Annotated in this window: 129 protein-coding genes, 1 tRNA gene, 1 other RNA gene and 1 riboswitch (2 of these 132 running past the window's edge); of the genes, 26 read left to right on the top strand and 105 right to left on the bottom strand. The window is 42.9% G+C overall.

Annotation, left to right across the window (positions count from 1 at the left end):
• A protein-coding gene (locus tag ERX35_RS01500) for a DUF3899 domain-containing protein (RefSeq protein WP_149458136.1) crosses the window boundary here: on the top strand, nt 1-50 show its end. 319 nt of this gene lie to the left of the window's left edge; only the last 50 of its 369 coding nucleotides appear in the window; the start codon falls outside the window, past its left edge; it ends in the stop codon at nt 48-50.
• A 49-nt stretch (nt 51-99) separates the two neighbouring features.
• On the opposite strand, the gene fabF is transcribed toward ERX35_RS01500, so the two are convergent.
• The 3 genes from fabF to ERX35_RS01485 all read right to left on the bottom strand — a co-directional run bounded on the left by fabF (nt 100) and on the right by ERX35_RS01485 (nt 3372).
• Entirely contained in the window at nt 100-1338 is a 1239-nt protein-coding gene (fabF, locus tag ERX35_RS01495; protein ID WP_149458135.1) for a beta-ketoacyl-ACP synthase II, read from the bottom strand.
• Nucleotides 1339-1347: 9 nt separating this feature from the next.
• Nucleotides 1348-2289, bottom strand: a complete 942-nt coding sequence (locus tag ERX35_RS01490; protein ID WP_149458134.1) for a beta-ketoacyl-ACP synthase III — start codon at nt 2287-2289, stop codon at nt 1348-1350.
• Nucleotides 2290-2370: 81 nt separating this feature from the next.
• Nucleotides 2371-3372: a BMP family ABC transporter substrate-binding protein gene (locus ERX35_RS01485; RefSeq protein ID WP_149458133.1), complete on the bottom strand. Its 1002-nt coding sequence runs from the start codon at nt 3370-3372 to the stop codon at nt 2371-2373.
• 84 nt (nt 3373-3456) lie between these two features.
• Between ERX35_RS01485 and ERX35_RS01480 the strand changes: the two genes are divergently transcribed.
• Complete coding sequence (locus tag ERX35_RS01480) at nt 3457-3651, top strand: YjzD family protein (RefSeq protein ID WP_149458132.1); 195 nt, start codon at nt 3457-3459, stop codon at nt 3649-3651.
• Nucleotides 3652-3686: 35 nt separating this feature from the next.
• On the opposite strand, the gene clpB is transcribed toward ERX35_RS01480, so the two are convergent.
• Complete coding sequence (clpB, locus tag ERX35_RS01475; RefSeq protein ID WP_149458131.1) at nt 3687-6275, bottom strand: ATP-dependent chaperone ClpB; 2589 nt, start codon at nt 6273-6275, stop codon at nt 3687-3689.
• A gap of 155 nt (nt 6276-6430) precedes the next feature.
• Entirely contained in the window at nt 6431-6742 is a 312-nt protein-coding gene (locus ERX35_RS01470; protein ID WP_149458130.1) for a metal-sulfur cluster assembly factor, read from the bottom strand.
• A gap of 102 nt (nt 6743-6844) precedes the next feature.
• Between ERX35_RS01470 and ERX35_RS01465 the strand changes: the two genes are divergently transcribed.
• Genes ERX35_RS01465 through ERX35_RS01455 form a run of 3 tightly spaced genes read left to right on the top strand, consistent with a single transcriptional unit; the run spans nt 6845 to nt 9822 of the window.
• Nucleotides 6845-7651 (top strand): Cof-type HAD-IIB family hydrolase, encoded by an 807-nt coding sequence (locus ERX35_RS01465; RefSeq protein ID WP_149458129.1) that lies wholly within the window; start codon nt 6845-6847, stop codon nt 7649-7651.
• An 18-nt stretch (nt 7652-7669) separates the two neighbouring features.
• Nucleotides 7670-8512, top strand: coding sequence for a DegV family protein (locus ERX35_RS01460; RefSeq protein ID WP_149458128.1), 843 nt, complete (start codon nt 7670-7672; stop codon nt 8510-8512).
• Nucleotides 8509-9822 carry a CoA-disulfide reductase gene (locus ERX35_RS01455; protein ID WP_149458127.1) on the top strand — a complete coding sequence of 438 codons (1314 nt, stop codon included), beginning with the start codon at nt 8509-8511 and terminating at the stop codon, nt 9820-9822. The genes ERX35_RS01460 and ERX35_RS01455 overlap by 4 nt, the downstream gene beginning before the upstream one ends.
• A gap of 73 nt (nt 9823-9895) precedes the next feature.
• Here the strand turns inward: ERX35_RS01455 and ERX35_RS01450 are convergent, their stop codons facing one another.
• The 19 genes from ERX35_RS01450 to ERX35_RS01360 form a co-directional block, all read right to left on the bottom strand.
• Complete coding sequence (locus ERX35_RS01450) at nt 9896-11281, bottom strand: alpha-amylase family glycosyl hydrolase (RefSeq protein WP_149458126.1); 1386 nt, start codon at nt 11279-11281, stop codon at nt 9896-9898.
• 125 nt (nt 11282-11406) lie between these two features.
• The gene (locus ERX35_RS01445; protein ID WP_149458341.1) at nt 11407-11781 is read right to left on the bottom strand and encodes a YisL family protein; all 375 of its coding nucleotides are present in this window, start codon (nt 11779-11781) and stop codon (nt 11407-11409) included.
• A 105-nt stretch (nt 11782-11886) separates the two neighbouring features.
• A complete protein-coding gene (locus ERX35_RS01440) occupies nt 11887-12789 on the bottom strand; it encodes a fumarylacetoacetate hydrolase family protein (RefSeq protein WP_149458125.1) in 903 nt (300 codons plus the stop codon).
• A 56-nt stretch (nt 12790-12845) separates the two neighbouring features.
• Entirely contained in the window at nt 12846-13817 is a 972-nt protein-coding gene (locus tag ERX35_RS01435; RefSeq protein WP_149458124.1) for a hypothetical protein, read from the bottom strand.
• Nucleotides 13818-13819: 2 nt separating this feature from the next.
• Nucleotides 13820-17317: a helicase-exonuclease AddAB subunit AddA gene (gene addA / locus ERX35_RS01430; RefSeq protein WP_170234498.1), complete on the bottom strand. Its 3498-nt coding sequence runs from the start codon at nt 17315-17317 to the stop codon at nt 13820-13822.
• Nucleotides 17298-20672, bottom strand: coding sequence for a helicase-exonuclease AddAB subunit AddB (gene addB, locus ERX35_RS01425; RefSeq protein WP_149458122.1), 3375 nt, complete (start codon nt 20670-20672; stop codon nt 17298-17300). Before addB ends, addA begins: the two co-directional genes overlap by 20 nt.
• Nucleotides 20673-20732: 60 nt before the next feature.
• The gene (gene lepB / locus ERX35_RS01420) at nt 20733-21302 is read right to left on the bottom strand and encodes a signal peptidase I (protein ID WP_149458121.1); all 570 of its coding nucleotides are present in this window, start codon (nt 21300-21302) and stop codon (nt 20733-20735) included.
• Between the two features lie 13 nt (nt 21303-21315).
• Nucleotides 21316-21801 (bottom strand): signal peptidase I, encoded by a 486-nt coding sequence (lepB, locus tag ERX35_RS01415; RefSeq protein ID WP_149458120.1) that lies wholly within the window; start codon nt 21799-21801, stop codon nt 21316-21318.
• Nucleotides 21801-22403, bottom strand: coding sequence for a TVP38/TMEM64 family protein (locus ERX35_RS01410; protein ID WP_149458119.1), 603 nt, complete (start codon nt 22401-22403; stop codon nt 21801-21803). The genes lepB (ERX35_RS01415) and ERX35_RS01410 overlap by 1 nt, the downstream gene beginning before the upstream one ends.
• A 97-nt stretch (nt 22404-22500) precedes the next feature.
• Nucleotides 22501-23847, bottom strand: a complete 1347-nt coding sequence (locus ERX35_RS01405) for a glucose-6-phosphate isomerase (RefSeq protein WP_149458118.1) — start codon at nt 23845-23847, stop codon at nt 22501-22503.
• A gap of 113 nt (nt 23848-23960) precedes the next feature.
• A complete protein-coding gene (locus tag ERX35_RS01400; RefSeq protein WP_149458117.1) occupies nt 23961-24830 on the bottom strand; it encodes a glycerophosphodiester phosphodiesterase in 870 nt (289 codons plus the stop codon).
• 146 nt (nt 24831-24976) lie between these two features.
• Nucleotides 24977-26137 (bottom strand): iron-containing alcohol dehydrogenase, encoded by a 1161-nt coding sequence (locus tag ERX35_RS01395; RefSeq protein ID WP_149458116.1) that lies wholly within the window; start codon nt 26135-26137, stop codon nt 24977-24979.
• A gap of 114 nt (nt 26138-26251) precedes the next feature.
• The gene (locus ERX35_RS01390; protein ID WP_149458115.1) at nt 26252-27496 is read right to left on the bottom strand and encodes a Glu/Leu/Phe/Val family dehydrogenase; all 1245 of its coding nucleotides are present in this window, start codon (nt 27494-27496) and stop codon (nt 26252-26254) included.
• Between the two features lie 104 nt (nt 27497-27600).
• The gene (locus tag ERX35_RS01385; protein WP_149458114.1) at nt 27601-28794 is read right to left on the bottom strand and encodes an ornithine--oxo-acid transaminase; all 1194 of its coding nucleotides are present in this window, start codon (nt 28792-28794) and stop codon (nt 27601-27603) included.
• Nucleotides 28795-28855: 61 nt separating this feature from the next.
• A complete protein-coding gene (gene pruA / locus ERX35_RS01380; protein WP_149458113.1) occupies nt 28856-30406 on the bottom strand; it encodes an L-glutamate gamma-semialdehyde dehydrogenase in 1551 nt (516 codons plus the stop codon).
• A gap of 208 nt (nt 30407-30614) precedes the next feature.
• Nucleotides 30615-30986, bottom strand: coding sequence for a S1 domain-containing post-transcriptional regulator Ygs (gene ygs, locus ERX35_RS01375; protein ID WP_149458340.1), 372 nt, complete (start codon nt 30984-30986; stop codon nt 30615-30617).
• Nucleotides 30987-31051: 65 nt separating this feature from the next.
• The gene (locus ERX35_RS01370) at nt 31052-31306 is read right to left on the bottom strand and encodes a DUF1871 family protein (RefSeq protein WP_246143097.1); all 255 of its coding nucleotides are present in this window, start codon (nt 31304-31306) and stop codon (nt 31052-31054) included.
• Entirely contained in the window at nt 31296-31496 is a 201-nt protein-coding gene (locus tag ERX35_RS01365; RefSeq protein ID WP_149458111.1) for a hypothetical protein, read from the bottom strand. The genes ERX35_RS01370 and ERX35_RS01365 overlap by 11 nt, the downstream gene beginning before the upstream one ends.
• A gap of 96 nt (nt 31497-31592) precedes the next feature.
• Nucleotides 31593-32186, bottom strand: a complete 594-nt coding sequence (locus tag ERX35_RS01360; protein WP_149458110.1) for a peptidylprolyl isomerase — start codon at nt 32184-32186, stop codon at nt 31593-31595.
• A gap of 62 nt (nt 32187-32248) precedes the next feature.
• Here ERX35_RS01360 and kapB point away from each other — a divergent pair, with 62 nt between their 5' ends.
• From kapB to mnhG, 8 genes are all read left to right on the top strand, one after another.
• A complete protein-coding gene (gene kapB / locus ERX35_RS01355) occupies nt 32249-32647 on the top strand; it encodes a sporulation phosphorelay system protein KapB (protein ID WP_149458109.1) in 399 nt (132 codons plus the stop codon).
• 116 nt (nt 32648-32763) lie between these two features.
• Nucleotides 32764-35121, top strand: coding sequence for a Na+/H+ antiporter subunit A (locus ERX35_RS01350; protein WP_149458108.1), 2358 nt, complete (start codon nt 32764-32766; stop codon nt 35119-35121).
• Complete coding sequence (locus ERX35_RS01345; protein ID WP_149458107.1) at nt 35102-35530, top strand: Na(+)/H(+) antiporter subunit B; 429 nt, start codon at nt 35102-35104, stop codon at nt 35528-35530. Before ERX35_RS01350 ends, ERX35_RS01345 begins: the two co-directional genes overlap by 20 nt.
• Nucleotides 35530-35871, top strand: a complete 342-nt coding sequence (locus tag ERX35_RS01340; protein ID WP_149458106.1) for a Na(+)/H(+) antiporter subunit C — start codon at nt 35530-35532, stop codon at nt 35869-35871. Before ERX35_RS01345 ends, ERX35_RS01340 begins: the two co-directional genes overlap by 1 nt.
• Nucleotides 35861-37333: a Na+/H+ antiporter subunit D gene (locus tag ERX35_RS01335; protein ID WP_149458105.1), complete on the top strand. Its 1473-nt coding sequence runs from the start codon at nt 35861-35863 to the stop codon at nt 37331-37333. Before ERX35_RS01340 ends, ERX35_RS01335 begins: the two co-directional genes overlap by 11 nt.
• Entirely contained in the window at nt 37333-37812 is a 480-nt protein-coding gene (locus ERX35_RS01330; protein WP_149458104.1) for a Na+/H+ antiporter subunit E, read from the top strand. Before ERX35_RS01335 ends, ERX35_RS01330 begins: the two co-directional genes overlap by 1 nt.
• Nucleotides 37809-38096: a Na(+)/H(+) antiporter subunit F1 gene (locus ERX35_RS01325; protein WP_149458103.1), complete on the top strand. Its 288-nt coding sequence runs from the start codon at nt 37809-37811 to the stop codon at nt 38094-38096. Before ERX35_RS01330 ends, ERX35_RS01325 begins: the two co-directional genes overlap by 4 nt.
• Entirely contained in the window at nt 38074-38415 is a 342-nt protein-coding gene (gene mnhG / locus ERX35_RS01320; RefSeq protein ID WP_149458102.1) for a monovalent cation/H(+) antiporter subunit G, read from the top strand. The genes ERX35_RS01325 and mnhG overlap by 23 nt, the downstream gene beginning before the upstream one ends.
• A gap of 42 nt (nt 38416-38457) precedes the next feature.
• Here the strand turns inward: mnhG and ERX35_RS01315 are convergent, their stop codons facing one another.
• From ERX35_RS01315 to ERX35_RS01280, 8 genes are all read right to left on the bottom strand, one after another.
• On the bottom strand, nt 38458-38847 hold the full coding sequence (locus ERX35_RS01315; protein WP_170234509.1) for a hotdog fold thioesterase: 390 nt from the start codon (nt 38845-38847) through the stop codon (nt 38458-38460).
• A 27-nt stretch (nt 38848-38874) separates the two neighbouring features.
• Entirely contained in the window at nt 38875-40188 is a 1314-nt protein-coding gene (locus ERX35_RS01310; protein WP_149458101.1) for a Na+/H+ antiporter family protein, read from the bottom strand.
• A 68-nt stretch (nt 40189-40256) separates the two neighbouring features.
• Nucleotides 40257-41360, bottom strand: a complete 1104-nt coding sequence (locus ERX35_RS01305; RefSeq protein ID WP_149458100.1) for a hypothetical protein — start codon at nt 41358-41360, stop codon at nt 40257-40259.
• Between the two features lie 10 nt (nt 41361-41370).
• A complete protein-coding gene (locus ERX35_RS01300; RefSeq protein WP_149458099.1) occupies nt 41371-41691 on the bottom strand; it encodes a YuiB family protein in 321 nt (106 codons plus the stop codon).
• A 9-nt stretch (nt 41692-41700) separates the two neighbouring features.
• Entirely contained in the window at nt 41701-42183 is a 483-nt protein-coding gene (locus ERX35_RS01295) for an NUDIX domain-containing protein (RefSeq protein WP_149458098.1), read from the bottom strand.
• 71 nt (nt 42184-42254) lie between these two features.
• Nucleotides 42255-43472, bottom strand: a complete 1218-nt coding sequence (locus ERX35_RS01290; RefSeq protein ID WP_149458097.1) for an NAD(P)/FAD-dependent oxidoreductase — start codon at nt 43470-43472, stop codon at nt 42255-42257.
• Between the two features lie 117 nt (nt 43473-43589).
• The gene (locus tag ERX35_RS01285; RefSeq protein WP_149458096.1) at nt 43590-43949 is read right to left on the bottom strand and encodes a HesB/IscA family protein; all 360 of its coding nucleotides are present in this window, start codon (nt 43947-43949) and stop codon (nt 43590-43592) included.
• A 10-nt stretch (nt 43950-43959) separates the two neighbouring features.
• The gene (locus tag ERX35_RS01280) at nt 43960-44196 is read right to left on the bottom strand and encodes a YuzB family protein (RefSeq protein ID WP_149458095.1); all 237 of its coding nucleotides are present in this window, start codon (nt 44194-44196) and stop codon (nt 43960-43962) included.
• Between the two features lie 130 nt (nt 44197-44326).
• On the opposite strand from ERX35_RS01280, the gene ERX35_RS01275 reads away from it, so the two are divergent.
• Complete coding sequence (locus ERX35_RS01275; protein WP_149458094.1) at nt 44327-45391, top strand: NAD(P)/FAD-dependent oxidoreductase; 1065 nt, start codon at nt 44327-44329, stop codon at nt 45389-45391.
• A gap of 65 nt (nt 45392-45456) precedes the next feature.
• Here ERX35_RS01275 and ERX35_RS01270 read toward each other — a convergent pair whose 3' ends face one another.
• Nucleotides 45457-45774, bottom strand: a complete 318-nt coding sequence (locus tag ERX35_RS01270) for a DUF1462 family protein (RefSeq protein ID WP_149458093.1) — start codon at nt 45772-45774, stop codon at nt 45457-45459.
• An 80-nt stretch (nt 45775-45854) separates the two neighbouring features.
• Between ERX35_RS01270 and ERX35_RS01265 the strand changes: the two genes are divergently transcribed.
• From ERX35_RS01265 to ERX35_RS01250, 4 genes are all read left to right on the top strand, one after another.
• A complete protein-coding gene (locus ERX35_RS01265; RefSeq protein ID WP_149458092.1) occupies nt 45855-46097 on the top strand; it encodes a NifU family protein in 243 nt (80 codons plus the stop codon).
• A 100-nt stretch (nt 46098-46197) separates the two neighbouring features.
• Nucleotides 46198-47196: a biotin synthase BioB gene (bioB, locus tag ERX35_RS01260; protein ID WP_149458091.1), complete on the top strand. Its 999-nt coding sequence runs from the start codon at nt 46198-46200 to the stop codon at nt 47194-47196.
• Between the two features lie 211 nt (nt 47197-47407).
• Nucleotides 47408-50374 (top strand): formate dehydrogenase subunit alpha, encoded by a 2967-nt coding sequence (gene fdhF / locus ERX35_RS01255; protein WP_149458090.1) that lies wholly within the window; start codon nt 47408-47410, stop codon nt 50372-50374.
• Nucleotides 50374-51024, top strand: coding sequence for a helical membrane plugin domain-containing protein (locus ERX35_RS01250; protein ID WP_149458089.1), 651 nt, complete (start codon nt 50374-50376; stop codon nt 51022-51024). The genes fdhF and ERX35_RS01250 overlap by 1 nt, the downstream gene beginning before the upstream one ends.
• A 57-nt stretch (nt 51025-51081) precedes the next feature.
• Here ERX35_RS01250 and ERX35_RS01245 read toward each other — a convergent pair whose 3' ends face one another.
• From ERX35_RS01245 to ERX35_RS01235, 3 genes are read right to left on the bottom strand one after another with little or no spacing between them, the layout of a single operon-like run.
• Nucleotides 51082-52047 (bottom strand): 2-hydroxyacid dehydrogenase, encoded by a 966-nt coding sequence (locus ERX35_RS01245; RefSeq protein ID WP_149458088.1) that lies wholly within the window; start codon nt 52045-52047, stop codon nt 51082-51084.
• Nucleotides 52040-52831 (bottom strand): TIGR01457 family HAD-type hydrolase, encoded by a 792-nt coding sequence (locus ERX35_RS01240; protein WP_149458087.1) that lies wholly within the window; start codon nt 52829-52831, stop codon nt 52040-52042. Before ERX35_RS01240 ends, ERX35_RS01245 begins: the two co-directional genes overlap by 8 nt.
• Nucleotides 52828-53256, bottom strand: a complete 429-nt coding sequence (locus ERX35_RS01235) for a DUF86 domain-containing protein (RefSeq protein ID WP_149458086.1) — start codon at nt 53254-53256, stop codon at nt 52828-52830. Before ERX35_RS01235 ends, ERX35_RS01240 begins: the two co-directional genes overlap by 4 nt.
• 147 nt (nt 53257-53403) lie before the next feature.
• Here ERX35_RS01235 and ERX35_RS01230 point away from each other — a divergent pair, with 147 nt between their 5' ends.
• Both ERX35_RS01230 and ERX35_RS01225 read left to right on the top strand, forming a co-directional pair.
• The gene (locus ERX35_RS01230; protein ID WP_149458085.1) at nt 53404-53682 is read left to right on the top strand and encodes a hypothetical protein; all 279 of its coding nucleotides are present in this window, start codon (nt 53404-53406) and stop codon (nt 53680-53682) included.
• A gap of 63 nt (nt 53683-53745) precedes the next feature.
• Nucleotides 53746-54009, top strand: a complete 264-nt coding sequence (locus tag ERX35_RS01225) for a DUF3055 domain-containing protein (protein ID WP_149458084.1) — start codon at nt 53746-53748, stop codon at nt 54007-54009.
• 12 nt (nt 54010-54021) lie between these two features.
• Here the strand turns inward: ERX35_RS01225 and dltD are convergent, their stop codons facing one another.
• The 24 genes from dltD to ERX35_RS01105 all read right to left on the bottom strand — a co-directional run bounded on the left by dltD (nt 54022) and on the right by ERX35_RS01105 (nt 75050).
• Nucleotides 54022-55206: a D-alanyl-lipoteichoic acid biosynthesis protein DltD gene (gene dltD / locus ERX35_RS01220; protein WP_149458083.1), complete on the bottom strand. Its 1185-nt coding sequence runs from the start codon at nt 55204-55206 to the stop codon at nt 54022-54024.
• A complete protein-coding gene (gene dltC, locus ERX35_RS01215) occupies nt 55203-55439 on the bottom strand; it encodes a D-alanine--poly(phosphoribitol) ligase subunit DltC (protein ID WP_149458082.1) in 237 nt (78 codons plus the stop codon). The genes dltD and dltC overlap by 4 nt, the downstream gene beginning before the upstream one ends.
• An 11-nt stretch (nt 55440-55450) precedes the next feature.
• A complete protein-coding gene (gene dltB / locus ERX35_RS01210; protein ID WP_149458081.1) occupies nt 55451-56665 on the bottom strand; it encodes a D-alanyl-lipoteichoic acid biosynthesis protein DltB in 1215 nt (404 codons plus the stop codon).
• The gene (dltA, locus tag ERX35_RS01205; protein ID WP_149458080.1) at nt 56662-58089 is read right to left on the bottom strand and encodes a D-alanine--poly(phosphoribitol) ligase subunit DltA; all 1428 of its coding nucleotides are present in this window, start codon (nt 58087-58089) and stop codon (nt 56662-56664) included. Before dltA ends, dltB begins: the two co-directional genes overlap by 4 nt.
• A 15-nt stretch (nt 58090-58104) precedes the next feature.
• Complete coding sequence (gene dltX, locus ERX35_RS01200) at nt 58105-58233, bottom strand: teichoic acid D-Ala incorporation-associated protein DltX (protein WP_149458079.1); 129 nt, start codon at nt 58231-58233, stop codon at nt 58105-58107.
• Between the two features lie 258 nt (nt 58234-58491).
• Complete coding sequence (locus ERX35_RS01195) at nt 58492-59592, bottom strand: serine hydrolase domain-containing protein (RefSeq protein ID WP_149458078.1); 1101 nt, start codon at nt 59590-59592, stop codon at nt 58492-58494.
• Nucleotides 59593-59631: 39 nt separating this feature from the next.
• On the bottom strand, nt 59632-60030 hold the full coding sequence (locus ERX35_RS01190; protein ID WP_149458077.1) for a YutD family protein: 399 nt from the start codon (nt 60028-60030) through the stop codon (nt 59632-59634).
• A gap of 8 nt (nt 60031-60038) precedes the next feature.
• Nucleotides 60039-60950, bottom strand: a complete 912-nt coding sequence (lipA, locus tag ERX35_RS01185) for a lipoyl synthase (RefSeq protein WP_149458076.1) — start codon at nt 60948-60950, stop codon at nt 60039-60041.
• A 72-nt stretch (nt 60951-61022) separates the two neighbouring features.
• Nucleotides 61023-62339, bottom strand: a complete 1317-nt coding sequence (locus tag ERX35_RS01180; RefSeq protein WP_149458075.1) for a bifunctional metallophosphatase/5'-nucleotidase — start codon at nt 62337-62339, stop codon at nt 61023-61025.
• Between the two features lie 11 nt (nt 62340-62350).
• Nucleotides 62351-63172 carry a sulfite exporter TauE/SafE family protein gene (locus ERX35_RS01175; RefSeq protein ID WP_149458074.1) on the bottom strand — a complete coding sequence of 274 codons (822 nt, stop codon included), beginning with the start codon at nt 63170-63172 and terminating at the stop codon, nt 62351-62353.
• An 11-nt stretch (nt 63173-63183) separates the two neighbouring features.
• Entirely contained in the window at nt 63184-64032 is an 849-nt protein-coding gene (locus ERX35_RS01170) for a DUF72 domain-containing protein (protein WP_149458073.1), read from the bottom strand.
• A 201-nt stretch (nt 64033-64233) separates the two neighbouring features.
• Complete coding sequence (locus tag ERX35_RS01165) at nt 64234-65160, bottom strand: magnesium transporter CorA family protein (protein WP_149458072.1); 927 nt, start codon at nt 65158-65160, stop codon at nt 64234-64236.
• Between the two features lie 111 nt (nt 65161-65271).
• Nucleotides 65272-66669, bottom strand: a complete 1398-nt coding sequence (gene sufB / locus ERX35_RS01160) for a Fe-S cluster assembly protein SufB (protein ID WP_149458071.1) — start codon at nt 66667-66669, stop codon at nt 65272-65274.
• Nucleotides 66670-66681: 12 nt separating this feature from the next.
• Complete coding sequence (sufU, locus tag ERX35_RS01155; protein WP_149458070.1) at nt 66682-67116, bottom strand: Fe-S cluster assembly sulfur transfer protein SufU; 435 nt, start codon at nt 67114-67116, stop codon at nt 66682-66684.
• A complete protein-coding gene (locus ERX35_RS01150; protein WP_149458069.1) occupies nt 67106-68341 on the bottom strand; it encodes a cysteine desulfurase in 1236 nt (411 codons plus the stop codon). The genes sufU and ERX35_RS01150 overlap by 11 nt, the downstream gene beginning before the upstream one ends.
• A 22-nt stretch (nt 68342-68363) precedes the next feature.
• Complete coding sequence (gene sufD, locus ERX35_RS01145; protein WP_149458068.1) at nt 68364-69674, bottom strand: Fe-S cluster assembly protein SufD; 1311 nt, start codon at nt 69672-69674, stop codon at nt 68364-68366.
• A gap of 30 nt (nt 69675-69704) precedes the next feature.
• Nucleotides 69705-70484 carry a Fe-S cluster assembly ATPase SufC gene (gene sufC / locus ERX35_RS01140; protein WP_149458067.1) on the bottom strand — a complete coding sequence of 260 codons (780 nt, stop codon included), beginning with the start codon at nt 70482-70484 and terminating at the stop codon, nt 69705-69707.
• Nucleotides 70485-70751: 267 nt separating this feature from the next.
• Nucleotides 70752-71582 carry a MetQ/NlpA family ABC transporter substrate-binding protein gene (locus ERX35_RS01135; protein ID WP_149458066.1) on the bottom strand — a complete coding sequence of 277 codons (831 nt, stop codon included), beginning with the start codon at nt 71580-71582 and terminating at the stop codon, nt 70752-70754.
• A gap of 25 nt (nt 71583-71607) precedes the next feature.
• Nucleotides 71608-72306, bottom strand: coding sequence for a methionine ABC transporter permease (locus tag ERX35_RS01130; protein ID WP_281290553.1), 699 nt, complete (start codon nt 72304-72306; stop codon nt 71608-71610).
• Nucleotides 72299-73324, bottom strand: coding sequence for a methionine ABC transporter ATP-binding protein (locus ERX35_RS01125; RefSeq protein ID WP_149458065.1), 1026 nt, complete (start codon nt 73322-73324; stop codon nt 72299-72301). Before ERX35_RS01125 ends, ERX35_RS01130 begins: the two co-directional genes overlap by 8 nt.
• A 68-nt stretch (nt 73325-73392) precedes the next feature.
• A riboswitch (SAM riboswitch) is annotated at nt 73393-73494 on the bottom strand.
• 40 nt (nt 73495-73534) lie between these two features.
• Nucleotides 73535-73837: a thioredoxin family protein gene (locus ERX35_RS01120; RefSeq protein WP_149458064.1), complete on the bottom strand. Its 303-nt coding sequence runs from the start codon at nt 73835-73837 to the stop codon at nt 73535-73537.
• Nucleotides 73797-74180, bottom strand: a complete 384-nt coding sequence (locus ERX35_RS01115; protein ID WP_149458337.1) for a toprim domain-containing protein — start codon at nt 74178-74180, stop codon at nt 73797-73799. The genes ERX35_RS01120 and ERX35_RS01115 overlap by 41 nt, the downstream gene beginning before the upstream one ends.
• A gap of 71 nt (nt 74181-74251) precedes the next feature.
• Nucleotides 74252-74671 carry a glycine cleavage system protein GcvH gene (gene gcvH / locus ERX35_RS01110; protein ID WP_149458063.1) on the bottom strand — a complete coding sequence of 140 codons (420 nt, stop codon included), beginning with the start codon at nt 74669-74671 and terminating at the stop codon, nt 74252-74254.
• 25 nt (nt 74672-74696) lie between these two features.
• Nucleotides 74697-75050: a Spx/MgsR family RNA polymerase-binding regulatory protein gene (locus ERX35_RS01105; protein ID WP_149458062.1), complete on the bottom strand. Its 354-nt coding sequence runs from the start codon at nt 75048-75050 to the stop codon at nt 74697-74699.
• Between the two features lie 138 nt (nt 75051-75188).
• Here ERX35_RS01105 and ERX35_RS01100 point away from each other — a divergent pair, with 138 nt between their 5' ends.
• Nucleotides 75189-75512: a thioredoxin family protein gene (locus ERX35_RS01100; RefSeq protein ID WP_149458061.1), complete on the top strand. Its 324-nt coding sequence runs from the start codon at nt 75189-75191 to the stop codon at nt 75510-75512.
• 40 nt (nt 75513-75552) lie between these two features.
• Here the strand turns inward: ERX35_RS01100 and ERX35_RS01095 are convergent, their stop codons facing one another.
• From ERX35_RS01095 to ERX35_RS00925, 36 genes are all read right to left on the bottom strand, one after another.
• Nucleotides 75553-76092: a nitroreductase family protein gene (locus ERX35_RS01095; RefSeq protein WP_149458060.1), complete on the bottom strand. Its 540-nt coding sequence runs from the start codon at nt 76090-76092 to the stop codon at nt 75553-75555.
• A 31-nt stretch (nt 76093-76123) separates the two neighbouring features.
• Nucleotides 76124-76843 (bottom strand): type I 3-dehydroquinate dehydratase, encoded by a 720-nt coding sequence (gene aroD, locus ERX35_RS01090; RefSeq protein ID WP_149458059.1) that lies wholly within the window; start codon nt 76841-76843, stop codon nt 76124-76126.
• 101 nt (nt 76844-76944) lie between these two features.
• Nucleotides 76945-77304, bottom strand: a transfer-messenger RNA (tmRNA) gene (ssrA, locus tag ERX35_RS01085).
• An 89-nt stretch (nt 77305-77393) separates the two neighbouring features.
• Entirely contained in the window at nt 77394-77855 is a 462-nt protein-coding gene (gene smpB / locus ERX35_RS01080) for an SsrA-binding protein SmpB (RefSeq protein WP_149458058.1), read from the bottom strand.
• Between the two features lie 12 nt (nt 77856-77867).
• A complete protein-coding gene (gene rnr / locus ERX35_RS01075; protein ID WP_149458057.1) occupies nt 77868-80195 on the bottom strand; it encodes a ribonuclease R in 2328 nt (775 codons plus the stop codon).
• Nucleotides 80196-80210: 15 nt separating this feature from the next.
• Nucleotides 80211-80951, bottom strand: a complete 741-nt coding sequence (locus ERX35_RS01070) for an alpha/beta hydrolase (RefSeq protein WP_149458056.1) — start codon at nt 80949-80951, stop codon at nt 80211-80213.
• A 96-nt stretch (nt 80952-81047) separates the two neighbouring features.
• Nucleotides 81048-81281, bottom strand: a complete 234-nt coding sequence (gene secG / locus ERX35_RS01065) for a preprotein translocase subunit SecG (RefSeq protein ID WP_149458055.1) — start codon at nt 81279-81281, stop codon at nt 81048-81050.
• 170 nt (nt 81282-81451) lie between these two features.
• Complete coding sequence (gene eno, locus ERX35_RS01060) at nt 81452-82756, bottom strand: surface-displayed alpha-enolase (protein WP_149458054.1); 1305 nt, start codon at nt 82754-82756, stop codon at nt 81452-81454.
• Nucleotides 82757-82822: 66 nt separating this feature from the next.
• Entirely contained in the window at nt 82823-84358 is a 1536-nt protein-coding gene (gpmI, locus tag ERX35_RS01055) for a 2,3-bisphosphoglycerate-independent phosphoglycerate mutase (RefSeq protein ID WP_149458053.1), read from the bottom strand.
• A complete protein-coding gene (gene tpiA, locus ERX35_RS01050) occupies nt 84358-85107 on the bottom strand; it encodes a triose-phosphate isomerase (protein ID WP_149458052.1) in 750 nt (249 codons plus the stop codon). The genes gpmI and tpiA overlap by 1 nt, the downstream gene beginning before the upstream one ends.
• 16 nt (nt 85108-85123) lie before the next feature.
• Nucleotides 85124-86314 (bottom strand): phosphoglycerate kinase, encoded by a 1191-nt coding sequence (locus ERX35_RS01045; RefSeq protein ID WP_149458051.1) that lies wholly within the window; start codon nt 86312-86314, stop codon nt 85124-85126.
• An 87-nt stretch (nt 86315-86401) separates the two neighbouring features.
• Nucleotides 86402-87415: a type I glyceraldehyde-3-phosphate dehydrogenase gene (gene gap / locus ERX35_RS01040; RefSeq protein ID WP_149458050.1), complete on the bottom strand. Its 1014-nt coding sequence runs from the start codon at nt 87413-87415 to the stop codon at nt 86402-86404.
• Between the two features lie 32 nt (nt 87416-87447).
• The gene (locus ERX35_RS01035) at nt 87448-88473 is read right to left on the bottom strand and encodes a sugar-binding transcriptional regulator (RefSeq protein ID WP_149458049.1); all 1026 of its coding nucleotides are present in this window, start codon (nt 88471-88473) and stop codon (nt 87448-87450) included.
• Nucleotides 88474-88603: 130 nt separating this feature from the next.
• The gene (locus ERX35_RS01030) at nt 88604-88852 is read right to left on the bottom strand and encodes a glutaredoxin family protein (RefSeq protein WP_149458048.1); all 249 of its coding nucleotides are present in this window, start codon (nt 88850-88852) and stop codon (nt 88604-88606) included.
• Nucleotides 88853-89076: 224 nt separating this feature from the next.
• The gene (locus tag ERX35_RS01025) at nt 89077-89907 is read right to left on the bottom strand and encodes a GIY-YIG nuclease family protein (RefSeq protein WP_149458047.1); all 831 of its coding nucleotides are present in this window, start codon (nt 89905-89907) and stop codon (nt 89077-89079) included.
• A 181-nt stretch (nt 89908-90088) separates the two neighbouring features.
• Nucleotides 90089-90310: a hypothetical protein gene (locus ERX35_RS01020; protein ID WP_149458046.1), complete on the bottom strand. Its 222-nt coding sequence runs from the start codon at nt 90308-90310 to the stop codon at nt 90089-90091.
• Nucleotides 90311-90944: 634 nt separating this feature from the next.
• Entirely contained in the window at nt 90945-91229 is a 285-nt protein-coding gene (locus ERX35_RS01015; protein ID WP_149458045.1) for a hypothetical protein, read from the bottom strand.
• Between the two features lie 620 nt (nt 91230-91849).
• Nucleotides 91850-92440, bottom strand: coding sequence for a hypothetical protein (locus ERX35_RS01010; protein WP_149458044.1), 591 nt, complete (start codon nt 92438-92440; stop codon nt 91850-91852).
• On the bottom strand, nt 92421-92942 hold the full coding sequence (locus tag ERX35_RS01005; protein WP_149458043.1) for a Panacea domain-containing protein: 522 nt from the start codon (nt 92940-92942) through the stop codon (nt 92421-92423). Before ERX35_RS01005 ends, ERX35_RS01010 begins: the two co-directional genes overlap by 20 nt.
• A gap of 437 nt (nt 92943-93379) precedes the next feature.
• Complete coding sequence (locus tag ERX35_RS01000; RefSeq protein ID WP_149458042.1) at nt 93380-93700, bottom strand: hypothetical protein; 321 nt, start codon at nt 93698-93700, stop codon at nt 93380-93382.
• A gap of 174 nt (nt 93701-93874) precedes the next feature.
• Nucleotides 93875-94129, bottom strand: coding sequence for a hypothetical protein (locus ERX35_RS00995; protein WP_149458041.1), 255 nt, complete (start codon nt 94127-94129; stop codon nt 93875-93877).
• Complete coding sequence (locus ERX35_RS11380) at nt 94110-94430, bottom strand: response regulator transcription factor (RefSeq protein ID WP_170234496.1); 321 nt, start codon at nt 94428-94430, stop codon at nt 94110-94112. The genes ERX35_RS00995 and ERX35_RS11380 overlap by 20 nt, the downstream gene beginning before the upstream one ends.
• 190 nt (nt 94431-94620) lie before the next feature.
• On the bottom strand, nt 94621-94968 hold the full coding sequence (locus ERX35_RS00985; protein WP_149458039.1) for a hypothetical protein: 348 nt from the start codon (nt 94966-94968) through the stop codon (nt 94621-94623).
• A complete protein-coding gene (locus ERX35_RS00980) occupies nt 94965-95480 on the bottom strand; it encodes a hypothetical protein (RefSeq protein WP_149458038.1) in 516 nt (171 codons plus the stop codon). Before ERX35_RS00980 ends, ERX35_RS00985 begins: the two co-directional genes overlap by 4 nt.
• Nucleotides 95481-95592: 112 nt before the next feature.
• Complete coding sequence (locus ERX35_RS00975) at nt 95593-95958, bottom strand: hypothetical protein (protein WP_149458037.1); 366 nt, start codon at nt 95956-95958, stop codon at nt 95593-95595.
• Nucleotides 95959-96018: 60 nt separating this feature from the next.
• Nucleotides 96019-96366 carry a hypothetical protein gene (locus tag ERX35_RS00970; protein ID WP_149458036.1) on the bottom strand — a complete coding sequence of 116 codons (348 nt, stop codon included), beginning with the start codon at nt 96364-96366 and terminating at the stop codon, nt 96019-96021.
• The gene (locus ERX35_RS00965; RefSeq protein WP_149458035.1) at nt 96366-97079 is read right to left on the bottom strand and encodes a hypothetical protein; all 714 of its coding nucleotides are present in this window, start codon (nt 97077-97079) and stop codon (nt 96366-96368) included. The genes ERX35_RS00970 and ERX35_RS00965 overlap by 1 nt, the downstream gene beginning before the upstream one ends.
• A 3-nt stretch (nt 97080-97082) precedes the next feature.
• Nucleotides 97083-97421: a hypothetical protein gene (locus tag ERX35_RS00960; RefSeq protein WP_149458034.1), complete on the bottom strand. Its 339-nt coding sequence runs from the start codon at nt 97419-97421 to the stop codon at nt 97083-97085.
• A 17-nt stretch (nt 97422-97438) separates the two neighbouring features.
• On the bottom strand, nt 97439-97783 hold the full coding sequence (locus ERX35_RS00955; protein WP_149458033.1) for a hypothetical protein: 345 nt from the start codon (nt 97781-97783) through the stop codon (nt 97439-97441).
• A gap of 275 nt (nt 97784-98058) precedes the next feature.
• Nucleotides 98059-98310 carry a hypothetical protein gene (locus ERX35_RS11375; RefSeq protein WP_170234495.1) on the bottom strand — a complete coding sequence of 84 codons (252 nt, stop codon included), beginning with the start codon at nt 98308-98310 and terminating at the stop codon, nt 98059-98061.
• A gap of 28 nt (nt 98311-98338) precedes the next feature.
• The gene (locus ERX35_RS00950; RefSeq protein WP_149458032.1) at nt 98339-98815 is read right to left on the bottom strand and encodes a hypothetical protein; all 477 of its coding nucleotides are present in this window, start codon (nt 98813-98815) and stop codon (nt 98339-98341) included.
• A 12-nt stretch (nt 98816-98827) separates the two neighbouring features.
• Nucleotides 98828-99052, bottom strand: coding sequence for a hypothetical protein (locus ERX35_RS00945; protein ID WP_149458031.1), 225 nt, complete (start codon nt 99050-99052; stop codon nt 98828-98830).
• 320 nt (nt 99053-99372) lie between these two features.
• Complete coding sequence (locus ERX35_RS00940) at nt 99373-101937, bottom strand: phage NrS-1 polymerase family protein (protein ID WP_149458030.1); 2565 nt, start codon at nt 101935-101937, stop codon at nt 99373-99375.
• Nucleotides 101938-102016: 79 nt separating this feature from the next.
• Nucleotides 102017-102358: a type II toxin-antitoxin system toxin TscT gene (locus ERX35_RS00935; RefSeq protein ID WP_149458029.1), complete on the bottom strand. Its 342-nt coding sequence runs from the start codon at nt 102356-102358 to the stop codon at nt 102017-102019.
• 184 nt (nt 102359-102542) lie between these two features.
• On the bottom strand, nt 102543-102854 hold the full coding sequence (locus tag ERX35_RS00930; RefSeq protein ID WP_149458028.1) for a DUF771 domain-containing protein: 312 nt from the start codon (nt 102852-102854) through the stop codon (nt 102543-102545).
• A complete protein-coding gene (locus ERX35_RS00925) occupies nt 102855-103079 on the bottom strand; it encodes a helix-turn-helix transcriptional regulator (RefSeq protein WP_149458027.1) in 225 nt (74 codons plus the stop codon). It abuts the gene before it with no gap.
• 131 nt (nt 103080-103210) lie between these two features.
• Here ERX35_RS00925 and ERX35_RS00920 point away from each other — a divergent pair, with 131 nt between their 5' ends.
• A complete protein-coding gene (locus tag ERX35_RS00920) occupies nt 103211-103789 on the top strand; it encodes a helix-turn-helix domain-containing protein (protein ID WP_149458026.1) in 579 nt (192 codons plus the stop codon).
• The gene (locus tag ERX35_RS00915; RefSeq protein ID WP_149458025.1) at nt 103790-104923 is read left to right on the top strand and encodes a site-specific integrase; all 1134 of its coding nucleotides are present in this window, start codon (nt 103790-103792) and stop codon (nt 104921-104923) included.
• A 163-nt stretch (nt 104924-105086) separates the two neighbouring features.
• On the opposite strand, the gene ERX35_RS00910 is transcribed toward ERX35_RS00915, so the two are convergent.
• Nucleotides 105087-105158, bottom strand: a tRNA-Arg gene (locus ERX35_RS00910).
• 206 nt (nt 105159-105364) lie between these two features.
• Here ERX35_RS00910 and clpP point away from each other — a divergent pair.
• The 3 genes from clpP (at nt 105365) to ERX35_RS00895 (ending at nt 108191) form a co-directional block, all read left to right on the top strand.
• A complete protein-coding gene (clpP, locus tag ERX35_RS00905; RefSeq protein WP_149458024.1) occupies nt 105365-105958 on the top strand; it encodes an ATP-dependent Clp endopeptidase proteolytic subunit ClpP in 594 nt (197 codons plus the stop codon).
• 149 nt (nt 105959-106107) lie between these two features.
• Nucleotides 106108-107472 carry an alkaline phosphatase gene (locus ERX35_RS00900; protein WP_149458336.1) on the top strand — a complete coding sequence of 455 codons (1365 nt, stop codon included), beginning with the start codon at nt 106108-106110 and terminating at the stop codon, nt 107470-107472.
• 80 nt (nt 107473-107552) lie between these two features.
• The gene (locus ERX35_RS00895) at nt 107553-108191 is read left to right on the top strand and encodes a hypothetical protein (protein ID WP_149458023.1); all 639 of its coding nucleotides are present in this window, start codon (nt 107553-107555) and stop codon (nt 108189-108191) included.
• Nucleotides 108192-108242: 51 nt separating this feature from the next.
• On the opposite strand, the gene whiA is transcribed toward ERX35_RS00895, so the two are convergent.
• From whiA to hprK, 8 genes are all read right to left on the bottom strand, one after another.
• Complete coding sequence (gene whiA, locus ERX35_RS00890; protein ID WP_149458022.1) at nt 108243-109193, bottom strand: DNA-binding protein WhiA; 951 nt, start codon at nt 109191-109193, stop codon at nt 108243-108245.
• Nucleotides 109194-109195: 2 nt separating this feature from the next.
• On the bottom strand, nt 109196-110188 hold the full coding sequence (locus tag ERX35_RS00885) for a gluconeogenesis factor YvcK family protein (RefSeq protein ID WP_149458021.1): 993 nt from the start codon (nt 110186-110188) through the stop codon (nt 109196-109198).
• Entirely contained in the window at nt 110175-111077 is a 903-nt protein-coding gene (gene rapZ, locus ERX35_RS00880) for an RNase adapter RapZ (protein ID WP_149458020.1), read from the bottom strand. Before rapZ ends, ERX35_RS00885 begins: the two co-directional genes overlap by 14 nt.
• Nucleotides 111078-111160: 83 nt before the next feature.
• Entirely contained in the window at nt 111161-112102 is a 942-nt protein-coding gene (gene trxB / locus ERX35_RS00875; protein WP_149458019.1) for a thioredoxin-disulfide reductase, read from the bottom strand.
• A gap of 54 nt (nt 112103-112156) precedes the next feature.
• A complete protein-coding gene (locus tag ERX35_RS00870) occupies nt 112157-113575 on the bottom strand; it encodes a tetratricopeptide repeat protein (RefSeq protein ID WP_149458018.1) in 1419 nt (472 codons plus the stop codon).
• Complete coding sequence (locus tag ERX35_RS00865) at nt 113572-114057, bottom strand: acyltransferase (protein ID WP_149458017.1); 486 nt, start codon at nt 114055-114057, stop codon at nt 113572-113574. Before ERX35_RS00865 ends, ERX35_RS00870 begins: the two co-directional genes overlap by 4 nt.
• Nucleotides 114041-114877: a prolipoprotein diacylglyceryl transferase gene (lgt, locus tag ERX35_RS00860; protein WP_149458016.1), complete on the bottom strand. Its 837-nt coding sequence runs from the start codon at nt 114875-114877 to the stop codon at nt 114041-114043. The genes ERX35_RS00865 and lgt overlap by 17 nt, the downstream gene beginning before the upstream one ends.
• Before the next feature lies 1 nt (nt 114878).
• Nucleotides 114879-115343: the 3' portion of an HPr(Ser) kinase/phosphatase gene (hprK, locus tag ERX35_RS00855; RefSeq protein WP_149458015.1), read on the bottom strand. It continues 465 nt past the right edge of the window; the window shows 465 of its 930 coding nt (coding positions 466-930); its start codon lies off the right edge, out of view; it ends in the stop codon at nt 114879-114881.

The raw sequence follows: 115343 nt of genomic DNA, 5'->3' as shown, positions 1-115343 counted from the left end.
CGTCTAGTGCTGCTTTAGTGCTGTCACTGCTTTTGTCCTATATGCAGTAAAAAAATCCGGATGGAATTAATTCCATCCGGATTTTTAGATAACTGATTGCTAGTCACGATATTTTTTGAAAACGAGCACTGCATTATGACCACCAAATCCTAGACTGTTAGATAAAGCATATTCAATCTCCAGGTCCTGGGCATGCTCTGGAATATAGTCGATATCACATTCTGGATCCGGTGTTGCCTGATGAATAGTCGGCGGAACTTTACTGTTTTCAATGGCAAGCGCTGTAATAATTGCTTCGACTGCACCTGTCGCACCCAGTAAATGGCCCGTCATTGATTTTGTAGATGAAACTTTTAGTTGATTGACTGCTTCACCGAACACCTGTTTAATGGCCATTGTTTCATATAAGTCACCAATCGGTGTACTTGTGCCGTGCGCATTTAAATACTGCACTTCTTCCGGTGTGATCCCTGCATCTTTCAGTGCCATTTTCATCGTTCTGACACCGCCTTCACCGTTCGGTGCTGGCGCAGTGATGTGGAATGCATCCCCGTTGTTGCCATAGCCGACTACTTCAGCATAAATATGTGCGCCACGCGCTTTAGCATGTTCCAGTTCTTCAAGAACGACAATTCCTGCCCCTTCACCCATAACAAAACCGTCACGGCCTTCCTGGAATGGTCGGCAGGCAGTTTCAGGGTCATTGTTAAACGACAGTGCTTTATTTGCCATAAATCCTGCGATACCCATTTTGGTGATTGGTGCTTCCGTTCCGCCTGCGACCATAACATCTGCATCACCGTACTGAATGATTCTGAAGGCATCACCGATACAGTTTGTTCCTGTCGCACATGCTGTCACGGTACAGCCGTTCGGCCCTTGTGCACCAAGGTCTATCGAAACTTGACCAGTTGCCATATCGGGAATCATCATCGGTACAAAGAACGGGCTGACGCGGTTAGGACCACGCTGCTGCAGCTGTTCATATGAGTTTTCGAATGTCTCCATCCCACCAATTCCAGAGCCGATCCACACACCCACACGGTCGCGGTTATTATCATTGATTTCAAGCTTGCTGTCTTCAACGGCCTGTCTTGCTGCTACCATTGCATACTGCGTAAAGCGGTCCATTTTTCTCGCATCTTTTTTTGGAATATGATCTTCAATATTGAAGTCTTTTAACTCACCGGCAATTTTAACAGCATAGTCTGTCGTATCGATTCTCGTAATATAGTCAATACCATTGACACCGTCAATTGCATTGTTAAATGTTGTTCTTGCATCATTCCCTAGAGGACTTAACGCCCCGATTCCTGTGATCACAACTCTTTTCTTCATAGTCTCCTCCTATTTTCCCCATACTAATGTAATAGCTCCATACGTCAGACCGCCGCCAAAACCTACTAACACAAGATTACTGCCTTCTTTGATCTTACCTTGTTCGAGTTCGTACATCATCGACAATGGGATTGAAGCTGCCGAAGTATTGCCGTATTTATCTATTGTCACACTCATTTTTTCTCGTGGTATTCCCAGTCGTTCACGGGATGCTTCCATAATTCTGATGTTCGCTTGATGCGGAATGAACATATCGACATCTTCCGGCTTAAGACCTGCTTTCGCAACGACTTCTGTAGCCATCTCTCCCATAATCCGTACAGCAAACTTAAAGACTTCTCGTCCATTCATTACAAGCAGCTGATCTTCTTTACGGTCATATAAGTATTTGCCGCCTGACCCGTCACTGCCGAGTAGTGAGCTGAGTATACCATGTCCCGGACTGACTTCGCCAATAATGACTGCACCCGCGCCGTCACCGAACAGAATGGCCGTATTGCGGTCTTCCATATTAGCGATTTTTGACAGTTTTTCAGCACCGATAACAAGGATATTTCTGCACATGCCGGTCAGAACAAACTGCTGCGCTGTGACAATACTGTATATAAAGCCTGTACACGCTGCCAGCTGGTCCATTGACGGGATATTCCTTAAGCCTAATCTTTCCTGCAGCTGATTGGCAACCGCCGGAAATTTATGGTCTCCTGTTGCTGTGGCCACAATAATCATATCGATTTCATCTTTATCGATTCCTGCGTCTGCAATCGCTTTTTCAGCCGCTATAAAGGCCATATCGCTTGTTTCTTCATCTGCCGCCGCAAAGCGTCGTTCTTTAATTCCGGTCATCTTTGAAATCCATTCATCCGATGTATCCAGGAATTTCTCAAAATCATGGTTTGTCATTATTTTTTCCGGGATGTATGTTCCTATCCCTTTTATACCTACGTTCAAATGAGCACCTTCTTATAATCAGTTGTTATAACCAGGTACTAATTTATCACAGTTTCAGGAAGTTTTCAAATAAAGTGACTGTCAATGGTCGGCTTTTAAATAGGACTCGAAGTAGTCTTTTGAATCTTTTCTGCCATTCGGCAGTATCCGCTCACTTTCATAGCGTTTCAGCTGCTTATTGATCTCCTGTTGAAACTCCGGGTCAACACGGTAAGAGAATTCACCGAGCTGGACCATCCCTTCTTTAACACCGAAATAATAGGTACCGCCCTGCAGCTGATTTTTTGTATAGCGGTCTGCCATATCAGCATAGGCTTTCGCTAAGTTCAGCTGAAGACTGGTCAGCACCTGCGGCCCGTAGCCGCTCTGATCAATGATGTAGCCGATGCCTGAGACGTCCTGGTCTTTCAGCAGCATCATGATATCCGCATTGACTCCGTCTGCTGCAGGAAACAGGACATCTACACGGTCATGCTTAATCATCCGGTCAGCAAGCATTTCTCCGCGGTTATCGTAGCCGAATGTGCTGATGTAATTCGCCACAACCTTGACTTTCGGGTTCTCGTACTGAGCCCCGTCGATAAATCCTCTAATATCCGGCTGCGTGTTATAGGCCCCGATGACGCCAATGCGATTATTGTCGGTCTGATGTCCGGCCACCATCCCGCTGAAAAACCCCATGGAATAGCCGTCGATATTCACAGCAGTGACATTCTCTGCTTTCGATTTACCATTGAAGACGACAAAGTTTATATCAGGGTATTGTGAAGCCAGGTCATTAAACACCTGGGAAAACTCTTTACCCTGACCAAAGAGTATATTGACCTTCCTCGCTGCCATTTCTTTAATTGCCTTCTCCATTTTGACCCGTGTATTAATATTCTGCTCATAAAAAAATGCTGTATCATAAGTCTGGACGATATCCAGCATACCTTTGTAACCTTCTGTGCCCCATGTCTGATCATACATTGAACCAGGGAACAGAAAGCCGACACTTGTCAGTTCTTTTTTTTCCGGTCTGAATAACCAGATGCCGCCGCCTATCAACAGAAGGACAGCTGCCACGCTCAGTAGTTTTTTCATCTTCCGCCTCTTAATGTAAGGGTATACTTTTTAATGCAACTCTTTTATAATATAACTATATCAAGATTTATGGGGGATATAAACATGCAATATATCATGACTTTTGTCTGGTCATTCATTTTAGTTCATATGATTAACTTTGTATTGATGAGTTTGGGGGGCGGACAGGCTCTTCATCTGGCGACTGCTTCACTGTTATCTGTCATCTTTGCCGTATTGGTCATTCTCATTTCAATGACGCTGCCGGATGACCCGGTTCCGCATCATAGCGAACATTAAAAAAGCGATGTAATCATTAAGATTACATCGCCTTTTTATTGCAGTTCAAGCTTCGGCCGGCCATTCTCCATGGTCACGACAACTCTTGCTCCTTCTTCAAGGTCATGCTGTATCAGTAAACGTGCAAGCGGCGTCTCTATCTGGCGCTGGACAAACCGTTTTAACGGCCGTGCACCGAACTGCGGTTCATAGGCTTTTTTTGCGACCCATTGCTTCACTTCGTCAGTCACTTCAATCGACATATGCTGATCATTAAGTCGTCTGTTTAACTGTGCAATAATTTTATCGACAATATAAGTCATATCATTCGCACTTAACGGTCTGAATAAAATAATATCATCCATCCGGTTTAAAATCTCCGGTTTGAAATGCTGATGGAGCGCAGTCATTACTTGCTGGCGTGCTTGCTCACTGATTGCATCATCTTGAATTCCTTCAAGCAGATATTGTGAACCGATGTTGCTTGTCATAATGATGATGGTGTTCTTGAAGTCGACGACACGGCCTTTAGAATCCGTCAGCCGTCCTTCATCAAGCAGCTGCAGCAGTACGTTGAAGACATCGCTGTGCGCCTTTTCGATTTCATCAAGCAGAATGACGGAATACGGCTGACGTCTGACCGCTTCAGTCAGCTGACCGCCCTCTTCATAGCCGACGTATCCCGGAGGCGCACCAATCAAGCGTGCGACAGCATGTTTCTCCATATATTCACTCATGTCGATCCGGATCATATGTTTCTCTGAATCGAACATCGTGCTTGCCAGTGTTTTAGCAAGTTCTGTCTTACCGACACCGGTCGGACCAAGGAACAAGAAGCTGCCAATTGGACGGTTCGGATCTTTAATACCGGCACGTGCACGGACAACAGCATCTGCTACTAAGTCGACTGCTTCTTCCTGGCCGACGACCCGCTCATGTAATATATCAGAGAGTTTAAGTAATTTTTCTTTCTCAGTTTCAACTAACTTACTAACAGGAATTCCGGTCCACTGTGACACGATATAGCCAATTTCCTCATCGGTCACTACTTCACGGATCAGGCGGTCTGTGCCTTTTGTCTCTTCCTGAAACTCTTCTTCAAGTTCAGCAAGCTCTCTTTCAATCTCCGGTATTTTTCCGTACTGCAGTTCAGAAGCTTTAGCTAGATCATAATTGTTCTGTGCGTCTTCCAGCTGCTGACGATATTGATCGAGCTCGCTGCGTTTCTCCTGCACAACTTGAATCTGCGCTTTTTCTTTATCTACTTTCGCTGTCAAAATCTGCTGTTTCTCTTTCTCATCAGCAAGCTCTTTCTGCAGCTCTTTCAAGCGGTTCATGCTTTGAGTGTCCTGCTCATTTTTCAACGCCTTCTCTTCGATTTCCAGCTGCAGCACACGCCGGTTAACTGCGTCGAGTTCAGTCGGTTTAGAACCCATCTCAGTCCGGATGGTCGCACATGCCTGGTCTACAAGGTCAATCGCTTTATCCGGCAGAAAGCGGTCTGTAATATAGCGGTCTGATAACTCAGCCGCAGCTACAAGCGCTCTGTCCTGAATTCTGACACCATGATGGACTTCATAACGCTCCTTCAGGCCGCGCAGAATCGAGATGGTGTCTTCCACATCAGGTTCAGCGACATGCACTTTCTGGAAGCGGCGTTCAAGCGCTGAGTCTTTCTCGATGTACTGGCGGTATTCATTGAGTGTCGTCGCACCGATACAGTGCAGTTCACCACGTGCAAGCATCGGTTTCAGCATATTACCTGCATCCATCGCACCGTCTGTCTTGCCTGCTCCAACCAGCATGTGAATCTCATCGATAAACAGGATGATCTCTCCGTTGCTGTCTTTAACTTCTTTCAGCACGGCTTTCAAGCGTTCTTCAAATTCCCCGCGAAACTTTGCGCCGGCGACTAATGCACTTAAATCAAGTTCAAAGATTGTTTTGTTCAGCAGGGAGTCAGGAACGTCTTTCCGGACGATACGCTGCGCCAGTCCTTCGACGATCGCTGTTTTACCGACCCCCGGCTCCCCGATCAATATAGGATTATTTTTTGTTTTACGGCTTAAAATACGGATAGTATTACGCACTTCTTCGTCACGGCCGATCACTGGATCCATCTTGCCGTTCCGCACTTCCTCCACTAAATCCCGGCCATATTTTTTGAGTACTTCATACTGTACTTCTGGATTTTGAGTTGTCACATGGTTCCCCCCTCTGATTTGAGTAATGATTTCTTTGATGACTTCTGCTTTATTGCCAACAAACTGCTTAGTGATGTCATGAACTTCCATCGCTGCAATAATTAAATGCTCAACAGATAAGTAATCATCTTCCATCGTGTTTTTAACTGTTTCGGCCTTCTGCAGCAGCTGGTTCAAGCCGGCGCTCATATACTGGCCGTACTGGACGTTATCACCGCTGATCTGCGGCAGACCTGTTAATTTTTCAGTCAGTCGTCTGACATATTCTTTCATATCAAGGTTCGACCGCTCAACAACAGTCGTCAGCATACTGTCTGCATCATTAGTGAACGCCAGCAGCAGACTTTCTGGTTCAATAGCCTGTACTTTACGTGCCACAGCATCATTCTGCGCAAATTCAATAGCAGACTGGACATTATAAGTCATATTATCGATATTCATCAGTTCACCTCATTAATTGTTTGACTATATTTGACCTTTAAATTAATTATAATACCTTGCTATTCATCACACAAATTATTTGCCCTCTTTTTTATCTTTTAACCCATAAAAAAAGACGAATCAAAAAGATTCGTCCTGCATCAATATAATGATGCTTAACCGCTTACGCCTAAAGCAATTTTAGCGTAGCGGCTCATCATATCTTTGTTCCATGGCGGGTTCCAGACGATGTTGACGACCGTCTCTTTAATCTCAGGCAGTTCGCCGAGCGCTGTCTTCACCTGGTCGATAATTTGCGGCCCCATCGGACAGCCCATTGATGTCAATGTCATGCTCACTGTCGCAATTCCATCGTCATCCATATCGACATTATAGACAAGCCCGAGATTGACAACATCTATGCCAAGTTCCGGGTCAATTACATTTTCTAGTGCTCCGAGTATGCTGTCTTTCATTGCTTCTTCCATTTAATATCACTCCTTGTCATCTTATTCCTACTATATCAAATAACTTTCACATAGCCAATTAAATGATATGATAACTATAGAAGATAGAAAGGAACGGTTACTATGACAGACAAACATTTAATCTGTCTTGATCTGGACGGCACTTTACTGACGGATGACAAAATCATTTCGCCTTATACCCGGACCATCATCCAGACGTTGATAAAAGATGGCCATGAAGTCATCATCTCAACCGGAAGACCTTACAGAGCAAGTCAAATTTATTATCAGGAGCTCGGACTGGCGTCTCCTATCGTAAACTTCAACGGCGCCTTCGTCCATCATCCTGGTAATATGACTTTCAAGACAATTCATGAGACACTCGATTTAAATATTGCGCAGGAAATATTCTCCCAGGTCAAACAATTGAATATCCAGAATGTCATCGCTGAAGTGAAAGATAATGTCTTTTTTCATTATCATGATCAATATTTATTTGATGGTTTTACAATGGGCAATCCTCTGGTCACTACAGGGGACTTAACGACCAATTTAACAGAAGGACCGACCAGTATTTTAATTCAGGCGGAAGAAAAGTATATCCCCTCTATTCGGCAGCATTTAAGTGAAATTTACGCTGAAAGCATTGAACACCGTCGCTGGGGAGCGCCGTACCCCGTCATTGAAATCGTCAAAAAAGGCATCAACAAAGCAGTAGGTGTCAAGTATGTCGCTGAATATTTCGGCATCAGCCGCGAAAACATTATCGCTTTTGGTGATGAAGATAATGACAATGAAATGATAGAATATGCAGGAATGGGTCTTGCGATGGGCAATGCCATTCAGCCGTTAAAAGAGCTTGCCGATCAAGTAATCGGCACTAATAATGAAGATGGTATCGGTAAATTTCTCAATCAATACTTTTATTAAGTCATAAGGAGGAACAGTATGCGTATATTAGTAGATAGCGGAAGTGACTTGACACTTCAGGAAATTGAGCAGCACAACCTCGATTTTTTACCGATGTCTGTCGCAATCGGTGATAAGTCCTATAAAGATCAGCTGGAAATTGATAATCAGACGGTTTATGAAGCGATTCAGCAAGGAAGACGGCCGATGACAAGCCAGGTGTCAATCGATCAGCTGACAGAACTGTTTACCGAAATTGCAGGTAAAGGTGAACAGGCTATTTATTATGCCTTTTCCAGTGCACTGAGCGGCACTTATCAGTCAGCAGTGATGGTGAAAGAACAAGTGACGGAGCGCTTTCCGGACTTTGATATCGAGATCATTGACTCTCGTTCAGCATCCCGCGGACTCGGCATGCAGATTCTTGATATCGTCAGTCTGCGGGACCAAGGCATGACAAAAGATGAGATTGTCACACAGATTCATGAGATGCATGAGGCGATTGTCCATTTGTTCACCGTGGAAGACTTGGCGTACCTTGCTAAAGGCGGACGTCTGAGCAAAAGTCAGGCGGTTCTCGGTTCACTTATCAATATTAAACCACTGCTGACTGTAGAAGAAGGTCAGCTTGTGCCAGTCGGAAAATATCGGGGCAGAAAAAAAGTCTTCAAAGAAATGGCCGCCCAGCTGAAAAAGGACGGTCATGGTGCTGTTATCAACATCAGTCATTCCAATGATGAAACAGGTGCCCGCCAGCTGGCTGACTTAATAGCACAGGAATGCGGCGGCACTATTCACATTCATGAGCTGGGCCCGACAATCGCGTCTCATACTGGACAAGGAACGATTGCTATGTATTATTTTAAGGAAGGTCATTCATGAAGATCATTGTCGTCGGCGCTGTCGCAGGTGGTGCAACAAGTGCTTCACAAATCCGGAGAACACTGCCGGACGCTGACATTGTCATCTATGAGAAAGACCGGGATATGAGCTTTGCCAACTGCGGACTTCCCTATTATCTTGGTAAAGTGTTTGCTGAACGCGAGCGCCTGCTGCAGGCGACGCCTGAGTCATTTCAGCAGCATAAGCAGATCACCGTCAACACTGACCATGAAGTCACAGCTATTGATACAGCGGGCCAGTTCATTACGGTCGTCAATCATACGACAGGTGAATCGTTCCTGGATCATTACGATGCCCTCATTTTAAGTCCCGGCTGCCGGCCACTGCGTATGACGGCAACAAAGCATTCAGATTTCGTCTTTCCGCTCCGTAACTTGGAAGATACGGATGCAATCGACCAGTATATCGATACTAACGATGTCCAGAAAGCTCTGATTATCGGTGCCGGCTATATCGGTATTGAGATGGTTGAGAACTTCAAGTGCCGGGGACTGGACGTTACACTGACCAACCGCAGTGAACATATCATGACAGCGATGGATCAGCAGTTCATCCCTCTCCTAAAGAATATCATCACGGAGCAGCAGGTTGGGCTCCTGCTGGATGACGAAGTCGTCGCACTGGAAGGACATGATGTGATATTCAAATCCGGTCACCGTGAGTCTTTTGACATCGTCATCGAAGCGATCGGCATAACGCCGAATACAGAATTCATTGCGCACAGCGGCATCGAATTAAATGATAAAGGCTATATTAAAGTCAATGAATATTTTGAGACGACGGCAGACAATGTTTACGCACTCGGTGATGCCATAGAGACATTTTACCGGCACACCGGCACGACAACAACAGTAGCACTCGCCTGGGGAGCTCATCGCGGCGCTAACTTAATTGCCGGTAACTTAAGCGGTCATAAAGAGCGGTTCAAAGGACTCCTTGCCACTAACATTGTTCGTTTCTTTGATCATACTATCGCAAGTGTCGGTATTAGTGAAAGTGAACTTGCAGCTTACGACTATGAGCATATCAGCTATGAGCAGAAAAATCATGCAAGCTACTTACCGGATGCCCGTGTCACCTGTATCTCCATCTATTACCGTAAAGACAACAGGCAGCTGCTGCGTGCATGTATAGTCGGTCAGGAAGGTGTCGACAAAAGAATTGATATCATCGCGGCAGCTATGGGCTTCGGCGCAACGGTTGATGATTTCAAGGATATCGAAATTGCTTATGCGCCGCCTTATTCTTCACCGAAAGACATTGTCAATATGATCGGCTATAGAGCTTAACATCTTTCATCCATAAAAACAGTATCCTGTTATTGATCATCAATAACAGGATACTGTTTTTAGTAAACGCTTATTATGCAGCTTTATTGTTCTTTGACCGTCTCGCTACTGTAATAATGAAAGCCGAGAAGAGAATGACGATTGTCCCAGCAGCATATAAATATCCGTTGTTCAATCCGCGCTCAGCTGTGACCGCGTACAGTTCCGCTTCTTCACGGTTCGTGATTAAATGGAACTTACCGTCTTTCGCATGGATGCTATCACCAATCAACAGGCCGCTCATCATTTTACCTGATGGTACAATATCTCTCCCGAGCGCTACATTAGTTGCTTTGCTGGAATTATTGACGTTGTAGACAAAGTCTACTTTGTCAGTATTATAAAAGATCACCTGATTACCTGACTTGTTAAGAATTACTTTCGGCTGTCCTTTAAAAAGTTCACTGTACTTTTTGTAGACAGCAGAAGTATCATTCAAATAATCCGTCACTTCTTTATCTGTTCTGAAATCAAGCAGCTGATGCATCTGCGGCATCTTTGCCCCGTTCATCGCAATTTCAGTACCATACGTCATGCTTATTGGATGTTTCTGAATGAGCAGGTAGCTCATCAGCTCTTTAATACGTGTACCGGGGAACATGTTTTCATCAGCGGCATATTTTGTGAAACGCGGCATAAAAAACTGATCAGCCGCTAGTATTTCATTGCTGCTGTAGCTGACCGGAATGTTCTGGTCAGTCGTTTTAAAGGCATTGGCCAGTTTAACTGTCGTTTCTTCCTTTTGCACGTATTTAAAGTTTTTAGTTGCTGTTCCCTTCGGCTGAATGGCGATGGTCATCAAATGAGCCGGGAATATTTTGCTGCTGTCTATATTGTTCTGCAGCACATACATGGACAGGCCGTCGACATTAAATTCTGCTGTGAACTGCTCCATCTTCTGCTTATACAGCTGCTGATTTCTAGCATTATTAAGGTCGATGACCGCTGTATTCTTAAAATACTGCTGCTGGACAGCATTCATCTTCGTCTCCTCAGCCGCTGTAAACTCATCGGTTGCAACAGCGGGCATATCAATGATGATTTTCATATGCTTATGATGGACTGCTTTGATCAGCTGTTTAAGATTTTTCTCTCCGCCGTACACATCATCTACTTTATCATATGACGTCACTTTATAACCTAAGTAATCCTGCTGCTGATGCTTGAAGACCGGTGAGAGCTGTACTGTATCAAACCCCATATCTTTAATATAATCCAGCTTCTTTTCGATGCCCTGAAAATCACCGCCATACGGAAGGTTATCATTTTTATCATTGTGAATGTACTGGTTGTTTATTTCATCGCCGTTCATGAAGCGGTCGACAACCAGACTGTAGATTCTTGGTGGCACACTGGATTCAGCGAATACTGGTTTTGGCACGACTAACAGTACCAATAGCAGCAATAATATTCTTTTCATAGCATTCCCTCTTATTCTGTTAATACTTCAATTATACTAGAACAGCTGATGGTTGTGTTCATCGTCATAAAATGTTCATAAGATTCATCCATTAAAAAAGACCCGCTCAACTGAGCGGGCCGTGATTAATGGAATAAAGCTGTAATAGGTCCGAGCGGCAAGTAAGCGCCGAGGACAAAGGTGATCAATGCTGATAAAATCGTTAAGTAGAAGAAATTTCTAGAAGGTTTCTTCTTTTTCTTGCGGGCAAGTGTCATTTCAATCAGCCCGATCGTCAATAAGCCGAATAAAAATTTGATGCCGTAAAGCGCCGCGTTAGCTCCCATTGCCTGAAAGAAAACGTAGCCGCCGCTGATCAATGTCAGCAGCAGGAATATTCTTAGCAGCATATGCAGCGGTTTGAAATATTTGCTCGGCCCAAGACGGTCAGAGAAATTTTCATAAGCCGCAAAAAATAAGATTAATACAGCGACCCAGCTTAAAATATGTAAGTGCAGCATTCCTGTAATCATGTTTTTCAACTCCTTTTATTAGTCCTATTCCATTTTAACATATACGCTTGAAATACAAAAACAGAGAAGATAACCATCTTCTCTGGGCGTCATTTATTTTTCACTGATTGTATTGGCTAATGTTCCGATACCATCGATGGTCACTTTAATTTCATCACCTGCTTTTAAATAGGCAGGAGGATTCATTCCAGCTCCAACGCCGCTCGGTGTACCTGTTGCAATGACATCGCCGGGATGCAGGGCAATATATTTTGAGATCTCTGCGATTAAGTCATCGATTTTCAGAATCATTTCTTTTGTGCTGCCGTCCTGACGAATCTCATTGTTGACTTTCGTTACAATATTGACGTTTTCAGGTGTCGGCAATTCATCTTTCGTTACGATATAAGGACCCATCGGACAGCCGCCGAGCAGACTTTTACTTAAGAACGCCTGCGCATGTGCTTTCTGCAGATCACGTGCTGTAATATCATTGACGATTGTATAGCCGTACACATAGTCCAGTGCCATCCCTTTTGGAATTTTGTGGCCGTACTTACCAATGACAATTCCAAGCTCCCCTTCGTAGTCCAGCGCTTCAGTGACATCACTGTGAAGTGGAATCTCGTTGCCATCACCAATCAGACTGGATGGTGCTTTAGTGAAGACATAGAGACGATCTACTGTATTATTGAGCTCTTCTGCATGTTTGGCAAAATTGCGCCCTACCGCAATGACATTGTTGGTCGGTGTGACCGGCGGCAGAAATTTAATATCGCTGAAGTTCACTTTATATTGTGCTTTCTCATCACTTTTCTCAGCCTGTACCACAACTTTACGTACAGCTTCCTGAAAATCGATTGATACATTCTGTTCAAGGCCTTCCAGCAATGTTTTAGGATAATCGCTTTCCCCGAATGCTTCAAATACTTTCGGCAAAATCCACGCTGCTTCTTCACGCTTTACTTTGACACCGTAAGTTTTCTGACCTTGATGTTCAAATGATAGAAATTTCATATTTGGCACAACTCCTTCTGTGTTTGTTCATATTATACAGAATATTTGAATATTTATCATGTGTTTACGGCAGACTTTCTGAAATAACTGAAGATTATCAGTATGACAGCTGTTAATAAGCCGATTATCATACTGCGTAACAGAATAGTATCAAGCAGCATGACCTTGTAGTCACCGAAGCCGATACCTGTAAAAACAAGGAGCATTAACAGCTCAGCGGTGATGAGCACAACAGCTAGAACAAGCCAATCAATCCGGTAATACTTAATGACGAGCGCTGCTGCCATAAATAGGCCGAGAGCCTGACAGGCACCGCCGAGCAGCACAATGAGGTCAAACGCCGCTGCTGATTCAGTGAAACGGCTCAACACTTTAATGATGGTCCCGAGTGCAAGCATCATAGAAGCGCCAAGTACTGTCCCCCACTTATAATGGGAGACGAAGCGTGCTGTATGGTCGCCCAGCAACAGAAACGGCAGGATGATGAAAGCAGTCACCGCCAATTCCCGGAGCGGGCTTGTCAACACGTTCTCTTGTACATAGGCCATATAGTCATTCGACTGATAAAGTTGTATTAAATGCTGGAACAGCGCGACATTTAAAAACGTTTCATTGAATAACGACAGTATGAGCAGCGGCAGTCCGACAATTATACCTGCACCTAATAAGACGATGCCGAGCAGATACTCTGGGTAGCTGCCGGCCATCACCCATTTTGCAACAAGTATTGCTACTCCTAAGAAAAGAATCATGCTATGCGGATTGATGAAGACTTTGTCGATCATCCCTGCTGCCAGTATGAAAGCACACTGAGTATATGACCAGCTGCGGACAGCGCGGCTGAGCAGCAGCGCCAGCAGTGCATATCCCGTGCCAAGCACTAGAAAGATTATCAGCATGAACTCCTGCTGCTGGTCGTCTGAAAAGTACGAAAGCGGCAGAGTGACACGGATAGGATGAGAGAAGTTAATGCTCTCCTCCACTATAACAAGCATGGTTGCTAGTATGATGAATAAATTATATTTCATGATTAAACCTCTACCTCTTGATACTCAAAAAAATACAGAAAGCCTGTGACCGGCTCCTTGACCATTTCTTCCAATGCTTTCTTGTAAAACTGCATCTGAATCTTGTAACGCTGCTTCAGCTGCTCGGCCACTTCTGCTTTAGACTGGCCTCTCCGTGCAATAAAACGGTCCGTCTTGAAATCGACGAAATAATACTTTCCTTCATAGATGAAGACACAGTCAATCATCCCCTGCACCAGCTGTTCCATCGGTGCATCAGCAAGCCCTTCACCTGTCAAATAAGATTTTCCGATGACAAACGGCAGCTCGGTGTACACTGCCTTCGACTCACTGATCATCTTGTATAACGGTGAATGTGTATATCGAACAAGCGCTTCTAAATCAATCTCTTTGATGTCTTCTGTCCCAATGATTTTTTTCGCAATAAGCTGCGCAAGAAACTGTGACAGTTCATCTGCTGACAGCTCGTGACCTTGGTAAGGGAAATGCTGCATCACGGTATGCATTAAAGTTCCGCGTTCAGCAGCTGTGCGTTTCTTCTCAGTCATAAACTTCGGCCGCTCGTAAGACGCCCGGTCCAGCTGATACTGGTTGACAAGTGTCCACGTTGTCGCACCGTCATCTACTTCAGTCTGCCGTTTAATATCGGAGACTGATTCTTTGGTCGGCAGTTTGTTCATCTGAGTGAAAGGATAATGATAGTTCATACGCTCATTCAGCCAGTCTGCGGTTTGAGCGGACAACACAGCGTCCTCTGTCTGGTCTATCTCAGCTGACTGTTCGAGCGATGCCACAAGCTGTACTTGAATGTCAGTCAGCGGCGCTGATTCGTTAAGCACACTGCCGATAATCAACGCGAGCGGTGACGAAGCACCGCGTCTGAAGCGCTCGTCTAATGTACCCGCGAGTTTAACCTGCGTCCAGCTCTCAATATTTCTGCGGGATGCTTTACCGAGCAGAATCAGCCGTTCCTTTGCTCTAGTGAATGCCACATACATTAAGCGCATTTCTTCGGAGATAATTTCAATGCGGGCGACATGCTTGAACAGATGATTCATCAATGTCGGATAACTTAAGTGCCGGATTGGATCATAATAGCTTATCGCAAGCCCTAAGTTCTGATTAAGCTGCACCATCCCGTTCAAATCCATCATATTGAATTCCCTTCCGAGCCCGGCATAGATGACAAACGGAAACTCCAGCCCTTTACTGGCGTGTACGGTCATCATGCGGACGACATCCGCTTCTTCAGAAACAATGTTCACTTCACCGAAATCCTTGCCTTCACTCAGCATGTTATCGACGTAGCGGATAAACTGATACAGCCCGCGGTAACTGGATCTTTCGAAATCTTCTGCTTTCGCAAGCAGGCCGAGCAGGTTCGCCTGCCGCTGTGCGCCTCCTGTCAAAATCGCGAACTTCTCCACAACAAATAGTCTGCTGTATACGGCTTCAAGCAGCTGTCTGACGCTCAGCGTTCTCGCCCATTCCCGGTACAGTGACAAGTCTGTGAGAAACTGAGTAACTTTCTGACTAAGTGCATTATCATGCACTTCGACATATTCCGTTAAATTATTGAAGAAATAAATGTCTTTATTGCTCAGTCTTATCTCCACAAGCTCCACTTCATCAAATTGATAGAGCAGTGAACGGAGTATTCCGACGAGATGGATGTCCTGCAGCGGATTATCGATGATTCGCAGCAGACTCATTATCGTCCGTATTTCATCCGTCTGAAAATAACCAGTTCTACTGTTGACGTGAAATGGAATCCCATATTTCTTCATGATTGTCTGATGATCGTTCGCCTGAGTAAAGCTGCGTTCTAACACAACAATATCCCGGTACTCAGCGGGCCGGTAAACACCGGTTTTCATATCATAAACTTGTTCGTGCTGAACAATCTCTTTAATTTTGTGCGCTATCCATTCACTTTCAGCTGCCGGAGTATCGATGTCATCTTTTACCAGGACTGTAAGTTCTGTCGCTGTGTGATTATCATCAAACGGTGCGCCGTAATAAAGCTGCTGCTTCTCATCGTATGAAATCTCCCCCACTTCTTCGTCCATCAGTCTGCGGAAGACCGCATTCGTGTCTTCAATGACTGGCTCTCTTGACCTGAAATTGCGCGACAAGTCAATAACGATGCCATCATCTGTCTGATTGAACCGTTTGTATTTCTCAAGAAATAAGCCGGGCTCTGCCTGACGGAACTTATAGATGGACTGCTTAACGTCGCCGACCATAAAGAGATGATCGTTATTGATAAGCTGTACGATTGTCTCCTGCACTCTGTTCGTATCCTGATACTCATCGACAAGTATTTCCTTATAACGTGTTTTTAACGCTTCAGCAATCGGTGTCGGCTCATTGTGCTGCATTAAGATCTGCAGTGCCAGATGTTCATAGTCGCTGAAATCAAGAATTTTGCGTTCGCGTTTCTTCTGCCGGAAATGCACGATTAAATCCTGCGTTAGATTAGTCAATGTCTTTACTTCAGCAGCCATCGCTTCTATATCTGCCATCATGTCAGCGGGTGCCGCATAGAAATAATCATGGCGTACGCTCTCCAGCTGAGCTTTCGCTTCATTTAGCAGCTGCTTGATACGTGCTTCAGTCAGCTCATCATGACGCATCTCCTCGACACTCTTCGAAAATCTGAAGGCGGGAATCTGCAGGCCGTCAAGCGCCATGAACTGCTCATAGAGCTTCTCAAAATCACCTGATAGCCCTTCTAATCTTCTCGCATAAGGTTCTACAGCAAGATAGTGCTTTTCGTATGCCGGGCCGTCAAGCAGCAGACTTGCTTCGGTCAGCAGTTCAGCCGCCGACTTTACAGCATCGGTAATGACAGCTGTCAGCCGCTGGAACAGCGGATGATCGATAGACAGTGCGCTGTAGTTGTCTGATAAGCGCTGCAGCCACTGTTCAGGCTCAGGATTGGCAATGGCAAAGTAATACAGCTGTTTAATCGTCTGCCGGAGTGTCTGGTCATGGCGGTCTGTCGACAGATGGAGCGCGGTTCTCAGGAAATCTTCGTCAGGCGTCCCGTAGTGCTGCTCCATCACTTCATCCAGCGACTGCATGAGCAGCAGTGATACTTCTTCATCACTTGCTGTTCTGAACGCCGGGTCCAGGTCAATAGTATAGTAATACTGTTCAATCAGTTTCAGACAGAAGCTGTGGAGCGTCGAGATTTCAGCGGCATGAATTTTGACGAGCTGTGTTTTTAAATGGTCAGTCGGCTGCTTCATCGCTTCGCGCTGAATCGCCTCGTGTATGCGCTCTTTCATCTCGCGGGCGCTGGCGTTAGTAAATGTCACTACAAGCAGTTCATCCAGGCTTAAATTGTCATTCACTATTTTCTGGATGATTCGTTCAACGAGGACAGCAGTTTTGCCGCTGCCGGCTGCTGCCGCGACCAGAATATCGCTGCCGTCTGCCGTGATCGCTTCCCACTGTGCATCTGTCCACTGAGAATCAATGGGTTTCTGTCTCATGCTCATCCTCCTTAAGTATAGCTTTCACATCAATGCTTTCATCTACTGTTCTGACATCCTGTGCATTAATCAGCGGGTCAATATGGCACGTTGATTTAAAGGCACAGAACTGACACGGCAGCCTGCCGCCAAATTCAAGCGGCGCAACTTTCGTATGGCCGTCCATAATATGTTCTGCTGTCGACACAAAGTTGTGGCGGTTAATATCGATGAGCTTTCTTATTTCACGTTCTGACAGTGTTCTTGAGCTGCTGTAAAATGTGCCGTCTTTTTTAAGTTTAGCCGGGATAACCGCTGACTTGACACCGACGTCAAGCGTCGTATCAAGCTTCGAAGCGATCTCAAGATCATCGACGATAAAGCCCTGCAGCCTGAACTGCTCTAAATAGGATAACTCGTGATCTTTAATATCATTGCGGTTGTTGTAGTTCAGCATCGGCGCCTTCACATGGAAATAAAGCATCGCTGCCGGTGAAAGACGTTTTGCTGTGATTTTTTTATCGTTCTGCAGGGCGACGTCCATATAAGTGAGCATCTGCATCTGCTTGCCGTAATACACTTCACGGAGATCCAGTTCATGGCTCGATGATTTGTAATCGATAATACTGACATAATCTTTATCGCGTCCTTCAAGCACATCAATTCTATCGATTTGCCCGCGGATGGAAATCGGGATGCCTCTGTTTGTATACAGCTTCTGTACTGCAAACTGGTCACGACGAGATGGGTCTGCATTGAAGCTCTGCTCAAACTTAGCCATTCTGAACTGACTGCGCGACTGCTGGAACTGCAGGGCAGTCAACGTCTCGGTCAATATTTTAGTGATCTGATTGATCATAAACTGATAGTACGCTCTTGAATACAGCACTTGATACTGCACTTCAGGCAGCAGGTCTTTTAACGTCACTTCCACATAACGCCGCAGTGATTCTTTTGACATCGTTATAATGGAGTCCTTTATTTCCTCGGAAATAAGCTTTAAGGCGTGATGAAAAATGTTACCGAGTTCAAAGTGCTGAAACTCAAACGGCGTTCGTTCATTCAATCTTAAGCCGTGTGCAGCAAAATGCTGGAATGGACAGTTATTGTAACTCTCAAACCGTGAGACACTGGCCTTTATTTCCTCGCCGTAAAGCTCAACGGACCGCTGTTCACTCAGCTGCAGCGTAGCATTCGTATAATCTTTGAGCCGATAGACTTCATTAAACACAGGAATGCGCTTCATCCATTCTGCGACTGCATACCATTCCGGTGCCTCCAGATGGCTGATAATATAAGGAATACCTGTTCTGACAGTCTCAACAAGCTGCTCAGGACGTGTGTCTTCAGCAATGACGTGAGTGGAGAGTTCAGGGAAGATGGCTTTCAACTGATTGATATAGGAGGAGGGCCGTCTCGCGCTGCCATCTTCGCCCATCAAACTATAATAAATATGCAGTTCTGTACTCGCATGGGTCAAAGCCTGATAAGCCACAAAGCTCTCGTCCATGGTCAGTGCAACGCTTGAAGGCGCAAGCTTCAGCACACCGGAAGATTCTATCATTGTTTTATCCTGGTCTGTAATCAATCCATTATCTTTAGTCATCCGAGGCAGCACCTCTTCATTGAAGCCGCATATAAAGACACATGGAATATTTTCAATGCGGGCAAGATCAAGGTTCAGAAGCTGGATTTCATCCAGCGCCTGCGGAATTGAACTGAATTCAAGTGAAACGAGACCGACATCAAACATCTCCTTCATCGTCTGAAAGTCAAGGGGCTCATCACCCAGCATTTCAACGAAGTCATCCATCACGTCAATGATGCCTTCATAGACCTGCTCATTTTTCAGCGCTTCTTCATTCATACCGAGCTGAACGAAACGGTCCTTCTCTGCCATCAAGTAGTCCGGAATTTTAATTTCCACAAGAAAATTATAGAGCAGCGCGGCAAACTGTTCAGCCCGCTCCACCGCCTTAATCTGCTCTGTAAAACCAAGCAGCAGTTTCGTGACATACTGGCGGAACGTGTTCATCGTCTCCCAGTTTTCCTGGCTGTAAGGCTTCCTTGTATCAAAGAAGAAACGGTCATCTTCCAGCCAGCGGTTAAAGGACAGCCCCCGTTCTATCACAGTGTTCTCCAGCATATCGATAAGAATCAGATCGCCCTGGATATCAAATCGGCGTGACAATAAACCTGTTTTCAATGCTCTGAACAGATGGTCATTCTGCCATGGCTGCGCAACGAAATCGAGCAGCGAGCGGATCAGTTCGATCGCCGGATGATGAATCATCTGTTCTTTATCATCCGTGTAAAAAGGAATCTCATACTGATCAAACATGGATTTCACCAGTGGAATATAAGATGTGTCGCGGTAGAGAACAGCCATTTCTGCGTAACGGAACTCCCCGGTCCGCGCCTTTTTATGGATGGTTCTGACGATGGCATCGGTTTCAGTTCTCATATGATCCGCCTCATTCAACGTAATGCCGTTCACCGGGCTTTCAGCAGGGAGCAGGGCGTCAAACTGCTGTTCCAGTACTTTTAAGCTCGGATTTTTATAGCGTGCGACATCTTTCAATGTGGTGATTTCTACCGGGATATTGATTTCCTGCAGACTTTCAACGAGCAGGTCCATCGTCTCTCTTGTCTTTCTGAACGTTTCGTTTTCTTTGGATGGATCAAGCGTCAAGGTCAAGGTCATGGACTTCGCATATTTTGCGAGCTGCTGGAGCACGACATATTCAATCGTCGTGAAATTATGGAAGCCGTCGATGTAAATATCAGCATGCCGGATCGTACGGGAAGCGGGAATCAGTTCATACAGAAATTGCATAATGTCTTCTGACTGAATATAAAGACCTGCGAGCTGTTCTTCAAGCGCTCCGTAAATCAGTCCGATGTCATGCAGTTTATGCTGCGTACGAACAGCCACGTCCTGTCGGCTCAGCTCCATCAATGCGTCAGGAGACACATTATATTTCTTGAACTCCTTAATCGTCTCAGTCAACTTCTGGCTGAAACCATAATACTTTGCAGATGTGCCGAATAATATGAGCTCATCCTGCATGTTTTTCAGCGTCAAATAAGTCAGCATCTCTATACCGGCTTTCGAGATCATTTCCTCGGACAAGCCGCCTTCTTCACTCATAATGCGCCAGGCAAGGCGGTCAAATCCGTAGACAGATGCCCTCAGACTTCCTTTAATCGCCGGATCAGCCGCAAAACTCTGCTCCAGCGAAAATGTCGTCTGTTTCGGTGCGATTAATATGACAGGATCGCCGAGCGGCTCTGCTACAATCTTCTCTTTAATCTCGGACATCATCTGGTACGTCTTTCCACTGCCTCGTCTACCAAGTAATAATTGAACGGTCATCTTATCCTCCTGACTAAAAAACACCTTTTATACAAGTATAAAAAGTGTTGATTAATGGTCTTATTTTTCAGTGGCAGGGTCAAAATTATAATGGAACACATTGAACGGCCAGAATCTTAAGACGACTTCACCGACCACCTGTTTTTCCTTGATAAGCCCGAAATAACGGCTATCTTTACTTACTTCCCGGTTATCGCCGAGCACAAGCAGCTCGCCTTTCGGGATTTTTGACTTACCGCCGGAATTTACTAAATCTTTCACAGAAAAGTTTTCAGTTAACAGTACATTCGTCTTTGCAAGCTTGTTCTCATCAAGGTATGGTTCTTTCACTTTTTTATTGTTGATATACAACGTGTCATCTTTATACATCACTGTGTCTCCACCGACACCGATGACCCGTTTGACATAATCGGATTTTTTATCGGCATGGAAGACGATGACGTCTCCTTCATTGATTTTGCCGAGCGTATAATTGATTCTGCTGACGATGACTTTTTCTCCGTCCTTCAACGTCGGATACATGGAATCGCCTTTGACTGAATAAGTCAGGAATAAAAACTGATGGATGACGAATAGCAGCACTAATGCTATTCCGATAGCTGAAAGCCATTCATATAATTCTTTTTTCAAAAAAGCCACCTCGTTAATTAGTTGTTTTATGCCAGTATGTATTGATTACTTTACCAAGGATATAATATTCGTTGACACAGCCGTACTCCCTGGAGTCAATGCTGTCCGCTAAATTATCCCCTAATACAATATAACATTTTTCAGGCACAATTTGTTCCTTCATACCTTCCACTTTAAGCAGACTGCTGTAATCAGCAGGCCGCTTTGTCACCTGCTCCCCGTTAACAAAAACCTGACTATGATGAACTGCTATATAATCGCCCGGTGCTGCGATAATACGTTTGACGAATGTGTCATGGTCATTCAGCCTGAAGAAGATGATATCTTTAGACCGGAGAGGGAAAAAAACATCTTCAAGCAGATTGACGACAACCCTGTCACCAGAATGGAAATAAGGTTCCATGGACTTTCCTTCAATGACATAAGTAGTGATGATAAATGAACGGATGACAATAATTAAAACAAGACTTAAAATAATAAAGGTTAACCATTTTCTCATTATTTTTTACCTGTTTTTCTATTATAATAAGACTCCAGTTTTTTACCTGCCCACCATAGCAGAACAAGCAGCAGCACGACAAGCACGGCCTTGTCGGGCTGGGCGAAGAACGACTTAATATCTGCACCGATAAAACTGAGAATCAGCAGCATCACGGCTTTCCCGAGACCGACAGCCAGCAAATATTCCCGCTGTCTTATATTAGATAAAGCAGCTACGATATTGATGACGCTGGACGGTGTAAACGGAAAACAGAGCAGTATGAATAAGGGTATGACACCTCGGGCATTGACTGATTCAATGAAACGATGGACTTGCGGACGGTCCGTGAACTTCTTAATGAACTTTGTTTCAGAAAAATATCTGATGATGAGAAAAACCGCATAGGCACCTGTCATCGCACCGCTCCACGTCAACAAAAAGCCCGGGATAATCCCATAGGCGTTAGAATTAACCACGGCAAATACAACAAGCGGCAGCACTGGAAAGAAAGCTTCTAGAAATGGCAGAAGAAATGCAATAATAATGCCAAACGATTTAAATTTTTCAATCCAGCCCATCACAGAATCCTCTGATAAATAATGATGAACCCACTCTGTCATTACATAACCTACTTTAATATTTTTTTGTTATTGACTACCAGTTTAAACTATAAAGGCCAAAATAAAAAGAAAACCGCTATGCGGTTTTCTTTAAAGCTTAGTTATTCAGGCGTTCTTCAAGTTCTGCCTTTTTATCTTCATAACCTGGTTTACCGAGCAGTGCAAACATATTCTGTTTGTAGGCTTCAACACCAGGCTGATTGAACGGGTTGACCCCGAGGAGATAGCCGCTCATCGCACAGCTGAGTTCAAAGAAGTAGACAAGGTAACCGAATGTGTAAGCATCCTGCTTAGGAATCTCAACAACTAAGTTCGGCACACCGCCGTCTGTATGGGCAAGCAGTGTTCCCTGGAACGCCTTCGTATTGACATAATCCATCGTCCGTCCTGCAAGGAAGTTCAGACCATCCAGATCATTTTCCTCTTCTTCAATCGTAATATCTGCTCTCGGCTCTGCCACTTTGATGACCGTTTCAAATAAGTCGCGTCTTCCTTCCTGGACATACTGACCTAACGAATGAAGATCAGTTGAGAAGTTCGCACTTGACGGATAAATCCCTTTAAAGTCCTTGCCTTCTGATTCGCCGAACAGCTGCTTCCACCATTCATTGAACAGCTGCAGGCTCGGCTCATAGTTGATCAGCATTTCGATCGTATAGCCTTTATTGTAGAGAATATTGCGGATGGCAGCATACTGATAGCTGATATTATCTTCCAGCTCAGAAGAAGACAGATCATTTCTCGCATCTGCTGCCCCTGTCATCATCTGGTCGATATCAATTCCCGCTGCTGCAATCGGCAGAAGGCCGACAGCTGTCAGCACTGAATAACGGCCGCCGACGTCATCAGGCACGACGAATGTTTCATAGCCTTCTGTATCAGCAAGTGATTTCAATGCACCTTTTGCTTTGTCTGTTGTCGCATAAATACGTGATTTCGCTTCTTCTCTGCCGTACTTCTCTTCAAGCAGCTTCTTGAAGATTCTGAATGCCACTGCAGGTTCTGTCGTTGTCCCGGACTTAGAGATGACATTGATTGAGAAATCTTTGCCGTCGAGATACTTTATCAAGTCTGTTGTATAGGATGAAGATAACTGATGACCTGCAAAAATAATCTGCGGACGGCCTTCCTGCGGTGCGAAGTTATCAAATGAATTCGACAGCATTTCAATCGCTGCACGTGCGCCGAGATATGAACCGCCAATGCCGATCACAAGCAGTACTTCACTATCTGATTTAATTTTCTCTGATGCTTTTTTAATGCGGTCAAACTCTTCTTTATCATAGTTTTCAGGTAAGTCCACCCAGCCTAAAAAGTCACTGCCCGCTCCACTGCCTTCGTGAATCGTATGATGTACATTTTTGACTAAATCTCTCACTTGGTCCATTTCGTGCTGACCAAAAAATGTCAGTGCTGTCTCATAATCAAATTTAATATATGTCATGATTACCCTCCTGAATATCGTCTCACCATCATTTTACTCTATTACAGTAAAGTTCTCAATGAAACGCCTTGCTTAACCTGTTAAAAAGCAGGGCATTAGCACGCCCGACAATATTATTTCACTTTCTTTTCTTCGTTAATCCGTTTATAGACATCAGGATAATTGGTGAAAACACCGTCTACACCATAACTGTTCAACCGTCTCATGTCAGCTTCAGTGTTGACGGTGTATGGATGTACAATCAATCCATTTGAATGTAGTCGTTTTGTATTAGCTGCGGTCAAATCTTTATAGTTCGGTCCGATTCCGACTACTAAATTCCGCAATGTTTTAAGCTGCTGATCCGTTAATGTATCAATAACACCTTTATCCATCAGTTTCACTAATGGAATCGCTGCATCCAGCTGATGCACTTTAATGAGACTGGCTGTAGAGAATGATTGAATAAGCACATGTCCTTTTTTCAGCTGATTCTTCTTCAATAGACCATGATGACTGAGCGTATTCAGCAGCATTTCTTCCATCCCCGGATAAACTTCCGGTGATTTAGTTTCGATATAGTACTTCGCTTGCGTGCCATAGCGTGAAATCACTTCATCAAGTGTCGGTACTTTTAGCCCGACGTATTCCGAGCGTGCCTGTTCAGGATACTTTTCATTGAACCAGCTGCCGGCATCCAGTGCTTTAAGCTCAGCCAGTGTGTAATCTTTAACAAGCCCTGTACCATTAGTTGTCCGGTCAACAGTTTCATCATGCATGGCAACCAGCTGGCCATCTTTTGTCATCTGAAGATCGACTTCAATATAATCTGCGTTCATGTTAAAGTGGCTCATATCATAACTTGCGAATGTGTGCTCTGGCGCATAGCCGCTTGCACCTCGGTGAGCAATCACAGAGTGTATTTGTTTTTTTGCATCGACATACGGAGGGGTAACGAAAAGCCCGATTAAGCTGACAAGCATTAATGTGATGAGTTTCTTCATTTAAAATCCTCCTTGGCTATTTATTATGTATTACAGCATTATCATAACGAGTTACAACCCCTATATGTTTGTTTTCATCAATACTTAACTAATTTTACAGAGCCAAAATAAAAAAGACTCTAAAAAGATAGAGTCTTTACTTAAATTTAGTGTGCCAATTTATAGATTTCAATGACGTCCTCTTTATTCAATTTGTAGAAATTTCCGAACGGACCGTTGAACAATGTTTTATCCGCAAATACTTCAAAATCTGATTCAGGAATATCAAATTCACTCAAGCTTGACGGTGCACCGATAGCCTTCCAGTAATCAGTGATACCTGCTATGCCGGCCTTCACTTTTTCTTCCTGTGGTAATGATGCATCGACATCAAAGACATCTTCTGCAAACTGTGCGAAGCGTTCCGGTGACTTCCCGCTGACATATGTCATCCATGCCGGGAATAACACGGCAAGGCCTGCACCATGGGCAATATCATGAACGGCACTGACAGCATGCTCAATGTTGTGAGTCGCCCAGTCACCGTTATAGCCCATACGCATAAAGCCATTCAAAGCAACCGTCGCACCGATCATCAGTGTTTCGCGTGCTTCATAGTTTTCAGGCTCATCCTGCACGGCAAGACCTGCTTTCATAATTGCTTTCATCACACCTGCAATCATCGCATCACCGACGGCACTGTTGTCAGCTTCATTGAAATACTGTTCAAGCAGATGGCTCATAGAGTCAACGATGCCATTGACCGTCTGATTTTTCGGCAGTGTATACGTCACTTCCGGGTTAAGCAGTGAGAATTTAGGGAAGACTAGCGGTGAACCCCAGCCTAGTTTTTCATTCGTCTCCCAGTTCGTGATGACACTGCCTGAATTCATCTCAGAACCTGTTGCAGCAATCGTTAAAATCGTACCGAACGGCACAGCCGCTGTCGGTGTCACTTCACGAGTCACGATTTTCCATGGGTCTTCATCGATCGTGCTCGCAGCTGAAATCAGTTTCGTACCATCGATAACGCTGCCGCCGCCGATTGCAAGAATGAAGTCAATATTATTATCCTTTACAAGCTGAACCCCTTTTTTCACAGTAGAAAGACGCGGGTTTGGTTCAATCCCTTCAAGTTCAAACACTTCAAATCCTTCAAGCAGGCCGATGACACGGTCATAAAGACCGGTGCGTTTAATACTGCCGCCGCCGTAAGTGATGAGTACTTTAGTACCTGATGTAAACTGGTTAATCATTGCCGGCAGCTTTTCAATACTGTCTTTACCGAAAACAAGTTGCGTCGGATTATAGAATGTAAATGAATTCATAAATAACCTCCAATAGTTGATAGTCATAAGTGTATAGGTAATCGCAGCATGATTAAATTAATATGCTCACACCATTAAAAAACACACTCACATGAGGTGAGTGTGTTTAACAGCTTATGCCCAGCCGCGGTAACGTGCAGCTTCTGCTGTACGTTTAATACCGACAATATAAGCAGCCAGTCTCATATCAATTTTACGATTTTCGGATAATGAATAAATAGTATCAAATGCTTTTACTAATTTTTCGCGTAATTTTTCGTTAACTTCTTCTTCTGTCCAGTAGTAACCTTGGTTGTTCTGAACCCATTCGAAGTAAGAAACTGTTACACCACCTGCACTTGCAAGTACGTCCGGTACAAGCAGGATGCCGCGGTCTGTCAGAATTTTTGTAGCTTCCATTGTTGTTGGACCGTTAGCCGCCTCTACAACGATATCCGCTTTAATATCATGCGCATTCTCTTCTGTAATCTGGTTAGAGATCGCAGCAGGGACAAGAATGTCACAATCTAACTCAAACAGTTCTTTATTAGTGATTGTATCTTCAAACAGATTCGTCACTGTACCGAAGCTGTCGCGACGGTCAAGCAGGTAATCAATATCAAGCCCGTTAGGATCATGCAGTGCACCGTGTGCGTCAGAGATACCGACAACTTTAGCACCAGCATCGTACAAGAATTTAGCAAGGAAGCTGCCGGCATTCCCGAAACCTTGAATGACGACACGAGAATCCTTCACTGTTTTACCACGGCGTTTCGCTGCTTCTTCAATAGCGATAACGACACCAAGAGCGGTAGAACGGTCACGACCTTGTGAACCACCCAGTACAATCGGCTTACCAGTGATAAACCCAGGAGAATTGAACTCATCCATTTTGCTGTATTCATCCATCATCCATGCCATAATCTGTGAGTTAGTGAAGACGTCCGGCGCCGGAATATCTTTTGTCGGCCCGACAATCTGAGAAATAGCACGTACGTAGCCGCGGCTCAAACGTTCTACTTCATGAATACTCATTTGACGTGGGTCACAGACGATACCGCCTTTACCACCACCGTAAGGTAAATCAACAATTCCACACTTCAATGTCATCCACATGGACAACGCTTTCACTTCATCTTCATCAACTTCCGGATGAAAACGTACGCCGCCTTTTGTCGGTCCGACAGCGTCATTATGCTGTGCTCTGTAACCTGTGAATGTTTTAACTGTCCCGTCATCCATACGGACTGGAATTCTAACTGTCAGCAAACGCATCGGTTCTTTGACTAATTCATACATACCTTCATCAAAGCCCAGCTTGTCCAATGCATCTTTAATAATTACTTGAGTTGATGATACTAAGTTTAAATGTTCCGTCATTATCCTCTTCGCCTCTTTTTAAAATAATTATTCGTTAACCATTGTAACACACTAAAGGTTAAATAAAATGGTCTAATTGATTTTTTGTAAACGCTATCAAATAATTATTTCGTGAATACTTTCTTAACCTGTTCGATTGCCCAGTCAAGATCTTCTTTAGAAATAACTAGTGGTGGTGCAAAACGAATGACTGTGTCATGAGTTTCTTTACACAGCAGTCCTAATTCTTTCAGCTGTTCACAGTATGGACGAGCATTCTCCGTTAATTCCACACCGATGAATAAGCCGCGTCCACGCACTTCTTTAATCACTGGGTTATCAATTTTCTTAAGTTCAGCTTTGAAGTATTCACCGAGTTCATTTGAACGTTCAGCAAGATTTTCGTCAAGAAGAACATCTAAAGCTGCAACAGATACGGCACATGCAAGCGGATTTCCACCGAATGTTGAACCGTGGGAACCTGCATTAAACACTTCAAGCACTTCTTTGTCAGCAAGCACACATGAAATCGGGAAGACACCGCCGCCTAATGCTTTGCCGAGAATGTACATGTCAGGTTCAACATCTTCCCAGCTTGTAGCGAAGAATTTACCAGAACGGCATAAGCCTGCCTGAATTTCATCTGCAATGAACAAAATGTTATTGTCATCACATAATTGACGTACTTCTTTCAGGAAACCTTCTGGCGGGATGATGATTCCTGCCTCCCCTTGAATCGGTTCAAGTAAGATGGCAGCTGTGTTAGGTGTGACTGCTGCTTTGATCTGCTCGATATCACCGAAATCAACTAATTTGAAACCACCAAGCAGCGGGCCGTAACCACGGCGGTATTCAGCTTCGCTTGACAATGATACAGCGGCCATCGTACGTCCGTGGAAGTTCCCTTTCATCGCGATGATTTCCGCTTGATTATCGGCAACGCCTTTAACATCATATGCCCAGCGGCGCGCTGCTTTGATCGCAGTTTCCACTGCTTCAGCACCTGTGTTCATCGGCAGAGCCATTTCTTTGTTTGCTAACTTGCAGATTTTTTCATACCAAGGACCCAGCTGATCACTATGGAATGCACGAGATGTTAATGTCACGCGGTCCGCCTGATCTTTTAATGCCTGCACGATTTTTGGATGGCGGTGGCCCTGGTTCACTGCAGAGTAAGCAGACAGCATGTCCATATATTTATTGCCTTCTGGATCTTTTACCCATACGCCGTCAGCCTCTGAAATAACGATTGGCAGTGGATGATAGTTTGGTGCGCCGTAGTGGTTAGTCTGTTCGATGATTTCAGTTGATTTAGTCATTGTTATCCCCTTTTTCATTAAAACAGTAGTGCATCATGCACTACTGCCATTGATTATTGTATTACAGCATTTCTGAAGATGTTCTACCTTGCATGTGAAGCACTAAGTAATCCGGACCGCCGGCTTTAGAATCTGTACCAGACATTTTGAAACCACCGAATGGCTGATAGCCAACGATTGCGCCTGTACAGCCGCGGTTGAAGTATAGGTTACCGACCATGAAATCACGGCGCGCTTCTTCTAAATGTTCGCGGTTGTTCGTGATGACAGCTCCTGTTAAACCATAATCCGTATCATTCGCAAATTTGATCGCTTCAGTGAAGTCTTTAGCTTTTGCGATGCCGACGACCGGACCGAAAATCTCTTCTTTCATGATGCGTGAATCATGTTTGACATCAACGAAGACTGTTGGATGGACAAAGTGACCTTCTTCTTCGTCAGTTGTTCCACCGACAAGCACTGTACCGCCATCTTCATTTTTACCGATTTCAATATATTCCTTAATTTTATTCAATGAATTTTCATCGATAACAGGACCCATGAAGTGTTCATTTGTTTCAGGGTTACCTACTGTTAATTTTTCTGTTTTTTCCTTAACTTTAGCGATGACTTCATCGTATACATCCTCAAGGACGATTGCTCTTGAACATGCGGAACATTTCTGGCCGGAGAATCCGAATGCAGATTTAACGATTGCTTCAGCTGCAAGTTCTAAATCAGCTTCTGAGTCAACGACAATTGTATCTTTACCGCCCATTTCAGCGATGACGCGTTTTAAGTTTAACTGGCCTTCGTGAACTTTGGCAGCACGCTCGTAAATATGCACACCGACGTCGCGTGAGCCAGTGAATGAGATAAAGCGTGTATCAACGTGATCGACGATGAAGTCACCGATATCGCGTGATGAACCAGGGATAAAGTTAACAACCCCTTTAGGCATGCCCGCTTCTTCTAATACTTCCATAAATTTGTAGGCAACTACTAATGTGTTTGATGAAGGTTTTAATAACACAGTGTTACCTGTGACAAGCGGTGCTACAGTCGTACCCGCCATAATAGCGAATGGGAAGTTCCATGGTGAGATAACAACGCCGACACCTAACGGAATATAGTCATAGCGGTTGAATTCGCCTGGACGGCTCTCTACTTTGACGCCATCTTTAAGACGCAGCATTTCACGGCCGTAGAACTCAAGAAAGTCGATTGCTTCTGCAGTATCTGCATCAGCCTCATTCCATGGTTTCCCTGCTTCTTTAACCATCAGTGCTGAGAATTCAAATTTACGGCGGCGGATGATTGCTGCCGCACGGAATAAAATGTCAGCGCGAACAGTAGCAGACGATGATCTCCAAGTTTCGAACGTTGCTTTAGCTACTTCCATTGCTTGTTCAGCATGCTCCTGAGTCGCCTTAGATACGAAACCGATTGTTTCATCTTTTTTAGCGGGATTGTATGAACGTACTTTATCTTCAGTCATAATACGTTCGCCACCGATAATCAGTGGATAGTCCTGACCTAAGTAACCATTGACCGTTTCAAGACCTTTCTTCATTGCCTGCTGATTTTCTTCTACAGTGAAATCAGTGAATGGTTCATGCTTATATGGAATCATTATAGTACCTCCTTGAAATTGGGTTTTAAGAAAACCCTTACAACATCTATAATGAACAAAAAATGCACGAAGTTCAACCTTTTCACACATATTCAACCATAAAAATTTTTTATGCATATTTATGAATAAATCTGGCGCTTTCTACATTATTAATGCATAAAAATAACCTGTAAAAAGGAACGGTATCATTACCGCTCTTTTTTACAGGTCACTGTATACGTTCTGCACGCGCTACCCATTCCGGCAGTTTCTGCTTCAACGACTCGAACCCTATGGCATCTGTCTGATTCAATTCCTCAAGCACAGATTTCTTTTCTTTTTTCCGTTCATGACGCTTAAAGTAGTCATTTTCCTTTAACGATAAATTAAGCTTACCATCTTCTGACACATCAATCACTTTCGCTTTGACAATCTGGCCGACTGTCAGAAAAAGGTTTAAGTTATGAATATAATCGTTCATCACTTCAGAAATATGAATTAAGCCTTCTACATGATCGGGGGTTTCAACAAAGGCACCATAAGGCTGAATACCAGTTACTTTGACTTTAATGAACTGGCCTTTTTTGTACTTATTCTTCACTGCCATGCCCCTCCTCATTATTAATAAACTAAGTTTACCATAATGAGTGGCAATGACCTAACATTCTATAACTTACATTGCATATTTAAAGTGGCCACACGGTCCAGCAGAAGGTGAATCTCTTCTGCAGGTATATATTGGTCAAAACTGAAGTGATAGACATGCTGGATACGTTTCACCGTTTCATCGCGGTCATCAGTCTGATGAATGATGTCCATGCAGTCATAGACTTCCTGGTCGCCCATCGATGCGTCCTCAAACTTCATCGGGTTCCAGTCAGCTATCAGTTTGTAAAGTTCGATATTAAATTCAGCGTTCATTATACAGTTCTCCGCTTTCCAGACGTTTCATGACTTCCTCTTCGAACGCTTTCATCTTCGCTTCTTCACGAACCGAGTGACGTTTGAAAAGGCGATAAGCTATATAAGCAAGCAGCATAAAGCATAATAATGTAATACTTGCCGGGATGTACTCCATTTTATTTTCTGGGAAGTATAGAAAATCCATCATTGTTTATCACGCTCCTAATCTATCAAATTATAGCATGATGAAAATATAAAAAAATCAATAAGTCATGAACATTTCATGACTTATTGATGCAAGGGACTACTTGATAATATTAATTGTTTCGATAGTGACATCTTCAACCGGTTTATCCTGCGGGCCGACTTTAACATCAGCGATCGCTTCTAATACATCCAGTCCTTCAATCACTTGTCCGAACACGGTATGCTTCTGGTCAAGCCATGGTGTACCGCCGCGTTCTGCATAGGCATCGACAACTTCTTCAGGCCAGCCGCCCTGCTTTAACTGTGACAGCATCTGCGCCGGAACCTGTTTCATCTGGACGATGAAGAACTGAGAACCATTCGTATTCGGGCCGGCATTTGCCATAGACAATGCCCCGTAAAGATTGAAGGCATTCATTGAGAACTCATCTTCAAATGAATCGCCGTAAATACTTTCGCCGCCCATTCCTGTACCGGTCGGGTCGCCGCCTTGAATCATAAAGTCATTGATCACGCGGTGGAAAGTAATGCCTTCATAATAACCCTGCTCAGCGAGCTGAATGAAATTGGCAACCGTCTTCGGTGCAATTTCAGGGAACAATTTAATTTTCATTGTCCCTTTTGATGTAACCATGTCAACGACACGTTCGTTTTCTGATATTTCTGTATTTAATTGCGGAAAATTAGTCATGATAACTGCTCCTTCATGATATGATAAGTACCATAATATATTAACACAAAAGGATGACGAACATGTATTATCAACTTTCATTTAAAACGGGACGCTATATTGTAGAAAAAGTAAGTGATCATCCGAACGGCGTGGTTGTTAAAGTCACTGCCGTTCTTATTCATCCCAAGCAGGGAGATCTGCATCATCCTCATGAGACTGAAGTGTTCTTCCATGAACGAAAAGCACTGGCTCAGTACGAAAAGCGCATTGTCAGCCCTAATCTTCTGAAGCCATATGACGATGCGGTCCCTGCTTATGAAGCCTCACTTTACAAGGCAGTCACTGCAATGGAGGAAAAACTGGCAGCAGAACCCACTTCTTTTAACCAGCTTGCCCTGCAGAAAATGCAGTCGCTGAAAAAAGAATATGCGCATTATTACGGGATAAAATTTGACGATTTTTCGAACAATGAAGGATAAATCAAGTGCTTTCTTCTTATTTAAGAACACCCGCTCACTAGTGCCCGGGCAACAGCTTATCGCATTTAAAGCGTTGCAGATTTTCTGTATACTTAATTTATTGAAGGAGGTCTTTCATGAGTTTATTACATTTAGCCGTCAGTCTGCCGTTTCTCGGCGCCCTACTTATCCCGCTGATACATTATTATAATAAACGGATTCATCCGGGTTATTTTGCACTGCTTGTTCCTGTGGCAGCCGCTGTACTGTTGTTGATGAGCGGCCAAGTCAGTCAATCAGTCAAATGGATGCCGCGCATCGGCTTGAATCTGGATTTCAGAATGGATGGTATCAGCCTGTTGTTCTGTCTGCTGATTACTGTCATCGGTGCACTCGTTGTCTTTTACTCTATCCATTATTTAAGCAGCCGTGAGCAGCTCGGTCATTTTTATACGTATCTGCTGCTGTTTATGGGTGCTATGCTCGGCGTTGTGCTCAGTGACAATGTTCTGTCGCTCTATCTGTTCTGGGAGCTGACAAGCATCTCGAGCTTTCTGTTGATTGCATTCTGGCATCATAAGGAGAAATCACTGCAAGGTGCTCTGAAGTCGATGCTGATCACTGTGTTCGGCGGCCTGATGCTGCTCGGAGGTCTGCTGACCTTAGTGTCTATTGCCCATACATTCAGTATCAGGGAAATGGTGATGCAGGCAGATGTGCTGCAGCAGTCTCCATTATTTACGACTGCCATGGTATTCATATTGCTTGCAGCATTCACAAAGTCAGCGCAGTTTCCGTTCCATATCTGGCTGCCTGATGCGATGGAAGCACCGACACCTGTCAGTGCTTATCTGCACTCTGCGACTATGGTGAAGGCCGGTGTTTATTTAATTGCACGGTTCACACCGCTCTTTGCACTGTCAGCACAATGGATTTACATTGTGACTTTTATCGGGGCAATTACGTTGTTCTGGGCATCGTTCAATGCAGTGAAACAGCAGGACTTAAAAGGCGTTCTTGCCTACAGCACGATCAGTCAGCTCGGACTGATGATGACACTGCTTGGTGTCGGCGGTCTCGGCGTCTATTATAATAACCAGCCGGTCTTCTATGCAGCGATTGCCGCCTGCGTCTTCCATATTTTCAACCATGCCTCATTCAAAGGGGCACTGTTTATGGTCGTCGGTATTATCGATCATGAGACAGGCACGCGCGATCTCAAAAAACTGTCCGGCCTGCTGCAGCTGATGCCTGTTACGTTTACCGCCGCTATCATCGGCGCACTCAGCATGGCCGGTGTACCGCCGTTCAACGGCTTTCTGTCTAAAGAGATGTTTCTGACGAGCATGTTTGACAGTAAGAGCGGCCTGTTCCATGGACCGTCGCTCGTACTGCTGCTGTCACTTGTTATCATTGGCAGCCTGTTGACGTTCATCTACTCTGTGAAACTGCTCAAAGACCTCTTTTTCGGTGGTCCGCCGTCGGTAGACAAACATGTCCACGAGGCACCGCTGTTATTGCTGTTGTCTCCTTTACTGATGGTTACTGTCGTTGTCTTCACCGGATTATTCCCGAATATACTGACGCCAATGATCGACAGTGCAGGACAGGCCATCTTGAACAAACATGTGGCACCGCTGCATATTTCACACTGGCATGGTGTTAACCCTGCATTGGTGACAACACTGCTGATTTTTGCGGCAGGTACGGCGCTCATCTTCACTTACCAGCAGTGGGCACCTATCTATTCAGTGCAGCGCCCGAACTGGACATTCAATTACGTTTACGAGAAACTACTGGCGGCCGCTGAATCCATTTCCTACCGTCTTAACAACAAGGTGATTACTGCCGGTATCCGCAGCCATTTACTGCTGGTCTTCAGCGCTTTAATCGTGATGACTGTCGTCCTGCTGCTGCAGGCACCGTTCAATTTCGGCAGCTGGCACTTATCAGAAGTCCGTTCGTTTGAACTGATTCTTGTCGTTCTGATATTGATTGCGACCTTTATGGTGATTGTCGCGAAGTCCCGTCTATTCAGTATTATTATGCTGAGTGCCATCGGTTATGCCGTCGGTCTGTTCTTCGTCTTCTTCAATGCGCCTGACTTAGCGCTTACACAGTTGACGATTGAAACGATTTCCACCGCATTATTTCTGATGTGCTTCTATCATCTGCCGAAGCTGTCACGCTACGAGGAGACCATGCCATTCAAACTGACTAATGCAGTGATTGCGGTCGGTGTCGGGGCTGTTGTGACCGTCATTGCACTGATGGCTTACGGCCATCGCTTTTCACCGTCCATCACTGAATATTACATTAAACATGTGTATGACCTGGCTCACGGTAAAAACATGGTCAACGTCATTCTCGTTGATTTCCGGGGCTTTGACACATTGTTTGAATCGACTGTACTCGGCATTGCCGGCATCGGCATCTATACATTGATTAAATTGCGGGACAGCAAGGAGGTCAATCATGAACAAACAAAGAAATGATGTTATTTTTCAATTCTGTACTTTAATTGTGTTTTTCATCATCTTCATGTTCAGCCTCTCCATCTTTCTGGGAGGTCATTATACACCGGGTGGTGGATTTGTCGGCGGTCTGCTCGTTGCAGGTGCTTTGCTGCTTGTTTTGATCGCCTATGACATTAAAACGCTGGAAAGTATACTACCAATAGACTTTAAGAAAGTCATAGCGGTCGGTCTCACTTTCTGCTATGCCACACCTTTAATTGCAGTGCTGCTCGGCAGACCATTTTTCACACACTTTTCCGGCGACCTGCATTTACCGCTGTTCGGCGCTGTGCACTGGCATACAGCCATGCTGTTTGACCTCGGTGTTATGCTCGCTGTCATCGGGACAACAATGACAATTATTCTGACGATAGGAGAGAATGAATAATGGAAGTGATCATGATTATATTGAGCGGCATTTTAATTGCTGCAAGTGTCTATCTCATCCTTTCTAGAAGCCTGCTCAGAATTATTATCGGGACATCTATTCTCACTCATGCGGTTAATTTACTGCTCCTGACGATGGGCGGCCTGAAAGAGGGGGCCATCCCTATTTATGATAAGCATATTGCGCGTTATGTGGATCCAATCCCGCAGGCCCTGATACTGACAGCTATTGTCATCAGCTTTGCTGTCACTGCCTTCTTCCTTGTACTGGCATTCAGAAGTTACAAGGAGCTCGGGACAGATAATATGTCGATGATGAAAGGAGTACCGGATGATAAGTAATCTATTAGTGTTTCCTGTGATTATTCCTGCTATTTTTTCACTTATTCTCATTTTCATCGGTAAGCGGCTGCTTATAAAGCGTATGGTTGTGCTGCTGGGTGCTGTCGTCACTACTTTGTTTGCAGCGCTTAATCTCTGGCATATCATTAAACACGGCATTCAGTTTCTTGAGCTCGGCAGCTGGCCCATCCCTTACAGTATTACACTGACCGTCGATCAGCTGTCAGCATCATTTGTGTTCATGACGTCATTACTGACTTGTCTAGTCATTATCTATTCCTACCAATCTATCGGTGTTGAACGGGAGCGCTATTACTACTACGCTTCACTGCTGTTTATGCTGACTGGTTTGAACGGTGCTTTTTCCACAGGAGATATTTTCAACTTATTTGTCTTCTTTGAAGTGTTTCTGATGAGCTCTTATGTATTGATGATTATCGGCGGTACAAAGATTCAGCTGCAGGAAAGTATTAAGTATATTTTAGTGAATGTCATCTCGTCATCGTTCTTTGTACTGGCGATAGCGATGCTGTATTCCGTTGTCGGTTCATTGAATATGGCAGATATCAGTGTGAAGCTCTCCGGACAGGAAAATCAGCCGATTATCGTGCTCTGTGCTATTCTCTTTATTTTTGTCTTTGCGACAAAAGCCGGGATGTTCCCCTTTTACTTCTGGCTGCCAGGGGCTTATTACGCACCGCCGATTCCGATTTTGACGATGTTCGGTGCACTGCTCACCAAAGTCGGCATTTATGCGATTATGCGGACTTATACTTTATTCTTTCCGACACACATCGTCGGCACATTCATTATGGTCATTGCACTGCTGACGATTATTTTCGGCTGTATAGGTGCTCTCGCCTATTACGATATGAAGAAAGTGATCATTTATAACATTATGATTGCGGTCGGTGTCATTCTGACCGGTGTCAGCCTGCTGTCCACTGACGGTATGCTCGGTGCGATTTATTATATCTTCAATGACATATTGATTAAAGCCGCATTATTCATGCTGGTCGGTGTTATCATTCATATGACAGGAGAAACTCAGTCGAACAGACTCGGCGGTATGATTAAAGATTATCCGGTGCTCGGCTGGACGTTTTTCATCGCAGCACTGTCGCTTGCAGGCATCCCTCCGCTCAGCGGCTTTTACGGTAAGTATTATATTGTTAAAGCGGCTCTTGCTGACGGTCATACGTTTGCAGCAGTTATCATTCTGCTGAGCAGCCTCATTGTGCTCTACTCCATCATCCGTATGTTCATTCACGTGTTCTGGGGTAACCCGGTCACAGTGACACCTGTCAAACCGTACCGCAGAATGCTGGTTGTCAGTGTCATCGCAACATGTCTCGCTGTCGCTTTCGGATTATACGCTGACCAGTTCTATCCGCTGTTTCATCAAGCAGCCCTCACCTTGACAGAGCCGTCCCATTACACACAAATAATGGAGGTGAACTAATGGCAGTACAGTTTCTGATCAATCTGTCCCTGACACTGCTCTGGTGCTTGATTACAATGAGCTTTTCTTTCGGCAACATTGTTCTCGGATTTTTGTTCGGGCTGTTCGCTGTTTTCGTCATGCGTCCTTTCCTGCCCGGACGCTTCTATTTACGGCCGCTTGTGAAAAGCATCCGGCTTTGTATCATTTTTATTATTGAGTTAGTGAAAGCAAACGTCCAAGTATTTAAAATTGTCCTCTCAAAAGAAATTGACATTTCACCGGCGTTTTTTGCCTATCCGACAGAATTGACGAAAGACTGGGAAATTTCATTGCTGTCACAGATGATTACTTTAACGCCCGGCACAGTCGTTGTGGCTGTCAGCAATGACCGTAAGACTTTATATATTCATGCGATTAATTTCTCGAATCTGGAAGATGAGATAGAGGGTATCCGCTCCTCATTTGAAGCGGCTATTAAGGAGGTTGGTATTAGATGACGATTATTGTAGTGATAGCACTTATTGTTGTCGTTGTCAGCATGTTCGGCTTTTTGTACCGCGCTGTCAAAGGGCCGAGTGTTGCTGACCGTGTAGTTGCTCTTGATGCGCTCGGCATCTCTCTCATGGCTGTCATTGCGCTGTTTTCAATCTTATTGAACACCACGCATTATATCAGTATTATGATGCTGCTTGCCATACTCTCATTCCTTGGGACCGTGTCATTCGCGAAATTTATGGATAAAGGAGAGATCATCGAATATGATCGACATCATCGTCAATAGTGCCGCCATGATTTTCATAATCCTCGGTGCTCTGCTAAGCTTCGCCAGTGCACTGGGTCTATATAGACTGCCTGACGTCTATACGCGTGGCCATGCTGCCAGTAAGGCATCAACGCTCGGAGTCATGTGTATTATATCCGGGGTGCTGCTGTTCTTCATCGGTAAAGATCATCAGTTTCAGCCGTCCCTGCTGCTGGCTATTTTGTTCATTTTCCTTACCGGCCCAATCGGCGGCCATCTTATTATGCGGAGTGCCTACTATACAGGTACACCTTATACAAAGAAGACCGTGAGAGATGATCTAAAAGATGCAAAATAGCTTAAACAAAGAAGAGTCCAGAATATCCTGGACTCTTCTTTGTTATCTTAATGTTTTGACGGCGACTGTGCACCGTGCAACTGACAGCAGCCGGTCATTATCATCGTAAACTTTAATATCCCATACATGGGTCGTCTTCCCTTGATGCAGAATCTCACCGACTGCTTTCACTCTGCCGGAGCGGACAGATGAGATATGATTGGCATTGATTTCAAGACCTAGTCCAAGCTCTTTGTCAAGGTCGATTAAATCTGCTGTCCCCATAGATGCGACTGTCTCACTTAAGGCGACACTCGCACCACCGTGCAGGTAACCGAACGGCTGCCTGACTTTATGAGTGACAGGCATGCTGATCACGAGTCTCCCTGGTGCTCTTTCTTCTATCTTCATCTCAAACTGCGTCAGCAGACTGTCTGTTGTAAATAACTCCATGAAATCCATTGTATTTCCCCTTTTTGACTATAATACCATAGCCGCGATAAAGCCGAATATAATAAGAGGAATATTAAATAACATGAATGTCGGGACACATGTATCCCAGATGTGATTATGCTGGCCGTCCATATTTAATCCGGCTGTCGGTCCAAGCGTTGAATCACTTGCCGGACTGCCTGCATCACCTAGTGCACCAGCTGTACCGATAATACTGATGATAGCAAGACTTGATAACCCCATGGCATCACCGAAAGGAATAAACAGGGCAGCGATGATCGGCACTGTTGCAAATGACGATCCGATACCAAGCGTGACAACCAGGCCGACAATCAGCATGAACATCACACCCAGCGCTTTATTACCACCGGTTAAGTGGACCATTTCTTTTACAAGAGAAGTCACTTGACCCGATTCTGTCATGACATGCGCAAAGCCATTAGCCGCCAGCATGACGACACCTATATACGCCATTATTTTAATACCTGTCGTTAATTCATCATCCATTGTCTGCCAGTTGAACACGCCAGAGAGAAAGAAAATCAGTATGCCGGCAAGTGCGCCGAAGATCATCGATTCTGTCGTCAGCTGCACAATAAATGTAGCGAGAATAGCGGCAACCGTCACAAAAACTGTATAAGGCTTGATGTCCTTCGCCTTAAATGTTTCTTCTGCAACGACTGTATGATATTCTCTTGGCTTTCTATAAATAATAAGACCGAGAATCAGCCCGACAACAAAACCGAGCGATGGAATGACCATTGCTTTCCATATATCATCAAACTGGATGGTATACCCTACTTGTTCAAACCCTTTTTTAATAATTTCGTGGAAAATGTGGCCAAAGCCAAAAGGCAGTAAGACGTAAGGAAAACATAAACCGAAAGTCAGCATTACAGCGATCATCCGTCTGTCCATCTTCAGCTCATTGAACAGGCTGAGCAGCGGCGGGATAATAATCGGAATAAACGCGATGTGGACAGGAATCAGGTTTTGTGACATACAGGCAAGCAGCGTCAGTGAGAAAATGATGACAATTTTTGTCACTGTCCGTGTCTTTACAGTGCTGTCGACACGAATCATATTGATGATCTTACCGACAAAGTAATCAGTAATTCCACTGTAGGAGATCAGTGCAGCAAATCCACCGAGCAGTGCATAACTCAGCGCCACTTCCGACCCTGCACCGATTCCTTCAGTAAAGACAGTGATCGTATGATTCAAACCCATCCCTGCACTCAATCCGCCGACTAATGCACCGACAAATATGGCAAGAACGACGTTTAACCGGCATAAACTTAAAATAATCATGACTAATACTGCTAGTAATACTGCATTCATATAAAAACTCCAATCCTTTAGCTTGGTAAAGTAATACCATACTAAAGTAACGTATTTGACTTTAAGTGTCAACCCTTTTGAAACATGGAGCGGTAAATTTGGTACTTAAAGTAAGCGGGAGTCGTCTGCTGTTCCTCGACGACACTGAACGGCTTGTGATAATAATGGGCCATCGGTTCATAGCAGTCAGCTGCTAATTCAACACGCCCGTCGGCCAGCTGCCCGGCACGCTTCTGTGCAGACGGAAACAGTTCGAAATCAGGCGTCTGTATGCGGTAACGATGCCCTTTGTCCTTAATATTCAGGGGCCTGCCATAAGTCGTGATCCGCTCAGCAGTTGAGTCTTCAATCATTAGTACAATAGGAGCCGCGTTATACTGAAAGCCATAGTGCAGCATATCGAATATCACAGCTGATTTGAGCTGTTCTGCTTCCACAGTAATACCGCTTCTTGCAATTCTACTGAGCGCTTCCTGCCGCTCGTGATAACAGACAAATAGTACAGCACCTGGCCAGTCAGTCAGTGCCAATAACAGCGGAAGTAAATCCGGCAGCCGGCGGGTTAAGTCGAGAGGGAGCAGCAGTACTTCTGATACATGAGCCGCTGACTGCCATTCAACGGCTGTCACTTCCTCATCCGGACAGGCCGGCAGCAGCTGGCAGCGTTCTTGGGCATTGAATAGTGTCACTTTGCCGCTCAGACTGCTTAACAGCTCAGTCAGCCGCTCTGTGACAGAGCTAGTTGGCAGCTCCAGCGTCTCAGCCAGCCGGTAGAATAAGTCCGGTAATTCCGGCTCATAGCCGCTGATACTGCGGGGAGCTGATGATTCTATTGTCCAGGCAAGCGCAAGAAGCGCTTCGTCATCCAAATATTTTGTCAGCACTGTGACATCTACTGTCAGCCGCTGCTCATGATAAGTCGTCAGCACGTCGGTCAGCTCGCTATGGAGTATGAGCAGCTGCTCTGTCTTATATCGCTTGGGATTGCCGATTTCAATCCCGATGATATGCAGGCCGTCAACTACTGTATCAAGCGCTGTGAGCTGATCACGATAATAAGCGTCCACATGCCGGTTCACTGTATCATGCTTCGTCTTCACCCACTGGCTGTGCTGAAAGGGTAAAAAACACACATAGACATCGTCTACATGTGTTTCTGTTTGCTTCATCATTCTATCACTCCTAGAACATAGTATATCCGCTGTTACGCAAGCCTCTAATAACAAATCCTGCTAGCAGTGCTCCGATGAGTCCACCGGAAAGCATAATGATGTCCGCAGGTAATAAATGAGTGATGCCGTGCCATAATTGCTGAAATGCATACTTCGGTTTCAAAAAATAATCGGCTGTTGAAATTTTGTCGACGATCGCACAGACGACAAACGGGTAAAAGCCTGCCATGATCCATGTGGATTTAAGCAGCATGTTCAAAATGAATGCTATTCCGAAAAATAGTACAAAGAACAATAATACACTAATAATCAACTGTATTAAAGCAGTCATTATTGCCTCCTAAAGAAATAAATGATAAGTCGTATAGTTAAACTGCGGTCCCGGCGGCGTCGTGCTTCCGAGAACGAGCGGCGCTGCTAGTCTTCTGATGAATTCATGGACCATCGGTGAACACATGGGATCAGCGAGCAGATGGGTCGTTGTCTCCCATTTGACGTCTTTAATCTCGTCATTGGGAAGTGTGATGGTGATTGCCTCAGACAGCGGGCGGACAAGGAAAATAATCATATTATCAGAAATAATGTCTTTGATGACCCCGCTTCTGACACCGATGATACCTTCCACCTGTCCTATTATACCCGTTTCTTCTGCCAATTCACGCACGATCGCCTGATCCGCTGTTTCTCCGGCATCGACAAATCCCGCACACATGGACCACATATCTTTCAGGCCGCCATACTGTTTCTTGACGACCAGCCAGTCACCCTGCTCATTGATGACGACCGCTGCAGCACCGAGCCAGACATTCCCTCTTTTACTCATAACCATCCCCCCGACAATAAAAAGAGACTTGTTATAAACAAGTCTCTTTAATCGATATTAAGACAGGCTTATTACAGGAATTTACCTTTTTTGAAAGCAACACCTGGACCACCAATTTTGAACAGTGCACGTGTATCGATTACTTTCTTCATGAACGCAGCTTTTTTACCTGTAATTTCTTTACCGAAAACAACACCGACACCGTCGTGTGAACCAAGTGATGCCACAGTTCCTTTGTCGTCATATTTAAATGTATCCAGTTTATCGTTGTTCAGTAACTTCACGATTTGTTTCGCAGTGAACTCACCTTGCTGCATAGCAATTTGTGCTGTTGTCGGTAATGGACGTTTGTTGTCCCCTTCACCAGCCATGACTGCAGAACAGTCTCCGATAACAAAGATATCATCATAACCGTCAATGCGCAGATCATCACGCACGATGATACGGCCGCGTTTAACGCCTTCAAATGATTCTTCCATTAACTGGCTGCCGCGAACACCTGCTGCCCAGATCACAGTGTTAGCATACAGCTGCTCTTCCTGCTCTCCGTTCTTCACGACGAAACCATTTTCGTTCGCTGCCACGATTGGTGTTGCAATTTTGAACTCAACACCGCGCGCTTCAAGGTAGTTGACAACATAGTCCACTAATTTATCGGAGAACATAGGAAGCATTTTTGGCGCTGCTTCTACACATGTCATTTTGACTTTAGATGGGTCGATACCATATTTTTTACATAGCTCAGGCATTCTTTCAGTTAACTCGCCTAATAATTCAATACCAGTGAAACCAGCGCCGCCGACAAGTATAGCAAGGTCTTTGTCGTCTTTGCCAGTGCTCTGCGCATAGTTCGCGAAGCGCTCTTCAATATGAGCTGAAATGCGGCGTGCTGTATTGATATTTTCAATCTGGAACGCGTGTTCTTTCATTCCTTTAATGCCGAATGTTTCTGATTCGAACCCTAATGCAACGACAAGAATGTCAAATTTGAACGTTCCGTTAGTCGTCTCCACAGTTTTTTCATCACGGTTGATTTTAGTCACTTCTGCAGCAACAAAGTCAACTTTAGAAGCATCTAAGACACTTGCCACTGGATATAAACAGTCTTTATAAGCGCGAGTACCTGCTGAAGCTTCATGTAACCATGTCGCTTCGTAGTGATATTCATTTTTGTTGATCAGTGTAATATCACAATCCTGTGCTGAAACTAACTTTTGCAATTTTGCGATTGTCTGAAGGCCGGCATAACCCGCTCCTAATACAACAACCTTTTTTCTTTCGAAGCTCATCATATTCACCTGTCTTTTAAGATTATTATATTGTGATTTTAGTCACATAAACCATTACTAGATTCCTTAGTAATCATAACTTGAATAGGCATATTATTCAAGCTAATAACTTCATTTTCAGCAATTCTCAGGGCTGCCTGCAACATCTCTTGTGCGGAACGAACTACCGCAGCCGCACGCAGCAATCGCATTAGGATTATTGATCGCAAAACCCCCGCCCATCAACGACTGTTTAAAATCAATCGTCGTCCCGTTCAATATCGGTGCATCCGCTTTATCGACGAGAACATTGACGCCGTAGAAATTCAGCAGTTCATCATTATCTCCCGGTACTTCCTCAGCGCTCATGCCGTATGACAGTCCGGTACATCCGCCGCCTTTCACCGATACTTTCAAGTAACCATCAGGCAGGCCGTTTTTTGCCATCATATCTTTGACTTCATAGGCTGCTGCTTCTGTTAATATTATAGTGCTCATCATTTACCTCCTAGAATAGCCAGTTTTCTTCAATATGCTTATAAATATTGTTAAGTAGTTCATCCGCTGTTTCTCCTGTGACGACATCTCCATTGACCAGCGCATAAAGACGTTCATTGCACAGCCCGCAATAGGTCAGACAGCCATATTCCAGGCAGTCCACGCCGGGATCTTTGGATAAAGTATCATAGACACTTTGACTGCCGGCTGCCATATTAGAAAGACAGAACTCTACGATTGGATTCATTTTCCACCTCAAACAAGCACTTTTTATCCATGTCAATAACTAAAGCGCTACAAATTAACTGTAATCTATATTATAATTTATGATAGTTGAAAAAAGTAGAAATTTGACTTCATAAGAAAAGGGGATCATTATGAAAAATCTTGTACTGCTTGGCGGTGGCTATGGTAACATGCGCGTAATGCAGCGCTTATTGCCCTCTGCATTACCAGAAGAATACACCATTACTTTAATCGATAGAATTCCTTTTCAAGGATTAAAAACTGAATACTATGCCCTTGCGGCTGGGACAGAATCCGATAAAGACATCAGACTTGAGTTCCCGAAAGATCAGCGATTAAACCAGACATTCGGTGAAATTACAGCAATCGACCTTGACCAGCAGATTGTTTCTGTTGGAGACTCTCAAGTGGATTATGACGAACTAATCATCGGTCTTGGCTGTGAAGACAAATATCACAATGTACCTGGTGCAGATGTCTACACTTACAGCATCCAGACCATCACACAGGCGAGAAAAACTTATCAGGCAATCGCAGATTTACCAGCTGGCAGTACGGTAGGTATTGTCGGAGCAGGATTAAGCGGCATTGAGCTGGCAAGCGAACTGCGTGAATCACGTGCCGACTTAAAAATTAAACTGTTTGACAGAGGCGAGCGTATTTTACCGGCTTTCCCCGAAAAACTGAGTAAATACGTCAAGAAATGGTTTGATAAACACCAAGTGGAAGTCATCCCGAAATCTAATATTGTGAAAGTCGAGCCGGGTAAACTTTATAATAATGACGACACGCACGATGTCGATATATGCGTGTGGACTGCAGGCATCCAGCCTGTCGAGATCGTACGCAGCCTGCCTGTGGAGTTCGGTGAAGGCAGCCGTGTCCGCGTGAATCAGTACCATCAGATTCCAACGCATCCAAACGTCTATGTTGTCGGAGACTGTGCCCTGCTGCCTCATGCACCAAGTGCACAGCTTGCTGAAGTCCAGGCTGAGCAGATCGTTGATATTCTGAAGCTGCAATGGGCAGGTCAACCGCTGCCTGATAAAATGCCGGACTTGAAACTTCAGGGCTTCATCGGTTCATTAGGCGACAAAGAAGGCTTTGCCTACTTGATGGACCGCACCGTGACCGGCCGTATCGCAAGAATTATGAAATCCGGCGTATTATGGCTCTATAAATATCATAACGGCTAACCACATTCATCTACAACAGAACGCCTCAGCCCATGGAAGCATGAACTGAGGCGTTCTAGTTGTAGTTACTTAATAAATGTCCGGTCAATGTATTTAGTCAGCTGCGGCAGCTGAATATAGCCGTCAGCCACGATGTCATCATTCATCGTTACAAGCGGATAAAACAGTTCATCGTTCTCAATCTGTTCAAGCAATGACTGGTCATAATCTGACAGCCCTTCCCCATCTGCGATATCGATATAATTGAAAGTAAAGCTGAGCTGCTCAAACTTTCGTTTTAAGTTCGGCTGTATCCAGTCGTAAATATCTTTTGATGTCGGTGCATTAACACAGCTTGCACAGACGGCATCAGCCCCGTAAACATTAACTTTAATAGAATCCACTTGCATCCCCCTTAACCATTCCACTAAAATGTGCTATAGTTATTATACTATTAGCAAAGCTATAAAGAAAGGAGTCTCCTATGACTACAGAACAACAAACAATGTTTGATCACGTCAATGAAGTACTTGAAAAACTTCGTCCATTCCTGCTGCGCGACGGCGGTGACTGCGAGTTAGTCGATGTTGAAGATGGTATCGTCAAATTACGTCTACTCGGTGCATGCGGTACATGCCCTTCTTCTACTATCACTTTAAAAGCCGGTATCGAGCGTGCACTTCTTGAAGAAGTGCCGGGTGTCGTTGAAGTTGAACAAGTCTTTTAATATAGAGACCACAGTCGTGGTCTTTTTTTTGTCCATTTTTTCTTGCATCCTCGTTATTGTTAACTTAATATTAATTTAAGTTAACAAAGGGGGAATTGAAATGACATTAGGACAACGCGTGATCGATGGGTATGTTCTGACTAAAGAAGAAGCGCTCAACATATTACACACAGAGGATAAGGAGCTGCTGACGTTAATCAATGAAGCTTACCATGTCCGCTATCATTATTATCAGAACAAAGTAAAGCTGAATATGATCTTAAATGCTAAAAGCGGCCTCTGTGCTGAAGACTGCGGCTATTGCGGGCAGTCCGTAAAAGCGAACACCGGCTGCAGTCAATATGCACTTGTTGATGAACAGCAGCTTGTCAAAGGCGCCGGTGCTGCTGTCGAACACCGAATTGGAACTTATTGCATCGTCATGAGCGGCCGCAAACCGACGAATCGTGAAGTAGACCGCGTCACAAATGCTGTTGAAACCATCAAGGAGAAATATCCAACACTTAAAATCTGCGCCTGCCTCGGACTGACAAATGATGAACAGGCAAAGAAGCTGAAAGCAGCAGGCGTCGATCGCTATAATCACAACATCAATACGAGCGAACGTTATCATGATGAAGTTGTCTCGACACATAGCTATCAGGATCGTGTGAATACAATAGAGATTATGAAAAACAATCATATCTCGCCATGCTCCGGTGTGATCTGCGGCATGGGGGAAACAGATGAAGACATTGTCAACATGGCATTTGCGCTCAAAGAGATCAATGCCGACAGCATTCCTGTCAATTTCCTTCATGCTATTAAAGGCACTAAGTTTGAAGATAAAGATGAGCTGACACCGAACAAATGTCTGAAGATCCTTGCCCTATTTCGTCTCGTCAATCCGACAAAAGAAATCCGCGTCTCCGGCGGACGCGAAGTCAACCTCCGCTCACTGCAGCCGCTGAGCCTTTACATGGCAAATTCCATCTTTGTCGGTGATTACTTAGTGACTAACGGCCAGCCGAACGAAGAAGACTATCAAATGATTCAGGATTTGGGCTTTGAAATTGAGACGAACGCCTTCACAAATGACCCTTCCCTTATAGAAAGTTAAAAACGGAGCAATCCGTTTTTTAATGGTATTCTTTAACAGTTAATTATTTCTTTTGAATTAGTGCCTGTCTTTTACACGAAAAAAAGGCGATTTTGTTAAGGAACATGGAATTTAAAGTACTAAAAACATGTAATTCATTGTATAAATCTTAAGAAAACCTATAATGTAGGTAGGCATAAAGTTTTTAATAAGATAGAAAGAGGGGTTATGTATGAACGAAACAACTCAAGTCGTCACTATTACTTTGAATGGTAAGCAGCTTGAATTACCGGTACAGACCAATTTACTGGAATACTTGAGATGGCAGGGCATTGATGTACCATCTCTCTGCTTCCACTCAGACCTTGGTCCGATCGAAACGTGTGATGCATGTATTATTGAAGTTAACGGGGAACTCGTACGCTCATGCAGCACACAGCTAAAAGAAGGTGACGTCGTCAAGACAGGCACCAGTGAAGCATTCGAAGCACAGATGATTGCGATGGACCGCGTGCTGCACAATCATGAACTTTATTGTACAGTATGTGATTTCAACAACGGTAACTGTACCGTCCATAATACAGTTAAGCAGTTAAAAATCGACCATCAGGCAACGCATCAGTCTCCTAAAGGCGCACCGGTCAATAGAGGTAAGTTCTACCGCTACGATCCTGACCAGTGCATTCTCTGCGGCCGCTGTGTTCAGGCGTGCCAGAACGTTCAGGTCAATGAAACGCTGATGATTGACTGGACACTTGAACGTCCTAGAGTTCTCTGGGATGGTAAAGATGGTAATCCTATCGACGATTCATCTTGTGTCAACTGCGGCCATTGTTCAACCGTATGTCCGTGTAACGCAATGATGGAAGTCGGTATGGAAGGAGAAGCAGGCTTCTTAACTGGTATGCTTAAAGATGCTTTCCGCCCTGCCGTCGATGTCACTAAAGCAGTAGAAACAGGTTATACGCCGCTCATGGCTATTTCAGATATAGAAGCAGAAATGCGTCAAGATAGAATTAAGAAGACTAAAACCGTATGTACATACTGCGGAGTCGGCTGCTCATTTGAAGTCTGGACAAAAGGCCGTGACATTCTTAAAGTGGAACCGTCACCAGAATCTCCTGCCAACCAGATCTCAACATGTGTTAAAGGTAAATTCGGCTGGGATTTCGTCAACTCCGGCGAACGTCTGACTAAGCCGCTCATTCGTGAAGGCGATGAATTCAGAGAAGGTACATGGGAAGAAGCTTATGAATTAATCACCAGCAAATTTGCAGAGACAATCAAAACACGCGGACCAGAACGTCTGGCATTTATCACTTCTTCAAAATGTACGAATGAAGAATCATATTTGATGCAGAAACTGGCACGTGCTGTTGTCGGCACGAACAATGTCGATAACTGTTCAAGATACTGTCAATCTCCTGCGACTATGGGCTTATGGCGCACAGTCGGTTACGGTGGTGACTCAGGTTCCATCACAGATATCGCGAGCGCTGAACTGATCATTGGTATCGGTACGAACACAGCAGAAGCCCATCCGGTCATCGCAACACGTGTGAAGAGCGCTCAGAAACTGCGCGGCTCAAAACTGCTCGTCTCAGACATCCGTAAACACGAGCTTGCTGAACGGGCAGACATGTTCATCCGCCCTAACCCTGCATCCGACCTTGTCTGGTTAAATGCCGTCACTAAATACATTATCGACAATAACTGGCATGATAAAGCGTTCATCGATCAGCATGTCAATAACTACAGCGAATTCGTCAACAGTCTTGAAAAATATACACTTGATTATGCAGTAGAACATACAGGACTCACTAAAGAAGAACTGATCAACGTCGCAACAATGATTCACGAAGCAAAAACTACGGTTATCATGTGGGCGATGGGTATTACTCAGCAGCGCGGAGGCAGTGATGCCTCTACAGCAATCTCCAACCTGCTGCTTGTGACAGGTAACTATATGAAACCAGGTGCTGGTGCTTATCCACTGCGCGGCCATAACAACGTGCAGGGCGCAAGTGATATGGGAAGTATGCCTGACCACCTGCCGGGCTACCAGAAGCTGACTAATGAAGGTGTGATTGAGAAGTTCAATAATGCCTGGGGTGTTGAACTGAATACTCAAAAAGGTCAGAACAACCACCAGATGGTTGATGCGATGCATTCAGGTGAACTTGATATTCTTTACTTGAAAGGTGAAGATATGGGTATTGTCGATTCAAACGTCAACCATGTCAGAGCAGGCTTCGAGAAACTTAAATTCATGGTCGTTCAGGACATCTTCTTCTCTAAAACATGTGAGTATGCAGACGTCGTACTGCCTGCTTCACCAAGTTTTGAGAAAACAGGAACTTTCTCTAATACAGAGCGCCGTATCCAGCGTCTGTACCAAGTGCTTGAACCACTTGAAGGCTCTAAACCGGACTGGGTGATCATCCAGGAGATTGCGAATCACCTCGGCGCCGGCTGGAATTATTCAGATCCATCACAGATCATGGATGAAATCGCTGCGTTAACACCGATTTATGCGGGTGTGAGCTATGATAGATTAGAAGGATTCAATAGTCTGCAGTGGCCGGTCAATGCTGATGGCACAGATACACCGCTGCTCTTTACAGACGGCTTCCCATTTGATGATAAAAAAGCGATCCTGTTCCCGGTCGACTGGACGCCGCCGACAGAATATGCTGAAGAATATGATATTCACGTCAACAACGGCCGTCTGCTGGAGCACTTCCATGAAGGAAACATGACATACAAAGTTGCCGGCTTGACAAGCGAAACACCGGAAACATTCCTTGAAGTATCACACGAACTTGCAGCAGAACGCCGCATTGAAGATGGCACTCTCGTCCGTCTGCAGTCTCCGTACGGCAAAGTTGACGTCAAGGCACTTGTCACAGACCGCGTCTACGGCAAAGAAGTATACTTACCGATGAATGATTCAGGCGATGCCGCGATCAACTTGCTGTCCAGCTCAATTGCGGATAAAAATACTTCTACACCTGCTTACAAGGAAACAAAAGCTAAACTGATCATTCTTGAACGCGGCGGCAAATCACCGCTTCCAAAATCTAACTTCCGTTATGGTTCACCTGTGCCGCAGTACGGGGTGAACATCCAGCAGAAATGGGCACGCCCTGATTATGCCTTCCCGGGTGATATCGTGAAAGAAAGACGAGGTGGAAAATAATGGCACACTCTACTAAAATCATCAGAAGAACAGAAGTCGATGTTGACCAATTACGTGAGCAGGAACTCCGTGAGCTTGAACAGCAGCTGATGATGCATAAAGATACACTGCTTAAGCTGTTCCGTCTGATGGATCAACTGGATGACCATGAAGTGTTCAATGCCTTGAATGCGGCGCTCGCAAAAAGTGACCCTATACTGACACGTGTCCTTAAAGCGCTTAACGAGACAGAGCTTGATAAAGCGATCCGTAATGGGCTGCTTCTCGCTCAAGGGCTCGGTAAGTTCAAGTTCGGAGAGCTTGAGCCGATGATTCTGAAAATCAACAAAGGATTTGAACTGTCGACTAACCACAATAAAACACTCGGCGTGTTCAGCCTGCTGAAAGTACTCGTAAGCCGTGACTTTATTGAAGGCGCACTTTTCCTGACAAAATTCGTTGAAGGATTTGGTTACGACGCTGATGACCTAAAGGTTGAACAAGGCATCGTCGATCCTGTCCAGACTGATACAGGAGACTTGAAAAATGTCAGCAAAGTCAAACTGCCGAGTCAGAGAAAAGAGAAATCTTCCGGTAATTCGAATATGGTATTTGGACTGGCAGCTGGTGCAGTCGCACTTTCCGCATGTGTCCTGCTGCTTAGAAAGTAACTAAAGAAGACCGAAGCTTATAGCTTCGGTCTTTTTTTGCAGAGATTTAAATTTGATTCAGTTCATCTTTACAGGTGTTAACGGCTGCTCACCATTTATGATACGCCGTGCATTGTCCACGCAGAGTTGAATCATCGCATCTCTAGTTTCGACAGATGCACTGCCGATGTGAGGTAACACCACAATATTCGGCTCCGCCAGAAATGAATGGTCCTTGTTGATAGGTTCTTCAGCCAGCACATCGAGCCCTGCCGCAAGAATCTCACGGTGCTGCACCGCATGCAGTAAATCTTCCTCGATGACATGTCCGCCGCGGCCGATATTAATGAATATGGCATCTTCTTTCATCCGGCTGAACACGTCTTTGTTGAACTTGCCTGCTGTCTCGGCAGTCAACGGCGCTGTACAGACGACATAATCACTCGTTGTGATCAGTTCGTCGAAGTCAGCATACTTTACCCCTAACTCGCTCTCTGCTGCTTCTTGACGCGACCGGTTATGATACAAAATAGTCATGCCGAAGCCGCTGCAGCGGCGTGCAAATGCCCGTCCGATAGCACCCATGCCGTAAATCCCGACTGTTTTGCCGTAAACATCCTGACCGGCCATTAAGTACGGGGCCCAGCCGATCCAGCGGCCGTCCTGAACCATCTGTGCCGCTTCAATGATGCGGCGCGCTGTGACAAGCATCAAGGTGAAAGCAAGCTCTGCGGTTGTCTCAGTGAGCACGTCCGGCGTATTGCAGACGATGATTCCTTTTGCTGCAGCATAGTCAAGATCAATGTTGTCGTAACCGACCGCAAGATTGATGACAGCCTTTAATTCAGGGCAGTGATCCATAAATTCCTGATCCACCCGGTCGCTCAGCATCGTAATGACGACTGTTTTATCTTTACTCTCGTCAAGAAACTGTTCACGGGTCATCGGTTTCAGTTCTTCCGGATATACGGTGACTTCAGCTGTCTGCCTCAAGTCTTCTAAAAACCGTTCAGGAACTGCACGTGTGATCAATACTTTACTCATGCGTCTCCCCCTCATAATAAGCAATCACTTCCAGCAGGTTTTTCACCGAATAAGTCGGCGGCACCGCTTCCTGCATGACGGCCTCATAAGTCGAGACACCGGTCTGGACGTGCAGTGTATCAATCCCGCTGTTGATGCCTGACATAATGTCAGTCATATAAAGGTCACCGATCATGACGAGGTCTTCTTTCGGCAGTCCGATCAGCTCGACCGCCTTGTTCATGATATGCTGCTCCGGCTTACCGATAAACACGGGGACCACTCCCGTCGACACTGCGACCACGCTTGTCAGTGCACCATTACCCGGCAGAAAACCACGCTCAGTCGGAATCGATACATCGGGGTTCGTGGAGATGAAAGTCGCCCCGTTTCTTACAGCGAGGCATGCTACTGCATACTTCTCATAGGTGATGTCGACATCAAGACCAACGACCACATAATCGACATGTTCCTCGTCCTTAATGACCAGCCCTTCATCTTCCAGCGCCTTTTTAATCCCAGTGCCGCCGATGACATAGACGCTTGCTTCCGATTTTTCCGCTGCAATATACATGGCTGTTGCCATGGCAGAGGTCACGACATTGTCTGGTGTGCTGACAAAGCCCATGGCGGATAATTTAGCTGATACTTCTTCCGGAGTTTTTGATGCATTATTAGTGACAAATAAATAAGGCAGCTGATTCAAAGCAAGATAATCAATGAATTCCTTTGCCCCTTCAATCAAGCGGGTTCCTGCGTACATTGTCCCGTCCAGATCAAGCAGATAGCCTTTATACTTCTTCATGCGCGTCCTCCTTTACCAAATGCCGACACCGGTCCGAGTTCTTTGTCGATAAATGATGATACTGCAGGTTTAAAAGATTCATAAGCTGACAGATGGTCAGCAAACTGCTGTTTAAGTGACTGATGGTCAATCGCCGTGTAATCTCTGACCATCCACTGTCTCAGCGGTAATGTCGCTGAGATTGCTGCTGCCTCAGTGCTGCTGATGACGTTCTCCATCTCGAGAATGTCAATGACATCCTGATAGCTCCCTGGATCCCTCATAATGAAGCCGTCGATAATCATATTGCCGACATCAACGACACTTTCTATCAGCATATGGCATACACGCTCAAGGCCATAACCTTCTTCCCGGCTGAAGCTTTGAGTCAGCTGTTCTATATAATCAAGTTTGTGCTGCAACTCTTCTCTATCCACAAAATACATATGATCGCCTCCATCATTAGTTTAACAAATTTCTTCAATGTCTTCACAGTTGATTCCCTGTCACCGGCAAAATAAAAGTGGTTTCAGCGTTTAGCTCCATGAAATGTCAGGTATATAAAAGAAACACTTACTTTGGGAGATGACAAAATGACTTTATCCGATAATTTTACGCGGGAGATTTTATCAGTATTAGAACATAATAAAGACTTAGGTTTCAGTGATGTCGCTGAAATCGGCAGCAGAATTAAAGCGGCTGATTCTACTCTGAGTTTCTCAGACCAGGAGCTTGAAGCGGCTTTGAATACACTGTATGACCAGCGTGATATTGAAAGCATCAAACTGACATTCGGCGATACCGGTCAGAATGACTTTGAAGCGATTGGGCTGACTGCTCAAGGTAGAGAGCTGCTGGCACGCTTAACATAACAATCACTCCTTTGATATTTCCTGGATGACAGGATATAATGATGTCAACTGGAGGTATGACTGATGATTGATATGTTTTTATACGATGATTCTGAGAAAGCGAATATTAGATTTGTCAGCTTTATCGGGGATACGCGGCATGATTTGACTCTAATTCAGACAGACCGTCATTACGGTAAGACGATAGTGCTTAATACGCAGTCTAATAAGTTCGGTATCATCGGCAGGGATGACCTGGATGAAGACGGTTATATTGCCTATGTTTTAGGGCTCAGTGAGGCAGAAGCAGAGGAAGTCACTGATTTTCTAAGAGAAGTGATCGCATAAAAAAAGACTTCCTCACGGAAGTCTTTTTTTATGGTTAAATTTATCTTCGATGTGGTTAATCATCTGTTCATTGATATAAACCCACCCTTTCCAGCCGATATGGACGGCATCACTGAGCACATAAGGTTCATATTCTTTGTCGGTCATATCATACAGTTTGAAATGGCTGCGGCTGATAAGGGCATCAATCTTATCATAAACCGGCTGACGACGGGCTGAATTGATATGAATATGATCATACCATTTGCCATTAGCAGGAATCGAGATAAATAACGGGTCTGCCCCTCCTGCTTTTAACGCAGCAGTCAGCAGCTCTAAATCTTCAAATTCCGGCGAGTTGACAAAAAACTCGTCTGAACGTGATAATTTTTTCTGATGATGCTGTATCATATGATAATATTTATTTCTTATATAGTAAGGGTTGTTGGTTGCTTTTCTGCGACCATATTCCACTGCCATTTGTCTTACTTCAGGCCAGCTTTTCGACTTAATATCCATGCTCCGCTGTTGTCCGAAGTATGAACTCTGCATCATCGATTTTGCTTTGATAATATCATTTTTTTCCAGTGAATTTTTGTAGAGCCATTGATTCCATGATAATCCGGAATCACTCGCTGTCAATTTCTCGTTCATATTATCATTCACAATATCATATAATGCTGCATCGTTCTTTATCGCATCAAAATGAATCAGTCTCTTCGCAAACTGCGCTTTCAAATAAGGTGGTACATGAGGATTGGAAAATAAGTTAATCACCTGCTGCGCTGAAAAACGAGCGCTGAAGTTATCATTTTGAATCCCTTTCTGCGTAAACCATTGCGGTGAGATAATGATTGCCATCTTCTTATCTTTCATCTGGCCGATGTGACTCGCGATATTGATCGCATGAATTAAATCTGTTGAACCACCCATTCCAATGAGAAATGGTCTGACTTTAAGTCCCCGCTCCTGAAAGACATGGACCGGGTGGAATGGATCTTTCTTCTCCAGCTCACTGGAACCGAACAGGGGATAAAACTTTTTTTCTTTAAACATCACATTTTGGACGGCTGTACCTTTAAATGTGGTTTCATTTAAATTAGTGCCTTCATTAGTAGTGATAGTAAATGGAAAAATTTTATCAACGAATCTGGCTGGAATTAATAAAAATAAGCCAAACAGAGTCAGACTGATAAGGATGGGGATAAACTTTTTCATTGAAGTTTTTCCACTTCATCCACAATCATATTAGGTGTAGCCCACGTCTCACGGTCAAAGTCTGTGATCGTCACATCGATATCAAGGCGCTCCTGAATATTCATCAGCAGCACGACAGTTGCCAGTGAATCAATGATCCCTTCATCAAAAACCCGGATATCCGGATTGGTCTTAACGATATCACTCTCAGCAATTTCTTCTAAAATATCCAGTACTTCTTCTCTAATATTCATCTTTTTTCCTCCTAAAATAATTTACCTGAGAAAATCAAAAATCCGAAAGCAACAAAGTGAAAAGTAATGACAACTGCCAAAATGTCTACAGCGGCCTGCGGTAGTTTCCACGGATGTTTTTTTCGCCATTTCTCATAATAACCATAACTCACAAACAGTACACCATGGTAGAGACCATAAGCAATATAATGCCATTCAAGTCCATGCCATATTCCCATGATGAGGAAGTTAAGCATAAAGGCGATATTGGATACCATAAAAGCATCCTTCAATAGCTTTTTCTTCGTCATGAAGAACACAATACGCATGTATACCATGTCCCGGAACCAGAATGACAAGGTCATATGCCATCTGTTCCAGAAGTCTTTAATATTTTTAGATGCAAAAGGTGCATTGAAATTCGGTGGTGTTTCTATCGACATCAAATAACTGAAGGCGATGGCGAATAAACTATAGCCTGCAAAATCAAAGAACAAGTAGAAGCTGTAACCATACATATACACGAGCTTCATCCAGATGGAAGCCGCCGAAAAATCTATCGACAGAATAATGAACTGATCCACCCAGTATGCCAGAATATATTTATAGAGTAAGCCTATCATGATATAGTGGACAGCTTTAAGCAGCAGCTCGCGATACCGCTCTTTTGTCAGCGGCTTGTGCTCATCCTTTTGAAATCTTTTGTAGCGGTCAATCGGCCCTGAAGAAATCGTCGGAAAAAAGCTTAAAAACTTAATCAGTTCATAGCTGTTAATCTCTTTCAGCCTTCTATCTCTAATCTCCATTAAAATCTGAATGCTTTTGAACATGATATACGAGATCCCTAAAAACCCGATTATCGATTTTAAAGGTAGCTGACCGACCTCATAGGAGCCGAAACCGAACCATGAGCTCTGAAAGACTTTAACGACGGCGAGCGGTGCAATAACCGCTGCCATAATCAGTATAAAGTTAGTGAGCGTATTATGGTTTTTGACTATCTTCAAGTATAATTTGATCAGCAGTAACTGATAAAAGATATAGATGATAAAGCTGACCATCTCATATGACAACAAAGACAATCCGAATAAATTTTTATTCGGATCCTTAAATATAAGCAGCAGCATAATAAAACTGATGGCTATATTTAGTCCGTTATACTTTCTGCCCAGCAGTCCAAGAATAATGACCGGCAGCAATAATAAAAGCGCAATATAAAAGAATGAAAAATCACCATATGGAATCATGAAACAGCCTCTTTTATCCGCTGTCTATCTACTTTGCCGTTCGGTGTCATCGGCAGGCTGTCAACGACTCTGATTTTTCTTGGAATCATATATTCCGGTAAAGTCGATTTCAGCTGCTGCTTCACCGTCTGTGCCAGCTGGTCGTCCGCTTCAGCTGAGACAGAAGCCACCAAGTACTGGACTTTGCCATTTTTCTCTATAGGTGTGACAACTGCCTGACGGATTCCATTGATTTTTGTCAGCTGCTCCTCAATTTCTTCAAGCTCCATCCGGTAGCCGTTCAGCTTGATCTGATAATCAATACGGCCATTGATGAACCAGAGACCATCCTTAATTTCTGCTTTATCTCCTGTGCGGTAGCTACGTTCACCATCCGCCTTGAAAAACTGCTGTGCTGTCTTTTCCGGTTCTTTAATATAACCTGCGCTGACAGCATCTCCGTGAATCAGCAGTTCGCCTTCTTCGCTGAGAGAGAGGGTCGTTTTCGGTCTCGGTGACCCGACAGGCAGTGGATTATACTTTGCGAGCAGTTCATCCGTTACTCTGACACTTGTCACCGCAACAGTCGCCTCTGTCGGCCCGTAAGTGTTATAAATAAAAGCATCAGCGAAGTTGTTCTTCAGCTGGGAAGCCGTCTTATGTTTAAGTGCTTCTCCGCAGAAATAGAAATAGCGCAGATTCGGATATGTTTCCTGACTGAATTGCGGAAGCAGCAGTCCCATCTCCATAAATGACGGCGTAGAAACCCACGCTGATATCGGATATTCAGTCAGCTGCTGCTGAATTTCAGCAGGTTTTTTAATCATCTCTTTATCGATCATCACTAATGTTCCACCGGAAGCAAGTGCCGGATAGACAGCCATCACTGATAGGTCGAACGATAACGGTGCCTGATTCAGCCAGTAATTTTTTTCAGATGCACCATATAGACTCACCATCCAGTCAGTGAAATCATCCAGGCTCTTATATTTAATCGCAACGCCCTTCGGCATTCCGGTTGAGCCTGAGGTGAAGATCGTATAGGCGATATCTTCAGGCTGGACGTCCTTGATGAACTCTGCCCTGTCAGGCCATTGTCCCGGCTCAATTAGTCGTGCCTCAGTCGCTACTTCCAGCGGTTCGGCCACTAATATATACTCCGGTTCTATCTTTTGTAGAATCTTAGCCACGCGCTCATCCGGTATAGACGTATCGATAGGCACATAACCGATGCCTGCTTTCAGTGCAGCGATCATTCCTACAATCATCCATTTTGACATATGCCCGTAAACGACTAAAGGCTGGCGACTCTCGACCACCATAGCTGCCAGACCGTTTGATAACTGCTCTAATTCCTCATACGTCATTTGCTCCTCGCGGTGAATGAAACATAAAGAATCCGGTTTGTCAGTTGTATGATGTGATAATTGAGTTAAAAAATTCATATTTACACCTACTCATTAAAATTCATTATAAATAAAGTTGCTTTCGACTCCACCACCGCCATAAATCCAGAATAGAGTAAAAAGAATGATGAGATAAAGCAACGTAAGCAAAGCGAGTTTCACATTTTCATTTTGTAGTATCATTATTATTTTCACCTGCCAGCCATACTATCAAATTATAAAAACTGATTTTATTTTTCACAACTCATATCATCATTAATTAGCGATTGTTTTTTGAAATTGTTGCAATAAATTGAACATCTCCAATTAAAACAAAATACTTTCGCTTTGATGTAACATATCTGTAATAATAAGGTAATTAACATTATTTTGCAATACATAATATACAAAACATAAATATTTATTAACTTTATTTAATGTTTTTATTTTCTTACGAAATGTCTACCTCTTATTGTGAGTAAGGATGTTATAAATTTTCAGAACGCTTTGTTCATTATTTTTTGTTTTACTCGGCTTTGCTATATTTGTTGCCATAGCAATCGTTAAATTATTATTGAACCAGCAGATGACTTCCTGATTAAAGAAGTAGCCTCTAAGACGAAGATAGTTTTTTTTCACATTAAAGCCATATCTATAAGGCTGCACATTGTCATCTATACTCGTTTTCATCAAGTTCGTCTCCTGACTACTAAATAACTGATTATGATAGAATGCATCTGCTAAAGTCGCCATATCAGCTGCTGACATATAAATATTGCCTGCACCGTCAAATTGATCAAGGCCGAAAGGTTTTATCGGTGTTTTCATCATAAATTTCGTTCTATAACCTTCAGCAAAAAAAGGTTGTAACAATTTATCATCATAGAATCCTGTTCTTTTCAGTTTTAAAGGATTAATGATATATTGATAGACATTCTCTTTATAAGTTTTTTGGGTAACTTGTTCAATCACTTTAGCTAAAACTATATAATTGGCATCATTATAATGATATGTATTATACAATGATAAATTCATGCCGTTTTCAGCAATCGTATTTACTGTCGCGTCAAGTCCTCTATATTTTTTGGTCATACGATAAGGCATTAATCCGCTTCTATGCATCAGTAAATTCTTAATAGTCATATTCATGCCGTAAAATTGCGGAAGATAAAAAGAGACGAGCTGATTACGATCAATCAGTCCTTTATCCTCTAGTTTTTTTACGATGATACCTGTTAGGAATTTTTGACTGGAACCTATCAGGAACATAGATTCCGTCCCTAACTGCTCACCTTTATAATTTTTTTCTCCGACTGCTTCATTCATCAGTACTTTATTATGATTCTTAATATAAAGAGTGCCCTTAAAGTTCTCCTGCTTTAAAATAGCGTTTATTTCTTTGATTGCCTGCTGATCCCCGGGATTACTACTGAACTGATTATTACCGTCGCTGGCCTCCTTGCTATTCTCTTTAGCTTGATTGAAATTAAAAGGCGCTAAACTGCAGCTCGCCAGCACTAGACATAGCACCACTAAACATAATACATATAACACTCGTTTCATCGCATCCTCCAAAAAAATAAAGTAATCACTGTTAAGTGATCACTTTAAAAACTGTTTTAATGTTTTGTTATTATATAGCTCATCAGTCTGCTCTGCAATTATTTCTACTCTTTCATCGGCAATATGTTCTTCAACCGGTGTTTCTTCATTGAGGCGTTCAGCTGCCGGCAGTCGTTTCAAGACAAAATAAGGACATCCGAAGTTGCAGTATTCCATAAGGTAGTCCTGAATACTTGAGAAGCGTTTACTAATATCCGCTTTTTTATTCCGGTCCTCATAGAACCCTTTTAATCTCAGCTGCTCGAATCCGATATCTCCGACGATAACAGGATATTTATCGAGTACTTCTGAATAACGCCTTTCAAATTGTTCTGCGTCAAACGCATCACGGTAATTGGCGATGATGTTATAATAATGTTCACCTATCTTAATGACCATATATTCACCTACTCAGCGAGTTCTCCCATAGCCTGACGGACTTTCGCCGCTTCATTCACCTGCTCATCAGCATGGTAGGAGCTACGGACCATCGGCCCTGCCTGACAATGTTTGAAACCTTTTTCCATAGCGATCTTACGAAGCTTACCGAATTCAAGTGGTGTATAGTACTTCTGTACTTTCAGATGTTTACGCGATGGCTGCAAGTACTGGCCGATTGTCATAATGTCTACATTATTGGCACGCAGATCGTCCATCACTTCAAGAATTTCTTCCCAAGTCTCGCCGAGCCCAAGCATCAAGCTTGATTTAGTAGGGATATCCGGATAAAGCTCTTTAGAGCGGCGCAGTACTTCAAGTGAGCGATCATAGGTCGCACGCGCACGGACTCTCGGTGTCAGACGTCTGACTGTTTCAATATTATGGTTTAAAATATCGGGCTTTGCTTCAAGCAGTGTCACCCAGTTGTCAAATGAACCGCCCATATCTGACGGCAGCACTTCAATGGTTGTATAAGGGTTGCGTTCACGGACTTTACGGATTGTATCAGCATAGACATGGGAGCCGCCGTCTTTTAAATCATCACGCGCAACGGCAGTAATAACTACGTGCTTTAAGTTCATGAGTTCCACTGATTCTGCTACGCGACCAGGTTCTTCAAGATCGAGCTCGTTCGGCAGTCCTGTCTTAACGGCACAGAAACGGCAGGCACGTGTACATACTGCTCCTAAGATCATAAACGTCGCTGTACGGCGTTCTCCCCAGCACTCATGGATGTTTGGGCAGCGTGCTTCTTCACATACCGTATGAAGATTCTTCTCACGCATCATTTTTTTAAGACCTGTATAGTTCTTGTTCGTGTTAAGCTTTATTTTCAACCATTCTGGTTTTCTCAGTATCTCTTCATTCTTAGTAGCCAAAACAACATCCCTCCAATAAATTACCCTATCATTATAACGAACATTAAGCAAAATTTAAATGCTGTATTTATTTTAACGGCGGTTAAGCGCCATCATCATTACGTCGCGCAGAAATTCCGGCATAATATATTCCTTCTCATTCTGAACGAACTGCGGGAAGAATCTACCGAAAGTATACATGTCAAGCGTCGCCAAAGTATACTGCTGGTGAACATCGATTAAGCGTCCCCCGACGGAAAACTGTCGCTCTGATTGAATCATACCGACATTATCCAGCACATACATGCCGAATAAATCTCCCCGAAAACCGAAGCCTTTGACGATATCACCCCGATGTTCATGTTTCATGCTCATCGCGATGACTTCCATCAGTTCACGTCCCGACAATGTAATCTTCACCGGATTAATTGGATGCGGCAGCATCTTATGGAGATCATACTTTGTGAAACCGGGTCCTTCAAATCCTTCAACAATCAGTCCTGAATTGATAAGTGCACAGTCAGCCTCCAAAAACAGCCGCAGCTCCCTGGCAAGTAACGCAGTCGTCACAGAGGCACTGTATAGTCTTCTCGGCAGCGAGAGCGTGTGATCTGTTATGACTTCATTCAGTATACGCCGGCCCTGGTCATAGTAATCCTCTTCGCCGTCAATCAGTTCATCCGTACTGACCAACCGGGCGCTCTTGGCGGTAAGCTGCCTGCCGTCAAACGTCAATGTCAATTCACCGATGTATTCGCCGTACCGTCCGGCTGCACCAATCAGCACGCCGTTCACAAGATCACCGTTATCGAAGTGATGGTGCGTATGGGCACCAAGAATAATATCGATACCGTGAATCTCTGCAGCGATTCTTTGGTCTGTAAACTTACCGAGATGACTGAGAATTACGATGACATCACATTGTGATTTGATGGCCTGTACTTGTGCCCGTATTGCTTCCACCGGGTCAGTCACATTCCAGCCGAGCGCTCTATAAAAAGGAGTGAATTCAGCTGTCGCTCCGATAAATCCGAACGTGATGCCATGTATGTCTTCAATGGCATGACGCTTCACATTCTCCGGCAGCCGTCCGTCAAGGTCAGTCACATTGCAGCAGGTCACCTGAAAGTCCGCATCTTCATAAAGATGATTGAAGTCTTCATGCGTCAGCGTGATCCCTTCATTGTTGCCGATCGTGACGACTCCTGCTCCTGCTTCATTCAATAGTTGAACGTTGCCGCGACCGAGCGTTCCTTCTGTGAAAGGGTGGCTGCGATCAACATGATCTCCAATATCGACATAGTATGTATGCGGGAACTGAGCGCGCTTGTCGGCCAGAAAGCGGATGATTTTATTGTATGTCATTAAATGACTATGAATATCATTCGTATGATAAAGTTTCAGTTCCATTGACTTCACCTCTATAACAGACTCTTAATAATTAAATAAACTCCTAACAGAAGCATAATACTTCTCAACACTAAAATCACTGTATCTGACTTCATTCTTTTGTTGATCTGCACGCCAATATTAGCACCGATATAACTTGCAATAATCAATATCACTGCATAATACCAGATAACATTCCCCTGAACAATATGACTGACAGCACCAGACAAACTTGAGAAGAAAATCATCAGCATGCTCGTACCGACTGCAATATGAGGCGGAAATCTGAATAAAATAATCATTAACGGCGTCATCAAGGCACCGCCGCCGATACCGAACAGTCCGGTCAGACAGCCTACAATGAATGTCGCGATAATCGCCGGCACAGGCGCAATGCTGTAGTGATGTGTTGTGCCTGCTGCATCGGTAAACATACGTTGATGCGCTTCGTTCTGGAACAATTTGATCGGCTTGATATGATTCCGGACCATCAGCACAATACTGATGATGATAAGAAATATTCCAAAGTACAGATTAAAGCTGTCAAGTGTTAAATAACGGCTTAAATAAGCACCAATAAACGCACCCGGCACTATACCGCAAAGAAACAGCATACCCGACTTCAAATCGACCTGCTTCGTCTTCAAATAGCCGAGTGTAGCGGACAGACCAGTGGAAATTAAAATAACAGTAGATGTCCCTATCGCCTTCTGGGGCGTGATATCATCGAGAATCCCCGCATCCATGCCTAAGTAAATTAACGTCGGCACGATAATGATGCCGCCGCCGATCCCTACGATCGCCCCGATAACAGCAGATAATACACCTAGTATAATTAATATAACAATTGACATTAAGACACATCCTAAAATAGTTTAAGCTGCTGAAAGTTAAGCCCGCGGTATTCAATATCCAATATTTCAATCAGCCGTTTCGCGTTTGCTGCCGCATGACCGCCGGAGTTATTGTTGAAGATGACATAGACGTCTTTTGTCTTCTGCTCCAGAATTTTCACTTTGCGGGCGAGTTCCTGCAGCTCTTCTTCATTGTAATTATAAAGGTAGCGGACAGCACGCCATTCCTGGTCAGTCAAGTCCTTTTTGGTCCATCCGGCTACATTGCGGCCGTGAAAGCGCATCAGGGCAGTCCGGCTCGTCACTCTATTGACGAACGGAATCGAACCGTGACCGCTCTGTGGTTCATCACAGACCGAATGAATAAAGCCGTTATCATGGAGGAAGCTGAGCGTATTCTCCTTCATCTCCGGCAAAAACCAGCTGTCATTCCTGAATTCTATCGCCAGCGGCATGTCCACTAAATATTCCTTCAAATACAGCATGTAATTAATATTGCCGGTATTACAGTCAAACCACGGCGGAAACTGAATGAGCACCATGGCGAGCTTATTCTCCTCCAGCATCGGCCCTATCATTAAATTAAACTGTTCGATCAGCTGCAGCTTACTCTCCGCATAGTCCTCGACAGCTGCATGCCCAGTCAATGCCTGATGGATCTTCACGACAAACTTGAAGCTCGCCGGTGTTTCAGCAATCCATTTTCTGATATTCCGTTCAGGTTGAATGGCATAGTACGTTGAATCCAGTTCAACCGTCGGAAAATGACTGCCGTATGTCAGCAGTTTATCTTTTTTATTTGATAGATCAGCGTAAAGAGTATCATGGTCTCCCCAGCCTGTAAGTCCTATATTTATCATATCATCACCTGCATTTATCATACCATAAACATCCGTATTATCTATGACGCATCCCTGGCCATCATTAAAATAAGACTTGAGCTTACTATTCAGCTTTCTTCAAAAACAATACACAGCGACTCCTGCAGAAATAGCGTGCAGGCTCGCGCACGCCCCTGTGTGAAAGGTTATTGAAGACAGGACAGTTGTCTCAAGTCTCAATTATTTGAATATATTACGCCGCTGTAAAAAGATAAAGGTCAGCATCATTAACGCTAGTGCGACCAGCAGTGTGCCGAGCCATGAAACGCCTGGAAGATGGACGTTCATACCGAAGAAGCTGAAAACGAGTGTCGGCAGCGTCAAGAAAACCGTGAACAGCGTCAGGATTTTCATGATGTTATTCATCTCATTACCGATGAGTGATGAATAGGACCCTGTGATACTTTCAAGAATGCGCGTGTAAAGCTCTGTCGTATTAAGTGCCTGTGTGTTTTCGATTAATAAGTCTTCCAATAGTTCCTGATCATCATCATAAGGCTTGATTGAACGCGATCTGAAGATTTTCTTGATTGCATCACCATTGGCGGTCAGCGACGTCAGGAAATAGACGAGACTCTTTTCAATCTCCATCAGGTCGTACAGCTGCTTATTCGTCAAAGAGTTTCTTAAGTTGCTCTCGATTCTGATCCGGTCCCGGTTGATTTTCTTCAACGTGTTGTTGTACATCGTCGCTACAATAAACAGCACTTCCAGCAAAAATCTTGACTTCATCCGTAAATCAAAACGTTGGTTCAGCAGTTTATTAAACATATCATTTTCCTGTGAACAGATTGTAATAATATAACCTTTACTCAAGATGATACCGATCGGCACAGTAATATAAGATTCTGTCTGTCGTATATTTTTATCTAGAATGGGAAAATCATTAATAATCAGTGTGCTATTGGTTTCTTCATCGTATTCTATACGTGCACTTTCTTCAGGATCAAGTGGATCTTCCAGAAATTCAATCGGTATATTGAATTGTTCAGCCACTTCCTCCATCTCTTCACGGGATGGCTGGACGATATTCACCCAGTTGTTCACCTGATATTTATCGGCTTTTATAATCGTTCCTTCTTCGGAGTTTATATACGTGGTAATCATAAGCCTGCTCCTTTCTCCGCGTCTTTATCAACATAAAAATCTTAACGTAAAACACGAAAGAAAGATACTTGTTTAAACAAAAAAAAGACGAGAAACTCTCGTCTTTGATGATTAACCGATAGAACCTTCCATCTCAAACTTGATCAGACGGTTCATTTCTACTGCATACTCCATCGGCAACTCTTTTGTGAATGGTTCAATGAAGCCCATAACAATCATTTCTGTCGCTTCTTCTTCAGAGATACCGCGGCTCATTAAATAGAACAGCTGCTCTTCAGAGACTTTTGAAACTTTCGCTTCGTGCTCCAGTGAAATATTGTCATTCATCACTTCATTGTAAGGGATCGTGTCTGAAGTCGACGCATTGTCCATAATCAATGTGTCACACTCAATATTTGAACGTGCACCTTCTGCTTTACGACCGAAGTGGACAATACCACGGTAAACGACTTTACCGCCTTGTTTCGAAATAGATTTAGAGACGATAGTAGATGATGTATTTGGTGCCATATGCATCATTTTAGCGCCGGCATCCTGAACTTGTCCACGACCTGCCAGGGCGATAGATAATGTCATACCACGCGCACCTTCACCGAGCAAGTAACAAGCTGGATATTTCATCGTCAGCTTAGAGCCGATGTTACCATCAATCCATTCCATCGTACCGTTCTCATAGACGAATGTCCGCTTCGTTACTAAGTTATAGACATTGTTCGCCCAGTTCTGGATTGTTGTGTAACGGCAGTAAGCATCTTTTTTAACGATGATCTCAACGACTGCTGAGTGAAGGGAGTTCGTTGTATAAACCGGTGCTGTACAGCCTTCTACATAGTGAACGCTTGCGCCTTCGTCAACGATGATGAGTGTACGTTCGAACTGACCCATGTTTTCAGAGTTAATACGGAAGTAAGCCTGCAGTGGTGTTTCAAGCTTAATGTTTTTTGGTACATAGATGAACGATCCACCAGACCATACGGCAGAGTTCAGTGCAGCAAACTTGTTGTCTGCCGGCGGAATCACTGATGCGAAGTGTTCTCTGAATAATTCTTCGTTTTCTCGCAGTGCAGAGTCAGTATCTTTAAAGATAATGCCCTGTTCTTCTAAGTCTTCCTGCATATTGTGGTAAACCACTTCAGATTCATACTGAGCAGATACACCTGCAAGATATTTCTGTTCCGCTTCCGGAATACCTAATTTATCAAACGTCTGCTTGATTTCTTCAGGCACTTCGTCCCAAGAACGTTCTGTATGCTCAGATGGTTTAACATAGTAAGTGATTTCATCAAAGTTTAACTCTGATAAATCACCGCCCCACATCGGCATCGGCATTTTGTAGAACTGTTTTAATGATTTAAGACGGAAGTCGAGCATCCACTGCGGTTCTTCCTTCATTTTTGATATTTCTCTTACAATCTCTTCTGTCAGACCACGTTCTGAACGGAAGATAGAGACGTCTTTATCGTGAAAGCCATATTTGTAATCGCCGACATCTGGTGCTTTTTTAGCCATTTGATTCACTCCTTATTCTTCTTCTTGTGTTCCTTTTTCTAGTGCTTTCCATGCAAGGGTAGCACATTTAATACGGGCAGGAAACTTCGCAACACCTGACAGTGCTTCAATATCACCCATGTCTTCGTCAATGTTGTAATCTTCTCCGAGCATCATCCGGCTGAATTCGCTACTCATGTGTAATGCTTCTTCTATTGTATGACCTTTGATCGCCTGCGTCATCATAGACGCACTGGACATTGAGATGGAACAACCTTCACCTTCGAACTTAGCGTCCTGAATCGTGTCACCTTCCATATTCAATGTCAGACGGATACGGTCGCCACAAGTCGGATTGTTCATGTCAATCGTCATCGTGCCGTCTGCAATGACCCCTTTATTGCGGGGGTTTTTGTAATGATCCATAATCACGGAGCGATACAGTTGATCAAGGTTATTAAAACTCATAACTGAAAAACTCCTTTGTCTTCTTCAGACTTTCAATCAGTACATCCACTTCTTCTGTTGTATTGTAGATGTAGAAGCTGGCACGTGCTGTTGATGACTGATTCAGCCATTTCATCAGCGGCTGTGCACAGTGATGACCTGCACGAATGGCAATACCGTCTGCATCAAGCGCTGTCGCCAGGTCATGAGGATGGACACCTTTCAGATTAAAAGTAATCAGTCCCGCCCTCGCATCCGGACCCGGACCATAAATCTCAAGGCCTTCTATTTCAGACATTTTTTCATAGGCATAACGCGTCAGTTCATGTTCATACTCAAGCACATTATCCATGCCGAGCGCTTCAAGATAATCGATTGCTGCGTGCAGGCCAATCGCTTCAGCAATCAGCGGTGTACCTGCTTCAAATTTCACAGGAAGTTCGGTCCATGTTGAATCATGGAGGCCGACAAAATCAATCATGTCGCCGCCGAATTCAATCGGTTCCGTCTGATTCAGCAGTTTACGACGGCCGTAAAGCACGCCGATTCCTGTCGGGCCGACCATTTTGTGGCCGCTGAAGGCATAGAAATCAACATCAAGCGCCTGAACATCCACGGTCATATGAGGAACAGCCTGAGCACCATCGGCAACCATAACTGCCCCGTGTTTATGAGCCACTGCGGCAATCGCCTTAATGTCGTTAATCGTGCCGAGTACGTTCGACACATGCGTAACAGAGACAATTTTTGTTCTATCGGTAATCGCAGCCTCAACATCACTCATGAGCAGTGTGCCGTCAGGTTGCAGCGGAATATATTTTAGTACTGCCTGCCGACGTTTAGCAAGCATCTGCCACGGTACAAGATTGGCATGGTGCTCCATTTCTGTGATGACAATCTCATCGCCTGCATTGACCACCATGTCACCGTAGCTATGAGCCACAAGATTGAGCGCCGTCGTTGTCCCGCGGGTAAAGACGATTTCCTCAAAATACTGAGCATTGATGAAACGTCGAACTGCCTCGCGCGCTTTCTCGTAGCCGTCCGTCGCCCGTGTGCCGAGTGTGTGCACACCGCGGTGGACATTGGCATTCATCGATTCATAGTACTGGCTGATGGTATCAATAACAGCTTGCGGCTTCTGGCTTGATGCTGATGAATCAAGATAAACGAGCGGCTGCCCGTTCACTTGTTCGTTTAATATCGGGAAGTCAGCTCTGACTTTATTAATATTTAAAACGGTCATATTATCAGGACCTTTCTTTAAACTAAATGTTGCCCATGACTTTCTGTTCAATCACTTCTGTCAGCTGACGCTTGACTGCTTCAATCGGCAGGACGTTAACAACTGGTGCTAGGAAGCCGTGAATGACAAGGCGTTCTGCCTCCTGCTTGGAAATACCGCGGCTCATCAAGTAGAAGAGCTGCAGCGGATCAACACGGCCTGCTGAAGCCGCGTGACCTGCTGTCACATCATCTTCATCAATCAGTAAAATCGGATTCGCGTCGCCGCGTGACTTTTCTGACAGCATCAAGACACGTGACTCCTGCTGTGCATCAGCTTTAGTCGCACCGTGTTTAATGTAACCGATGCCGTTAAAGATAGATGATGCTGCGTCTTTCATCACACCATGTTTCAAGATGTGACCTTGTGAATTTTTCCCGTACTGAATAATCTGAGTCGTGAAGTTTAATTTCTGTTCTCCACGGCCGACCACAACAATCTTCAAGTCACTTGAAGAGTTGTCGCCCATCAAGTAAGTGGTGTTGTCATTAATCGTATCGCCGTCGTTCATTAATCCTAATGCCCAGTCAATCACAGCATCCTGCGCTGCAACGCCGCGGCGGATGACGTGACCTGTCAAGCCTTTGCACAAGAAATCTACTGTGCCGTAAGTGATTTTCGCGTTATTGCTGGCAATGACTTCAGAAATTAAATTCAACTGAGCTTTAGCTTCAGCGATTGTTGAAATATAGTTTTCAACGTATGTCACTTCAGAACTTTCATCTGCAACAATCAGTACGTGATTGAATAAGTTGACGTCAGCATTGTCATGCAGTGTCACCATTTGAATCGGTGATTCAATGACTACGTTTTTAGGGACATAAATGAATAATCCACCGTTCATCAATGCGGCATGCAGCGCTGTCAGACGATGTTCGTCTACTTTTACCGCTTCCGTCATGAAGTACTGCTGTACTAATTCACTGTGTTCAGCCATCGCTGTATGGATATCTTTAATGATGACACCCTGTGCTTCAAGTTCCGGACTCACTTTCAGAAGAGCCGGTGTATTGTTATGCTGAACGTACAAGTTATCAATCGACTCAATATCCAGCACTTGCTTCACGGAAGCAGGCAGTGCTTCAACTGATGCATAAGTGTCACTATCAATCACTGTATGCTTAACAGAATGAAAATTCCATTTATCTAACTTCGTTTTATCGGGTTTTGGCATTTCAATAGTATTTAATCGGTTGAATGCATCTTCACGGACAGCTGTCATCCATGAAGGCTCATTTTTTGATTGTGAAAATTCCTGGATAATCCCAGGATTCACGTCAAACGTTTGACTCATTGCAAAATCCTCCTCGTGTATAATCAGATATTATTCAGCACTAACAGTTTCGTCTTCGATATTTAATTCTTGTTTGATCCAGTCATAACCTTCAGCTTCAAGACGTTGTGCTAACTCTTCTCCACCTGATTTCACAACGCGGCCCTGCATCATGACATGCACATAGTCGGGTGTGATGTAATTGAGTAGACGCTGGTAGTGAGTAATAATCAGACAGCCGAAGTTTTCTCCGCGCATCTCATTGATTCCTTTAGAAACGACTTTAAGTGCATCGATATCAAGCCCTGAGTCGATTTCATCCAGAATAGCGAATTTTGGTTCAAGCATCATTAACTGAAGAATCTCGTTACGTTTCTTTTCGCCGCCTGAGAAACCTTCATTTAAGTAACGCTGTGCCATATCAAGGTCCATCTCAAGGAATTCCATCTGTTTATCTAATTTTTTGATGAACTGCATCAAGTTGATTTCCTGACCTTCTTCGCGGCGTGAGTTAATCGCTGAACGTAAGAAGTCTGCGTTAGTCACACCGGAGATCTCTGATGGATACTGCATCGCAAGGAAAAGACCTGCCTGGGCTCTTTCGTCTACTTCCATCTCAAGTACATTTTCACCGTCTAATAATACTTCGCCTTGTGTCACTTCGTATTTCGGGTGACCCATAATAGCAGATGATAAAGTAGATTTACCAGTACCGTTCGGTCCCATGATCGCATGGATTTCTCCCTGCTTGATTGTCAGATTCACACCTTTTAAGATTTCTTTATTTTCGATTGAAACGTGTAAATCTTTAATTTCTAAAACTGATGCCATGTGTATTCCCTCCAGATATATATAAAAATTTTCATCTCTATTAGTTTATAATAATTTTAATCTACGGTCAAAGACAGTTGTATTGACTCACAGTAATCATTATAACGTAAATAGCGCCTATATTAAATTAATTGATATAGATTTTTTACGTCATTGAGAATAACACGCACTTTATTGAAAATGATTGATGACGCAGCATATGGGATTATCGTTAAAAGAACAGCCCCCTATCTATAAAAGATAGAGGGCTGTTCAAGTTAAATCATATTATTTTGCAGGGATAACTGCACCATCATAGTGATCTTTAATATATTTAACGATTTGTGGTGATTGCAATGCTTTAACTAATGCTTTAATTTTAGCATCGTTTTTATGACCTTGTTGTACGGCAATCAAGTTAGCGTATGGAGATTTTTTGTCTTCGATAACGATAGAATCTTTAACCGGATTGATTTTGTTAGCTAACGCCACGTTCGCATTAATGATAACTGCATCGCCTTCGTTGTTTTGATAAGTTTTAGCCAGGAATTCAGCTGCCTGCTTATTGTTGAACTGAATGTTCTTTTTGTTTGTTTTAATATCTTTGAATGTCGCTTGGATTGGATCTGTACCAGGTTTAAGCTCGATTAATCCAGCTTTAGTGAAGAATGATAAGAAGCGTCCTTCTTCTGCAGGGTTATTAGAGACAAACACGGTAGCGCCTTTTGGCAGATCTTCTAAAGATTTATATTTTTTAGAGTAGACAGCCATCGGTTCGATGTGAACGTTACCTGCTGACTCGATTTTGTAGCCTTTAGATTTTTTCTCTGTATCTAAGTATGGTGTATGCTGGAAGTAGTTAGCATCGATGTCGCCTTCAGATAACAGACGGTTCGGTGTTGTATAGTCGTTGATTGTTTTAATTTTTAATGTGTAGCCTTCTTTTTTAAGGATGGGTTTTGCCTGCTCTAAAATTTCAGCGTGAGGTGCAGGTGATGCACCGACTGTGATTGTTTTGTCGCCTTTAGCACTGCTTGAATCTTTGCTGTCAGATGAACCACATGCTGTTAAAACTACTGCAAATAAAACGGTGATGACGAAAGCTAATAATTTTTTCATTGTAAATCTCCCTTATATTTTATTATTATCGTTTATCGATGCGTCTCGTAATTGTGTCACCGATAAACTGTATTGCAAACACAATGATAAGAATTAAAACAGTTGCTACTAAAATGACGTCGTTCTGACTGCGGGTGAAGCCGACAAGATAAGCTAAGTTACCAAGTCCGCCGGCACCGATGACACCGGCGATTGCTGTAGAACCGACCAGCGCGATTGCTGTTACTGTAATTCCTGACACAAGTGCCGGCATTGACTCTCTCAGCAGCACTTTAGTGATCAAGGTCCAGCGTGTAGCACCCATTGCTTCTGCTGCTTCGATGACGCCTTTATCAATTTCCTTCATGCCGATTTCAACAAGGCGGGCATAGAATGGTGCAGCACCGATGATTAAAGCCGGCAGCGCTCCTTTCACACCGCTGATGGTATGCATCAGTATGTTGGTGAACGGAATCAGCAGAATGATCAAAATGATGAATGGTACTGCCCGGAACAGATTGACTAAGAACGCCGTAATTCTGTAGACAGCGCGTGCACCGCTCGACTTGCTTCTAGAAGTCAGAAATAAAATGGTTCCGATGATAAGACCCAGGAAAAACGTGAAGAATGTAGAAACAATTGTCATGAATAACGTCTCATAGACTGCTGTCCAGACATCCGGCCAGACCACATTCTTGAAGCTGAACATGTCCTGTAAAATCTGTACGATACTGCTGTTATCCATGTCGTTCCACCTCCGCTTTCACACCATGCTGTTCAAGTTCTCTGAACATCTCATCTGTGCGTTCGTTAAGTGCTGGAACATGGACAATCAAGTGACCGACAGCACCGTTCTGTGTATGACTGACATGACCAGCTAACACATTCATATCAAGATTGAACTTGCGGATCATTTTCGAGATGATCGGCTGTCCGGTCGTTGAACCAATGAATTTCAATCTTAAGATTGTTCCCGTCGGGTAGGACTCAAAGATTTCATTGATTGACGTTTCTACTTCCTCATCTTTCAGGTCATCTTTGACAAAACGCTGCGTCACGGCTGACTGCGGATTCCCAAAGACCGTGAGCACAGGTCCTTCTTCAACGACACGGCCGTTTTCCATCACTGCGACTTTATGACAGATTTTGCGGATGACATGCATTTCATGCGTAATCAAAATGATGGTCAGCCCTATTTTTTTATTAATAGCTACAAGAAGTTCTAAAATTTCATCGGTCGTCTGTGGATCAAGGGCACTTGTCGCTTCGTCACACAGTAAGACAGTCGGGTCATTAGCCAGGGCGCGGGCGATGCCGACACGCTGTTTTTGGCCACCAGACAGTTGAGAAGGAAATGCTTTCTCTCTGCCGGTTAATCCGACCATACGGATTAACTCATTCACTCTTTGTTCCCGTTCTGCTTTAGCTACACCTGCGATTTCAAGTGGGAAAGCGATATTGTCAAAGACAGTCCGTGACCAGAGCAGATTAAAATGCTGGAAAATCATGCCGATTTTCTGCCTTTTTTTACGTAAGTCTTTAATGCCAAGCTGTGCAATATTGTCGCCACCGACGATGACATCGCCGCTTGTAGGTTTTTCAAGTCCATTGAACATTCGGATTAAAGTACTTTTACCAGCACCTGAAAATCCGATGACACCGTATATCTCGCCTTCACTAATCTGAAGATTAACGTTATCTACAGCAGTCAATGTTCCTTTCTTCGTTGCAAATTGCTTTACAACAGATTGCAGTGTAATCACTTACTTACCTCCTTTAAACGAATAAAGCGTCTTTCCCATGTTAAGAGAAAGACGCGTGAATATATCGTCTCTCATCTTCTAAAGCCATAAGCTTTATGTGAATTGGCACCATGTCTGACGACGGTTGCCGGGCTTCAAAGGGCACATCCCTCCACCTCTCTTGATAAGAGTTACATTATTAAATTATTTTCTAATCATAGACTATGATTTTTATTCCGTCAATGCTTTATTAACGATTTCATATAAATTTGTCACAGATTCAAATTTAAAGACTGTTGCGGCCACTTCGTCGGCTTTAACGACAAACAGGACCGGTACGCTCATCACTTGATAATCCTGTACTAATGCCGGGACATAGTTCACATCCTGTTTAATAACATGAAGTTTCGTCAGTTCGGCTAGTACGTCTACCATACGTTCAGCAACTTTGCATGTACCGCATAACGGCGTATAACCGAAAATAATATACGTTTCACCAGGCGGACTGCCAGGCAAATACTGCTTGATGCTCATTTGCTACATTCCCATCTTTCACTTCAAATTCGTGCCTGATCAGCACTTTTGCTAAATAATCGTTAGGACACCTTCCTACTTCGCAATACTTCGGGTCAATATATATATGCCGGCTTTCGCTTAAATGCCGCTTGAACCAGCTGCGGATTGTCTTGCCCGCTTTATCCGCATCAGTCATAATATAGACTTTATGGCCAATGAGCTCCTCAAGCATAGCGTCGAGCTTAGAAACCCCCATCGTCCCGTTCGTGCAAATAATATGTACCGGTTCAGATAAGACTTCCTGCAACTTCTTCTTGTCGGATTTACCTTCAACAACGATGACTTTACTCATCACAGCCACATTCATCACCTTCTCATATGCGATTATAAAAAAATTCCCTGATAACAGTATTATCAAGGAAATTATAACATTTATGCATTTATCATTTCATCATATTGCGCTTGGTCTAACAGTTCATTGAATTCATCTTCGTTAGATGCTTCAACTTTAACCATCCATGCATTGTCGTAAGGAGATTCATTGACGAATTCCGGGCTGTTCTCAAGAGCGCTGTTCACTTCAACGACTTTACCGCTGATTGGAGCGTATAACTCAGAAACTGTCTTCACAGATTCCACGCTGCCAAACGGCTGACCTGCAGTGATGTCATCGCCTACTTTCGGAAGTTCGACGAATACGATATCCCCTAATTCTGATTGTGCGAAATCAGTAATCCCTATCGTATTAACAGTTCCTTCAGTTTTTACCCATTCATGATCTTTGGAAAATTTTAAGCCTTCTAATGATGCCACAAAAATCCCTCCTCTAAGTTTATATATTAATAATGACATAGCATAAATCTTTATTCAATCTTTTTTATAACCATGTATCGCGGTAATCTGCTTCTTTAAAACCTAAAGTGATTTTACCGTCATTGACAGCAAGCGGTCTTTTGACGAGCATCCCGTCAGATGCAAGAAGATCCAGCTTTTCTGCATGACTCAGGTGAGCTAGTCTGTCCTTTAAGTTCAGTTCACGGAACTTAGTCCCCTGACGATTAAACAGTTTATCGATGTCTACCCCTGTCTGCTGGATGATCTGCGTGAATTCCCCGGTAGTCGGCGTATGTTCTTTAAGATTGATCGGCTCATAACTCACACCATTATCTGTTAAAAACTGAGCCGCTTTCTTACATGTCGAGCAGTTAGGAATCTGGAAAAATTTAATCATATTGAACCTCCATCTGTAGTTATATTTCAATAGTATCAATATTTATTCAAGACGACAATTAACTTATTAAAGGCACACCGTTTAACCTTTAGGACAGAATGGTATATAATATAATAAAATAAGTAGAGGAGCTTTACAATGAGAACAATAAGTCAGTATGCAGAATTTGAGGAAATTATTAATCAGGACGAACAGATGATTGTTAAATTTTTTGCGGACTGGTGCCCTGACTGCGCGAAGATGGATAACTGGATTGACCCTATTGTTGATGAATATCACGATATTACATGGTACAAGATTAATCGTGACCAAGTGCCGGAAGCTGCGACTGAAAATGACGTCATGGGCATTCCAAGCCTGTTGATTTTTGAAAACGGCAAAAAAACAGCGCACCTGCATTCAGCGAATACAAAAACACCTGAAGAAGTGAAAGCATTCCTTCAGGAAAACATCCGTAAATAAAAAAATTCCCGACGAGTTGTCGGGAATTTTTTTATGAATTTTACCATTCAGTAAGCAGGCGGCTGTTGTTACGTTCCTTCAATGGAACTTCGTCAGCCGTATCCGTTAAATAAACAAAGCCGTAAATCATTTCATCTGCTGCGATATCAAGACTGTCGTTTAAGCCGGGTGCCGTGATCACGCCGGGCGTTTTAATGCAGCTGCCGACTCCTGCTTCATGCAGTACAAGTGACAAGGTCTGCAGAAATGCGCCGACTGCCAGCACATCTTCCAGAAACTGCTTCTGTCTGCGGTCGTAATTTCCGACAATAACAAGCAGGCCGCTTAACTTAGTGAGCGTGTCAATATGCTTCGCTTTCTTCTCAGGCTCATTTTTAAAGGCAAAGTCCGCAAACAGCGCCGCAAATTCAGCCAGCCTGTCTTTCTTGATCCAGATGACGCGCCATGGTTCACGCATCCCGTGATTCGGTGCATAAGCTGCGAGCGCGACCGCTTCTTCGATAACGGTATCACTTACAGTAGTATCGTGGTCGTATTTCTTATAGCTGCGTCTATTGATGATCGCTTGTTTTAACTCCATAGAAAAACTCCTCATATAAAGTAATTGCCTGCTAATAGATTTCGAGCAATGATTTCAGCTGTTTCACATGCAGCTGACCAGGTGCCGCTTCTTCACCGATATGACCATAGGTCAATGAAGAACCAAACGACCCGCCGGCAATCCTGCTGAGTTTACCCTGCTCACCCATTGCTATACCGACAATATGGTTATCGCAGTTCTGCTTCGTCTCGTATACAGCCAGCAGCAGTTTCAGTACATCGCGGACGTCTGCCGGCATAACAGCGACCTTGCTGAAATCCGCTCCTAAGCCCTGCATTCTATTATATAAGGCAATCAAGTCTTTGGAACTCGGTGTATGATCGAATTCATGGTGTGAAATCAACACCTGCACGTGATGCATCCGTGCTGCTTCAATTAATTCATCCATCAAGTCTTCATATAACAGAAGCTCGATATCGATAATATCAATGATATTCGCTGCTACTATCTCTTTCACGAGTTCATAATATGCATGCGGCTCTTTTTCACCCTTGCCGCCCTGCCCTTTCGAACGATACGTAAAGATCAACGGGAGCGTGAACTGCTCTTTCAGCATCTTCAGATCAGCGATATAGTCTTCTACCGCCAGTTCGCCACATAAATCCGCCCGGTATTCCATCATATCGATATATGACATGTTCTCTGACAGCCGCTCAATCGTTTCTTTCCAGTCGTTATTAGTGGAACTTAACGTCACTACAATCTTAGGCGTTACACTACATTTATCCATTACCCGTCCCTCCAGTCACATTAATCATATACCATTAAAAAGGCCGCTGTAAACGAATAACATCACAAAAAACCGCCCTACTGAATAGTAGCGCGGCTGAAATATGGAGACGGCGGGAGTCGAACCCGCGTCCAAAGATCCTGCAATTGATACTTCTACGTGCGTAGTCGCATTATTGAAGTTTCACCATCAGCCTGAGAATGGACACCCCAGCTGATGACTAGCCCGATTCATCTCTTCTGTTCAGACTCCAGGCGGAAGTGAACAGCGTATCCTACTTAAGGTTGAACCTCTGCATCAGGCACATAGGCGATGCTTGAGAGAGGTGCAGAGTGCGATTAGGCAGCTACTGCGAAGTTGTTTGTTTTGCCAGTTATTATAACTGTTGTGTTGATGACGAAGACAACCCTCCGGCACGCTATATCAACCCAAATGACCCCTGTCGAATCCGTAACGCCCCCTGGATAAAAAATTATAATAATCAAGCATATTTAAATATAACAAATACTCCTGGCAGATTCAACTCATAGGTATCAGCCAGGAGCCTGACTTAATATTTCCCTTTTAATGCACGGTCCATCTCACGTTTTGCTTCCTTCGCCTTTAAGGCATGACGTTTGTCATAATCTTTCTTACCTTTGGCAAGCCCGAGCAGCATCTTGCAGTAGCCGTTTTTAATATAGAGCTTGAGCGGCACTAACGCATACCCCTGCTCCTTTGTCTGGCCGAACAGCTTATCAATCTGCTTGCGTTTTAATAACAGCTTACGCGTCCGAAGCGGATCGTGGTTAAACCGATTTCCTTCTTCATAAGGAGCGATGTGCATATTATAGACATACATCTCACCCTGATAGACACGGGCATATGAATCTCTTAAATTCGCACTACCGCGTCTGATGGATTTGATTTCAGTGCCCTGCAGTTCAATTCCTGCTTCGATAGTCTCTTCTATCGTATAGTCATGACTTGCTTTTCTGTTCTGTGCGAGTGTCTTTCCTTCACCTTTCGGCATGCTGTTCACCTCTTATTTCTTCTTGCCGCGTCCTGCGTTCTTCACTGCTTTCGCTTTATAGAACGGCTTTTTACCGGATTTATTCTCCGGTCTGCCTCCTGAATGACCAGTCGCTCTGCCTTTTGCACGGCCTTTACCACGCGGACGGTCACTTTGCTTCCCGTCACGTCTTTTCTCGGTCCGGATGACTGACGGCTTATCTTTACGGGACGTTTCACGCGGCGTCATGCCCACAATACCAAAATCGATCATGCGTTCATCGATGTTGACGTTAAGCACTTTCACTTTTACTTTATCGCCGATTCTGAAAATTTTTGCTGTCCGCTCACCGATCAGTGCCATATGACGTTCGTCAAAGTTATAGTAATCATCCGTCATATTTGTATTATGGACCATACCTTCAATCGTATTCTCAAGTTCAACGAACATACCGAAGTTCGCCACTGAGGAAATAACACCTTCGAACTCCTCACCGAGATGCTGGACCATATATTCCGCTTTTTTAAGATCATCTGTATCCCGCTCAGCGTCCACTGCCCGGCGTTCACGTTTAGATGTATGGTCGCTGATTTCAACGAGCGCTTCCTCCCATTTATCCATTGCTTTCTGGTCCATTGACTTCTCGATCAAATACTTTCTGATGAGACGATGAACGATCAAGTCAGGATAACGGCGGATCGGTGATGTGAAATGCGTATAATATTCCGCAGACAGGCCGAAGTGACCGAGCGACTGCTCTGAATATTTCGCCTGCTGCATACTGCGGAGCATCAATGTTGAGATGACCATCTCTTCCGGTTTTCCTTTGATTTCCTTCGCAATGCTCTGCAATGTCTTTGGATGCACGTTTTCTGTGCCGCCGCGGACCATAATGCCGAAGTTCGTAATAAATTCAAAGAACCGTTTCAGCTTATCTACTTTAGGTTCTTCATGAATACGGTAAATAAACGGGACATTCATATGATGGAAATGCTCAGCCACTGTTTCGTTCGCTGCCAGCATGAACGACTCAATCAGTCGCTCACCGAGCCCGCGGTTACGAATCGCAACGTCATAAGGAATACCATCTTCATTGACGAGAATCTTCGCTTCCTTGAAATCAAAGTCGACTTCACCACGGCGCTTACGCATCTGGACAAGAATTCCAGAGAGCTGCTGTGCATCTTCTACCATCGGCACGATATGCGCATATTTCTCTCTCAACGCTTCATCACCGGCTAAAATGGCGTTGACATCGTCATAAGTCATCCGCTCGTCTGAGAAGATGACGCTGTCATAAATCTCATGCTTCACGACTTCCCCGTTACTGTTGATTTCCATCTCACAGCTCAGTGTCAACCGGTCGACCTGCGGATTAAGCGAGCAGATACCATTGGACAGTCGGTGCGGAATCATCGGAATGACGCGGTCAACTAAATACACACTTGTGCCGCGCTCATAAGCTTCACGGTCAAGCGCAGAACCTTCTGTGACATAATGGCTGACGTCTGCGATGCTGACAGTCAACAGGAAATTGCCGTTACCAAGACGCTCAATGCTGATGGCATCGTCTAAGTCTTTCGCATCTTTCCCGTCAATCGTAATCGTCAGACGATCACGGAGATCACGTCTCCCTTTGATATCACTTTTAGCGATTTCATCAGGCACGCGGTTCGCTTCATCCAGTGCATCGGGCGCAAAGTCAATATTGATGCCGTGCTGATAAATGATGGATAAAATATCGACACCAGGGTCATTTTTATGGCCGAGAATGGACTTGACCATTCCTTCCGGATTGCTTGTACCGTCTGGATAGGCTGTCAGCTCAACAAGTACTTTATGACCTTCAACGGCACCGAGGTTCTTGCCTTTCGGAATGAAGATATCCTGTGTCAGCCGTTTATCATCCGGCAGTACGAAGCCGAAATGCTTCGCTTCTGTATAAGTTCCGACAACCTGAGTAATGGCACGGTTTGTAATTTCTTTGACGACGCCTTCTTCTCTGCCGTCTCTTCCTTTAGAAACTTCCACTAAAACCGTGTCACCGTCCATCGCCTGATGAATCGCATTCGGTGGAATGAAAATGTCTTCGACGTCTGCTGCTGTCGGTCGGACAAAGGCAAATCCTTTTTTGTTCTGGCTTAAAATACCTTCGACTCTGTTGTCGCGTTCTGCGATGATATATTTGTCGTTCTTCGTCCGTCTGATTTTACCTTTCTGTTCAAGATCGACGAGCGCTTTAATCAGCTCCTTGAACTCATCAGCTGACGTCAGACCGAGTCCTTGTTCCAAGTCTGTAATAGACACAGCTTCACTTTTTATCTGTAACAAGTCGAGTGCTGTCTGTTTAAAATCCTGCATGGGTGTTCCCCCTTCTTAGTTAGACCAGTCAAGTGACTCCAAGTGATGATGGTAATCAGCAAATAACTGCTCTTTTTCCTTATCTATAGTAATGACGTGACCTGACTGTTCGTACCAGTGTATTTCTTTGTCATCACTTGGTGTTTCGTCATAAATAATGCTGGCTGATTCTGGATTAATGACTTTATCCAGTCTGCCTTGTGCGATGAACAGCGGCGCATAGACATCGCTCACTGAGTCTCTGACGTCGCTGATTGTCTGCTGCAGTTCTTCAAGCATCTCTGTCGGATGGAACTGCTTCATCTCGGCTTCAATCCGGGCTGCATCCTTTCCTTCCCGTCTCTTGAACTCATGCGCATATTCCAGCACACCATCAAACATACTGCCTGTCGTCTTAATGTACATCGGACTGCACATCGTTGCGACCCCTATGACATCTCGGTACTGACTTAATTTAAGGGCGAATACGCCGCCGAGAGACAATCCGGCAACTGCTATATCCTTATACCCTTTTTTCTGTAAAAAATCATAGGCTTCCAGCACTTGCCGCCACCACACGTGCGGACTGGAAGCTAATAGTTCTTCAGGCGGTACACCATGACCTTCATAATGCGGCGCATAGGACGTATAACCCTGCTTTTGAAGATAGCGGCCAAGTTGTCTTACATCAGAGGAGTTGCCCGTGAAACCGTGGAGTAATAGTACGGCACGTTCGCCCTCCTCGAAAAAAAATGGCTTAGGTAATTGAATTCTCATCATTGATAGCTCCTTCACTTGTTACGCTTAATTCTATTGTATGGTTTTTTAGCGGTTAAATAAAACAAAAAAGTCCGGTTATGACCGGACTTTGTCTTATAAATCGAAATAAGTTAATGCCAGCATAATCAGGAAAAACAATACTGACAACACAATGGTCGTACGCAGGAGTACCAGTTCGACACCACGTGTCTTCTGTTTACCAAACAACGTTTCAGCGCCACCGCTGATTGCGCCTGATAAACCATTACTTTTACCCTCTTGTAATAAAACGACTGTAATCAATCCGATACAAACAATGACCAATAATATCATTAACAACGTATGCATGGTTGGCCCTCCTACTCATAATCACTTTTATAATTTTATCATAAAGCGGAGTAAAAGGGAATGTTTGTACTTCCTTAACAGCGACGTCACTAGTTATGAATCAATTTCATCATAAATGATTACAGGCAGACATAAAAAAGACACGGCGTCCCGTGTCTTTTAAGTAGTGATTATTTTTTTAAGTTGTAGAAAGATTTAAGCCCTTCAAACTTCGCTGTTTCGTATAACTCATCTTCAATACGAAGTAACTGGTTGTATTTCGCAATACGGTCAGTTCTTGATAATGAACCTGTTTTAATTTGTCCAGCGTTTGTTGCAACAGCGATATCAGCAATAGTTGTATCTTCTGTTTCACCTGAACGGTGTGAGATGACCGCTGTGTAGCCAGCTTTTTGCGCCATTTCAATCGCTTCAAATGTTTCAGTCAATGTACCGATCTGATTAACTTTAATCAGAATTGAGTTACCGATACCTTTGTCGATACCTTCTGCTAAAATCTTCGTATTCGTTACGAACAAGTCATCGCCCACTAACTGTACTCTGTCACCTAAACGTTCAGTAAGTGCTTTCCAGCCGTCCCAGTCATTTTCATCCATACCATCTTCAATAGAGAGGATCGGATATTTATTGACTAACTCTTCCAGGAAATCAACCTGTTCAGCAGACGTACGCTTCGCGCCGCCTTCACCTTCGAATTTAGCGTAGTCATAAACGCCGTTTTCGTAGAATTCAGAAGAAGCACAGTCAAAACCTAAAAATACATCTGTTCCAGGCTCTAGTCCTGCTGCTTTAATCGCTTCTAAAATCGTTTCAACAGCGTCTTCAGTGCCATCAAATGTTGGAGCAAATCCACCTTCGTCACCCACTGCTGTCACTAAACCGCGTGATTTCAAGATTTTCGCTAAGTTGTGGAAAATTTCAGCGCCCCAGCGTAATGCTTCTTTAAAGTTTTTAGCACCGACTGGTAATACCATAAACTCCTGGAATGCGATTGGTGCATCTGAGTGAGAGCCGCCGTTAACAATGTTCATCATAGGTACTGGTAATTGAGTACCGTTGAAGCCACCTAAGTATTTATACAGTGGTTGACCCAGATAGTCAGCCGCTGCACGTGCCACTGCCATAGAAACGCCAAGAATAGCGTTGGCACCGAGTTTACCTTTATTTTCCGTGCCATCTAAAGCGATCAGCATTTTGTCGATAGATACCTGCTCAAGAACACTGAATTCTCCTTCGATGATTTCTGGTGCGATAATTTCATTTACGTTCTCAACAGCTTTCTCTACACCTTTACCTAAATAACGTGATTTGTCTCCGTCACGTAATTCAACCGCTTCATGCTCTCCAGTAGAAGCACCAGATGGTACTAAAGCACGTCCGAAGGCACCGCTTTCTGTTAATACTTCTACTTCGATTGTCGGGTTCCCACGAGAGTCAAGGACTTCGCGAGCGTATACGTCTGTAATGATTGGCATAGTTAAAACTCCTTTGAATGTATTTTCATTTTATATTATTGATGATTGAACTGAATATAGCAACTGTTAAGATTTAGCGATCAGTGACTGACCGGTCATTTCTTCTGGTTGTTCAACCCCTAGCAGTTCAAGTAGTGTCGGTGCAAGGTCAGCCAGTCTGCCGCCGCTTCTAAGCGTCACGTTTTTGTCCGTCAGAATGACTGGCACAGGGTTTGTTGTATGCGCCGTCATCGGCTGGCCGTCCAGCGTCACGACTTCATCTGAGTTCCCGTGGTCAGCTGTAATGATGGCACGGCCGCCAAGCTCAAGAATACGGTCAACCACTTCGCCAAGGCATTCATCAACCGCTTCAATCGCTTTGATGGTCGGTTCAAGCATACCGCTGTGTCCCACCATGTCCGGATTTGCAAAGTTAAGCAGAATCAGGTCAAGATCGCCTTTGTTAAGCTCTGCAATCAATGCATCCTTCACTTCATATGCACTCATCTCTGGTTTCAAATCATAAGTGGCTACTTTCGGTGAATCAATCAGCACGCGGCGTTCCCCGTCAAACTCATTATTGCGCCCGCCACTCATAAAGTAAGTGACATGCGGGAATTTTTCAGTTTCAGCGATTCTCAGCTGCTTCATCCCTTGTTTTGCGACAACTTCACCGATTGTATTCGCTAAATCTTCTTTCTCAAAGACAACGTCTGCTTTAACAGTGTCGCTGTATTTAGTGAAAGTGACGAAATTAACGCCTATTAAACGTCTGTCCATTTCGAAGCCGACAAACTCTTCATTTGTATAAACTTCTGATAACTGCGCAGCGCGGTCCGGTCTAAAGTTGAAGAAAATCATCGAGTCACCGTCATTTACACCCGTGTTCTCTGACCCTGCTTCAAAATCCTTGACGACAAACGGTACGATGAATTCATCAGTCACACCTGCTGCATAGCTTGCCCGTACTCCTTCAGCTGCTGATTTAAATTCCTTACCTTTACCGTAAGTCATCGCCTCATAGGCCAGCTGTTCACGTTCCCATCGCTTGTCACGGTCCATGGCATAATAACGGCCGGAAACAGAAGCAAACTGGCCGACACCTAGAGCTCTGAACTGTGCTTCTGTGTCTTCAATATACTGCAGTGCTGTTTCCTGTCCGACATCACGACCATCTAAAAAGGCATGGACATACACTTTTTCGACGCCCTGATTTTTAGCAAGTCTAAGCAGCGCGAATAAATGCTTGTAGTGGCTGTGGACACCGCCGTCAGAAAGCAGTCCCATGAGATGCAGCGTGCTGTTGTGCTCTTTGACATGCTTCATAGCGCGAACAAGCACTTCATTGTCAAAGAAATCGCCGTCTTCAATGGATTTATTGATACGTGTCAAACTTTGATAGACGACGCGTCCCGCTCCGATATTTAAATGACCGACTTCTGAATTTCCCATCTGACCTTCAGGAAGACCGACATCAAGACCAGAGGCAATCAGCTGATTGTGCGGAAATTCTTTGTAGTAGCGGTCAAAGTTAGGTTTGTTCGCCTGTGCCACTGCATTACCTGTCACTTCATCACGGCAGGCGAAGCCATCAAGAATAATAAGCGCTGTTGGTTGTTTCATTACTTAGCACCTTCTAACAGCTTTACGAATGAGTCAACTTCTAAAGAAGCGCCTCCTACTAGAGCACCGTCAATGTCTTCCTGCGCCATATATTCCTTGATGTTCTCAGGCTTAACAGAGCCGCCGTACTGAATACGCACCGCTTCAGCCGCTTCACTTGAGAAATCTTTCTCAACAACAGAACGGACAAATTTACACATCTGCTCTGCATCGTCGACTGATGAAGATTTACCTGTACCGATCGCCCAGATGGGTTCGTAGGCAATCACTGCTTGTTTCACCTGGTCTTCTGAGAACCCAGCAAGTGCTTTAGACACCTGGTCTCCTACGACCTGCTCAGCAGTGTTTGATTCACGCTCTTCTAACGTTTCACCGACACAGATAATCGGTGTCATATGATTGTTGAACACAGCAAGTGATTTCTTGTTGACATCTTCATCTGTTTCATGGAAATATTGACGACGTTCAGAGTGACCAAGGACAACGTATTTGACGCCGAGGTCTTTCAGTGCTGCCGGGCTTGTTTCACCGGTAAAAGCACCGCTTTCTTCAAAATAGGCATTTTGAGCGCCGATATTTAAATTCGCCACATCAGCAGACACGAGTGCATCCAGTTGAATCGCCGGTGCACAGATGACTGTATCCACTTCTTCAGCAGCAGGTAATGCCGGCAGCTGATTGACGAAATCTTTTGCCTCTGCTACTGTTTTGTTCATTTTCCAGTTTCCTGCGATAATTGGTTTTCTCAATGTAAACACTCCTTAATTATTTGTCTGAAATTGCTTTGATGCCTGGTAGTTCCTTACCTTCAAGATACTCAAGTGATGCGCCGCCGCCTGTTGAGATATGCGTAAACTGGTCGGCAAATCCTAAGTCCATCGCTGCTGCAGCTGAATCGCCGCCGCCGATAATAGTAGTCGCATCCTGCAAGCCGGCAATCGCTTCACAGACACCGATTGTTCCTTGGGCGAAGTTGCTCATCTCGAATACACCCATCGGTCCATTCCAGACGACAGTTTTAGCGCCTGCAAGTTCCTTTTTGAACAGTTCGATTGTTTTCGGTCCAATATCCAGTGATTCTTGGTCTGCCGGAATTTCATCAACAGATACTTCAGTGATTTCTGCATCATTTGAAAATTCTTTAACAGCTTTGCCGTCGACCGGCAGCACGATTTTGCCTTCGCCGCGCTTAAGCAGGTCTTTCGCCAGCTCGATTTTATCTTCTTCCAGCAGTGAGTTTCCGACTTCCTTGCCTTGTGCTTTTAAGAAAGTATATGCCATACCGCCGCCGATCAATACTTTATCCGCAACAGTCAGCAAGTTTTCGATGACACCGATTTTATCTGAAACTTTAGCACCACCTAAAATAGCGACGAATGGACGTTCAGGATGTTCGACAACACCTCCGATGAATTTAATTTCTTTTTCCATCAGGAAGCCGGCAGCTGTTTCCAGATGAGACGCAATTCCGACATTCGATGCATGTGCACGGTGTGCTGTTCCGAATGCATCATTGACGAATACATCCCCTAAAGTGGCCCAGTACTTACCGAGCTCTGGATCATTACCGCTCTCTTTTTTGCCGTCTACATCTTCAAAACGTGTGTTTTCAACTAAAAAGACAGCGCCCGGCGTTAAATTGCTGACCGCTTCTTCCAGTTTTTCTCCGCGTGTTTCAGTGGAGAATCCTACTTCAGTTCCTAACAGTTCAGCTAAGCGGCGTGCGACAGGACGCAGTGACAGCTTTTTCTTGTCTTCTTCAGTCTTTACTTTACCTAAGTGAGAGAAAATGACCGGAATGCCGCCTTGCTCAACGATGTATTTAATCGTCGGTACAGCTTCCACAATACGGTTGTCATTTGTAATTTCGCCGTCTTTCATTGGTACGTTGAAATCTGCACGTACAAGCACCTTTTTATCTTTAAGTTGTAAGTCTGAAACAATCTTCTTCGCCATTTTGTATGCCCCCAGTTTAAATAGTGAATTATCATAAAAATAAGCGGGAGAAGCGTATCTTCTCCCGCTTACTCAATTAAGCAAATATTATTTAGCTTGAGCTTGCTTTGCTAAGTATTCTAATGTACGCACAAGTTGTGCAGTGTAACTCATTTCATTATCATACCATGCTACTGTTTTAACCATTTGGTGATCGCCGACTGTCATGACACGCGTTTGAGTCGCATCAAATAATGAACCATAAGTGATACCGATAACATCTGAAGAAACAATCTCATCTTCAGTATAACCGAATGATTCGTTAGTTGCTTCTTTCATCGCCTGGTTAATTTCATCAACTGTTACTTCTTTTTCAAGAATCGTTGTTAACTCAGTGATAGAACCAGTTGGTACTGGCACACGCTGTGCTGAACCGTCTAATTTACCTTTAAGTTCAGGAATAACTAAACCGATTGCTTTAGCTGCACCTGTTGAGTTAGGAACGATATTGTTAGCTGCTGCACGTGCACGACGGAAGTCACCTTTTGGATGTGGCGCATCCAATGTGTTTTGATCGCCTGTGAATGCGTGAACTGTCATCATTAAACCTTCAATGATGCCGAATTTGTCATGTAATGTTTTAGCCATTGGCGCTAAGCAGTTAGTTGTACATGAAGCACCTGATACGATTTCTTCTGAACCGTCAAGAACATCATGGTTAACGTTGTAAACTACTGTTTTTAAGTCGCCTGTTGCTGGAGCAGAGATCAATACTTTTTTAGCGCCTGCTGTAATATGAGCTTGTGCTTTATCTTTATCTGTGAAGAAACCAGTACATTCTAAAACAACATCGATGTCAAGATCGCCCCATGGAAGTTCTTCTGGTTTTGGATTAGAGAACGATTTGATTTCACGTCCGTTAACAAGGAAACCACCTTCAATAACGCGAACTTCTTCTTTGAAACGGCCTTGAGTTGTATCATATTTAAGTAAGTGAGCTAACATTTTGTCGTCTGTTAAATCGTTTACTGCGACAACCTCGATACCTTCCACTTCTTGTAGTCTTCTGAATGCTAAACGTCCGATACGTCCAAATCCGTTGATTGCTACTTTAACTGCCATGAATAATGGCCTCCTTTATTTCATTTAATATTTTAAAAGGTTTTAACCTTTAATAAATAACTGGCTACTGCTTCGTCTGTGATTAAAATGGTCTGAGCCGGTGCTATCTTTAAGTAAGCCTCGATGGCCTCTGCCTTGCTGCCGCCACCTGCAACAGCAATAATATGCTGCTTATCAGGCAGGTCCTCAAGCTGCAGGCCGATAGTCCGCACCTTATGAATAATATTACCCGATTTATCGAAATAATAACCAAATGCTTCGCCTGCTGCCCGTTGTTCAACAAGCAGCGCCTTGACCTCTTCTGGTGTCGCACGACGGTCAGCCATCTTCATCGCATTGCCGATCCCGTGAACCACCACTTCAGCCGATTTCACCTGCTCCAGCACACGTTTAACTGACGGCTCCTGAACGAGACTGCGATAAGTAGCTTCGCTGACCAAGTCAGGCACATACAGCACTTCGTATGTTCCGCCGGTTTCGGCAGCCATGCTGGCGACAATACTGTTGGCCTGCTGCTGCATATGCTCACCGAGTCCACCACGTGCAGGAGTGAACTTCACACTGAAAGAGACCGGATTAAGATGCTCAGCGACACTTGCCATCGTCGAACCGCCCGTCACTGTCACCCCTATATCAGGCACTAAAATATCCTGCAGACATCGACTTGCCTCACTGCCGAGCTGGTCAGCCGCTGAGCTGTCGATATCTGAGTCACCTTTAACGACGATGACTTTTTTGAGGCGATAGAGCTCCTGCAGCTGACCGCTGACAGCAGTAAGATTGCCGTAGCTCTTCAAATAATGTGACAGCTGCTGCAGCACAAGTTCACCGTCAGACGTCACTGTCATACCTTTCGTATGAATCTCAATCAAATACTCATCCTTCAATATGTTAACCTCTGTCCGCAGCACGCGTTCCGTGAGATGAAGCTGCTCACTCAGCGCACGTCTGCCGATCGGCTGAAGCTGATATATAGTTGAGAGAATCGTGAATCTGCGATACATCTTTTCGATTAAATCAGGAATCAGTCGTTGCTGCACTGCAAGAATGTTATCCATAGACGTCCTCCCCGCAAACAAGAGCGACCCAACCGAGACGTTAAACGACCCGCACGGGACAAAAAAGTACTCTCGTTACAAATTCATGATAACAAGAGTACACTATTATTGCAAGAAATAACATTCATCTTTAAAGATATTTTGCCAATGCTTCAGTCACTGTCACGAAATCAATAATGCCTTCCTGGATGATTTCATCATGATACATAATGACCGGTACACGCAGCTGAAATCGTTCCAGCAGTAAATCATCTTCAGTGATGTTTACTGTGCGGTACGTGAAAGGAACATCTTCCTTGGCCAGTTCAAGCTGCAGCTTCGCCTCTTCACATAAGCCGCAGTTCGGCTGTGAGTACATCATCAGTTCAATCTTATTCATACGGTCCATCCCTCCTGAATTCATTAGCTCGTTCATTATTATACTTTATAACTTGACCCGTCATGCAGAGCAAGCAAATTTCAGATAAAAAAAGACTGCTTATTTAAAAGCAGCCGCATAACGCCCTCGGAGGACGTTTGAAGTGCTGTAAACACGCTGTTTATAATGTTTTTGGGGACTGTGTGGGGATAAACGACTGAAAAAACATAAATTTTTCATTGTCGTTAGTTAGAATTGTATCCTACTGATTTACTATGAAGTATGTTCTTCCAATGACTTTCTCTCATTACAATGACACTATCATCTACAATACTATTATAATTTTCAAGAATTGAATATTGAAAATTCTCTTTAACATAGTTAAAGCCTTTTTCATTAACTAATTCTTTAAGCAACTTATTTCCTCCATGTCCATCCTTCAAATAGTTTCGCCATCGAGAAAGTAACATTCCATATTTTGCTGTTGCTGATCCAACGTATAACTTGCCAGTTTTTATATCAGTAATGAGGTAAACAGCTTTCTGACTCTCAAGTGCAGCTATCCAGTCTCTTTTCCCCATACGGTTTATAATATCCAACTGTTTATAAGATAACACTACATTATCATATCCAGGGAATTCTTCTCCATTATATACATTCGGTAAAATTTGTTGAACTATAAGTTCTTTACCGACAGTATGATAATTTCTACAACCAACTTTATCGGTCTTCTTATATTTAACTACCACGCGACCAAAATATTTTTTATATTCATCCTTTTCCACACCAGCATAATTGATGCCCTTTTGTATACCTAATTCGCTTGTAACTTCTTTAATAGTAGTTAACAACCATGTATCACCTGTCATTCTTACCAAACAAATAGCAATTTGACCAGTACTAAAATTCCGTCTGTTTTTTCTCCAGAATAACCATTGATTATTTACAATTTCAGGATTCAATAAAAATTCCTGTAGTGGATCAGTTTCTCCGTTATAATGATTAAATTTTATTTTAGTTCTATTTAAGTCTTGTTCACTGAGTGACAGTAAATCATTCAATAATATTTCACGCATTTGTACATCCCCTTATGACGATTGATTATTGTTTTAGTCTGTAAAGACATTGAATTATAAAAACTTATTTAGCCTCTGCGAGAAATATAATCACCTAATTCTTAACAACCATGCCAACTTTTAAGTTTGCATATAAATGGGCAGTATCAAAAAACGGCACTGTCCTATAATAATATTTATCTTATTTTAAATCTCCTGATTCTTCTAACTCTTTATATTCTATTTCAAAAAATTCTCTGTCATTTGAACAAACTACTTTTCTTTCAGGACCTATAGGTAACTCGGTATTTTTTAAAAATCTACCACACACGTAACATCTACCTAAAAATTCTTCCTTTTCTAAAACATTTTCATCCGTATAATTAATCCATTTCTCAATCTCGTTTTTAGTAAATATTCTCATGTTCCCTCCATATCCACTTTACTATTTACACTAAAACTATAAATCAAAATACATTGATTGGCTCTTTAAAAATTAAAAAAACTTAAATCTACTATGACTGAATCAGTGCTAGCAGTGATAAAAAATCACGTACTGCCCAGTTACATGCAATTTTTAATTTTGCATTAATTAGTCGTTTTCTAGTTCAGTGTTTACTGTTTTAAAATATATCCGTATGTAAAAATCACGATAATCATATAATTTACAATGACTTGCTGGGCTTATAGTACCCCACTTAAAAAGAATAACTTAATGAACTCACATATTCTTTTTACAGATGACATCCTGCTTGAAATGAAAGATCGTGGAGTTGATTTTCTTGAAATGCTGCAAACCTTGAGCGATACAAAACCACAAGTGTTTTGATAAGGATAACCAAGCATATCAATTCACTTCAAAGAAAACGACTGAGTGGCTGACTGTGTTTGATTGCGCCTCTGCTAAATGCCCAGAAGAAACAGCACAGTATGGCTTAATGATTGAAACAGATTCAAACGGTAAACAGTTGTATTATTGTACCCGTGCCGTCATAGTCGGTATATAAAAAAATAAAGCTGTGTATTCATTAAATACATGGCTTTATGATGCTGTTCTATTACTCTATTACGCCTTTGTTAGTGCCATACTTAAAGAATAATGCTACTGCGATTACTGCCACAGGATAAAAATTACCTAGTATTTTATAAGAAACTACGAACATTATTACTATCAAAACGAATGGAATAATAATTGATAAAATAAAATAAATAAAAGCATTTCCATCTTCAGTTCTTGATAAATCGCCAATTAATGCAGGCACTACACCTCCACAAATGATAACTAAGTTTTTGTAGATATAGAACGTACATATAAACATAATAATCGTAATTAATAATTCCACAACAACACTCCTTTTATTTCTTCTTATAAAAGATTATCATTTGTTACCTTTATATGTACTCACAATTTTTGATACTCATAAAAAGCAATAGACTAAAATTGTCTATTGCTCATTGCCATTCTAAGTACGATTTACATAGTTAGATGGGTAGTTATGCAAGAAGTGGATTGTGTTTAGCAATCCTTAAAAATAATAGTATGCCTAAAAACTATCTGCATTTTTTCTTCATTTTATCTGCAGAAATACCCACTAAACAGATTAAGCATATTAATAGAATAAACTCTTGCATCTAAATTCACTCCTTGTATCAAATTGCTACCCTAACCAATTCTGCGTATAAGCTAGTAATCCTAATATAGCGCCAATAGCAGCACTAACAAGCATAACTATTGTGCGTTTGTCTTTTTCTGATTTTTCCATAAGATAAATCTCCCCTAATACTGTATAGTGTAAATTTAACATTAATTTACTTAAATATACAGAAAAACCACATATCTAATAAGATACGTAGTCTGACGTTGCCATTCTAAGAACACTTTACGGGTAATTGGTCGAGTGAGCAAAGAAAACGTGCTTAGAATGGGGATAAGTAATCTTTTTTATCGAGTTTTAATGAAACACTATATAAAAGTTTTCCTTACTTTTACTTCTCGATAAATTGAACTGATACAAATACTATTAGTTTTCATATCTTCATATCTATTTGGTTTTTTATATTGCACCCTGCTTTTAATTGCAAGGTGCAAAGGATCAATCAAAATAATTTCATAGGCATTCTTGTCTTTATTCAGATAATAAAACACTCTAAAACTTGTACTATTACCGACATTATCTTTAACTCTAGCTTTAAAAAATGGTTGTTCGCTTTCTGTACTATCTAAAGCAGCAAACAATTTACTATCTGATTCAGTATCATAAATGTCTGAAATGATACCCTTTATACTTTTTATAATATTTTCAGACTCATTAAAGTCTTCGGTTAACAGACATTCATGCTCATTATTTAGTAAGTAATAAAAGCGATTTGAAGCACCATGTTTAGTTTCTTCAGAAAGAAAGTTGGTAAACTCATATTCACTTATATCTATTGAAATTAAACTTTTAGAGTTATATTCAAATTTCTTTTTGCTTACTTTCTTCGGGCTTAAATGTTGCTTATTTAGTCTACTGGCTTTAGCATGATTAGCTTTACTAAGATACTTGTCTGCCATGAATTGAGTACTCTTCTACAATATCTTCTTTATTCATTTCAACATTATATCCACTTTCATAAGCAACTTGCCATGTTCTATCCTCATGACTTCTATCAACTAAATTAAAATCACTCGTTGTATTAACTTCTGAAAATAGTTCATTTATGAAATTTTCGACTTCTTTAGACTGAAGATCTTTAAAATAAAACTCTTTCATTTCATTCAAAGTATTTGTTTCGCTAACAAATTCGTCATATATTCCAGCTTTATTTTTTTTATAAACATCATCGATAACTGGTCCGTAGTCCCACGCTAAAAAAGTAGCAGGGAAAAGATACTTTGGTAAATTGTATTGTATCTCACTATTTTCATTTTCTTTACCGTATCTACCGCCATAATAGCCAAAAAGGAAATACAAACCCTTTTGTAATTTTAAAGGAGATAATTTCCCGTATTTAGACATTAAGTATTTTACAAGGTCATCAACACTATCAAAAAAGTATTCTTTTGTTCCACTCATTTTACCCCTCCTCTACAACATGCTCTATTGCCTAAAGCATACTGTTAAATTGTTTATTACAACTGCACTTGCTGTATCAAACAATCTTACCTATTTATACTTTACCCGAAAATGTTATATTTGAACAGTTATAAATTCCAAATATAATACTATACTCGCTTCATTGAAAATTGTCTATTAATTTTTTAAATAATCGTATTTAAAGACCAGTATAGCCTGTTTAAAAGTTGTTTAAAGTAAATTAGTATAGTATGTCTATTTTAAAAACGGCTCTCCATGACTTCTTAAAATGCTATTGAAAGGGTATAAAATCTTATTAAAAATATTATTAAAAAACACTACCAGTATCTTTACCGGCAATGTTATTCAGGCATATTTTCTAATGTTTTCCATAGTTTAAAATAAAAATAACTAATAGAAGAAAGTGTGAAAAATTATTATTTTGTAAAGTTTTGATGTGGATTTAAATCGCTATATTTTATTTCAGCTATTGCTTCAAATTCATTTATCTTCTCATAGTTACAAAAATAAATCGTCTTATTATCATAGTATTCTTTCAATAAATCAATTCTATTTCCATCATCGGTAATACCACAAAAACTTTTTATATCTGTATGATTTCTAACTAATTTTTCAAGAATTTCGATTAACTGTTTTCTACTTACGACAACATATCTTTGCCCGTTCATTTCTGTCAAATCAATTCTCCCGTATGTTTCTTGTCCATTTAATTCCCAATGATGATAAGTAACAGTCACTTTAAATACTCCCCTTTTGCATTTATTTTCATTACTTAATAATCATACAAAAACCATCCAGTAATTACTAGATGGTTTCACTCGCATATCTTATCTAATACATCATTCAACGTGTTATATATCCACTGTCTTGATTTATCAAATGCGGCCATAATCTCTTTTAGTGACTTCCCCTCATACCCTCAGCAGGAACACATAAAACTCTCTGTCAGTACATAACGCATCCGCACGATCTAGCAACTCATTGAAATAGGCCGCATCATCTGCTGTCTGGATCGCTCGTAGCGTGTCATCCATGTTCAGTGTGCTGTCTTTATCCAGTGAGAAGAAGTCATCTTCATCATCCTCAATCTCCGGTATCAATTCCACATGGTGAAACTCTTTGATGAACTGCTTAATATAAGCCGTGTCATATATAGATGATGGCATCGGCTACCCTCTCCATTAAACGCTCTCTATGCCTCTTTACTGACCTCTCAGACACATTCAGTGCAGCTGCTATTATGTCATACGATGGCCGTTGTGCCTCCCAGTAGAGAAGTCTGAACAGTTGCTGCTCTTCCAGCGGTAAGCTGTTATACACTTCTCTGATGCCCTGCACAATCTGCCGCATGTTTTGCTTTCTACTGATATGAATTTCATCATCCATTCTTAGTTTTAGCAGCTCATAGCCACGTATAAAAGATTCTATCCGTCTATAATCATGTTTAGTGAGTGGATCTAATCCCATGATGTCCTCCTGCAGATTATCATTTATTATTCTTTATCAAAAAAACCTCCCTAAATAAATAGGGAGGTCAGGAGGTCATTCTGATTCAAAAGTATATTCATCTAAATTTATACTTTAAGTTGAACGCCAAAGGGAGATTGTTCACCATAACGACACCTTTATTATATCGCTTTTAACTGTTCTTGAAGCATCACCAAATATAATGACTATGGACTGCGACCATTCTTAAAATCTTCTCTCTGAACACCCTTAAAGTGAGTTCACTTCGGTTTAGTATTTTGGCGATCGTGTCATCGCTCTGTTTCTCGTCCTGCCACCAGGACAGTTTAATAATGTTCTGCTCTGTCACACTGCACCTATTGTATGCCTCTGCGATGCCTTTAACGACTGATTCCACACTTTGATAATAATCATCTGACCATTCAGCGGGTCTATTCTGATACTGCTCGACTAAAGAATGATACTGTCGCACTCGTCTTTCCAGGACTTTATAATCATGCTTTGACAGAGAAATAGAATATTCTGTTCCAGGGGTCATATCACAAGCACCTCACGCTCTTTATTTAGCGACTCTTTGATTATAGCTACATGTTCAACGACTGCCTTACGTTGTATGGTAGTACGCGCCCTATTGCGTTCTGTGCGCTCCTTATCAGTCACACAATATAAATCTACCCGAAGTCGTTCAATGATCTCTGACGGCCTGTATGTGCCGTTAGACTTCATGTAACGCTTAATCATCTGCTGTTCCATTGGGGAATAGTTATCCATCACTTGTTTGAGCAAATTCATATTATGAGTGGACTTCTTATAATAATTTGCCAGTTTTTCTTTTTGCTCGATAATATGAATGGCCAGTCTTTCTGTACCCGTACTCACATGGCAGAGACCAAATACGCCAGCCTCAACATGTCCTATACTTAATGAATAGTAGTCCTCTATCTGTTCTTCCAGCATGGCTATCTTACTGCTAATTTGATAAGGGTTGAATTTATTCAATAGCTCCCAGTCAGTCACTCTATCATTATATTCAATAACTTCACGATACATGAAGAACTGCTTTACCTTTCTCAGTCGCATTTCATACACCTCTTTAGCATGGCCGTATGCCTGTTTTTTTGAAGTTTAGATATTCTTTATAGGTCAAAGCTGTTCCCTCACTTTATTTAAGTTTGGCTGCTGCCTGTTCCATCAACTGAATTTTTATCTCGTTCTGAATATCCTCTTTTATCTCTATCTGCATAACACCTTTTAATGCGGCCACGTTGATTTTCTTACTGAGTGAACGAATGTCGGCAGTTGCATTATGTCTCATGACATCATGTAAGTCTGCAATCATGGCAGCTACTTTATCTTTATCTATATTCGATAGTTCACGGTTACCAATCAAGCTATTCTTTAACTTTGTGATCTCACTTGATACATCGTTCAATAAACCACTCTTAGTTGTATTGCTAATGTGTTCATCATCAGTGAAGTTAGAAACACTATGATAAAAGTTGTACACTGCATTATATTTGTTCGACATTTTCAGTCCTCCTTTTTTAGAATAACCTCTACATGATTGCTCATATAGAGGTTATTGATTTTATAACGCTTTAATATCAGACCATGTTAGGCCAGGGTTATATTCATGATTGATGATTTCTACAATCTCAATATCATAGTCTGTTAAATATTTGAGATTATTCCAGATCGCTTTCTTCTCATTTCTGAACAGGTTATTCATTGCTTGGTTTTCTATAAGTTGCATATTATCTTTTTCTTGTGGCAGAAAGCTGTGTACGGGAACGATAATTTCATTATTCTTATATCCTAAAGCATTAAAGGCCATGATTGCTTCCGGTGTAATCGGGTACACCCTGCACACATATTCAGTCTGTAAAAACTTCCCCTCTTTAACAGCCTTTTGCTCTTTGTAAAGTAAATGACGCATTATGCTCTACCTCCTTTTTCGCTGTTAGTTTTGAAATATTGCTCGGTGTTGTCAACGAATATTAATGGATAACCAACCATATATAGATAGCGTTTAAGCCAGCTTTGTTTCTTTACGGCTTGACCGTTCTGATTCGTCTCTGACATCCCCCACTCATACGCATCATCAGGCGATTGTAAAAACTTTTCCATCGTTTCAGCCATGTTCATATAAGCGTATTGTTCACTTGTTTCATCAGCGAGCTGTTTTTCAGTTGCTATCAGCTCATCAATCTGTTTTCGTGTCTGTTTAAGTCTTTGCTCATTTTTAGTAATGGTTTTATCGAGTTGTTCACGCTCGATTTGTAAGTTACTTTTAAGAGTCGGCAGCATCTCGCTAGGAACATTAAATGCTTTAGGTTTGTTAAAACGTTTCAATAGTTCCAGTTCGCGTTCACGATCTATCACTTCCAGAAAGTCCTGTTCATTAGGAGACTCTAAATAATCTTTCACGTCTCTAAGCTCTTGCTCTAATGAAATGGATTGATGAAAGTCACGTTCTTGATTGAATAAGATTTGCAGCGCTTTGCTTGTTTCTTTCATGTACTTCGCATCAGGTTCTGACAGTATAGTGTTTTTCACTGTGGACTGTTTAGGCTTCACTTTTTGTTTTACTTTATTGGATGCTGCAAGTTCATTATCACTTTGAGTGGCACGATTAAAGAAAATTCCCATTAATTATTCTCCTCCGTTTTCTAAATTATCAATAGTGCTATCAATCACTTTCAATACTGCTGCATTGATTACACTATTTTTATTTGAGTAGTCGTTGAATGTAGACATATTCTTCACCTGTTTATGATAAGTACCTTTATGGGTAAACTCATTTACAACTCTGCGAGTAAGATCGTTTACCATCTTTTTTTCATTAGAAGTTAAATATTGTCCGTTATCGACTGCTTTATTAATCTCTTTGATTATTTTGTCAGTATAATCACCTGTTCTCTCTGCGTTATTCACCGGCAATCGTGTGATGCCATTCTTTATGTTATTAAGAATCGTTTTCTTTCTGTTCATCTGTCATTCCTCCATCTTTATAATAGTTTTCTTGGTTTAATCACTGTCTCTAAATTTGTATTGGGCAGAAAATCAGCCAGCTGTTTCATGATAGTCTGATATGCTTTGTCTCTCGCATTGAACAGCTTGGCAATAGGTCTCTCACGGTCGTATGCAGGCACCGACGGGCTTTGCTGGAACTGTTCATAGTCCCCGTTCTCGTCAATATCTTGCCAGGCATCATCTAACATGATTCTCAGACGTGCAGCTTGAACGATTAGTCCCTCGACCACATGCTTTTTATCTTCCGGTATATCTTTGAATACATTATTGAGGCGTTCTATCTCAGCGGCTACACGTTCTGATCTATTGTTTGTCGTCATGTCATCACCTGCTTTCTGAATTGGGGAGGGGGGTTATACGCGAGAAATGAAAAAAATCCCCGGAATCGACCCCTCCACCGGTACCCGTGCCGACCGTTTGAAGTCGGTTTGTTTTTAAGGGGGGGTGTTAATCAACTAACATTTATTTTCTTTTATGTTTATATTTATAATTTAATCATATCATCTGCACTTGTTCTTGAATCCTTACGACTCTAGCTTTCAAAAACAATGCCGAATGTTATATTGAGGTTATTGTCTTACAGAAAACAGAAGACCTAACAATAGGTTAAGTCTTCTTTTTCTATGCCTGTCTGATTCCTTATTTTTCTCTGCATCCTTTGATAACTCATATTCATCAGTCGCTGTCGCTTACGTTCTGCCATATAGATCAGTATCGTTTCATCCTTGACCATATGTTTGTAATCTTCCTTACGTTCCAGATATTTCATTCTATTGTACTCTCTCATTTTCTCTTTGTTGCGTTCCCTGTACTCTCTTAGATATTCCTTTCGATGTAATGACTGCATAGCCTATCCCCTCGCTTATTTGTCTTGCTTAAGCTCTTATGCCCTGCTTACGTTTCATCTTCCTGTAGTGTTTCATGTTCACTGTTCTTGTGTAGACTGTATCATCACGCGTTATCTCCTGGTTACGGCCATCCAAACGGTACTGCTGCCAGTAGTTCGGTATCTGACACACTCGGTTCATCTCCTTGATGATATGCTCGATACCCTGCATGTCTGAACGGAATGTACATATCATCTGCCCGATGTTCGTCTGATTCTCTTTAGGCTCCAGTCCACGCTTGAGCATGTTGACAACCTCATGATTCATGAACGTCTGCAGCATCGCCTGTCCTACTGGTGAGATACACCAGTCACATGTGATGAAGTCTATCTCCATGTACTGATAGCCGCCCTGCTGTCTTGTGATATGTGCTACCGGTCTGTTCTCGCGTTCGCACCGGTTATAGTCGTAATGTGTCGCTGAGTGGTCGAGTAGCTGAAAGGCATTAGTTGGTATATTTAGCATGGTATGTCCTCCTTAGTTTAATAACTCATCATCAAAGGCTGCTGCGTACTTACCAATAAACCTGTATGTGATTTCCACATTGATATCAGTCGCGCCATGCACCTCTGTGATGTGCTTAGTGATTTTCTCTATCTCAATCAGTTCTGTCATTGACTTGAAGCGTTCAATCTTCTCATTAAGACTGCTGATCTGTTTATCTGATAACCGGCAGCCTGTCATCTTCTTAGTTCTGAGCATCGGTTATGCCTCCTAAAATTATTGGTGTACCAGGTTTGTACCACATTATTATTGAGGTGTACCAGATGTACCTGTGACGCTTACGTCTTACTCTCCCAACGAATTAAAGCATCTGTACCAGATGTACCAGGTTTTTTTGAAGATATATCATATATATATTGGTTATTAATAGAAGCTATTAATGTATTCATTTATATATACTATTAATAAAAATATGTTACACCTGTTACACTTAGCTAAAAACGTTGATATGACTGGGTTAAAGCGTCACAGATTATAAAATAAAATATGGTACATCACTTGGTACACTTGGTACACTTCTATTCACTGTAATCAAAATCACTACTTGTTGACTGGAAATCAAAACCGAATTCCTTAATAATACTGTCTTTAATAGAATAGGTTCGGTATTTCCTGCCACTTTGTCTTACCTGCTTTAATAATGCATCTTTATCAGTTACAAGATAACCTCTCGCATTCCACTCTTTGAGCGTCTTATTCATTTCGAGTTCTAATATTTTTTTTAGAGTATCTGGCATGATTCCCAGATAGTCCTCCTTATAAATCCCGATAATTTCACCATGTGCAAATTTACTTCCACCATAAAGAATGTAATCTCTATGGCTATCCATGTACTCGAGTACGTTTTCAAGTAACTGCTTCGGTTTATCGATGTTCTGGTTAGTTTTTAACATGCTATTGAATGAATCATTCATGATAGCTGTATAGTCATGATTAAATTGGGGCATCTGATGGAGTATGAGTCCTGCAAGATGCAGAATGCCAAAAGAACGACTTAAACGTTCTAATACTTCGTTTTTATTTGACTTCTCATAGTACTCACGACAAATCAGATCATATTGTCTGCGGTAATAATCCTCATTGTTTTTATAACACTTCCAGAATGCAGCACCCAGTGTACCGTGATCATTATCAAGCGCTTTATACAGTACATTGAAATCAACCTCATTAAACGGACTATTTTCTAACGTGATGATTCGCGCAGCTGCTCCACCTTTGCCTTCTGTCATATCGGCAAGCGAAGTCTCCCCTGTGGATATCAAGATGTTATTCCAGGTATTCTCTTTCACTATACTTCGTACAGAACCTCTGCCTTTATCAACTCCGGTTGAATGGTTATAGATGACAGATGTCAGGATGCTTGGAGAAGCTGTGCGTGTGTCATCCATACAAATTGGAAAGCTGTTCATGAATGAGGTTTTACGTTCAATACTCACACGGCTAGAGTTCCAACTGTTGATTAATTTATCGTTGCCCCAGACGCTCGACACCACATGCAGTGCCGTTGTCTTACCTGTTGACGTTTTACCACTATTATCAACTATGAATGGATCTACATCGAACTCTTTTAATAATGGACTCGCTAACGCTGCGTATACCATCGTCATAACAACTGACTGCTCCTTGATAATCGGCCAAACATTTTGGTTGTAACTTAATAGTGCGCCTTTAGGTTTGAAAGCATCGACAATATTTTTATAACTGTCATCTTCAATGAACAACTCGATGTCATTATCCTCGTGAGGTATCACAAAATGATTTTTAATATGCCCAATTCTTTCAGTCATTTCAGTTGTTTCCATCGGGTTGCATGCCATTACTTTTTGAATAAACTTAATTATTTCTGTTGCGTTATAATCATTGACATCGAGTCCGAATCTAGCAAGTTGGATTAGTTCCTTTCGCTGCGTGATGTCCTGGGTCTTAACTGGTCTGATAATGGTATTTCGTCCGTCATTGAATGAGATAAGATAATTAATCTCGCCTGTCTCGATATTGCGATAACGTTTGAGAATGCTTGGATAATTAGAAGAAATGAACACTTCCACAATCTCTTTATTGTCACCGCGCCCTTTTTCAACTTCCATCTTAAGATGGCCATTAGGCTTGATTAGATATGGTTTAGGAATGAATGTCTGTTGATTGCTGCGAGTCTTGATAACTTCTTTACCATGTGGACTATAAACGGTTGTGCAGTCCTCTATCGCTCGTTTGATTGTCATTTCTCCATACGTTAAACCATCACCACTATGCACCATATCCCACTTGTCGCGGTATAAGCCGGATGAACGGAATATGCTGTCCATTTCATGCGCATCTTTTCCAGTGAAAAATGCCAGATGATTTACAAGTGCTAAATCTGCATCAGACTGAGAGTTATACCGTCCCTCCCAATCACCTTTCATTAATGTAGAGATTTTATCGGCATTCTTACTACGTGCCATCACTTTGATAACATCAATTTCATCAGTTTTGTCAAAGTTCAGTTTGAATGGCTCAATATCGGTTTTACTTGTCTTATTCCGAGTGAAATACTTTTCTGCCAACTCATTGATATACTGCTGATCGTCACAGATTGAATGATTGACTGTATTGGCACCGGTATAAGTCATAAATCTACTGTGGCTGTATAGTTCGATATCAAGCTCAGTGTTTTTCTTTTTTATATTATCGGGTAGTTCACCCTTAAAATAAGCGTGTATACCTGTTCCAGACGGTGAAATCTCATACCAGGTTGTTTCCATCACTTCCATAGCAAGTTCACTCCGTGGCTGTCCAGTTTCATTGTCGAACGCACCATCTAGATCAAGTATGATGAACGGGTCGTCTTTAGTAAGAACGAACCCTATACCATCAAACCGTGATTTATCGAAGTACGATTCCACATGGTAAAAACTGTGCCAGCTTTCACTATTAGTGGATGATGCCCTCTTGCTTTCCGTTGAATACGGCACTTTTTTAAATTGCTGCTTTGTTTCGTCCCACTCTGCTTTCCAGAATATCCACTGATTCAACTGTTTGAGTTCATCTGGCACATTCTGCAGCACCGGTTGTAAAATTTGTTCTTTAGTGGCTAGTGCCATTCATTTGACCCCTCCCATGCGTTCTAAAAACGTGATATAATTAGAAATAGATAATTTTAATAATCCTTTGAACAATTTCTTATTGTTTGTTGCTAGTCGGTAATCCATCGCTCGCCAAAGTGTCCGGATTATCGGCTTTTTTGTTGTTCCATTCGTTTCTGAATAATTCTTGCAAGCTTTCACTCACTTCTTTAAGTTCTGTGAAATACTTATCCATTAACTCAATGTGCATTTCTGAGTTGATTTTTCTTTCTTCATATCCCCACTGATATTTTTCGATGTCCTCTTTAAATGGTCGTTCATTTTCAAAGAGATCATCATGCTGCCAGGCAACTGCTGTTTTCAGTCTGTCAATTTTCCCTACGATTACTTCTAGTTCACTTGTTACGCTGTCCAACTGATGTAAGTCTTTATTATTCATTTCAATCTCTCCTTAGTTTTTAACTTCATATTTAATGTGCTTAACCACTTCTGTTGCTGCGAATAACCATACTAACCAAAAACATAATTGAATCTGATGTGTAGCATCGTCTGTAAAGTAATCGGAAAGAATGATGCTGATAATCAAGTAGTAGATTATCTTTAGATACTTCATGTCATCCCTCCTAATATTTTTTCTTCAAAAACAACTTGACCGACTCACGATCTAAGAATTGATAAAGGGATTTTGCGTGAAAACGGTAATGATCTCCAGAACTCGTTGGAAAATGACACCACTTTTCAATTTCCTCTTTATATCTAGGGTGATAAAGTATTTCGTTTTTCAGATACGCAGTGCTACATCCGATATGCTCGGCCACTTCTTTTAAGCTGAGAAATTTGCCATCAAGCGTGTTGTTGAGAAGTTCCTCATACTCAACTTTAGAGATCAGCACGAACTCGGGCGGAATCTGAATCTGAGCTTGCAGTGTTTGCATTTATTTCACCTCCTTTTGACGTCTATCGGCGTCATTAATATTTAAAAAAATAGGGATAAAATCATTTAATAAAAAAAGTACTTTCACACTTGGAATTGCTCTCCCATTCTCAATGTCAGAATAATAACTTCTAGATATTCCAATTTTTTCAGAAAATTGTTTTTGTGTTAATTTGAGATTCAATCTCTCAGCTTTTAATCTTTGTGAAATGATAGGCTGCATCATTATCGCACCTCCTTTTGACGTCTATCGGCGTCATATTTATAACCTCATTATACCTGTTCCGAAAATAAAATCAACCCTTAATGTTTCTATCGGCGTCATTTTGAGTTATAATTATTATCGGGAGGGATTACATGTCTATTGGAAACAACATCAAATTAATAAGAAAAGAAAAAAAGATGACTCAGCAAGAATTTGCTAATCATATGGAAATTTCAAGATCATATTTAAGTGACATAGAAAACAATAGAAAAAATCCCAGTTCAAGTACTTTAGAGAAAATATCAGAAAAACTAGATGTTTCTATGGTTTATTTAACCACTGGTAATAAAATTTTGAGGGATTTAACTGATAGAGAACAAAAAGAAATTTTTTCGAAGTATAAAGAACAAAAAGAAACTTTTTCAAAGTATAAAGAAAATATTCAGAAGGATATCGTTAACCAAAAAGCAAATGTTCAAAATTTATTAATTAAATTATCGAACGCTGATTTGACTTATTCAGAAACATTTTATTTATCTACTGTGCTTAATTTTATTATCTCTTCTGATGATAAAGATTTAAAATTCATGACCGTTCTTTTTAATTATTTAGAGAGATATAAAGATGCTGAAATATCAGATGAAGATTTCTCAGAAGTTATCGATGATTTAAAAGAATCTATCAGTGATTATTTAAAAGGACAATATCCTAGCGTAAGGAGGACTGATTAAATGGCATCATTCGAGAAACGTGGCACTACCTGGCGCTATGTCTTTTATGCGACGGTTGACGGCAAGCGTAAGAAGATACAGAAAGGCAGCTTCAAGACTAAGGCTGAGGCACGCAAGCATGCCAGCGAGTTGGAGGCTTATTATAACCGTGGTTTTTCTTTAGATAACACTGTCGTTTTCCATGAGTACTTTTATAACTGGATCACCGTTAATAAAGAGAATAAAGTCAGTCATAAACAATTCATGAAGTATGAGAAGATGCACGAATATTTAAAGGCAGCATTCCCCTATGACCTGCTGAAAGACATCACGAAGCCAACCTATCAGAAGTTTCTCAATGAATATGCAGCTACACATTCCACTGATTCAGTGCGTAAGCTGAACGCTGCAGTGCGTAACGTGATGGATGATGCCATACATGATGGCCTGATACTCAAAAATCCCACGTATAAGGCCGTTACAGTGGGGGGAAAGGAAAGCAAGGCTGCTAACCTCAAATACCTCGAATATGAGCAGTACAAGGCTCTCAAGCTGTATTTAGAGGGTATGGACACACTACCGGCTCACTTCCTGCTGCTCACGCTGGTGACGGGTGCGAGATTCTCAGAGATTCAGCAGTTGAAAGTATCTGATTTTAATTTTCTTCACAACAAGCTGCATCTTCCAGGAACAAAAACCGATACATCTGATAGAACGATAAGCGTTGACCGTTCAACCATGCAGCGAATGAAGCACTTTATAGATAACCGTCCTACTCACATCACCGGCCATGTATTCAGCCATTATGGTACGCTGGTATCTAACAACACGATTAATGGCACACTGGCTGCTGCATGTAAGGAATTAAAGGCAATCAGTGAAAGTAAAGTTGAAGCTAGCGGGGAACTGAAAAAGTATATTGATGATCTAAAGAAAGAGAACAAACCTTTCAAGTTTGATAAGGTCGTCACCTGCCACGCTTTACGCCACACACACTGCTCTGTTTTGATTGCTGAGGGTATTTCTATTCATTATATCAGCAAGCGCCTGGGACATAAGAATATAGGCGTTACAATGAGTGTCTACTCACATCTATTAGAACAATCTTTTGAGAAAGAAGAAGAAAAGGCGATAAAGTTCTTAGAAAGCATCTAAAAAAGCCGATTACAAATTATTTTTGTAGTCAGCTTTTTCTTTTGGGGATTATTTGGGGACAAAAAATAAAAAACGTATGATAACCTATTCTATCTGAATGAACTTAAAACCTTGCTGTTAAGCCATTCTGATATTTTAGTTATCACACGTTTTTACTGCATAACGCCCTCGGAGGGGATCGAACCCCCATCTTAAGAACCGGAATCTTATGTGTTATCCATTACACCACGAGGGCATGATAGTTTCTATTATAACCACTGTCTCGCTAAAGATAAATATGCAATTATACAATATTGTGGTTTTTATGATGTTTTCTATGTTTTATTTTAACTCATTCCGCGATTATCATATTATTTAAAGCAGATGAAGTTCTATCTTTTGACTATTTTTGACCAACCATAGTATATTATATTTAAACTTAACTTTAAGGAGGATTTATCAATGAATTTAATTCCTACAGTAATTGAAACTACAAACCGCGGCGAACGTGCGTATGATATTTATTCACGTCTCTTAAAAGACCGCATTATTATGCTTGGTTCTCAAATCGATGATAACGTTGCCAACTCAATCGTCTCGCAGTTATTATTCCTGCAGGCGCAGGATGCTGAGAAAGATATCTACTTATATATCAACTCACCAGGCGGCAGCGTCACAGCAGGCATGGCAATCTATGACACAATGCAGCACATTAAACCTGACGTTCAGACGATCTGTATCGGTATGGCCGCTTCAATGGGTTCATTCCTGCTCGCAGCCGGCGCTAAAGGCAAACGCTTTGCATTACCGAATGCAGAAGTGATGATTCACCAGCCACTCGGCGGCGCTCAAGGTCAGGCAACTGAAATCGAAATCGCTGCGCGTCACATTTTAAAAACACGTGAGAAATTAAACCGCATTTTATCAGAACGCACAGGTCAGCCGATTGAAAAAATCGAGAAAGATACTGACCGCGATAATTTCTTAAGCGCTGAAGAAGCGAAAGAATACGGCCTGATTGATGACGTGATGCATCCAACTGACGCTGCTAAGTAATGATGGTTCTGCTGACAGTAGTTATACTGTCAGCTTTTTTTACGGCAAATTTTACATTATGTTTACATTATCTATTCAATTAATTTACAAATTACTGATAGATTAATGATGTACTCATAAAATTTAGGAGGAAATTTTCCGTGAAAAATATGAACAAAGTTATTGCTTCGTCTGTAATAGCTGGACTGTTCCTGTCCGCGCTCCCAACAGCTTCCCCACTTCAGACAAAGACTGCCCAGGCAGCTTCAACGTGTAAAGTATCAGCTCAGCCGAAAAACGTCATCTTCATGATCGGTGACGGTATGGGACCATCTTATACATCAGCTTACCGCTACATGCAGGATAAACCGCAGACAAATGGTCTGGACACTGTTTCTTTTGATAATTACTTATTAGGTGCGCAGCGTACAATCGCTGAAGATGATCACCAGAACATCACGGATTCTGCATCTGCTGCTACCGCTATGAGTTCCGGCGTTAAGACTTACAACAATGCCATTGCTGTCGATAATGATAAAACACCTGTTAAAACTGTGTTAGAGCAGGCCAAAACGGTCGGTAAATCAACAGGTCTGGTTGCCACTTCTGAAGTAACACATGCAACACCTGCTGCTTACGGTGCTCACGATGAATCCCGAAAAAACATGCCGGCGATTGCTGATGATTACTACGATGAAATGATCAACGGCAAACATAAAGTAGACGTCATCCTCGGAGGCGGTAAAGATTACTTCAAGCGTGAAGACCGCAATCTGATCAAAGAATTCAAAAATGACGGCTATAAATTTGTTGACAATAAAAAAGGATTACTGAAAGCTGCTTCTAATTCAAAAGATAAGCAGATTCTCGGATTGTTCTCTCCAGGCGGTATGCCTAAAATGATCGACCGGGATGCTAATATGCCTTCTTTACAAGACATGACTAAAACAGCAATCAAAAAATTAAACGCCAACAAAAAAGGATTCTTCTTAATGGTAGAAGGTTCTCAGATCGATTGGGCAGGCCATGCTAACGACGTGACCGGCGCTATGAGTGAAATGAGAGACTTCGACCTTGCTTTCCAGGAAGCGATCAACTTCGCTAAAACTGACTGCAACACATTAGTCATCGCTACGGCAGACCATTCTACCGGCGGCTTATCCATGGGTGCACGTGGTGAGTACAACTTCTTCGTAGAACCGATCAGACAGATGAAACATACATCTGAGTATCTTCGTGCACAGTTAATGAAAGATGGCGCTGATGTCGATAAAATTATTAAAGACAACATCGGCTTCCAGTTGACTGCTGCTGAATTACAGGCAATCAAAGATGCTGTAGCCGCTAAAAATGCTACTGCTATCGAAGATGCAATCGAACGCCCGGTTGATACGAGAAGTTATACAGGTTGGACTACAGGTGGTCACACTGGTGAAGATGTCAACGTTTACGGTTACGGTCCGGGAAGCACGTTATGGAGAGGCAATATGGACAACACTGACAATGCAAAGCGCATCTTCAAATTCTTGAAATAACATTTTATGCAGTATCAAATAAGTCTGGGACAGTCAGCTATTTGTTCCAGGCTTATTTACATGATTAAAGGAGCTTTCACATGAAATTGTTTATATACATAATGATGGCTGTTTTATTGACCGGCTGTGCTCAGACAGCGGGCAATCCATCAACTTCAATCAAAGACGGGCATCATCATCATGCATTTAAGGACGGTCAGACAATTGCGGTCGGCAAGGTGAAGACTTATCCCCTCACGAAGCTGAAAACGACGACTATTGATCATACTATCAAAGTGAAAGACAACGATACAATCATTTATACCGAAGATACAGGTCACGGCATCCCGACAAAGCCTGCCGGTGAAGGTCATACATTCCACGCTATTTTAAAAGTGACTTATAAACAGCTGAGCATGTATATGCTGGATGACGGCACTTTTGTGACAGCTGACCCGAAACATGTTGTCGTAACAGAGAAAGGGCATCACAGCAACAATTATCCCCAGTACAAAATGCATGAAGATGATGTCCACTATTTGAACAGCCTGGACAAAAAAGATGCCGACTATAAATCCTATAAGACGTATGCCCAGCAGTTTGGCCAGCGCCAGTATGATTATACGCGCGAAATGCTCATGCATACAGCTATCCATGCAGTGAATCATCAAACACCGAACAGCCTGGAAATACCGAAAGAATCTTTCCAGTCGTTTGAAGCTTTCAAAAAAGCTAAGTAATAAGACTCTCATCCCCTGAAATAAAAGAGTCTGTGGACATCCACAGACTCTTTATTTTTTAAATTCAATATGTTCACCGTTTCTCAGTTTGTCGGCGATTTCATCTAGCTTCCGCAGGCGATGGTTGACTCCTGACTTTGAAATGACGCCGGTCGACACCATCTCTCCCAGTTCCTTCAAAGAGATGTCCTGATGCAGTACGCGCAGCCTCGCAATTTCACGCAGCCGTACCGGCAGTTCGTCAATACCGATCTCCGCATCGATGAATTCGATGTTTTCCACTTGCCGCATTGCTGCGCCGATTGTTTTGTTCAAGTTAGCCGTTTCACAGTTGACGAGGCGATTGACTGAATTTCTCATGTCACGGACAATTCTGACATCCTCAAATTTCAGCAGTGCCTGATAACCGCCGATCAAGCTCAGAAAATCAGAGATCCGCTCCGCTTCTTTCATATAGCTGATGTATCCTTTTTTACGTTCAAGTGTCTTTGCATTAAGTCCGTAATTATTCATCAGCTTCGTCAGATCACGGGAATGCTCTTCGTATAAAGAAAAAATCTCAAGATGATAAGATGATGTCTCGGGGTTATTGACAGAGCCCCCTGCCAGAAAAGCACCTCGTAAATAACTTCTCTTGCAGCAGTCATCTTGAATGAGCCGCTCGTCTATAGCGTGAAGAAAACTGCCTTCTACCAGTATGCCAAGTTCAGATAAAATAGCTTTGGCCCGTGTTTTAATACGGCATATGTAGACATTGTTCTTTTTCAGCTTCATCTTTTTTCTGACTAACAACTCAATTTCCACACCGAATATTTTCTTGATGAGCGAGAATACACGTCTTGCAATCGCTGCGTTTTCCGACTGGACATTAATGACCCATTCTCTGTTCGATATGCTTAAATTACCATTCATACGGATCAACGCGGCCAGTTCTGCTTTGTTACAGCAGTCATCCGCTTCAATACGTGTAAGTTCATTTTTCATTTCAGATGCAAATGACACAGTTACTCTTCCTCTCTCTGAGTGACCTGAATCGTGCTTATCTCAGATAAAGCAAGCTCATAGATCATATCGGCCAGCACTACATTATTATGTCTGACCATGTAGTCTTTATTGACATGCACTAATTGATCGTTCGTGATCATCTCAATGCCCATCGATTTCACTTTCAATATATCACAGTTAACGAACGTTGAATGGCTTCTTGCATAGTTGGATGAAATCTTCTTGTTCAGTGTCTTATGGTTCGCGATGACAAACTGAATGAACGGTGCACCTACGTGCTTATGGATAGCTTCGATATGATCAGCCACCGAATAACCCGTCGATTCACCGGGCTGTGTCATAATATTCGCCACGTATAGTTTCTTCGCCTCACTGTCGAGCAGTGCCTGCGCCAGTTCATCGAGCAGCAGATTCGGAATGATGCTCGTATAAAGACTGCCCGGACCTAGAACAATCAAATCTGCTTCCAGCAGAGCAGTCACCGCTTCTGCCATCGGTTTGATGTTGGCCGGTGTCAGGAAAACACTGTCAATCCGCTTGTTTTTAAGTGGAATGAGTGACTCCCCGACTACAATCTCCCCGTCCTCCATAATCGCGTTTAAGATCGGACTTTTATTCGTCGACGGAATGACTGTCCCTTTCACATTCAAAATTTTGCTGAGTTCACGGACAGCGTGACCGAAATCACCTGTAATATCGGTCATGGCCGCCAGCATCAGATTGCCGACTGGATGGCCGCCTAATGTATCAGTATCAAAGCGATATTGAAACAGCTTCTCAAGCATCGGTTCAGCGTCACTGAGTGCCGCCAGAACATTTCTAATGTCTCCCGGCGCCGGAATGTCCATGACGTCCCTTATTCTTCCTGTACTACCGCCATCATCCGCCACAGTAACGATTGCTGTAATGTCTACAGGATATGCTTTTAATCCGCGGGCAAGCACTGACAGTCCGGTCCCGCCGCCGATCAGACATATTTTAAGTTGTCTCATGACTCAGTTTTCCTTCAATCATTGCATCTCTATGGCTTGTCGTCACTTCGAATTCAAAGAATTCCTTTAAATCGTGGCTGATTCTTTCGGCAAGTGCCACTGAGCGGTGCTGACCGCCTGTGCAGCCGATTGCGATGACGACTTGTGACTTCCCTTCTCTCATATAACCGGGAATGATGAACTTCAGTAAATCCATCAGTTTATTATAGAATATCGTCGTCTCTTTCCATTTCATGACATAGTCATAGACTGTTTCATCAAGTCCGGTCAGCGGACGCAGCGTTTCGATATAATAAGGATTCGGTAGAAATCTCACATCAAACACTAAGTCCGCGTCGATCGGTATACCATGCTTAAAACCGAAGCTCATCACGTTGATTCTGAAAATATCGGCTTTGCCTTGATTGTACTGCTCCATGATAAAAGCTCTCAGCTCTTTTGATTTCATATCCGTCGTATCAATTATATAAGAGGCGACGCCGCGAAGATCGGCAAGCAGCGTACGCTCATGGTGTATCGCTTCAAGCGGCGCCCCGCCGTCTGCCAGCGGATGAGTTCTTCTTGTTTCCTTATATCGTGACACCAGTACTTTATCCTGCGCATCAATGAACAGCACCTGCACAGCAATATCCGTTAAATTGATGATGTTCTGCAGTTCTTCTCTCAAGTTATCAAAGAAATCTTTCCCTCTTAAGTCGATGCCGATTGCTACGCGTGATAAAGACTGATGACCATCATGCATCAGTTCGATAAACTTCGGCAGCAAAATCGGTGGTAAATTATCCACACAGAAGTAGCCGAGATCTTCCAGACTTTGAATGGCTACGGATTTACCTGCGCCACTCATTCCTGTAACGACTACCAGCTTTTTCATTCCAACATCATTCATAGTCAGCCCCCTTGTCATCACTATCCATTTTACACGAATTCATAAAAATAGACACGCCCGTGCGGCGTATCTATTGTGCTTTACTAGCTATTTACTTTGTCATTGAGATGCTCGATGTAGTGCTGAGCATTTTGAGCTGCCAGACTGCCATCACCCGTTGCTGTGACAATCTGTCTGAGAGATTTGTTTCTGACGTCTCCCGCTGCGTAAATACCCGGGATTTTTGTTTCCATCTCGTCGTTTGTTTCGATGTAGCCCGCTTCATTAGTAATCCCTAGATCAACGAACGGTGCAGTAAGCGGCTGCATACCGATGTAGATGAAGACACCATCTGCCTGAACATCTGATTCTTCGCCGGCTTTATTGATCAAGGTAACGCTGCCTACTTTACCGTCTTTATCATTAATCGATTTCAATGTAGAGTTCCAGATGAAGTCTACTTTGTCATTTTTAAAGGCACGTTCCTGTAAAATCTTCTGTGCCCGAAGTTCTTCACGGCGGTGGACGATGGTTACTTTGTCCGCAAACTTAGTCAAATAAACCCCTTCTTCGACCGCTGAATCTCCGCCGCCGATGACAATTAAGTTCTTCTGCTTGAAGAATGCGCCGTCACAGACCGCACAGTAAGAAACACCACGGCCGCCAAGCTCTGTCTCACCAGGCACACCGATTTTTTTGTACTCTGCACCGGTCGCGATGATGACCGCTTTGCCGACTAATTCCTTGTCTCCCAATGAAACGATTTTGTCGTCTCCTTCAACACGGACACTTTTAATGTCGCCGTATGCATATTCTGCACCGAACTTCTGCGCATGGTTAAACATTTTAGTGGATAAATCAGGGCCTGTGATCAAGTCGAAGCCGGGGAAGTTTTCAACGTCCGCTGTGCTGGCCATCTGGCCGCCCGGCATCCCTCTTTCGACCATTACTACAGATAAGTTTGCCCGGGCTGCATATAGTGCCGCCGTCATACCTGCTGGTCCAGCACCAATAATAATTACATCGTATTTCTTTATTTCAGTCATAATATCCTCCTTAGACGAATGTTCGTGAATATAGCATATACCAATTTAACTGATTTAAACATTATTTTGCTTGAAGAACTCATACGCTTTCGTAAACTGATAGTGAGTCGTATTAAATAGTTCAGCGCAGTGCTTCATGGAAGCAGATGTGCCGTTTACTTTAGAATATGCATAATAGGTCGCTGCTGCATAAGCATCCACAGTAAGCGGCCGTTTTGCTGCAATGACTTCCTCCGCATTATCAATCCAGGCAAGCAGCAGCTCATGCTCCTGGTTCACTTCATAAAGTGCCTGCAGTCCTTTATGGATGAAATCAAGCTTGACCAGTTCAAGCTGGTGAAAGATATAGGACAAATAAAGCTTTTCGTAATCTCTCATCTGTTCAAGTTCATCCCAGAGTTCCTTAGAGATCATTGTTTCCTTATGGTCAAGCTGTGAGATGAGAAAGATACCGAGCAGCCTATGATGACTATCATCGCTTCTTAACAGCGGAATCACCTGCTCCTCGAGATAACGCATCCCTTCGAATATATCACGGGGGCTCGGCGTATCATTGCCGGTCAGCCGGACAAGCTGCCGCCACATTTCTTCGGATGCCGTGCGGTCGCCGAGCGCATAATAATTGAAGCTGAGCGCATGATACAGCTGCGCATTCTTCAGCATCTTCTTCTTGTAGATGGGCAGCAGCAGAGCTTGTGACGCTTCGTACTGCTTCAAGTAGCAGAGCACAATACCCAGCTTAAATGATTCATCCTCACTAATCGGATGCAGCTTGTTCAGCCGCTGAATGTAGTGCTGATACTTACTATGCTGATGCGTATTATAGAGCAGTAATGTATAGTGGCAGAGCGCATGGATATCTGTTTCATCTTCGTCAAGCAGCTGTTCGAGCAGCGCTTCCGCTTCCGGATACCGGCTCATGAATAAATAAGCCATCGCTCTTAAGTTGCGCATTTCTTTACGCGCCTGCAGTGCAAGCGGCTGATTACTAATCCAGTCAATCGACTCGTTGATTCTACCGCGCGAGAATAAGTACTGAAAAATCTGCTGAGTGACAAACAAAGCACTTTCCGCTTCTACTTCCGCCTTATTTTTATAGACGACATCAAATGTTTTGACCAGTTCCGCCATATAAGACTGATCATCGGTCAGCTGAACATAGTATAAGCCGAACAAAAAGGCTTTGTTAGGTTCCCGTGCTTTCGTATACAGCTGACTCAATATGTAGAAGTAGTCAGCAAACGTCTCTGCTGTGACGATGCATTCATAAATGTAACCTGCACCAATGTCCACCTGCCCGATCTCCGCATAACACATAGCGAGGTCTTTAATATAGTCACGGGACTGTTGATGATCCAATGCCTTCTTCAAATAGACGATGGCATCCTTGAATAGCTGCTGACTCATTTTTTTCCGAGCCAGCAGATAATAACTTTCCGCATTGTTAGGCAGACTGATGATTTTGTCGTTCATGACTTCACCTCACTTCTGATCTGAAGCGGACAACCATAAGCAAATGCACCGGCCGGGACATCTTTCGAGACGACACTTCCAGCGCCGATCACTGCCCTGTGACCGATATTTACGCCCGGCAGTACAGTGACATTTGCTCCAATCATTACTTCATCCCCGATAATAATATCGCCCGTACGATATTCATGGACTAAATATTCATGGCAGAGCAGCGTCGTATTAAATCCTATAATGCAGTTAGTGCCGATTGTAATCTTCTCCGGAAACATAATATCCGGTGTTACTCTGTAGGCGATAGAAGTATATGGCCCGATTGTCATTCCTATGTACTGATAAAGTCTACGTTTAATGCGCATGGATGGACAGAACCTTCCAGCTTCAATAAGCACGGTATTGCGGGATACTTTAAGAAAAGAGACTGTCTGGTACACCCGCCATAATGGATTCGGCCCTGTTACTTTCGTGCTACTTATACGTCTCATCATTGCTTCCTTTAAGCGCTACATTGACATCGCCGTATTTCGGCAGACGGTAACGGTACGCGCGGTAGAGCCAGGTGATTACTGCCACTGTAATAATTACAATAGAGATAACCTGGGCAATTCTTAAATGTTCTGTCAGCATGAGGCTGTCTGTTCTTAAACCTTCCACAAAGAAGCGGCCGATTGAATACCAGATGGCATAGAGGAGAAACGTCTGGCCGATCCGCAGATGTTTTCTCACCAGCAGCAGCATCACGAAACCGGTTAGACTCCAGAGCGATTCATAGAGAAAGGTCGGATGATAATAAGTGCCGCCTACGTTCATCTGATTAATAATCCACTCAGGCAGCATCAGTTGTTCAAGAAACGTTCTCGAAACTTCTCCGCCGTGTGCCTCCTGATTCATGAAGTTACCCCAGCGGCCGATAGCCTGGGCCAGTATAATACTCGGCGCCACAATATCAGCGAGCTGGAAAAATGACAGATTTTTTCGTTTAGCCAGAATAAAGCCTGTACTGAAAGCACCGATCAGCCCGCCGTGAATGGCGATGCCGCCGTTCATGATCATCGGTATTTCAGCGGGATGGGCTTTGTAGTAGCTCCATTCGAAAGCAACATAGTAAATACGGGCGCAAATAATCGCGATAATAACGGCCCAGACGATAATATCTATCAAAGTGTCTTCCTTATACCCTTTTTTTACTGACTCACGCTGGGCGATTAAATAGCCGATCAATATCGCTGAAGCAATAATGATGCCATACCATCTGACAGATAACGGTCCGAGTTCAAACGCAATTGGATTAATAGCTGATAACATGTTAGTTCCCCTTTAATGACTGGCTTCTGATTTGTTCGTTCAATCTATCGTTAAATTCCTCAGCCGTATTGACACCGAGCGCATTAAGCCGGTAGTTCATTGCCGCAACTTCTATAATGACCGCAAGATTCCGGCCGGGTCTGACAGGAATGGTCTTCTTTGTAATCTGCGAATCAAGTATGGTCAGCTTTTCTTCAATCAGGCCGACCCGGTCATACATCTTGTTTTTATCCCATATTTCAAGGTTGATGTTCAGCATGACGCGTTTTTCCTGGAGGATAGAGCCTGCCCCGAACAGTGTCATGACATTGATGATACCCAGCCCTCTGATTTCAAGCAGATGTTCAATCAGCTGCGGCGGTTTGCCCATCAGTACATTTTTTGAAATCTCTTTGATTTCCACATTGTCATCCGCTACAAGACGGTGACCTCTTTTGACGAGTTCAAGTGCGGTCTCACTTTTACC

The sequence above is a fragment of the Macrococcus equipercicus genome (genome assembly GCF_004359525.2).
Lineage (GTDB): Bacteria > Bacillota > Bacilli > Staphylococcales > Staphylococcaceae > Macrococcus > Macrococcus equipercicus.
This window is presented reverse-complemented; position numbering and strand designations above follow the sequence as displayed.

Coding starts and splice junctions, on each gene's coding strand:
- fabF (WP_149458135.1), bottom strand. CDS start 1,338: ATGAAGAAAAGAGTTGTGATCACAGGAATCGGGGCGTTAAGTCCTCTA.
- ERX35_RS01485 (WP_149458133.1), bottom strand. CDS start 3,372: ATGAAAAAACTACTGAGCGTGGCAGCTGTCCTTCTGTTGATAGGCGGC.
- ERX35_RS01480 (WP_149458132.1), top strand. CDS start 3,457: ATGCAATATATCATGACTTTTGTCTGGTCATTCATTTTAGTTCATATG.
- clpB (WP_149458131.1), bottom strand. CDS start 6,275: ATGAATATCGATAATATGACTTATAATGTCCAGTCTGCTATTGAATTT.
- ERX35_RS01470 (WP_149458130.1), bottom strand. CDS start 6,742: ATGGAAGAAGCAATGAAAGACAGCATACTCGGAGCACTAGAAAATGTA.
- ERX35_RS01465 (WP_149458129.1), top strand. CDS start 6,845: ATGACAGACAAACATTTAATCTGTCTTGATCTGGACGGCACTTTACTG.
- ERX35_RS01460 (WP_149458128.1), top strand. CDS start 7,670: ATGCGTATATTAGTAGATAGCGGAAGTGACTTGACACTTCAGGAAATT.
- ERX35_RS01455 (WP_149458127.1), top strand. CDS start 8,509: ATGAAGATCATTGTCGTCGGCGCTGTCGCAGGTGGTGCAACAAGTGCT.
- ERX35_RS01450 (WP_149458126.1), bottom strand. CDS start 11,281: ATGAAAAGAATATTATTGCTGCTATTGGTACTGTTAGTCGTGCCAAAA.
- ERX35_RS01445 (WP_149458341.1), bottom strand. CDS start 11,781: ATGCTGCACTTACATATTTTAAGCTGGGTCGCTGTATTAATCTTATTT.
- ERX35_RS01440 (WP_149458125.1), bottom strand. CDS start 12,789: ATGAAATTTCTATCATTTGAACATCAAGGTCAGAAAACTTACGGTGTC.
- ERX35_RS01435 (WP_149458124.1), bottom strand. CDS start 13,817: ATGAAATATAATTTATTCATCATACTAGCAACCATGCTTGTTATAGTG.
- addA (WP_170234498.1), bottom strand. CDS start 17,317: ATGAGACAGAAACCCATTGATTCTCAGTGGACAGATGCACAGTGGGAA.
- addB (WP_149458122.1), bottom strand. CDS start 20,672: ATGACCGTTCAATTATTACTTGGTAGACGAGGCAGTGGAAAGACGTAC.
- lepB (WP_149458120.1), bottom strand. CDS start 21,801: ATGAGAAAATGGTTAACCTTTATTATTTTAAGTCTTGTTTTAATTATT.
- ERX35_RS01410 (WP_149458119.1), bottom strand. CDS start 22,403: ATGACAGAGTGGGTTCATCATTATTTATCAGAGGATTCTGTGATGGGC.
- ERX35_RS01405 (WP_149458118.1), bottom strand. CDS start 23,847: ATGACATATATTAAATTTGATTATGAGACAGCACTGACATTTTTTGGT.
- ERX35_RS01400 (WP_149458117.1), bottom strand. CDS start 24,830: ATGAAGAAACTCATCACATTAATGCTTGTCAGCTTAATCGGGCTTTTC.
- ERX35_RS01395 (WP_149458116.1), bottom strand. CDS start 26,137: ATGAATTCATTTACATTCTATAATCCGACGCAACTTGTTTTCGGTAAA.
- ERX35_RS01390 (WP_149458115.1), bottom strand. CDS start 27,496: ATGACGGAACATTTAAACTTAGTATCATCAACTCAAGTAATTATTAAA.
- ERX35_RS01385 (WP_149458114.1), bottom strand. CDS start 28,794: ATGACTAAATCAACTGAAATCATCGAACAGACTAACCACTACGGCGCA.
- pruA (WP_149458113.1), bottom strand. CDS start 30,406: ATGATTCCATATAAGCATGAACCATTCACTGATTTCACTGTAGAAGAA.
- ERX35_RS01370 (WP_246143097.1), bottom strand. CDS start 31,306: ATGAACGCTGAATTTAATATCGAACTTTACAAACTGATAGCTGACTGG.
- ERX35_RS01365 (WP_149458111.1), bottom strand. CDS start 31,496: ATGATGGATTTTCTATACTTCCCAGAAAATAAAATGGAGTACATCCCG.
- ERX35_RS01360 (WP_149458110.1), bottom strand. CDS start 32,186: ATGACTAATTTTCCGCAATTAAATACAGAAATATCAGAAAACGAACGT.
- kapB (WP_149458109.1), top strand. CDS start 32,249: ATGTATTATCAACTTTCATTTAAAACGGGACGCTATATTGTAGAAAAA.
- ERX35_RS01350 (WP_149458108.1), top strand. CDS start 32,764: ATGAGTTTATTACATTTAGCCGTCAGTCTGCCGTTTCTCGGCGCCCTA.
- ERX35_RS01345 (WP_149458107.1), top strand. CDS start 35,102: ATGAACAAACAAAGAAATGATGTTATTTTTCAATTCTGTACTTTAATT.
- ERX35_RS01340 (WP_149458106.1), top strand. CDS start 35,530: ATGGAAGTGATCATGATTATATTGAGCGGCATTTTAATTGCTGCAAGT.
- ERX35_RS01335 (WP_149458105.1), top strand. CDS start 35,861: ATGATAAGTAATCTATTAGTGTTTCCTGTGATTATTCCTGCTATTTTT.
- ERX35_RS01330 (WP_149458104.1), top strand. CDS start 37,333: ATGGCAGTACAGTTTCTGATCAATCTGTCCCTGACACTGCTCTGGTGC.
- ERX35_RS01325 (WP_149458103.1), top strand. CDS start 37,809: ATGACGATTATTGTAGTGATAGCACTTATTGTTGTCGTTGTCAGCATG.
- mnhG (WP_149458102.1), top strand. CDS start 38,074: ATGATCGACATCATCGTCAATAGTGCCGCCATGATTTTCATAATCCTC.
- ERX35_RS01315 (WP_170234509.1), bottom strand. CDS start 38,847: ATGGAGTTATTTACAACAGACAGTCTGCTGACGCAGTTTGAGATGAAG.
- ERX35_RS01310 (WP_149458101.1), bottom strand. CDS start 40,188: ATGAATGCAGTATTACTAGCAGTATTAGTCATGATTATTTTAAGTTTA.
- ERX35_RS01305 (WP_149458100.1), bottom strand. CDS start 41,360: ATGATGAAGCAAACAGAAACACATGTAGACGATGTCTATGTGTGTTTT.
- ERX35_RS01300 (WP_149458099.1), bottom strand. CDS start 41,691: ATGACTGCTTTAATACAGTTGATTATTAGTGTATTATTGTTCTTTGTA.
- ERX35_RS01295 (WP_149458098.1), bottom strand. CDS start 42,183: ATGAGTAAAAGAGGGAATGTCTGGCTCGGTGCTGCAGCGGTCGTCATC.
- ERX35_RS01290 (WP_149458097.1), bottom strand. CDS start 43,472: ATGAGCTTCGAAAGAAAAAAGGTTGTTGTATTAGGAGCGGGTTATGCC.
- ERX35_RS01285 (WP_149458096.1), bottom strand. CDS start 43,949: ATGAGCACTATAATATTAACAGAAGCAGCAGCCTATGAAGTCAAAGAT.
- ERX35_RS01280 (WP_149458095.1), bottom strand. CDS start 44,196: ATGAATCCAATCGTAGAGTTCTGTCTTTCTAATATGGCAGCCGGCAGT.
- ERX35_RS01275 (WP_149458094.1), top strand. CDS start 44,327: ATGAAAAATCTTGTACTGCTTGGCGGTGGCTATGGTAACATGCGCGTA.
- ERX35_RS01265 (WP_149458092.1), top strand. CDS start 45,855: ATGACTACAGAACAACAAACAATGTTTGATCACGTCAATGAAGTACTT.
- bioB (WP_149458091.1), top strand. CDS start 46,198: ATGACATTAGGACAACGCGTGATCGATGGGTATGTTCTGACTAAAGAA.
- fdhF (WP_149458090.1), top strand. CDS start 47,408: ATGAACGAAACAACTCAAGTCGTCACTATTACTTTGAATGGTAAGCAG.
- ERX35_RS01250 (WP_149458089.1), top strand. CDS start 50,374: ATGGCACACTCTACTAAAATCATCAGAAGAACAGAAGTCGATGTTGAC.
- ERX35_RS01245 (WP_149458088.1), bottom strand. CDS start 52,047: ATGAGTAAAGTATTGATCACACGTGCAGTTCCTGAACGGTTTTTAGAA.
- ERX35_RS01240 (WP_149458087.1), bottom strand. CDS start 52,831: ATGAAGAAGTATAAAGGCTATCTGCTTGATCTGGACGGGACAATGTAC.
- ERX35_RS01235 (WP_149458086.1), bottom strand. CDS start 53,256: ATGTATTTTGTGGATAGAGAAGAGTTGCAGCACAAACTTGATTATATA.
- ERX35_RS01230 (WP_149458085.1), top strand. CDS start 53,404: ATGACTTTATCCGATAATTTTACGCGGGAGATTTTATCAGTATTAGAA.
- ERX35_RS01225 (WP_149458084.1), top strand. CDS start 53,746: ATGATTGATATGTTTTTATACGATGATTCTGAGAAAGCGAATATTAGA.
- dltD (WP_149458083.1), bottom strand. CDS start 55,206: ATGAAAAAGTTTATCCCCATCCTTATCAGTCTGACTCTGTTTGGCTTA.
- dltC (WP_149458082.1), bottom strand. CDS start 55,439: ATGAATATTAGAGAAGAAGTACTGGATATTTTAGAAGAAATTGCTGAG.
- dltB (WP_149458081.1), bottom strand. CDS start 56,665: ATGATTCCATATGGTGATTTTTCATTCTTTTATATTGCGCTTTTATTA.
- dltA (WP_149458080.1), bottom strand. CDS start 58,089: ATGAATTTTTTAACTCAATTATCACATCATACAACTGACAAACCGGAT.
- dltX (WP_149458079.1), bottom strand. CDS start 58,233: ATGATACTACAAAATGAAAATGTGAAACTCGCTTTGCTTACGTTGCTT.
- ERX35_RS01195 (WP_149458078.1), bottom strand. CDS start 59,592: ATGAAACGAGTGTTATATGTATTATGTTTAGTGGTGCTATGTCTAGTG.
- ERX35_RS01190 (WP_149458077.1), bottom strand. CDS start 60,030: ATGGTCATTAAGATAGGTGAACATTATTATAACATCATCGCCAATTAC.
- ERX35_RS01180 (WP_149458075.1), bottom strand. CDS start 62,339: ATGGAACTGAAACTTTATCATACGAATGATATTCATAGTCATTTAATG.
- ERX35_RS01175 (WP_149458074.1), bottom strand. CDS start 63,172: ATGTCAATTGTTATATTAATTATACTAGGTGTATTATCTGCTGTTATC.
- ERX35_RS01170 (WP_149458073.1), bottom strand. CDS start 64,032: ATGATAAATATAGGACTTACAGGCTGGGGAGACCATGATACTCTTTAC.
- ERX35_RS01165 (WP_149458072.1), bottom strand. CDS start 65,160: ATGATTACCACGTATATAAACTCCGAAGAAGGAACGATTATAAAAGCC.
- sufB (WP_149458071.1), bottom strand. CDS start 66,669: ATGGCTAAAAAAGCACCAGATGTCGGCGATTACAAATATGGCTTTCAC.
- sufU (WP_149458070.1), bottom strand. CDS start 67,116: ATGAGTTTTAATAACCTTGATCAACTGTATCGCTCCGTGATTATGGAT.
- ERX35_RS01150 (WP_149458069.1), bottom strand. CDS start 68,341: ATGACCGTTTTAAATATTAATAAAGTCAGAGCTGACTTCCCGATATTA.
- sufD (WP_149458068.1), bottom strand. CDS start 69,674: ATGAGTCAAACGTTTGACGTGAATCCTGGGATTATCCAGGAATTTTCA.
- sufC (WP_149458067.1), bottom strand. CDS start 70,484: ATGGCATCAGTTTTAGAAATTAAAGATTTACACGTTTCAATCGAAAAT.
- ERX35_RS01135 (WP_149458066.1), bottom strand. CDS start 71,582: ATGAAAAAATTATTAGCTTTCGTCATCACCGTTTTATTTGCAGTAGTT.
- ERX35_RS01130 (WP_281290553.1), bottom strand. CDS start 72,306: ATGGATAACAGCAGTATCGTACAGATTTTACAGGACATGTTCAGCTTC.
- ERX35_RS01120 (WP_149458064.1), bottom strand. CDS start 73,837: ATGAGCATCAAGCAGTATTTGCCTGGCAGTCCGCCTGGTGAAACGTAT.
- gcvH (WP_149458063.1), bottom strand. CDS start 74,671: ATGTCATTATTAATATATAAACTTAGAGGAGGGATTTTTGTGGCATCA.
- ERX35_RS01105 (WP_149458062.1), bottom strand. CDS start 75,050: ATGATTAAATTTTTCCAGATTCCTAACTGCTCGACATGTAAGAAAGCG.
- ERX35_RS01100 (WP_149458061.1), top strand. CDS start 75,189: ATGAGAACAATAAGTCAGTATGCAGAATTTGAGGAAATTATTAATCAG.
- ERX35_RS01095 (WP_149458060.1), bottom strand. CDS start 76,092: ATGGAGTTAAAACAAGCGATCATCAATAGACGCAGCTATAAGAAATAC.
- aroD (WP_149458059.1), bottom strand. CDS start 76,843: ATGGATAAATGTAGTGTAACGCCTAAGATTGTAGTGACGTTAAGTTCC.
- smpB (WP_149458058.1), bottom strand. CDS start 77,855: ATGCCGAAAGGTGAAGGAAAGACACTCGCACAGAACAGAAAAGCAAGT.
- rnr (WP_149458057.1), bottom strand. CDS start 80,195: ATGCAGGATTTTAAACAGACAGCACTCGACTTGTTACAGATAAAAAGT.
- ERX35_RS01070 (WP_149458056.1), bottom strand. CDS start 80,951: ATGAGAATTCAATTACCTAAGCCATTTTTTTTCGAGGAGGGCGAACGT.
- secG (WP_149458055.1), bottom strand. CDS start 81,281: ATGCATACGTTGTTAATGATATTATTGGTCATTGTTTGTATCGGATTG.
- eno (WP_149458054.1), bottom strand. CDS start 82,756: ATGCCAATCATTACAGACGTATACGCTCGCGAAGTCCTTGACTCTCGT.
- gpmI (WP_149458053.1), bottom strand. CDS start 84,358: ATGAAACAACCAACAGCGCTTATTATTCTTGATGGCTTCGCCTGCCGT.
- ERX35_RS01045 (WP_149458051.1), bottom strand. CDS start 86,314: ATGGCGAAGAAGATTGTTTCAGACTTACAACTTAAAGATAAAAAGGTG.
- gap (WP_149458050.1), bottom strand. CDS start 87,415: ATGGCAGTTAAAGTAGCAATCAACGGATTTGGACGTATCGGACGTTTA.
- ERX35_RS01035 (WP_149458049.1), bottom strand. CDS start 88,473: ATGGATAACATTCTTGCAGTGCAGCAACGACTGATTCCTGATTTAATC.
- ERX35_RS01030 (WP_149458048.1), bottom strand. CDS start 88,852: ATGAATAAGATTGAACTGATGATGTACTCACAGCCGAACTGCGGCTTA.
- ERX35_RS01025 (WP_149458047.1), bottom strand. CDS start 89,907: ATGCGTGAAATATTATTGAATGATTTACTGTCACTCAGTGAACAAGAC.
- ERX35_RS01020 (WP_149458046.1), bottom strand. CDS start 90,310: ATGAGAATATTTACTAAAAACGAGATTGAGAAATGGATTAATTATACG.
- ERX35_RS01010 (WP_149458044.1), bottom strand. CDS start 92,440: ATGGCAGACAAGTATCTTAGTAAAGCTAATCATGCTAAAGCCAGTAGA.
- ERX35_RS01005 (WP_149458043.1), bottom strand. CDS start 92,942: ATGAGTGGAACAAAAGAATACTTTTTTGATAGTGTTGATGACCTTGTA.
- ERX35_RS00995 (WP_149458041.1), bottom strand. CDS start 94,129: ATGCCATCATCTATATATGACACGGCTTATATTAAGCAGTTCATCAAA.
- ERX35_RS11380 (WP_170234496.1), bottom strand. CDS start 94,430: ATGGGATTAGATCCACTCACTAAACATGATTATAGACGGATAGAATCT.
- ERX35_RS00985 (WP_149458039.1), bottom strand. CDS start 94,968: ATGACCCCTGGAACAGAATATTCTATTTCTCTGTCAAAGCATGATTAT.
- ERX35_RS00980 (WP_149458038.1), bottom strand. CDS start 95,480: ATGTATCGTGAAGTTATTGAATATAATGATAGAGTGACTGACTGGGAG.
- ERX35_RS00975 (WP_149458037.1), bottom strand. CDS start 95,958: ATGTCGAACAAATATAATGCAGTGTACAACTTTTATCATAGTGTTTCT.
- ERX35_RS00970 (WP_149458036.1), bottom strand. CDS start 96,366: ATGCGTCATTTACTTTACAAAGAGCAAAAGGCTGTTAAAGAGGGGAAG.
- ERX35_RS00965 (WP_149458035.1), bottom strand. CDS start 97,079: ATGGGAATTTTCTTTAATCGTGCCACTCAAAGTGATAATGAACTTGCA.
- ERX35_RS00960 (WP_149458034.1), bottom strand. CDS start 97,421: ATGAACAGAAAGAAAACGATTCTTAATAACATAAAGAATGGCATCACA.
- ERX35_RS00955 (WP_149458033.1), bottom strand. CDS start 97,783: ATGACGACAAACAATAGATCAGAACGTGTAGCCGCTGAGATAGAACGC.
- ERX35_RS11375 (WP_170234495.1), bottom strand. CDS start 98,310: ATGCAGTCATTACATCGAAAGGAATATCTAAGAGAGTACAGGGAACGC.
- ERX35_RS00950 (WP_149458032.1), bottom strand. CDS start 98,815: ATGCTAAATATACCAACTAATGCCTTTCAGCTACTCGACCACTCAGCG.
- ERX35_RS00945 (WP_149458031.1), bottom strand. CDS start 99,052: ATGCTCAGAACTAAGAAGATGACAGGCTGCCGGTTATCAGATAAACAG.
- ERX35_RS00940 (WP_149458030.1), bottom strand. CDS start 101,937: ATGGCACTAGCCACTAAAGAACAAATTTTACAACCGGTGCTGCAGAAT.
- ERX35_RS00935 (WP_149458029.1), bottom strand. CDS start 102,358: ATGAATAATAAAGACTTACATCAGTTGGACAGCGTAACAAGTGAACTA.
- ERX35_RS00930 (WP_149458028.1), bottom strand. CDS start 102,854: ATGCAAACACTGCAAGCTCAGATTCAGATTCCGCCCGAGTTCGTGCTG.
- ERX35_RS00925 (WP_149458027.1), bottom strand. CDS start 103,079: ATGATGCAGCCTATCATTTCACAAAGATTAAAAGCTGAGAGATTGAAT.
- ERX35_RS00920 (WP_149458026.1), top strand. CDS start 103,211: ATGTCTATTGGAAACAACATCAAATTAATAAGAAAAGAAAAAAAGATG.
- ERX35_RS00915 (WP_149458025.1), top strand. CDS start 103,790: ATGGCATCATTCGAGAAACGTGGCACTACCTGGCGCTATGTCTTTTAT.
- clpP (WP_149458024.1), top strand. CDS start 105,365: ATGAATTTAATTCCTACAGTAATTGAAACTACAAACCGCGGCGAACGT.
- ERX35_RS00900 (WP_149458336.1), top strand. CDS start 106,108: ATGAACAAAGTTATTGCTTCGTCTGTAATAGCTGGACTGTTCCTGTCC.
- ERX35_RS00895 (WP_149458023.1), top strand. CDS start 107,553: ATGAAATTGTTTATATACATAATGATGGCTGTTTTATTGACCGGCTGT.
- ERX35_RS00885 (WP_149458021.1), bottom strand. CDS start 110,188: ATGAGACAACTTAAAATATGTCTGATCGGCGGCGGGACCGGACTGTCA.
- rapZ (WP_149458020.1), bottom strand. CDS start 111,077: ATGAATGATGTTGGAATGAAAAAGCTGGTAGTCGTTACAGGAATGAGT.
- trxB (WP_149458019.1), bottom strand. CDS start 112,102: ATGACTGAAATAAAGAAATACGATGTAATTATTATTGGTGCTGGACCA.
- ERX35_RS00870 (WP_149458018.1), bottom strand. CDS start 113,575: ATGAACGACAAAATCATCAGTCTGCCTAACAATGCGGAAAGTTATTAT.
- ERX35_RS00865 (WP_149458017.1), bottom strand. CDS start 114,057: ATGAGACGTATAAGTAGCACGAAAGTAACAGGGCCGAATCCATTATGG.
- lgt (WP_149458016.1), bottom strand. CDS start 114,877: ATGTTATCAGCTATTAATCCAATTGCGTTTGAACTCGGACCGTTATCT.